Raw genomic sequence first — 113,556 nt, forward strand, 5'->3', positions numbered from 1 at the left:
GTCGTTGTCCAGCACGTAGTCGCCGCCGACGCGGTACACCAGCACATGATGGGCGTCGGCCTGCAGCAGATCGGCGTCGCTCCGCTCGGCGCGCCGGTACCACTTGCTCTTCTCGGCCTTCGCGAGGTGCCGCCGGGCGGTGATGGGGTACGTGATGCTCATGCGGCTCCTCCGGAGAAGCTCAGGGCGATGGCGTCGAGGCAGGCCAGCAGGACGTCGGCGGAAAGATCCTTCTGCCCTCGGTTCATCTGGTCGTTGACGATGTTGAAGTCGCGGCGGAAGGGTCCGTGCGCGTGCGGTGGAAGGGCTCGGGCCAGGGCGGCCCCGATCAACCGGGCGTCCTCGTGCGGCTGGTCGCTGACGTCGCGCAAGGCCCGCAAGCTCCGGCGCAGTGCCTGGATGGCTCGCCGGCGGTGCGGCTGATGCCGCAGAACACCCGCCCACAACCGGGCGATGACGTCGACCATCTCCGAGTCCGCCGGTAGGTCGCGGAAGTACTCGATGATCGCCGGCCGGCCCGTTTCCAGACTGGAGGCCTCCAGGACAGCAAGCGTGGCCGCCACGGTCAGCGTGCGCATGCGGACGAAATCGGCCGCGCGCATGCGTTCGACGTTCCCGCCCGGCCCGTACTTGATCATTTTTGGTTCGAGCAGGGCCAGCACCGCCCGGGCATCCGTGCCGGCGTCGTCGCTGAGGTGGGCGAAAAGCTGTGCGAGGGCCCGGCACGCGGACGCCTGCAGATCGTCGGTGCCCGCCGTGAGCTGGCGCCAAAGTTGATTGGCCGACTCGACCGGCGAGGTGAGGCCCAGGTCGCCGCTGAACGCGACAACAGCGCACCAGCGTTGATCGAGATCCTTGCCGGCCGCCCACGACGCCGCCGTCTGGATCGCGACCGGGGCCATCGCGTCACGCAGGCACATGAACCAGAGGATGTAGATCGCCGTCATCTGCCCGTACAGGCCGACCCGGCCCCAGGACCACGGGCCGAGATAGATGTGGTTGACCTCGCCGAAGGCACAGCAAGCGAGCCAGGCGAGTCCGCTGGCGACCGGAACGCTGTCGCCTCGGCTGACGATGTCGTCGAGCCATTCGGCGATCGCGTCCCAGAAGGAGTTGTCGCGCCGCCGCCACAACTCCTCCAGCACACAGCGGCGATAAGCCTTGTCCTTGAAGACGACCACGCTCGTGGTGCCGATCTGAGCCGGCATCTGTTTGACGTCCATCAGGCCGACGCGGTCACCGCGATGGGTCAGCATGGCCTTGGCCAAGGCTTTGCCCTGCTTGGGGGGCAGTCGTTTGACGAGCGCGTCGCGCAGACCCTCCACGGCGTACTCGAAGGTGCGGACGTCGACGTTCTCCAGGAAGCAGAGCGCAGCCACCCGCAGGACGAGCCGGTCGTCCGGATCCTCGGCGAACCACTCGCTGACCTCCTCGGCCGCGTTGTCACGCAACGACCGCAACGCCTCACGCGGGCTCTTGTCGCGTGCGACTTCCTCGGCCACCCCGGCCAGTCCGGCCAGGCTCACTTCCTGGGGCAGGTCCGCGCCGATCTCGTCGACCACCGCGGCGGCCTTTTCTTCATCCAGGCCCTGCCCGCGCAACTGAGCGGTGAGCACGTCGGCCGCGGGCGGGCGCTCCCAGCGGAAGTGCGCCACGCCGCGCACCCCGGTCGTGGTGGTCACGATGAGGTAGGCGCCCGCCTCGGACACCTGATCGCGCACGCTGCTCCACGTGAAGGCCGAGTCGTTGGTGTTCCGCTCGCTCATCCGGTCGACGACCAGGTAGCCGCAGCCCTTGTTGTAGACGCGCTCCGCGAGCTCACGCAGTGTCAGGGACGGAGCCAGCACCACGAGCGGCTTTGCCTTCATCTCGTGCAGCAGAGCAATGGCCCCGGCTCGCCGGCCGTTGCCCGGCGTGCCTTCCAGGACGACCAGCCGCTCCGAGTCCAGCCGGGCAGCGGCTTGATCGAAACAGTCGGGCCGCGCATAGCCCGCGACGACCGCCGCCACATGGTCGGGCGGCAGCTTGCCGGTCACCTTTCCGGCGGTGGCGGAACGCCGCCCGGCATTGGCGAGACCCAGGACGGCGTTGCTGGCGTCCACGGCGGCGTTGAAGTTCATGATGACGCTCTGGGCGCCCGGTCCGCTCTTGCTCTCGGACTCGTCCTGAGGGCGTCGTCGGGTCCATTGCTCGCCGGACTTCTTGTCTTCGCCGGAGCGCCGCGACCCGACTTTGTCGGCGTCATCCAAGAGGTTCTGCTCCGTGCCCGCGGGCTTTTCGTTCGTGTCGTGGTCGACCCGTTCCTCCTGCGGATCAGCGCTCGGTGACGGATCCGAGTCGCCCGGCGGTTCCGGGCTGATGTCGGGTTCGGGCATCGTTCTCGCCTCTGCGTAGTTCGTCAGTTGTTGGAGATGCCGAAGACGCCGTTCGGGGCGTAAACCGTGTCGTTGAAGACGTTGCTGACGGTGGCCGAGGTGGTCGCGCCATCCGCGCCGGGCGGATCGACAAGGTCGCTCAGCCGGTCCATCAAGGGGCGAAGATCGTGCTCGACGGACCGCACCCGAACGGGCAGGAATTGCCGGCTCGACAGTGCCGCCAATTCGGTCGGCAAGGCAACCTGGTCCAGGTGCACGTCGCCGATCAGCACAGGAATGACCGGGATGCCTCGGCCGAGCACGTGGATGATCTCGCGGCGCACCCAGTCGGACGGATCGTCAACGCGGCGCCGGCCGTTCTGGTCCGCCTCGAGCCAACGCACCCCAATTACGGCGACCAGGGCCTGGCAATCGTCCAGTGCCTTCTCGATAGTGGGCGGGAAGTGCGTTCCCAGCGGTATCGAGGTATTGTCCAGGAATACTCGTTGGTCCCCGATCCGGTTGCCGAGAACGTGTTTGATGAATACCGCCGTCATCGGCTCGTCCGAGGTGCGGTAGCTGATAAATACGTCTGTCACGCGACTCTCCCAGGCACTCTGCTGCTCATAAAGAAACGGAAAGTGCGGCGGATTCAGAGTTCCATGATGGATTGCGCAACGGCAAGACGTTTCCCGTCCCCCGTTCGGGCTGCGGCGCGGAGCCCTCAATCTGACCTGCGCGTTTGTACGAACAGCTGATCCGAGTTATAGCGGAGAGTGCTGGGAGGGTAGCCAACAGCAGTCGAGCGCCGGTCCCTTCCGTCAGCGCGTACCACTCGAAGGGCGATGGGCGAGGTGCGTCCATCATGGTCCGATTCCAGATCCAAGTCCTGGTTGCCGGCTACGAGTAATCTGGGCTGCTCGGGCCGGATGAGTCGCTTTCAAGATCGGTTATTGCGAGGCGTGGTCATGGCACTGTCGTTCGGTGCGGAATTGCGGGCGCGCAGGCTGGCTGCGGGCATGTCTTTGAGTGAGCTGGCCAAGTTGGTCAACTACAGTAAGAGTCATCTCAGCAAGATCGAGAATGGAACTAAGGTGCCGGGGGTCATGCTGGCCCGGCTGTGCGATGCAGCGCTGGACGCCGACGGCGTCCTAGCCGCACTGGCGCCGGATCAGCTGAGTTTTTCGCCGGTGCCGGCTGCGCGGCGAGCAACTGCGGCCGGTCGCTGGACGATCCGCCTCGAGCCGGACGGCCGAGGAGCCCTCAGCGACACGCTTGGCGGACACGCAGGCTGGGAATTCCGCGAACTGATGTCCTGGCCTGCCACCGCCGACCGGAGCAACAGCCGGATCTCGGAAATTGTCGAGCTGAGTCGTCAGCAGTTCGATCAGCTTCGCCGGATGTCGCAATCACTGTCCTCGGCCACGATGATCCCGCTCCTGGTCGCTCAGACTCACGCGATGCGCGTATCCGCCGGGTCGACGGACTATCCGAACCCGGCTTTGCTGGTGATGGCGAGTCGTTTCGCCGAGTTGACCGGATGGATGTGCCAGGAGGCGGGCGATGACGGTGGAGCGACGTGGTGGACCGATCTGGCGGTGACGTTCGCCGAGGCCGGCGGCGACACTCGGCTCTCGGCCTACGCGCTTGTCCGGCGGGCCGACATGGCCATGTACCGGCGTAGCGGTATGACGACGGTCGAGCTGGCCCGCCGTGTACAGCGAATCGATTGCGGTGCCCGTATCCGGGCCTTGGCCGCCCAGCGTGAGGCGCAGGGGCAGGCGATCGTCGGCGACGAGAGTTCCTGCTTCGAGGCACTGGATCGTGCTTCCCGATGGTTCGGGCAGGCGGACGACCGGGTCGCTGAGCCCGTTCTCGGCAGTTCCACAGTTTCCGATCCCGTTCGGATGGCCGCGGGGTGGTGCTTCTATGACCTCGGCCGGCCGGAGCGTGCAGTTGAGAGTCTGACTCGCCAGTTCGGCGACCTGCCACCCTGGGCGGCCAGAACGCGTGCGCGGCTTGGCGGTCGTCTTGCCCTGGCGCTTCTGGCGACGGGTGACGTCACGCACGGCTGCACGGTCCTCGCCCAGGCGATCGACGATTGCAGCGGCCTGGGTTCGGCCACCGTCAGAGCTGACTTCCGCACAGCAGTGCCGTATCTCAATCGCTACGCGGGGAACTCGGCCGCTCGGCGGGTCATGCCGCACCTGATCGATGCTTTGGTCTGATGCAATCGCAACGCGAGGCACGATCACGGCGCGACCGGCACATCGTGCGGTAAAAATCGTCGATGTGTTGCGGGACGGGCCGCCTCGCCGGCGGCCCGTCCCTGAGGGTCAGCGCAGGCCGTTGCGGACGGCGACCTTGATCAGCAGTTCGGGGTCGTCGCTGATGAGGCCGTCGACGCCCAGGTCGATCACGCGCTGCATGGTCGCGGCGTCGTTGACGGTGTAGGGCACCACCTTCAGGTCGTATCGGTCCTGCAGCTTGGCTACGACCGGGCCGTGGAAGTAGGCCGGGTTCTGCCTCAGGTACCAGTCGTCGTTGGCCACCGTGCCCTGGGCCGGGTCGTGCACCTGCCAGTTGGCCGAGACGGTGGACGCGCCCGCGGCCCGCACGAGGGCGCCGAGGTCGCGGAAGCGCCACCAGTCCAGGCCGCCCGTCCACGGGCTCTTGACCTTCGGGTCGTTGTAGACAGCACGCAGCGAGCACTCGTCGGCCAGGGTGGCGCACTCGGCCGGGCCGTACTGCCAGACCAGCGCGACCGTCTCGATCCGGTGGTCGAGCGTGCTTGCCAGGCGGATCGTGCGCCAGTCGAACGACTGGATCGTCACGCGGCGCTGGAGGCCGGCCTTCTGGATCGCCCGCACGAGTTTGGTGGTGAAGATCGCGTACGGCTCGGTGTCGTCGACCAGCGGGCTGATCTTCGTCTCGATGTTCATCCGGATGTCGTCGCGGCCGCTGCCTTTGACCAGCGCGAAGAACTCGGCCAGGGTCGGGATGCGGGCCCCCGGCACGGCGACCTGACCCGGCACGACCTTCGATCCGCAGTCCAGCGTCTTGATCTGCGCCAGCGTGAGGTCGTGGACGAGCTTCCCGACGTACGGGTATTCGGGGTCACCGGGCTGGGCCGGCGCCGTGTCGACGCAGTGCGAGCCGTTGATCGTACGGTCGTGCAGCACCACCAGCCGGCCGTCCTCGGTCACGCCGGTGTCCAGCTCGAGCGTCGAGATGGCCGGGTTGGCCAGCGAGTGCTCGAAGGCGGGCAGCGTGTTCTCGGGTCGCGTGGCCCGGCCGCCCCGGTGCGCCTGGATGTCGAACGGCGACGCGTACTTCTTGGGCAGCTTGTAGCCGCGCGCGGCGAGCAGCGTCCGCAGCCGGTCCGGGTAGTCGGTGATCAGGCCGTCCACGCCGTCGTCGAGCAGCTTGGCCATGGTCGGCACGTCGTCCACCGTCCACGGGACGACCTTGATGCCGTACGCGTGGGCGTGCACGACCATCGACCGGGTGACGTACGGCCGGTAGCCCGGGTCGGTGATCGTGCCGTTCTGCGGGAAGCCGTGCACCGGCGAGAATGCGTACGCGCCGAACGTACGGATGGCCCGGATCGGGTCGCCGCCGAAGTCGTCGATGTCGAGGCCGCCCAGCCACGGCGAGGCGCCCGGCTGCCCGGTCTGCAGGAAGTCGTAGTTGGTCAGGGCGACCAGCGGCAGCCGCGGCTCGACCTGGCGCATCCGCTTGAGCGCACCCCAGTCGAAGCTCTGGATGGTGACCTGGCGCAGCATCCCGGCCTTGCGGATCTCGGCTGCGGTGACTTGCACGAACTGCTCGCGCGGGGCGGTCTCGGTGGGCGCGCCCGCCTCGACCTTGGTCTCGACGTTGAGCTTGACGCCGTCCGCGTGGTAGCGCTTGACCAGGGCGAAGACCTCGCGCAGGAGCGGCATGCGGGCACCCGGCACGGCCAGCTGACCGGGCTTGTCGGCCAGCGTCTTGGAGCCGCAGTCCATCGTGCGCACCTGGGCCAGGGTCAGCGTGTTGATGTACTTGCCGACGTACGGGAATTCCGGGTCGCCCGCGGTGACCGGCGCGGTGTCGGTGCACTTGTTGCCCGAGACCTGCCGGTCGTGCGTGACCACCGCTTGGCCGTCCTCGGTGATCTGTACGTCGAGCTCGAGCGTGCTGACGCCGAGCTGCAGCGCGTTGCCGAACGACGCGAGCGTGTTCTCCACGCGCAGGCCGAGTCCGCCCCGATGTGCCTGCAGGTCGAAGGACTTGCCGCCGGCGACGGCCACGCCCGGGGTGATGAGCGGGCCGGCGAGCGCGCCCGCCGCGAGCAGGGCGATGGCTCTTCTATTGATCCACACTGTTGTCTCCTTTCCTCTCCGGCAGCCTCAGCGGGACGCGCGACGACCAGGCGACATCCACGTGAACCGATGCCTACGAGTCGGGTGCGCCCGGGGGTGCGGTCCCCGGGCGGGCGCATGAATGAATGCAGACATGCTCAATTGACAGCGGTTCGCCGAATCAATCGCAAACGCATTGACATATGTCGGAGCGACGACACATACCGTTGAATGAATTTATTCCCTCTGGCGAGCCGCCCGGCCATCGGATACGTTGATGAAACGCATCTCCGAAATGTCGACGCTGACGCACTGACCTGCTCCAACGGCCATCCGGGGAGTCGTACTGTGCCTGATTCCAGCCCCCTTCAGCTGACCCCGAAAATGGAATCGATCACCCAATCGGTTCTCGCCCAGGCCCCCCTGCTACGACAGCTGACCGACGGCCTCGGCTCTCCGCTCAACATCGTTCTGCCGGACGCGCTGGACGCCAATGTGGAGGCTTTCCGGGCGGTCTATCGGCAGCACCGGCTGCGCGGGAACATCTATTTCGCGCACAAGGCCAACCGGTCCTCGGCCCTGCTGCGCCACCTGGCCGGCGCCGACGCCGGTGTCGACGTGGCCTCGCTGGCCGAGTTGCAGCACGCGCTCGGCGCCGGGTTCGGCCCGGGCCGGATCATGGCCACCGGCCCCAAGAACCGTGAGTTTCTCCTGCTGGCCGCGCGCACCGGCAGCACCGTGAACGCCGACTCCCTCGACGAGCTGAGTGAATTGGCCGCCCTGGTCGCGGCGGGCCGGCTTCCCCGCGTACGAGTAATGGTGCGACTGGCCGAATTCGCCTCCCGCGGCGTGCGCCTGGTCAGCCGTCGCAGCCGCTTCGGTGTGCCCGCGGCCCGGCTGCACGAGGCACTGGACCGGATCGAGAAGCACGCCGACCAGCTCGAACTGACCGGGGTGGCCTACCACCTCGACACCATCGGCCTGCCCGAGAAGGCGCTCGCGCTGGAGGGCTGTGTGGCCGCGCTCGACGAGTGCCGCCGCCGCGACGTGCCGGCCTGGTCGATCGACATCGGCGGCGGGTTCGGCGTCAACTACCTGGCCGACGGCGAACAGTGGGAGCGCTGGACGTCCGAACTGGCCCAGGCCGTGCTCGGGCGACGGCCGCCGCTCACCTGGAACGGGCACGGGTACGGGCTGCGCAACGAGGCGGGGACGCTGCGCGGGGCGCTCGGCCTGTATCCGGCGTACCGGCCGGTCTCGGGACCCGGCTACCTCGACCAGCTGCTGACCACCACCGCGCCCGAACTGCGCCGGCCGCTCGGGTCGCTGCTGCTGGACAGCATGATCGACCTCGACGTCGAACCCGGCCGGGCGCTGCTCGATCAATGCGGGATCGTGCTGGCCCGGGTGCTCGAGGTGCGCGAGGGGCCGGACACCCTCGTACGGCTGGAACTGAACTCGCGGGATGTGAGCCTCGAGGAACACGGGGTTCAGATGGATCCGGTTGTCATCCCGCAGAACTCCGCCGGCTTTGCCGGGCCGGCGGAGGTCTATCTGTTGGGCAATCTGTGCCTGGAGTCCGACCTGATCACGCGGCGCAAGGTGGTGCTGCCGGTGCGGCCCCGGCCCGGCGACCTGCTCGCCTTCGTCAACACGGCCGGCTACTTCATGGACTTCAGCGCCACCGGGGCCCTGCGCCAGCCGGTCGGCCGCAAGGTCGCGCTGTTCCGCGCGGGCGACCGATGGAGCTGGTGCCTCGACGAGCAGTACTGGCCCGTCCCCGAACGCGCGGAGGCAGCATGAGATTCGACGACATGACCGAGGCGATCGGCAACACCCCGCTGGTCCGCATCGATCCGGCCGTCCACGGTCTGCGCAACATCGACCTGTACGCCAAGATGGAGCTGCTCAATCCGTTCGGCTCGCTCAAAGACCGGGCGGCCTGGCAGATGGCCCGCCCGCTGCTGGCCGGCGCGGCCGAGCGCGGCGACACGGTGGTCGAGCTCTCGAGCGGCAACACGGCCAAGGCGCTCGCCATGATCGCGGGACTGCACGGGCTGCGCTTCAAGAGCGTCACCAACCGCATGAAGGTGCCCGAGATCAAAGACCTCCTGCTGCTGCTCGGGGCCGAGATCGAAGAGCTGCCGGGCCAGGCCGAATGCCTCGACCCGAGCGACACCGAGGACCCGCTCGCGCGCATGCACCGCACGCTGACCAGCAACGGCAGCGGCTACGTGCACACCGACCAGTACTTCAACGAGCGCAACGTCGAGGCTCATCTGCACGGCACCGGGCCCGAGATCATCAAGGACCTCGACGGGCGGGCGCCGGACTACTTCATCGCCTGCGTGGGCACCGCCGGGTCGTCGACCGGGGTGGCCCGGGCGTTGCGGCAACACGCTCCCGACGTACGGGTCATCGGCCTGGTCGCCGCGAAGAGCGACTTCATCCCCGGCATCCGGACGATCGACGAGGTGCACGAGGTCGGGCTGTTCGAGCCGGGCGTCTACGACACGGTCGAGACGATCACCGCCGACGACGCCATCGACGGGCTGCTGACGCTGGTCCGCCGGTGCGGCACGCCGGCCGGGCCGACCGGCGGGGGCGCCTTCCACGGCGCCGTCCGTCACCTGCGGGCGATCGACGGCGGCCTGACCGAACGCCGTACGGCCGTCTTCATCGTCTGCGACCGGGTCGAGAGCTATTTGTCGTACGTACGAGAGAGGCGTCCCGGGTTGTTCGGGCGCCCGGCCAAGCGGCACGACGTCCGCACGCTGACGGAAGCCGAGGTGGCCGACGCACCCACGGTGGAGATCGACGAGGCCCTGCGGTGGCCCGGCCTGGTGGTCGACCTGCGCAGTCCGTACGCGTTCCAGGCCCTGCACATCGACGGCTCGATCAACATCGTCGACGAGTTGTTCGCCGAACTGCTCCACGGTGGACTGCCGTTCAGCCGCCGGCAGCCGGTGCTGCTGGTGTGCCCGGTCGGCGAGAAGTCGGCCCGCTACGCCGCGCTGCTGACCCGGATGGGACACCCCTCGGTGCGCTCGCTGGCCGGCGGCATCATCGCCTGGCGCGACGCCGGCGCGCGGCTGGTGCGTGACTGATGACGCTCGCCCTCGACCTCGACGTCCGCTCCCAGTTCCCCCAGCTGGTCGCCCACCCCGACGTCGCCTACCTCGACAGCGCGGCCACCGCCCAGAAGCCGCAGGCCGTCCTGGACGCGGTGGTGGCCTATCTGAGCAGTGAGAACGCCAATGCCGCGCGAGGCACCTATCCGTGGGCCAACCGCACCACGGCCCGCATCGCGCAGACCCGCGACCAGGTGCGCCGGTTCCTCGACGACGCGTCACCGGCCACGTCCGGCGTGCACTTCGTCAGCGGCACCACCGAGGGGCTGCGGTCGGTCGCGCTCGACTGGCTGCCCACGGTGCTGAGCGACGGCGACGAGATCATCGTGCCCTTCGCCGACCACAGCGCGAACCTGGTGCCCTGGCTGGACGCGGCCGAAATGCTGCGGCGGCAGGGTACGCGAGTGGTGGTACGGCCGACGCCGTACGACGAGGCGCACGACTACGACGTGGGCCGGCTGCCCGTCGGCCCGCGTACCCGGCTGATCGCGGCCACCCACGTGCATCACGTCTACGGCAACGACATGAATGTGCACCGCCTGCGCGCGGCGGCCGGCCCCGAGGTCGCCATCTGCCTGGATGCGGCCCAGAGCTTCGGTCACCTTCCCCTTTCGGTACGGGAGTTGGATGTGGACTTCGTCGTCTTCTCGGGCCACAAGGCCATGGCGTTGCCGGGCGTCGGGGCGGTGTGGGCGCGCAACCGGCGGGGCCCCGCCTTCACCCCGGGCGGCTGGAACGGCACGCCCAACACCGCCGGAATCGTGAGCCTCGCCGCCGCCATGGACTGGCTCTCGTCCGTGGGCCTGTCGCGCATCTCGTCGTCGATCGTCGCGCTGGGCGCCCGGCTGACGGCGGGGCTCGCCACCATGCCCAGCTACGAGGTGCTGGGCTGCCAGGACAGCCTGGCCGCGGGATCGCCGGTGCAGCGCCGGCACGGCATCGTGACCTTCCGGCATCGCGAGATCGACTCCAACGACCTCGGCTTCATCCTGGCCGCGGACGGTCTGCTGGTCCGCGCCGACGGCCACTGCCAGGGCACGCAGGGCGAGAAGACCTCTTCCGTACGCGTGAGCTTTCAGGTCTATAACACGGCCGAGGAGGTCGACCGCTTGCTCGCCACGCTGTCCGCCCTCGAGTCCTAGCGAAAGCTCACCCATCCTGTTAGAAATGGTTGTCGTTTTCGATCACACCGAGGATGGGTTCATGCTCGCGCTCGACTCCGCCCGCCGGCGCACGGCCTGGGACGAGGTGATGACCGGCTTCGTGCCTGGCCTGGCCACGCTGGAGGCCGCCATCGGCACCGCGACCGAGTCGGTGCTGGGCCGGCCGCCCCGCCGCGTCCTCGACCTGGGCGGCGGCCCCGGAGTGGTGGCCTCGCGGATGGCCGACCGGTGGCCCGGCGCCCGGGTGACGCTGATCGACATCGACCCGGTGCTGCTGGCCCTGGCTCGCGACGGGGCGAGCCCGGCCGTCACCGTCCTCGACGCCGATCTGGGCGAGCCCGAATGGGCCGACCCGGCCGGCACCGGCTATGACCTGGCCACCGCGTTGATGACCGTCCACTATCTACGCCCCGAGCGGATCCGGGCCCTCTACCGCCGCTGCCGCCAGGCCCTCGATCCGGGCGGCCTGCTGGTGGTGGCCGACCTGATGCCCGACGACGGCCTGCCCACGGTTTCGGCCGCCCTCAACCCGGCCCCGGGCGAGGCCGCGGCCGAACTGGCCTGGGCCCAGTGGTGGGGCGAGGCCACCGCCGCCTTCGGCGACCTCATGGCCACGCGGGCCGCGGTCTTCCGCGACCGCCCCGCCGCCAACTTCGCCGGCTCGGTCGGCTGGCACATCGCCGCCGCCCGCGCCGCCGGTTTCCGTGAGGCCGGCATTCTCTGGCGCGACGGCCGCCACGCCGCCCTGGCCGCCCTGGCCTGACCTAACGCATGCCGAGCCACTGGTCGGCGTCCCACGCGCGGAAACGCTCGACCTCGGTGAACCCCAGCTTCTCGGCGAGGCGCATCGAGGCCACGTTCGCGGTCTGGGTGGCCAGCACCACCGGCTCGCCGGGCAGGACACTGTCGAACCAGTCGAGCGCCGCCGCGCACGCCTCGGCGGCGTACCCGAAACCCCACGCGCGCGGCAGGAACAGGTAGCCGAGGTCGACCTTGCCGACGGCAGCCGGGCGGTGCCGGGAGGCCCGCCGGAGCAGGACCTGGCCGATCATTGCCCCGCCGAGCTCGACGACGAAGCTCCCGGGCCACTGCTCGGGCACCTCGGGCAGTTCCCGCTCGAGCACATCGTGAGGGCGAGGGCCGCCCAGGTAAGTGTGGACCTCGGGCGACGCCAGCAGCTCGATGAACTGTGGACGGTCCCGCGCCTCGGACCCGCGAAGCACAAGCCTCTCGGTCCGGATCGGGGTCGGCGGCCAGGCGACGGGTCCAAGTTCAGTCATGGCGACAGCTAACCAACCGCGATCCACAAAAGTTGATCTTTTCCCGTACGATGTCGCTCCGCGTCCCGGGTCGCCGGGCGCGCGATATCGGGGAGCACCATCAGCATGCACAAATTTCGCCATGCCCTCACGGCTGTGATCGTGACGGGTTCGGCCGCGGTCGTCGTGGCCGCCGGCCCCGCTTCTTCTGCTGCCGCCGCCACCGTGGCCACCAACTCCAAGTTCGTGCCCATCGCATCGGTCAGCGACATGCTGGTCAACCCGGCCCGCAAGCGGGTGCTGATCGCCGACGGCCAGAACGGTCGCCTGATCGCCGCCGACTACAACGGCTCGTTGTACAACCTCGTGACCGGCCTGCCCGGCATCGGCGGCCTGGCCCTGTCGGCCGACTCGGCGACGCTGTACGCCGCGGTGGCCAAGCGGAACGCCATCGTCGCCTTCGACACCGCGACCATGGCCGAGACGAAGCAGTACCCCCTGCCCAGCATCGCCCAGCCGAAGACGCTGGCCCGAGTCGGCGGAACGCTCTACTTCGGCTACTCCGGTGACCCCGAGGTGACCTCCGGCGGCAATTTCGGATCGCTGAACCTGACCACGGGCGCGGTCACGGGCGGGCTGCACAAGGGCAGCATCCACGACGCGCCGCAGCTGCTGACCGCGCCCGGGACATCGGGCCGGCTGGTCCTGGTCGACCGGTCGAGCAACGCCACGACCGGCGGCAACATGTTCGTCTACGACGTCTCGGGCAGCACCCCGGCGCTGACGGCGAGCGAAACCACCGGCGCCGGCTTCGTCCGCGACGCCGCGCTCAGCACCGACGGTTCGACGATCACGGCCGTCGGTTCGCCCTGCCGGACCTTCGTCGCCCCCGTCGCGAACCCGCATCAGCGGACCGACGCGTACGAGCAGCTCTGCGACGGGACGACTGTCGACATCGACCAGGACGACGACCGGGTCGCGCTCGGCTACGGCAGCACCCTGTCGGTCTATCCGGCCGGCTCGTCGACGGCGGAGCAGAGTTACACCTTGCCGGCCGTCCGCACCGGTGACGCGCCGGACTTGCTCGACGCGGTCGTCTCCGAGCCGGGTGGGCCGCGGCTCTTCGCGGTCAGCCACAACGCGCGCAGCGAGTTCCACCTGTGGGCGCTCAACCAGCCACCGAAGATCGTTCCGGTGATCACGCTGACCGCGCCGGCAACCTCCCCGTACGGCAGTCCCGTGACGATCACCGGCACGATCACCGGCGTGCCGGCCGGAACGACTCTCTTCGTCCACCGCGACGGCCCGACGTCGTCGCAGGGGCTGCCGCAGGCCGTTGTCGACGCCGAGGGCCGGTTCACCGTCACCGACACGGTCAAGTCCGGCGGCGACACGATCTACTCGTTCTCGTACATGGAAACCAACACGATCGCCTCCGCCCAGGCCAAGGTCACGGTCGCGATCGGCAAGGCGCCGGTGACGCTGTCGGTGTACCCGGCCAGCGCGACCGTCGCCTACGCCAAGCACACCATCGTCAACGTCAAGGTCAGTGGAGGTCTGGTGCCGGGCGAGGTGGTCGAGATCTGGTCCGACCCGTACGGCGCCGACCTGCCACCCAAGCTGGTCCACCGCGAGTCGGTGAGCGCCAGCCGCGGCGTCGGCACGGTGATCGTCCCGACGCGCAACCTCGGCCTGACGGTCAAATACCTCGGCACGGCCGCGACCGCCCCGGCCTCGGCCCGGGCGTTCATCTACTCCAAGGTCGCGGCCTCGACGACTACCTCGCGGCAGTACAAGACGGCGAACATCGGCTCGGTCTCGTACATCCACTTCCGCAACACGGTGAACCCCTACTTCACCACCACGATGACCGCGAATCCCGGCCGCAAGGCCCGCCTGCTGTTCGAGGTGCACTCGGGCGGCACGTGGAAGCCTTGGAAGACCGTCGACACGTCGCTCAACGCGTCGGGCAAGTCGTACTACACGCTGACCGGGACGCACTCGACCGGCGTCTTCTACCGCGTGCGGCCGGCCTACCTGACCGGCACCTCGGGCGACAGCCTCAACTACACGACGTACGGCGCGTACCGGTACTTCACCTTCACAAAGTGACTCGGGGACTTTTCATGCACAAACTTCGGGTTGTTCTAGCAGGTGTCATCGCCACCGTCGTGGCAGTGACCGGTGGTGTCGGCCCGGCTGGCGCCGCCGAGTCCGATCCGGTGGTGCCGACCATCTCGCTGGTCTCGAACTCGCAGTACTCGTGGTCGAGCCCGATCGGTATACGAGGCAACGCGACACCGGCGTTGCCGGCCGGGGCCGAGATCAGCGTGCGCCGCACCGGCCCGCAGCCGGGTTCCGAGGTGACACTGCCGACGGTCCGGGCCGGCGCCAACGGGACGTTCGTCGTCAGCGAGCCCGGTCTGCAGGCCGCCGGTGAAGTGACCTACACGGTGTCGTACGCCGGGAACGACGTCCTGGGCGCGGCCACCGCGAGCAGGACGATCCGGATCACCAAGACCGACCTGAGCATGAACGTCGACCCCTACATCGCGTACGGCTCGTACAACGCGACCTCGCGGTTCAGCATCCAGCTGGGCGGCCCGCACAAGCCCGGGCAGGTGGTCGAGGTCTACGCCGACCCGTTCGGCAACGATTTGCCGCCGAAGCTGATCAAGCGAGTCGAGATGCCGGCCAACGGCCAGACCTTCGTGTCGGTCACCGCGACCCGCAGCGTCGGCCTGACCGTGAACTTCCTCGGCACCGAGCAGTTCAACGCGAAGTCGCGCCGGGCGTGGATCTACACCACGATCCCGGCCTCGCTGGCCGTCACGCGGCAGTACAAGACGGCCAACCTCGGCACGGTGTCGTACGCCCACTTCCGTAAGACGGTGAACCCGTACTTCACGACCACGATGAGCACCAAGCCCAACTGCCGTCAGCAGCTGCAGTTCGAGGTGCACTCGGGCGGTCAGTGGAAGAAGTGGAAGAACGTCGACGCGTCGCTCAACTCGGCCGGCAAGTCGTACTACACGCTCACCGGCACGCATTCGACGGGCGTCTTCTACCGGGTGCGCGCCGCCTACATCCCGGGCATCTCGCTCGACAACGTCAACTACACGACCTACACCCCGTACCGCTACTTCACCTTCACGAAGTAGCGGTACGGGGCACCGGTCAGCTGCCGATCGGGCCGCCGTCGAGGCGCCACGAGACCACCACTGACGGCTTCGCGTAGTCGCCGTCGGGCCAGGTGGAGACGGGCTTGTCGACGGTGGCGCCGCTGATCTCGCCCGGGTGCTGCACCGCCACGAAGACCGAGCGGTCGTCGCCGGTGATGAACGGGCCGCAGGTCTCGGCGCCGCGCGGCACGGTGAGGAACTGGCGCAGGTGGCCGCGCTCGGAGCCCTCGATCGGCGTCGCGAAGAGGCCGTCGTTGGTGCCCAGGGCGTTGCCGTCGGTCGAGATCCACAGGTTGCCGGCGCTGTCGAACGCGACGTTGTCGGGGCACGAGATCGGCGAGACGGCCGTCTTGTCGTACCCGCCGAAGTAGGTGTCGGCGGCGGCCGGGTCACCGCACACGATCGGCAGGGTCCAGGTGAAGGACTCGCCGGTGTGGTCGCCCTTGTCCTCGGTGATCTCGAAGATGTGGCCGTGCTTGTTGGCGCTGCGCGGGTTGGCCTCGTCCACGCCCGGGTTGGTGCCGACGGCCCGGTTCGTGTTGTTGGTCATGGCCGCGTAGATCTTGCCGGTGCGCAGGCTGGGCTGCACGTCCTCGGGACGGTCCATCTTGGTCGCCTTGACCGCGTCGCCGGCCAGGCGGGTGTACGTGAGGATGTCGGCCACGGTCATGCCGGGGACGAACGACTTGTTGCCCGACACGAGCTTGGTCCACTTACCCGTACCGTCGAAGGCGCCGTCCGACGGCAGCTTGCCGGTGCCGTCGATCTCGGCCGCCGCGCTGTCCCCGGTCACCTGGGCGACGTAGAGCGTGCCCGACTCGAGCAGGGTCAGGTTGTGCCGGCGGTCGCCGGGGCGGTACTTCTTCTCCGACACGAACTTGTAGAGGTAGTCGAAGCGCTCGTCGTCGCCCATGTACGCCACGACGTGCCCGCTCTTGGCCACGATGACGTTGGCGCCCTCGTGCTTGAAGCGGCCCATCGCGGTGTGCTTGCGCGGCGGGGCGTCCGGGTCGAACGGGTCGACCTCGACGATCCAGCCGAAGCGGTTGGCCTCGTTAGGGTGCTTGGCCAGGTCGAAGCGCTCCTGAGCCCGCTCCCACTTGCGCGAGCCGCTCGGGTAGCGGGCCGTGGTGGTGATGCCGTAGCGGTTGAGCTTCGGCTTGTCGGCCTCGGCCACGGCGTCGCCACCGACGAAGTACTGGTTGAAGTTCTCTTCGCCGGAAAGAACGGTGCCCCACGGGGTGACGCCGCCGGCGCAGTTGTTGAGCGTGCCGATGACCCACTGACCCTTGGGGTCGGCCGCGGTCTTCACCGCCGCCGTGCCGGCCACCGGGCCGGTCAGCTTGAACTTCGTCTCGAGGGCGGTGATCCGCTTGTTGTAAGGCAGCCGGTTCTTGCGTACGGGCTTCCACTGCCCGCTGCGGCCGACGCGCTCGATCTCGACCACCGACAGGCCGTGGGCCGCGATCGCCACCTTGATCTGTTCCACGGTGAGCGCGTCCAGGCTGGTGAAGCCCGGGAACATCAGCTCCTCGTTGGTGTACTCGTGGTTGACCACGAGCAGCGCGCGCTCGTCCGAGTTGCCGAACGGCAGCACGCCGACGAAGTCGTTGTTGTAGCCGAACTGCAGCGACTGCCGCTTGGCGGTCTGCTTGTCCAGCTCGAACTCGGGCGCGCCGGCCACGACCGGGTCGCCCCAGCGGATCACGACGGCCGAGTCGTAGCCGTTGGGCACGATCAGGTTGTCCAGCGTGTTGGGCGGGATCGCCTTGAAGCTGATCTTCCCGGCCTTGCCGGTGACCTTGGGAGCGGTGGCGACCGGGGCCGGCGCGGCGCTTGCCGGGACCGCCGCGGCAGCCGAGGCGCCACTCACTCCGAGGACCAGGGCACCGGCGGCGCCGGCCCGCATCACACCGCGCCGGCTCATCGACGCGTTGACGACATCACCGAGGTACGGGTTGTCCGACGTGTTGGGCGCCGGGTGGTCGCAAGCGTTGCCGCAGCGGTAAAGACAGGTCATGGCGTCCCGCGAGCCACCACTGTGGCCCAGCAGGGGTAAAAGTCGACGCATCGGCTCTCCTTGATCGTCCTGGCCGCACCCATGGTGGGCTGCCCGAACGTTAGGAGAGCCGATGCGGAAGGAACCACCGGCTGCCGGTGAACGGAGAGTAAACGCTCTAACTACCGATGCGTCCTCCGTCGAGCCGCCACGTGACCACGACGGCCGGTTTGGCGTAGCTGCCGTCCGGCCACGTCGACGCCGGGTTGTCCACGGTGGCGCCGGTGATCTCGCCCGGGTGCTGCACGGCGACCAGAACCGAGCGGTCGTCGGCGGTGATGAAAGGGCCGCAGGTCTCCGCGCCCGGCGGAACCGTCAGGAACTGCTTGAGGTGACCGCGTTCGGGACCCTCGATCGCGGTCGCGAAGAGTCCGTCGTTGCTGCCCAGGGCGTTGCCGTCGGTCGCGATCCACAGGTTGCCCGAGCTGTCGAAGGCGACGTTGTCGGGGCACGAGATCGGCGACACCTTGGTCTTGTCGTAGCCTCCGAAGTAGGTGCCCGGATCGTCGGGATCGCCGCAGACGATCGGCAGCGACCAGGTGAAGGACTCGCCGGTGTGGTCCCCGCCGTCCTCGGTGATCTCAAGAACCTGGCCGTGCTTGTTGGCCACGCGCGGGTTCGCCTCGTCGACGCCGGCGTAGGTGCCGACGCCGCGGTTCGTGTTGTTGGTCAGCGCGGCATAGATCTTGCCGCTGCGCAGGCTGGGCTGGACGTCCTCCGGGCGGTCCATCTTGGTCGCGCCCACCTTGTCGCCGGCGAACCGGGTGAAGGTGAGGACCTCGACGGCGGTCATACCGGGCACGAACGACGTGGTGCCCGAGACCAGCTTGATCCACTTGCCCGTACCGTCGAAGGCGCCGTCGGACGGCAGCTTGCCGGTGCCGTCGATCTCGGCCGCGGGGCTGTCGCCGGTGAGCTGGGCGACGTAGAGCGTGCCCGACTCGAGCAGGGTCAGATTGTGCTTGCGGTCGCCAGGGCGGTAGCGCTTGTCGGAGACGAACTTGTACAGATACTCGAACCGCTCGTCGTCGCCCATGTACGCGGCGACGTGCCCGCTCTTGGCCACGATGACGTTGGCGCCCTCGTGCTTGAAGCGGCCCATCGCGGTGTGTTTGCGCGGCAGCGCGCCGGGATCGAGCGGGTCGACCTCGACGATCCAGCCGAAGCGGTTGGCCTCGTTGGGGTGCTTGGCCAGGTCGAAGCGTTCCTGCGCCCGTTCCCAGCGCCGTGAGCCGCTCGGATAGCGGGCGGTGGTGAGGATCCCGTAGCGGTTGAGGCGGGCCTTGTCGGCCTCGGGCACCGCGTCGCCACCGACGAAGTACTGATTGAAGTTCTCTTCGCCGGACAGCGCCGTGCCCCACGGCGTGAGGCCGCCGGCGCAGTTGTTCAGCGTTCCGATGATCGTGGTGCCGCGCGGGTCGGCCACCGTACGCAGGAACGGCGAACCAGCCGCCGGGCCGTCCGCACGGAAGGGCGTGGCCAGCATGGTCAGGCGCTTGTTGTACGGAAGTCGCTTTCCCCGTACGGGCTGCCACTGCCCGGTGCGGCCGACGCGCTCGATCTCGACCACCGACATGCCGTGTGCGGCCATGGCGGCCCGCACCTGATCCACGGTCAGCGCTTCCTGGGTGGTGAAGCCGGGGAACATCAGTTCTTCATTGGTGTACTCGTGATTGGACACGAGCAGCGCGCGGCGGTCGCTGCCCGGAATCGGCACGACGCAGAGGAAGTCGTTGTTGTAGCCGAACTGCCTCGACTGGCTCTCGCCGGTCTGGTGCTCGAGGTCGAAGGCGGGCGCGCCGGGCAGCACCGGGTCACCCCAGCGGATGACCACGGCGTGGTCGTAGCCGTTGGGGACGATCACCGTGTCGATCTCGTTGGGCGGGATCGGCTTGAACGTCAGGGCCGCGCCGCTCGGGGCCGGCGCGGCAGCTGCCGGGACCGCCGCGGCGGCCGGACCGCCCATTCCGAGGACGAGGGCGCTGGTGCCGCCCGCGGCCAGCAGGCCCCGGCGGGTCAGGGCGGCTGCGGCAATCTCGCCGAAGTACGGATTCTCCGAGCCGTTGGGCACAGGGTGATCGCACGCGTTTCCGCAGCGGTACTGGCAGGTCATGGCATCGCGGCCACCGCCGTGACGGCCCAGCAGGGGTAACAAACGGCGCGGTTCGGGCATCGCTGACCTCCATCGACGTTGATGAACATCAGGTAAACACGAATCGGTGATCCACTGCTCCGTTTCGCCCGATGAAAGTCATGGACAGGCCATCTGCGCCGGATACAGAGGGATCATGAGCTTCTCCATCGAGAGGGACACCGACCGCACCGGCAAGACGACCTACCTCTTGCTGGGCGGCACCTTCGACCGGGCCGCGCACCGCGATCTGAAGCGGGCCCTGCGGGACGCCTTCGCCCGGACGCGCCAAGGCCGGGTCGTGCTCGACGTGGCCGGGGTCGGCGAGATCAGCAGTGAGTGCGTCGAGGTGCTGCTGACCGGGTACACCACCGCGCTGCGGGGCGGCTACGGCTTCGAGGTGACCAACGCGCGCGGCTCGGTGCAGCTGCTGCTGGAGGCGACGCGGCTGTGCCCCCGTCGCGAGGACGACACGCTGTATGCCCCCGCTTGGCTCTCAGGCAGCCCGGCCGACGTTTCGTAGCCGGTGAGTGGCCACGCCGGCGGCGCTCAGGCGGTCGGCGATCGACTCGGACGTGCTGTCGAGGAACACTGCGACCTGGTGGTCGTCGCCGAGGTGGCAAGCGGCGGCCAGGGTGCCCAGGTTGATCGGGTCGACCTCGTGCACGTCGTGCAGGTCGAGTACGAGGCGCAGCGGCCGCAGGTGACGAAGGGCGTACACCAGCGTACGGCGTAATTCGACCGCGTCGTCGGCGCTGAGCGCGCCGTGGGGCTGGATGACGAGCGTGCCGTCAGGGGTGGTTTCGACGTCGACCGTTGATGCGGTCATCGCGCATACCTTTCGTTACCCGCTGTTCTCCGAGGTGTCAGATTAGGGCCTCGACCCGAGGTCGTCGACTGCGCCGGGGAAGAATTCACCAGGTCACGACAAGGTCACATCGACCCCGTCCGTTCACTTCCTACGTTATGACCCGACGAGCACCGCTTGACCCGGTAACCCGCCTGAACTTTGCGTGAACTTGGATTCCAGCTGGTCAGCGGGCTGCGGCCGGTTCAGGTGGTACCCCTGAAGGAGGTCCACCCCGGCCTCGGCGAGCGCGGTGGCGGTCGGCTCGTCCTCGACGCCCTCGGCCACTACGGTCAGGTTGAGGGATCGAGCGATGGCGATCACCGAGTGGATGATCGTCGCCCGGGCGGGTGAGTCGTTCATCCGCATCACGAACGAGCGGTCGATCTTCAGCTCGTCGATCGGCAGTTCCGGCAGCAGCCCCAGCGAGGTGTAGCCGGTGCCGAAGTCGTCGATCGCGACCCGGATGCCGGCCTCGCGGATGGCCGCGAGCCGGGCCGCGGCCTGGTCGGGCCGGGTCAGCACGGCCGTCTCGGTGATCTCGACGGTGAGCAGCCGGGCCGGCAGCCGCTCCAGCTCGAGCAGGGCCAGAATCGTCGGCACGGCTCGATCCTGGGCCAGGTAGGCCGCCGACAGGTTCACCGAGACCGGCACGTCGTGGCCAGCCTCGTGCCACTGCGCCGCCTGGTGCAGGGCCTCGGCCAGCACCCAGTCGGTCAGCTCCAGAATGACGTCGGAGCGCTCGGCGTCGGGCAGGAAGACGCCCGGCGGAAGCGTGCCGCGCTGCGGGTGCTGCCAGCGCACCAGCGCCTCGACGCCGTGGATCTCGCGGTCGCCGCTCGCCCGGTGCAGCGGTTGGTAGTGCAGGCGCAGGTGGCCGGCGCCGATCCCGGTCCGCAGTTCGGTCAGCTGCCGCAGGTCGGCGCGCTGCCCGGTGCCGATCTCGGGGGTCCACACGACCACGCCGGTGCGGTCCTTCTTGGCCGTACGCAGGGCGGCGGCCGTGCGGCGCAGCACCTCGGACAGGTCCCGGTGGTCGGCCGCGCAGACGCCGGTGCTGCTCTCGACGCTGACCGGGACGCCGTCGACCAGGTGCGGGCCGCGGATGACGTCGGCCAGCCGCCGAGCCAGACCGGCCGGTCCGGGCACCGGCGAAGTGTCAGCCACGAGCACCAGGAACTGGTCGCCCTCGAGACGGGCGATCAGGTCCCCGGCCCGGCAGGCCGCCCGCAATCGGGCCGCGACCCGCTGCAGCAGCGTGTCGGCGCCGTGCCGGCCGAGCACGTCGTTGATGTCCTGGAAGCGGTCCAGGCCCAGGTGGATCACGGCGGCCAGGGTGCCGGCCTCCAGACGCTGGTGGGCCTCGGAGAGCGCGGCCGAGCGGTTGGGCAGGCCGGTGAGCCGGTCGGTGCGGGCCAGCCGGGCGTAGCGGCCGGCCATGGCGATGAGCAGGCCGTCCACCGGGGCGATGCCGTACCGCCCGTCCGGCCACCGCACCAGCAGCGGCTCGTCGTGCAGGCCGGGCGGGCGTTCGAGGGCGGCCTCGGCGGCCAGCTCGATGTCGGTGTCGGCCGCCAGCACCCGGGTCTCGCCGCTCTCGGCCAGACCGGCCAGCGGGCCCAGGTCGCCGGCCCGGCGCTCGATCACGCCCCGGGCCACCAGGGACGGGCCGGCCGCGGGGGTCGCGACGAGGACGCCGGGCAGCAGCGGCTCGGCTTGCAGCCGGGCCGCCACCTCGGCCACCGGGGTGGTCGCGGGCAGGATCTCGACGGGCAGGGCGATCTCGCCCAGCTTGCGGGGCAGGCGGGCGGTCACGGCGCCGCCACGTCGAAGCAGGCGCCCTCGATCACCTGCCGCCCGTCCACAGTGGCCGGGCGCAGGCGCAGCCACAGGCGGCCCGCCTCGAAGTCGGCCGGCTCGCCGTGAGACGCGGCCGCGAAGGCCTCCCGCAGCCGGTCGTGATCATCGGCGGCGAGCACCGACCGGAACGCCGCCAGCAGACCGTCGGCCGGATCGGCCTCGCCCAGAACCGCCGCGGCGTCCCCGGCCGAGCTGGTCAGCCGCGGGTCGCCGAGCGGACCGGCGACCGCGGTGAAACGGAAGACGGCCAGGCGGTGGGTCAGCTCGTCCAGGTCGCGGCGGCCAGTCTCGAGCGCTATTTCGGTCGTCCGTTCCTGGGTGCGGTCGAGGATGACCCCGTCGCACAGCGTCGTGCCGTCGGTGAGCCGGTAGAGCCGCCCGACGCCCTGCAGCCACCGCTGCCGGCCGTCCTGGCGGACCACCGCGCCCTGCCACCGCCACGGCTCGAGCGTGATCAGCGAGACGTGCACGCTCTCGGCGAACGAGCTCATGCTCTCGTCGGCGATGATGTCCATGATCAGCCGGGGGTCGGCGATGATCTGCTGCGGTTCGAGGCCGTAGATCTCGCGGCAGCCGTCCGAGATGAACGTGAAGGCCTGAGTGCCGTCGGGGGCGAAGCGCAGCTGGAAGAGCATGCCCGGCGCGTTGTTGACGGTCGACCGGAACAGCCGTTCGCTCTCGCCGAGCAGATCCTCGCTGCGGCGGCGGGCGGTGTCGTCGATCGCGATCGAGCACACGCCGTAGACCGAGCCGTCGGGGTCGGTGAGCGGGAACCGGGTCACCACGTACTGGCGGATCTGGTCGCCGAACGGCAGCTCCTCGAGCGCCGTCAGCGCCTCGCCGGTGCTGATCACGTGCCGGTCGTGGGCCCGGCCGGAGGCGGCCACGACTTCGGGCAGCACCTCGGTGTCGCGGTGGCCGACCAGCTCGTCCGCGTCGACCTGGAAGACCCGCTCGTACTCGGCGTTGACGAACAGGTAGCACCCGTCGAGGTCCTTGGCCGAGATCATGGCCGAGGTGTGCTCGAGGATCGCGTTGACCAGCGTGGTGCTGCGCTGCAGGTCCTGTTGGGCCCGATGCCAGGCTGTCTCGTCGGACAGGAAGGCGCAGAACCCGTCCGGCAACGGGTCGAGGATCATCGTGACGCGCAGCTCGGCGCCGTCGCGGTGACGGGCCGGCACCTCGGCCCGCATGCCTTGCCACGGCTCGTCCGAGGCCAGCCGGCGGGCGAACGCGGCCGAGTGCGTCGAGCGCAAGTGACCCGGCACCAGGGTGTCGGCGAGGGGACGGCCCACCATCTCGTCCCGGCTCCAGCCGAACAGGCGTTGCGCCGCGGGGTTCCACTCCCGGATCAGGCCCCGGCGGTCGACCTCGACGTAGGCCAGAGAAGTGACCCGCAGCGTGTCACCGGGCGAGGCGACCAGGGAATTGTCTGCGGTTAACACGCCCGCTTCATCGGCTGCCGGTCGGCGGGCATGAGCGTTTGACTTCGCAACGTGAACCCCACCTCTCCTTTTCGCCCTTCATCGCCGATTGTTGCTGCTCGCCCCGGGGGACGGGGGTGAAACGGGCGATTGGCCGGCGCGGACGAGGCCCGACTCGTAGGCGAATACCACGGCCTGGACGCGGTCCCGCAGCCCCAGCTTCATCAGCACCCGCGCCACATGCGTCTTCACGGTGGCCTCGCCCACGGCGAGCGCGGCCGCGACCTCGGCGTTCGACTGGCCGCGGGCGACCAGGCGCAGCACCTCGGCTTCGCGCGGGGTGAGCCCGGCCAGTTCGGCCGGCGGCTGCGGGCCGGGCTGACCGGCGAAGGCGGAGATCACCCGCGTGGTGACGGCCGGGTCGAGCAGCGCGTCCCCGGCCGCGACGACCCGGATCGCGGTAATCAGGTGCTCGGGCGAGGACGCCTTCAGCAGGAAGCCGCTGGCGCCCGCGCGCAGGGCCCGGTGCAGGTTCTCGTCGGTGTCGAAGGTCGTCAGCATGATCACCCGAGGCGGGTGCGGGGTGGCCAGCAGGGTGCTCGTCGCGGCCAGGCCGTCCTGACGGGGCATGGCGATGTCCATCAGCACGACGTCGGGCCGCAGCCGCCGGGCCACCGCCACCGCCTCGGCGCCGTCGCCGGCCTCGCCCACCACGGCCATGTCGGGCTCGGTCTCGATCACCATGCGCAGCCCGGCCCGGATCATCTGCTGGTCGTCGGCGATCACCACCGAGATCGTCATCGGAGCACCGCCACCGGCAGCGGAATCCGTGCCCGTACGGCGAAACCGCCCTCCGCCCTCGGCTCGGCGATCAGTTCGCCGCCGAACAGGGTGGCCCTTTCCCGCATCCCGATCAGGCCGTGACCGCCGCCACCCACGACCACCGGCCGGCCGTCGTTGACCACCGCCAGGTGCAGGCCGTCATCCTCGAAGCCGACCGTCACGTCGACCCGGGTCGGGCCGGCGTGCCGCAGCACGTTGGTGAGGGCTTCCTGCACGATCCGGTACGCGGAGAGGTCGATGGCGGGCGGCGCCGGCTGCTTCTGCTGACGCAAAGTCACGGTCAGGCCGGCCTCCCGCACCTGCGTGATCAGTTCGTCGAGGCGGTCGAGTCCGACCGGGGATTGCGCGGTGTCACCGCCTTCGCCGCGTAGCAATCCCAGCGTACGGCGTAATTCGCCCACCGCGTCGCGGCCCGACGACTCGATGCCCCGCAACACCTCGCTGTCGACCGGCAGCCCCGCGTCGAGCCGCCGGCGGACGGCCCCGGCCTGGATCACCATCACCGTCACGCTGTGGGCGACCATGTCGTGCAGTTCGCGCGCGATCCGGACGCGCTCCTCCATCAGCGCCTCACGGGCCTGCTGCTCCCGGACGGTCGCGCCGCGCCGGGCCTGCACGGAGAGCGCCACGCCCAACACGTACGGGGCAATGGGAAAGAACAACGCGGCCATCGGATCGCCGGGGTCATTGGCCAGATAGACGACGAAGGTCGCCATCACCAGGCCGGCCCCGATCAGGCCGCGCCGCTCGACGCCGCGCGGGGGCACCTGGCGGCCCACGGTGTAGATCACGATCATCGTGCCGACCAGCTGCCACAGCCGGAAGTTGACGGTCGCCTCGCCCGCGATGACGGCCGGGCGGTAGAAGGCGGACATCGGCTCGATCACGTGCGGAGCCATGGCCAGCAACGGGACGAACCGGCGGAACAGCACGGTCGCCGCGGACAGGGCCAGCACCAGCGGCCACCAGTGGCCCGGCATGGCGATCAGGTACTCCTCGGTCAGCGCGAAGAGCACGAAGCCGCCGGTCAGCGCCAGGTCGGTGGGTCGCAGCCGCATGCGCCCGACGCTACGGTCCGCGGGCCCGGCGCCGAACCCGTCGCGAGGATGACAGGCCCTCCGCCGCGCGGTGGACCTGCGATCACTCCGCGTGCGGGTTACCGCGGCGGTTCTTCTCCCTACCTTCTGGCGGCACGACAGTTCGACGGTTGGGGGAAAGATGCGCAAGATCGCTGCGGCCAGTCTGGTGCTGGCTCCGCTGGCGCTGGCGGTGTCGACCGGAATCGACCCGGCGCTGGGCGAGGAACAGGGTTACGGGATCTATCGGCAATTCCCGGGGGCGACGCAGTGGCATTCGCTGTTGCTGCACTGGGCGTGGGTGCTGTGTGTGCCGGGCTTCCTCGGATTGCTCACCCTGGTGCGCCGGCGTGGGGCGGTGCTCGCCGGGATCGCCTGGGTGGCGACGATGTACGGGCTGGTCACGTTCTCGGCCCTGATGTCGGCCGACTTCGGGCTGCTCAGCCTCGAACAGCAGGCCGGGCTCACCGACGCGCAACTGGCGGCGTACGACGACCGGATCGGCGCGATGACCTGGGCGGTGTGGGGATGGCAGATCCCGGGGATCGCCGGCTGGGCCATCGCGCTGCTGGTGACGCCGCTGGCCGCGGCCCGGGCCCGGATCATCAACTGGTGGACGGCCGGGCTGGCCGTGGCGGGAACGGTTCTCTATCTGCTGTTCGCGATCTCGCCGGTGCCGCTCTGTCTGGCCGGGCCGGTGGTGCTTCTTGCGGCGTACGCGATGACAGCCCGCCAGATGCTGCGGTTCTCACCCTCCCCGGACGCGCCGGACGTCTTCGGTGCGTTCCGCCGTCAGGCCGGGCGCATCTGCCTGGTCGCGGCGCCGCTGTCGTTCGCCGTGGGCATGGCGACCGTCCCGCTGGCCCAGGCGAGCGCGTTCTTCCTGCACCTGGCGTGGGTTCTGTTCATCCCGGCCGTGCTCACGGTGGCCTCGAGCGGCGGCCGGTTCACCCGGGTGGCCGCCGTGCTCGCGGTGTTCGGCCTGATCAACTTCAGCGCGCTGATGTTCGGCGACTACCTCGACCTGGCGGCCCGGCAGGCCCTGGGCGACACGGTGGCCGACCGGGCGGCCGAGCTGACCGGCGGGTACGCGACGTTCTCGCTGGGCTGGGTGCTGCCCGGCATGATCCTCACGTTCCTCGGGCTGATTCTGGTCGCGGTCGGGGCGGCGGTCGACGGGCTGGTCCGCTGGTGGGCGCCGGTCATCGTGGTGGCCGGGTTCGCCGGGTTCTTCCTGCTCGGCCTCGGCCCGATCGGGGTGGTCGGACCCCTCGTGCTGGTGGTCGGTTTCGGCCTGATGGCGCTCGCCACGTCCGTGGAGAAGGCCGAGCCAGTGTCGGTTTAGTACCTTCAGGGGAACACCACCACGGCCCCCGGAGTCCCCCGCGATGACGAGCCCCGTACCCGCACCGAGACCGCTCGAGCAACTGGCCACCGAGGGCGAGCGGCTGGGGTGGATCTTCAACGACCGCAACCTGTACCGGCGCAAGTTCATGGAGCCGCCACCGCAGCCCGCGCCCGTGCCGCCCGAGCTGCAGGAAAGGCTCGAGCGGGCCCAGCGCGGCACGGTCAAGCGGGTGCTGATCTCGCTCGGGGCCGGGCTGGGGCTGGCCGTCCTGATCGGGTGCTGCGGCGGCGTGCTGACCCGGGACTCGGACGGCGGCCGGACGCTGGTGCTGTTCCTCTCCGGACTGTTCGCCATCGGCGGCGTCGCGGGGGCGATCCTGGCCGGCCTCATGCCGTCGCTCGCGCGCAAGTCGGTGAACGAGGCCAAGGAGCGGGCCCAGGCCGAGTACGCGACGGCGTACGCGTCCTGGGACAGCCGCCGCCAGTGGCACGACCAGCAGCAACAGCACACCGTGGACGCTTTGCCGGAGTGGTCGGCGGCCAGCCCGTCGCCGGGCACGCGACGGGTCGACATCGTGGGCGGCACGTCGTACGGGTGGGAGGCGGTGCTGACCGTCTTCGGGGGTTCGCTGCTGGCGACGCGGGGCCGGATGGTGCTGGCCGACTTCACCGGCGAGGCCCTGCCCGGCGAGCTGATGCAGCTGGCCCTGGGCACGGGCCGATCCGTACGCGAGGTTGTGCTGCCCGACGACCTGGCCTCGTTCGACCTGGTGGCCGGTCTGGAGCCGGGCGAGCTGGTCGACGGGCTGGTCGAGGCGATGTACGGGGACGTGCCCGGCGGGGGGAACCGGGCCGAGCGGTCGCAGGACGCGCTGCTGCTCAACCAGATCGGCGAGGTTCTGGCGCCGTCGCTGACCACGGCTCGGCTGCTGGCCGGCTTGCGTGTGCTGGCCGGACAAAATGGACTGTTGCCGCCGGATCTGGAGGCCAGGATCCGCTTGATCCGGTCGGACGAGCCGCGCGTACGCCGTATCGAAGCATTTCTCCACCCGCTGGAGTCCATGGGCAGCGCCCCCGCGACCACCCCGCCGGCCGACCTGACCTGCCTGGTCACCGAGGGCGGGGGCGGCCGGGCCCAGCACGAACTGCTCAAAGACCTGCTGGTGCAGTGGCTCGGTCATCAGGTCCGCCACGGCGACGCGCCCATCGGCTCGCTGGTGCTGCTGGGCGCCGACGAGATCGACCACCGCGCCATCGAACGCCTCAGCACCCTGTGCGAGCGCCGCGGCATCCGCCTGGTGCTGTTCTTCTCGCACCTGCGGGCCGAGTCCCTGCAGACCATCGGCGGCGGCGAGGTGGCCCTGATGCGCCTGGGCAACCACCAGGAGGCGGCGCAGGCGGCCGAGTTCGTCGGCCGCGGCCACAAGTTCGTGCTCAGCCAGCTGACCCGCAGCCTGGGCGGCGAGGAAACCCACACCGTGGCCGACACGGTCGGCGAGTCCGAGACGAAGGGCGGCACCAAGGGCGAGCGCGCTTCCCGCCACGGCCTGCGCCGCTACACCAGCACGAACTGGAGCAAGACCCGCAACTGGAGCCAGACCGAGTCCACGGCCGAGGGCACCAACTGGAGCGAGGCCGCGTCGACCCAGCGCGTCTACGAATACGTCCTCGAGCCGCGCGTCCTGCAAGACCTTCCCGAGTACGCGATGATCCTGGTCAAGAGCGAAGGCCGGGGATCGGTGATCCAGGCCGTCGAGGTCGACCCGGCCATCGTCACCCTCCCGCGCGTCTCGATGGCGCCGGTCGCCCAGCAGCCCCTCCCCGACCCCTCCGAGGCAGCCATCCCGGCCACCCGCCATCCCGGCCAGGTCACCGTCTCTCAGCCGCAGCCTTTGGCCGCCCCCGACCAGACCCCGTCGTGGGGCTCCATCACCGACCCACCCCGCCAGCAGCAACGCCCCTAGCGGGGTGCCGGGCCGGTCGAGTCGCGGATTATCAGGTCGGTGGCCAGTTCGACGTGCAGGGCTTCCAGGCGGTGCCGGTCGAGGATGCGTACCAGCAGGCCAACCGCTATGCGGCCCATCTCGGCCAGGGGCTGCCGCACCGTGGTCAGTGCCGGCCGCGTCGCCTGGGCGAGGTCTATGTCGTCGAAGCCGCCGATCGACACGTCCTCGGGCACCCGCAGACCCAACTGCACGGCGGCGGCCAGCGCGCCCGAGGCCACCTTGTCGTTGAAGCAGACCAGCGCGGTCGGGCGGTCTCCCACGCTCAGTAAGCGTTGCGCGGCTTGAAATCCGAAGCGGACGGTCGGCTCGCCGGGTATCGCCAGGCGGGACTCGAGCAGCACGCCGGCGTCGGCCAGCGCGGACACGTGGCCGGCGCGGCGGGCGCTGCTGGCCAGCCAGTTGTCGGGGCCGGCGAGCAGGCCGATGCGGCGGTGGCCGAGCGCCGTCAGGTGGGCGGTGAGGCTGCGCGCGCCGGCGAAGTGGGCGGCCGAGACGGCTGCGATGTCGCGTGGGACCTCTTCGCGGGGGTCGACCACCACCAGCGGGAAGCCGGTTTCCTGCAGTGCCACCAGATCGGCGCCGGGTTCGGGGGGCAGCACGACGATCGCGCCTGCTATCCCGGGGCGGGCCGGGAGCGTTCCCAGTACGGGAGTCTCCTGGGCGGCTTCGCCGGCGTTCAGCACGAGTTGGAGTCCGTGCAGGTCGAGCGTCTCCGCGATCGACGACACGATCAGTCCGAAGTAGTCGGTCAGCAGGTACGGGCAACGCACGAAGACGGCGCCGGCTCGGCTGGGGCGGCGGCGGGGCGCGCGGCCGCCGAGTTCGTCGATGGCCTGCTGGACCAGCTCACGGGTGCCGGGGGCGACGTGTTCCTGGTCGTTGAGCACCCGCGACACGGTGGCGATGGAGACTCCGGCCTGGGCCGCGATGTCCCGGACGGTTGGCCCTTGTCTCATATCCGCAGCATAGACATTGACATGCATCGACCGGCGCGATTACCTACCTGTATCAGAAACGTTTCCGTCTGTTACATGGGAGAGACCCGTGGCCCGCTTCGGAACCGTCCTGGTGGCGATCACCGCCACCGTCCTTGCCGCGCCGCTGCCCGCGGCCGCGCACGAAAGCACAGCCCACGTCTGGATCACCACCCCGGACGGCACTCAGCGCCTGGCCGACGGCGGTCCGGTCGCCTTCAGGAAGACCGGCTCGAGCGCCCCGACGGTGGTCGTCGACCCGAACCGCCGCTTCCAGACCATGGCCGGCTTCGGCGCCTCGATCACCGACTCGTCCGCGTCGGTGCTCTATCGGCTGACCCCGGCCGCGCGCGACGACGTGATGGCGCCGCTGTTCCGGAACGGCTTGAGCTACCTGCGCCAGCCCATCGGCGCCTCCGACTTCACCGACGGACCGGCCTACACGTACGACGATGTCCCGGCCGGCCAGACCGACTTCGCCCTGCGCCGGTTCAGCATCGGGCACGACCGCGCCCAGATTCTGCCGCTGCTGCGCCAGGCCCGCCGGCTCAATCCCGAATTGCGCGTCATGGCCACCCCGTGGAGCCCGCCGGCCTGGATGAAGACCAACGGCTCCCTGGTCGGCGGACGGCTGATCGATTCCCCGGCCGTCTATCGCGCGTACGCCGCCTATCTCGTCAAGTTCGTGCAGGCGTACCGGAAAGAGGGTGTTCCGATCGACACCGTCACCATTCAGAACGAGCCGCAGAACCGGGCCCCCGCCGGCTATCCCGGCATGGATCTGCCGTCGTGGCAGGCGGCCGAGGTGATCGAGCGGCTCGGCCCGATGCTGCGGGCGGCCGGCGAGCGAACCAAGATCCTCGGGTACGACCACAACTGGTCCGAGCATCCGAACGACGCCGCCAACACGCCGCCCGACTCGGTGGCCGACATCGACCACTACCCGCAGGAATTGCTGCAGACGAAGGCGGCTCGTTGGATCAGCGGCACCGCCTACCACTGCTATTACGGTGACCCGAGCGCCATGACCCGGCTGCACAGCGAGTTCCCGTCGAAGGACATCTACTTCACCGAATGCTCGGGCAGCCAGTCGAGCGACCCGGCCAACACGTTCAGCGACACCCTCAAATGGCACGCCCGCAACCTGATCATCGGCAACACCCGGAACTGGGCCAAGACCGTCATCAACTGGAATCTCGCGCTGGACGAGGCCAATGGCCCGCACAACGGCGGCTGCGGCACCTGCACCGGCGTCGTGACAGTCAATAACGACGGCTCGGTGACGCGTAACGCCGAGTTCTACACGCTCGGTCATCTGGCCACATTCGTGAAGCCGGGCGCCGTACGCGTCGCCAGCACCTCATTCGGCACGACCGGCTGGAACGGCCGCGTCATGGACGTCGCATTCGTCAATCCGGACGGCAGCACCGTGCTGGTCGCGCACAACGAGAACGACAATCCGCAGGCCTTTGCCGTGCGCTACGGCGGCCGGACGTTCGAATACACGCTGCCCGGCGGCGCCCTGGCCACCTTTGTCTGGCGTGGACACTCGAACGACCGCCCGATCGCGCCGACCGGCTGGACGGCCACCGCGAGCCCCGAAGCCGACGCCGCCCTGGCCGTCGACGACGATGCGAGCACCCGCTGGACGACGAACGCCGCTCAGCAACCGGGCCAGTTCCTGCAGGCCGACCTGGGCCGCGTTCAAGGCGTCAGGCGAGTCGTCTTCGACACCGGCGCCGACGTCGGTGACTTCCCGCGCGGCTACACGATCACCGCGTCGGCCGACGGCAAGCGCTGGTGGACCGCCAAAGGCTCGTCCACCGACCAGTTCACCGAGGCCGACCTGCGGGGCCGGCCGGTCCGGTACGTCCGGATCACGCTGACCGCTGCGGCCGGGAGCTGGTGGTCCGTGGCCGACGTACGGGCGTACCGCTAGACAGCCGCTAAGCTTGCCCCTGACGTTGACGTTAGGGGCAAGTCATGCGGATCGGCGAGCTGTCGGACAAGGCCGGCGTGAGCGTGCGCGCGCTGCGCTACTACGAGGAGCAGGGCCTGCTGACCGCCGACCGCAGCGCCAGCGGCCAGCGCCATTACGGCGAGCAGGCCGCCGACCGGGTGCAGCTGATCCAGAATCTCTATGCGGCCGGGCTCAGCAGCCGGACGATCGCCGAGGTGCTGCCCTGTGTCGACGCCAAGGTCAACACGCCGGAATCCCGGGCGCTGCTGTCGGCCGAGCGCGACCGCATCGACGCCCAGATCACTCAGCTGACGGCCGCGCGCGACCGGCTCGACGCCGTCATCGCGTTCGCCGCCACCCCGGCCAGCGGCTGCGCGTACCAGACGGCGTAACCGCGCGGGGCCGAACCGCCGAAGCTTTGCCGCAACGTGCTGTTTCACCGGTAAAACCACGTTCGCGGCTTTTCGACCGCTTTAGCGTGTGCGCGATGACTGAGACGACAATCGGCGTACGCCACCCGGCGGCCCCCGCGGCTGCCGGTCCGCCGATCCGCTTCCGGCCGGACATCGAGGGGCTGCGCGCCGTCGCGGTCGTGCTCGTCGTCCTGTTCCACGCGGGCGTGCCCGGCCTGGCCGGCGGCTACATCGGCGTCGACGTCTTCTTCGTCATCTCCGGCTTCCTCATCACCTCGCTGATGCTGCGCGAGATCCGCCGGACCGGCCGCCTGTCGCTGATCGGGTTCTATGCCCGGCGGGCCCGGCGCATCCTTCCGGCGGCCGCGTTGGTGCTGGTGGCAACGCTGCTGGCCAGCTACCAATGGCTCGGCTTCCTGCGCGGCGACGAGATCGCCAGGGACGTCGTCTGGTCGGCCCTGTTCGCCGGGAACTTCCGCTTCGCGGCCGAGGGCGTCGACTACCTGGCTTCGCAGGGTGCGCCCTCGCCGGTGCAGCACTTCTGGTCGCTCGCGGTCGAGGAGCAGTTCTACTTCGTCTGGCCGGCCGCCGTCGTGCTGCTGCTGTGGCTGGGCTTCCGGTGGGCCATCGGCTGGTGGCTGGCCGCCGCGGTGGCCGGGTCGCTCGCGTACTCGATCTGGCAGACCGGCACCTGGGCCTACTTCTCGCCGGCCACCCGCGGGTGGGAGCTCGGCGCCGGATGCCTGCTCGCCCTGGTCGCCACGCGGCTCGACCGGATCCCGTACCGGGTCGCCACGGCGCTGGCCGGCACCGGACTGGCCCTGATCGTGGTGGCCGCCTTCACGTTCGACGCCGCCACGCCGTTCCCGGGGTACGCCGCCGTGCTGCCGGTTCTCGGCGCCACGCTCGTGCTGGCCGGGCGGGGTGATTCGGTGCTCGGCCGGTGGCCGCTGGTGTGGCTGGGCCGGTTGTCGTACTCGTTCTATCTGTGGCACTGGCCGGTGCTGGTCATCGCGGAGCAGGCGTACGGCGGTCCGCTGCCCGCCACGACCCGGGCGCTGCTGGTCGCGGCCTCCCTGGGGCTCGCCGTGATCACGTACGCGTGCCTCGAGAACCCGATCCGGCGCAGCGGGCACCTGCGCCGCTCCCACGTGCTCACCCTGTCCCTGGCCGCCTGGCTCATCGTCGCGCCGCTCGCCGTCGCCCGCTGGCAGACGTCCAGCTCGCCCGGCGCGGGCACCGGAGCCGGCGCCGAGTACCGACCGCGCCTAGGAGAGCCGCATGGCCGGCCTTGACCTTTCCCGTACGTTCCGACTGGCGTCAGTGGCTGTGCTGCTGACCGTGGTCGCCGGCTGCACGGCCGCCGTCCCGCCTGCACCGCGCGTTGTCGCTCCGCCGGCCCCCAAGATCAGCCTGGATGCGGTGCTCGACGCCGTCAGCAAGGCCCCGGCCCGGCGCGTGCTGCCCGCCGACCTCACGCCGTCGCTGGCCACCAGCGCCGAGGACGTCGGCTTCGACAACGAGAAGTGCGAGGCGGCACCGAGGGCGGGCCGGATCGAGCCGTGCGTCTTCGGCGACCGGGCCAGCGCGACCGACGTGGTGCTCTACGGCGACTCGCACGCCGGGATGTGGCTGCCCGCGCTGAGCGAGATCGCCGAGCGGCGCGACTGGCGGGTGCAGTTCTTCGGCAAGCCGGCCTGCCCCACGCTGGCCGTCACCGTGTGGAACCAGCAGGAGCAGCGCCCGTTCGTCGAATGCGACCGGTTCCGCGCGTTCGTGACCGGCCGGATAGCGTCGGTCAAGCCGGAACTACTGATCATCACGAACGAAAGCTTCTCGCAGAAGCGCGGGCCGGGCCGTCTGATCACGCCCGGCGAGTGGCAGGCCGGGCTGGCCGGCACCCTTCGTACGCTGCGGAAGTTCGCCAAGAACGTCGTGGTGCTGGGCGACACCCCGGTGCTCGATCAGAGCGCTCCTGAGTGCCTGGCCGCCCACCGCGACGACATCGCGGCGTGCTCCACCACGCGTACGGCAGCAACCGCACGGACGTGGAACGCGGCCGACGCCGGAGCCGCCGAATCGGCCGGCGCGGGTTACATCCCGGTGCTGCCCTGGCTGTGCACGGCGGTGTGCATGCCGGTCATCGGCAACGTCACCGTCTATCGCAACCGGTTCCACCTGTCGGCCACCTATGCCCGGATGCTGAACGGCGTCCTGGAGGAAGCGCTGGTCAAGCACTTCCCGCAGGACGCCGTTCCCTGATCCTTCGGCCGGTCAGCGCCGACGCCGGCGCACCAGCGCCGTCACCACCGCGGCGCCGGCCACGGCGATCGCCCCGGCCACGGCCAGCGGCATCGGGCGGCGCTCCCGCACCACCCCGTCGGCGTCGGTGCGGCCGACGAACTGGTCCGTCGTGCCGGCCGCGGTCTCGGCCAGGCGGGCCGTGTGCTGCGCGGTCGCCTGCTTGACGTGCGCCAGCCCGTCGGTCGTCGCGTGCTTGACCTGCTCGGTCTTCTCGGCGGCGACCTCTTTCAGCTGCGACGTCTTCTCGGCCGCGGCCTGCTTGACCTGCCCGGTCTTCTCCGCCGCGGCCTGCTTCATCTGCTCGGTCTTCTCGGCCGCGGTTTGTTTCACCTGCTCGGTCTTGGCCGCGGCGGCCGCCTTCTTCTCGGCCACCGCGTTCTTGACCTGCTTCTTCACATCCGCCTTGGCGGCCAGGGCCGACGCCGTGTCGGCGAGCTCGGCCCGGGTCTCGGCGATGTCGGCCTGCACCTCTTCGCGCGACCTCGTGTCACTCATGCTTGCCGTCCCTCCCGGATCGCGGCCTTCACGGTCTCGACGTCGCGCTTGCCGCTGGCCATCGCCTGCTCCGGCTCCGGCGGCACGGCCTGCTTGACCTGGTTCTTGCCGATCAGCGCGGCCACCCCGGCCACGGCGAACAGCAGAACCGTCACGATGAGCGCGGCTGCCCAGACCGGCAGGACCAGCGCCAGCAGCGCTCCGATCGTCACGAACAGGGCGCCCAACCCGTACAGGGCAATGACTCCCGCCCCGCCGAGCAACCCGGCGCCGGCACCGGCGCGCTTGCCCTTTTCGACCATCTCCAGCTTGGCGAGCGTCAGCTCGTCCCGCACCAGCGTCGACACCTGTTCGCTCAGCTGGCTGACCAGCTGGCCAACCGGCTGCTGCTGCTCGGTGTGCGTCGTCATCAGTGAGCTCCCTTCCTCGGGGAGCTCTTTACCCGCCGATTTGTCGGGTAATCAGGATCCGACCTCGCTCACCTGGACGAACGGCCGATCGTTGAACCAGGTGGCGTGGATGATGAAGCTGTGCTGCGGCTCGTTGAAGTAGACCGCCATGTTGTCCGGCGAGTCCTGCACCTTCTGCACCGCCCAGCCGTCGGCCGGGGTCGCGGTCACCAGTGAGACCACCCCGTCCGAGGTCATCTTGATCACCGCCTGACCGCCTTCGACCCGAAATGACCGTACGTATGTCCGGGTGCCGTCGGCGGCGGTGGTCACCGTCCACCCGTCCTCGGTGGTGGTCTTCGGCGGCGTCGTGGCCGTCTCCGCCTTTGTCGGCGCCGGCGGGGTCGGCGTGGTGGCAGCCGGTTCCGAGGACCGCGGCGGCGTGGTGGTCTTCGTGGCTTTTGTCGGCGTCGGCGTCGGCTTCTTCGTCACCGGTGGCTGCGTGGCGGTCGCACTGGGCAACGGCGCGGGAAAGCTCGTCGAATCGGCCGCGGGCAGCTGCGCCAGCGCGGCGTCCTCAGGCGAGGACGTACGCAGCACGGGCAGCAACGCCACCGAGGCCAGCACAATGCTCGTCGCGGTGGCGGCACACCACCCCGCGACCGGCGCCCACCGGGAAGATCGCACGAGGACATCGTCTCATCTGCCCCTATGGTGTACGCCATGGCGATGATCCTGCTGGTCGAGGACGACCGCATCATCACGGCGGCGTTGTCGCGCGCGCTGACCGATGCGGGGCACGTCGTGCGTCCGGTCGGGCGGGCCGCCGAGGCGCTGAAGATCGTCACGGACGAGCGGCCCGACCTGGTCATTCTCGATCTCGGGCTGCCCGACATCGACGGTACGGATGCCCTGCGCATGATGCGGTCGGTGTCCGACGTGCCGGTCATCGTGGCCACCGCGCGGCGCTCCGAGGCCGACATCATCGCCCTGCTCAGCGCGGGCGCCGACGACTACGTGACCAAGCCGTTCTCGGGCGGGCACATCCTGGCTCGCATCTCGGCCGTGCTTCGCCGCTCCCGTGCCACGACCAACGAGGCGCCGAGCGCGATCACCGTGGGTGAACTGGTGATCAGTCCGCGTCAGCGGCGGGCCGAGCTGCGCGGGGAGCCGTTGCAGCTGACCCGGCGCGAGTTCGACGTGCTGGCCTACCTGGCCGAGCGGGTGGGTCAGGTGATCAGCCGGCGCGAGCTGATGAACGAGGTGTGGAACCAGGCCCGCATCGGCGAGGAGCAGACCATCGACGTGCACATCTCGTGGCTGCGGCGCAAGCTCGGCGAGACCGCCGCCCAGCCGCGGTTCCTGCACACCGTACGCGGGGTCGGGGTCATGATGGTCGATCCCCGATGAGATGGACTCTGAACCGGCTGGCGCTCGCCATCACGTCGATGGTCGCGCTCGCCTTTCTGGTGCCCCTGGCCGTGGCAACGCGCCAGATCGCGTACGACCGGGCCGTGAGCGACGCCCGTCAGCAGGCCACCTCGCTGGTCACCGTGCTCGGGGTCGACGCCGATCCGACGCTGCTCACCAATGCGGTAGCCAGCACGACCGCCGGTAGCGAAAGCCGGCTGGCCGTCCACCTGCCGGAGATGGCGGCGATCGGCGTCTCGCACACCTCGGACGCGCAGATCGCGGTGGCGGCCGAGGCCCGCCGGTCGGCCCTGGCTGCGGTCGGCGGCGGAATGGTGTATCTGCAGCCCACGGTGCTCACCGACGGTCGTACGGTGGTGGTTGAGGTCTTTGTGCCCGACGCCGAACTGACCCGTGGTGTGTGGGCGGCCTGGTTCGTGCTCGGCGGCCTGGCCATCGTGCTGGTCGCGGGCTCGACGTTGCTGGCCGACCGGCTCGGCAGCCGCCTGGTGCGAGCCACCCGCGAGCTCTCCGGCTCGGCCCGGCGGCTGGGCAGCGGCGAACTGGACACGCGCGTCACCCCGGACGGGCCCCGCGAGCTGCGCGACGCGGCGAACGCCTTCAACACCATGGCCGACGACCTGAAGAGCCTGCTCGACCGCGAACGGGAACTCGCCGCCGACCTGTCCCACCGATTGCGTACGCCGCTGACCGCGCTCCGGCTGGACGCCGAGGCGATGCCGCCGGGGCCGATCGGCGAACGCATGCGCCAGGCCTGTGACCTGCTCGACGAGGAACTCGAGGCGATCATCAAGGGCGCGCGGCTCGGCGTCCAGGCCCGCGGGCAGGAGACGACCGACCTGGTCGAGGTGCTGGCCGACCGGCTCGCGTTCTGGTCGGTGCTGGCCGAGGACCAGGAAAGGCCGTGGGAGGTCGTCGGCGGCGACGAGCCGGTGCTGGTGGCGGTGCCGCGCAGCGAGCTGATCGGCGTGGTCGACGCGATGCTGGGCAACGTCTTCTCGCACACCCCGGAACGGGTCGCCTTCCGGGTCACCGTGTCGCCGGCCGGGCTGCTGGTCGACGACGCCGGCCCGGGCATCGCCAACCCGTCGCTGTCCGTCCAGCGTGGAGTGAGCGGGGCTGGATCGACCGGGCTGGGACTGGACATCGTGCGTCGCGCGGCCGAGATGGTCGGCGGTCAAATGGTGATCGACCGCAGCCCGCTCGGCGGCGCCCGGGTCGGCATCTATCTGCAGGCCCCGGCTCGTCCGCGGAAGGTCCGCCGTACGGTTTCATGATTGTTTTCGGGCCCTTTAAGGCTCCGTTATGGAAACTCTCCGTAGCTTCTGCGCCGTAACTGCCGCGACGAGACAGTACGGAGAACCACATGCGCAGGAAGATCGCCTACCCCCTGATGGCCCTCGGCATGACAGTGGGCACAACACTGGCGGTCGCCTCACCGGCCCTGGCCCACGGCTACGTGTCGTCGCCGCCGAGCCGTCAGGCGCTGTGCGCGTCGGGTGCCGTCGCCAACTGCGGCCAGATCCAGTTCGAGCCGCAGAGCGTCGAAGGTCCCAAGGGCCTCAAGTCGTGCGACGGCGGCCTGGCCGGCTTCTCGGTGCTGGCCGACGAGTCGCGCAACTGGCCGGCCAAGTCGGTGGGCTCGACGGTCGACTTCAGCTGGGTGCTGACCGCCCGCCACAAGACCTCGACCTGGGAGTACTTCATCGGCGGGACGAAGGTCGCCTCGATCGACGACGGCGGCGCCCAGCCGGCCGCGGTGGTCAACCACAAGATCGACCTGAGCAAGTTCCCGGGGCGGCAGAAGGTGCTGGCCGTCTGGAACATCGCGGACACCGGGAACGCCTTCTACAACTGTGTCGACCTGAACGTCGGCTCCTCGGGCGGCGGTGCCGTGCCGCCTCCGGCCGCTACGACGCCGCCCGCTGTTAGTACGCCGCCCGCTGTCAGTACGCCGCCCACCAAGGCCCCCACCACCACTCCTCCTCCCGCTGCTACGAAGCCGCCGGCGGCCGTCGGTGGTTCCTGGGCCGCGGGTACGACCTACAAGACCGGTGATGTGGTGACCTTCAACGGCAAGAAGTTCCAGTGCCGGCAGGGCCACACGGCGATCAACAGCTGGGAGCCGTCGGTCTACACCCTCGCGCTGTGGCTGCCGCTGTGAAGCGCACCCTGATCGCCGCCGCCCTGGTCGCGCCGTTCCTGCTGGGCGCCTGCGGCACAGCGAAGGAGCCCGCCACCAAGTCGACGATCGCTGCCGAAGCCGTGGCCGAGATCAAGGCGGGCGACGAGCACAACGACACCGACGTGATGTTCCTGCAGATGCTGGCCTACCACCAGAACCAGGGCCTGCAGATGACGTCGACGGCGGTGAAGCGCGCCAAGAGCCCCGAACTGAAGCAGCTCGCCCAGGCCATCCAGGCCACCGAAAAGGACGAGCTGGCCATGATCGAGTCTTGGCTGACCGGCTGGGGCGCCGACACCAAGGTCGACCAGGCCCCCAGCCTCCACGCCGACCACGGCGGCCTCCCCGGCACCGGCGAGGCCGAGATCAAGGCCCTGACCACGGTGAAGGCGGCCGGCTTCGACACCGCGTTCCTCAACCTCTTCCTGGCCCACCAGCACCAGGCCATGGAAATGTCGAAGATCGCCCTGACCGGCGGCAAGAACGAAGAGACCAAAAAGTTCGCCGAGCGCGTGCAGCAGTCCCGCCAGGGCGAGATCCAACAAATGCTGAAGTTGATGAACGGGTAAGTTCGTAGCCCGGAAGGGCGGCCTGGCGGGGCCGCCCTCCGCCGCTACGGCGCTGCAGCGGGCGCGCAGCCGGGGCGGGCACCCCGGCGTTCATACGCCCCGCCCAGCGAAGGTTGGCCCGGTCACCACCCACTCCGCAGGGGCGGTGACCGGGCACCTCTCTTCCCCGGCCCGGATGGGACAGGAACGCCGCAAACCGGTGTTCGCCTGTCGCTCTGGAAGCTGAATCACGTAAGACGGCGCGTGTCGGCTGGTACCGCAGCAGGCTGATGCATGTAGGGTCGTACACATGTTCGGTCAGTCGAGGGCAGCCCGCACTGACGCTATTGCGTCGTTCAGCGCCTCGTGCTCCCAGATTCTGACCACCGACCAGCCCGCGTCCCGCAGCGTGTCATTGACCCGCGCGTCGCGCTCCATGTTGCGCCGCAGCTTCGGAGTCCAGTACCACTCGTTCGTGGTTGGCTGGCGACCATGCTGAGGGCACACGTGCCAGAAACATCCATCGACGAAAACCGCGACCCGGCGTTTCGTGAAGACGATGTCCGGCCGTACCTTGACGTCCTCGAGCCGCAGCAAGAGGTCTTTGCGGTAGCGGTAGCCCAGCGCATGCAAAGCATTACGCAGAACCACTTCAGGTTTAGTGTCCCGGCGCCGGTTCGCCTGCATGTTGCGCGACCGGCCGGCGTTCAACGGCGCCGGATACAAACCTTTCGCGTGCGCGCGTTTGCGCGCCTCTGCAGCGTCATCTTCTGGCACGAGCATCCCACCATCACGCGGCGGCGGCTCCCGGGGCGCCGCACATCAAGTGCAAGTAGTGCAAGATACTCGGCAGCAATCGGCGCTCGCGCCTAGTCCGGTAAGGAGGCCCCGTGGGCAATCTCGAGGTAGTGGAGATCTGTGCAGGTGCCGGCGGGCAGGCGCTGGGCTTGGAGAAGGCGGGGTTCGAACACGCCCTTGCCGTCGAGCTCGACACCAACGCCTGCAACACCCTGCGTGAGAACCGCCCATCCTGGAAGGTGGTTCAGGGCGACGTAGCTAACACCGAGACCTGGGATCCCGCTGCTTATGAGGGTGTAGCCCTGCTCGCTGGCGGCGTACCCTGCCCGCCTTTCACCATCGCGGGGAAGCAATTGGGCGCCACTGACGAGCGAGACCTGTTCGCGTGGGCCGTCGAGCTCGTTCAGGTCGTCAAGCCGAGGGCACTGCTCCTCGAGAACGTCCGTGGTCTAAGTCTTCCCCGCTTCGCTGGCTACCGTCAGCACGTCCTGGACAGGCTCGCAGCATTCGGTTATCAGGCTTCCTGGCAGCTGCTTCAGGCATCCGACTTCGGAGTTCCCCAACTCCGGCCTCGTTTCGTCCTTGTAGCGATGCGAGAGGCGGACGAGGCCGCTCACTTTCACTGGCCGACTCCGGTCGAACGGGTCACCACCGTCGGTGAAGCATTAGGCGAGCTGATGGCATCCGGTGGCTGGGAAGGTGCAGAGGCTTGGGCAGCCGGGGCCGACCGTATCGCCCCCACAATCGTCGGCGGCTCCAAGAAGCATGGTGGCGCCGACCTAGGTCCCACCCGTGCGAAGAGGGCGTGGGCCGAACTCGGAGTCGACGCGCTAGGCGTCGCGGATGCCCCCCCGAGCGCGGGTGACAAGCCCGACCTCCGTCCGAAGCTCACCACAGAGATGGTGGCGCGCATTCAGGGCTGGTCGGACGAGTTCCCTTGGACGTTTACCGGCCGCAAGACGACCCGGTACCGTCAGATCGGCAACGCCTTCCCTCCTCCAGTCGCTGCCGCCGTCGGCGATGCAATCATGGGGGCGTTCAATCTTGAAGGACCACGTGCCGATCAGCGTGACGTCGAGTACGACCCCATCTACAAAGCTCTGCGGGAATCCGGCGAATTCATCCCGGCCGAACGGCTCGGAAAGCTTGCGGGCGTGACAGACGCACCCGAACTGGAGCGCAGAATCAGCCTGCTCAGCCGGGACTTCGACATTGACATCGAGGAAAGCGGTCGCGGCGTCGCTTACCGACTCGGGACCTTCAAGGCTTTTACTGGACAGGCCGAGCACGCCCGGCACGCGCAATTTGAGAAACTTCGTTCTCGGATCAGCTAGTGATCCGGATCATTTAGGAGCTGGCAAGCTTAGGTATGCCAGAGCCGGGTTCGCTCGGCCTGGCACGCCGCCACTCCGTTCCGTCCGAATCGAGGAAGAACGGCTCAGCGTCCTCTGGGTGGGCTCGAACGACTTTTAGGGGAATGAATTCACCCTTCGCCGGTTGCTGAAGCTTCAAAGCCCTGATTACGCGGTCGTAGCGGGCTTCGTTGCCGATGATGATGTAGCCGTCGTTCGCCAGACGCGTCCGTGCGCCGCCGTTCTCCCGCATTCTCTTCGGCCCATCGAGCTGTTTCGCGACTGTGACTACAGTTGTTCTCGACAAAAGAATTCCTTCGAATCGCCGACACAGCTCCAGAATTCTTTTTTGGCCGTCCATCGGACCTTGAAACTTCATGACCTCGTAGGCGTCGCCTGGGCGTTGAAGGAGGGTGTTGGCGGGCAAGGGTGCGTCAACAGCGATGGAGACGCGCGCCTCCTTCCCGGCGTCGTTCAAACTAGCCTTGGAATCGCGGTTCGCTCCTGCGTTCCGTCGCCCAGGCGTGATCCAAACAAGCCAGGCTGACCATACAGATTGGTAGTCATCGGCCGTCGCGATCAGGGCGATGCTTCCTTCGATTTCCGGTCCGATCATCCAGCTGGGTGATGACCCCTTGCGCGAATGAGTGTATTTGGCGTCGACATCCATACCTAGAATTTGATAGTCAGTCTGGTGCCCATCTGCAAGATCGAATTCTTTCTGCAATTCAACCTCGAACAATGATCCAGTGTGTGCCTTCTCAGTCTTACTGAGCTGCGCTAAATGAAAGCGCCCTGTAGTTAGGCCTTCATATGATCGATCGAGCGATCGACGTAGTACATTGCCGATCCGCTCGGTAAGTGCATTGGCACCGCCAGCCCTGCGCTCTAGCTCTTCTTTGACGACCTGCACATCATCGTCGGAGCTAATCTCCATTTTCGGTGAAGTAGTCGGCTTGAGAGGTTGCAACGCTTGGAGGACTTCGAAGCCCTTGGGGACGGGATTTCTCCGGCGTGAGGTGGCCATACGGTATTGAAACATGCGCCGTGCCGGGTACCGCCGCCGTGCTGGCCGGCGGCTCACGTTCGGAGGTCCGGCTCGCCCAGTACTAAGTCGTGCATGCCTTGAATCCCAAGCGCGCTGCTTAGGTGCTCCCGCAACCTAATGTGAATGTGGCGGGTTCAAATTGCCTGAGAGCTGCGGGGCCAGCGCTCAGAAGCTTCATCGACGTCTGGCTAACAGGGCCTGAACTGGGACGCTCTCGCCATCGCCTGCCAACGGAGACCTCCTGTCTGGTGAGTTGTCGCAGTCCACACCCTGAGGCGGTGTCGCGCCTCTTCCTTCGACTTCCGATAGCGTTACCTGGCCAGACCGCTAGCTAAGGGGAGCACGTGGAGCTGTTGCACTCGGGGAAGGTTCGGGAGGTCTACGCGGACGGGCGGGACATCCTGCTTGTGGCGTCCGACCGGATCTCGATCTATGACGTCGTGCTGCCTACGGCTATCCCGGACAAGGGGAAGATCCTCACTCAGCTGTCGCTCTGGTGGTTCGAGCAGCTGGCCGACGTCGTGCCCAACCACGTGATCTCCAGCACCGACGTGCCGGGTGAGTGGGCTGGGCGGGCCGTTCGGTGTGAGCGGCTTGAGATGGTCATGGTGGAGTGCATCGCCCGGGGGTATTTGGCTGGGTCTGGGCTCAAAGAATATGAGCGGGACGGGGCTGTCTCCGGTGTTTCGCTGCCGGGTGGGTTGATCGAAGGGTCGCAGCTGCCGGAGCCGATTTTTACTCCTACCACCAAGGTTCCGCCGGGGGAGGGGCATGACGAGTTCATGACCTACGCCGATGTGGAAGACAAGGTCGGTAAGGATGTGGCCGCGGAACTCCGGCGGATCACGCTCGAGGTTTACAAGCGTGGGCAGCAGGTTGCGGCCAAGAACGGCATCATCATCGCGGACACGAAGATTGAGCTGGGGTTCGCGGCGGACGGGACGCTCACGCTGGGGGACGAGCTGCTCACGCCGGACTCGTCGCGCTTCTGGGCCGCGGACGAGTGGAAGCCGGGTGGGACGCAGCGCTACCTCGACAAGCAGTTCCTGCGGGACTGGTCGTCGTCGCTCACCGACTGGGATCGGACGGCGCCGGGGCCCGAGATTCCGGACGAGGTCGTCGAGGCTACGCGGAACCGGTACGTCGAGGTCTACGAGCGGCTGACCGGCGACACCTGGCGGTAGCGCGCCGGAAAAACTAAGCGGGGTCGGGGTGGGCCGGCTTGCCTCGCGTCGCTACCCACCACGTCGGCTGGGGCTTGGGGCCGTTGCGCTTCTTGTAGAGGCGGATGCCGTAGCCGGTGGCGAACACCGCGAACAAGGCGCCGGTCCAGCCGCCGAAGATGATGCAGACGGGGCCAGGATCCAGAGCGCCACGGCGGCCGTCGTGTAGAGCAGCGGTCGTGGGCGGCCCATGCGATCCATGCGGCGGCAGAACTTCGGGTCGGCTACGCGTAAGTACGTCACCAAGCCGTCGAACTCGGCCTTTTCCTGCGGATCGAGCATGGTGACCACCTCCGTCTGCCGGCCCGCTCGACGGCGGATTGATACCCGGCGTTGCGGACTGATAACCCGACGACAGTGCCACGTCACGCAGCTCACACCCTCGGACAAGACGTCCGACCCGTACGGAGTCCACTCGATCGGTCACGTCGACTGTCCGAACCGGACATTGCGCTTGTGTAGCCCCGCCTCGTATTCGCGCGAGCCGAGGAACTTCCCAGTTGCGCCTTGTCCCTTTAAAGCCCAACAAAACGGACACCGACAAAACCGAAAGGATTAATTCGCGTACGTTGTGTGTCTCATTCGGGAAGGCCGGAGCGCCTTTACGAAGCGTGGTCGGAAGGCGCCGGCCCGAGCAGCTTTAAAACTGCAGTCTCAGTAACAAAAGAAGCTCATGAATAAGTAAAGAGCTTAATCATCGCCCACTCGGGTGAACCCGGAAGAAAGCGTCAGGCCGCAGTGTGCCGCACGGGCAGGCCGGTGGGCGTGTAGACGCCGCGGCCGACGTGACGCCGGTCGACAGCCGGGTCTTCACTGGAGCGGGCGGTCACGTAGGGGGCCGTGAACGTGTCGACCCCGGTGCCGAGGTGGGCGCCGGGGCGGTAGGTGACGGTGACAGCGCGAGGGGAGGCTGCTTCGATGACACCGGCCCGCCAGCCGTCCCGGTAGACCCACACGCGGTCGGAGGGGTGGTAACTGTCGGCGGGGGCCACGTCGGCCGGGTCTCGCTGGGGCGGGGCGATGGTCGGGGTGGACGTCGGTGCCGTGGACATCGAGATGACCCTCCATGATCTCGGGACTCGGTCGTCCGGGTGGCGGGGGAAGCCAAGGTGCCGAACTTTCAGCACGCTGTGTATGCGGACGGTGCGTGTCTGTCAGCTATCATGCTCGCGTACTGAGGCGTTCGCAAGGCCGGATGCACGTGCATCCGCATTGGGCGAACGCCCGGGCGAGTGCTCGGGCTGTTTCGTTGTGGACGATCTCCCCTTTAGGATGCTCTGGGACTGCGGCCGGCAGCCCCCACTGCGATGACGAGGAGCCAGGTGAGCGCGGGTACGCAGCAGGAGGAGGCGCCGACCGGCGGCCCCACCGTCCTGCGCATCCTGCTCGGGGCCCAACTCCGTCGCTTGCGCGAGGCCAAAGCCATCACGCGCGAGGACGCCGGTTGGGAAATCCGAGCCTCCGGATCCAAGATCAGCCGGATGGAGCTCGGCCGGGTCAGCTTCAAGGAGCGCGATGTCAGCGACCTGCTGACCCTCTACGGGGTGAACGACCCCAACGAGCGTGAGGCGCTGCTCGTACTGGCACGCCAGGCCAACAACCCGGGCTGGTGGCAGCAGTTCAGCGACGTGATGCCGGGCTGGTTCCAGTCGTATCTGGGCCTCGAGGCGGCCGCGACGCTTATCCGTACGTACGAAATTCAGTTCGTTCCCGGTCTTCTGCAGACGCCCGACTACGCCCGTGCGGTCATCATGCTCGGCCACGCCGGTGTCACGCCGGAAGAGATGAACAAGCGGGTCGAGCTTCGCCGCCAGCGCCAGGCGATCCTGGACCGTCCTGAGGGCCCGCAGCTCTGGGCCGTCATTGACGAGGCCGTGCTGCGCCGGCCCATCGGCGGCGTCGACGTCATGAAGGCTCAGATCGAATACCTCATCGAGATCTCCAAGAAGCCCAACGTACGGCTGCAGATCATCCCGTTCCATGCCGGTGGTCACGCCGCGGCGGGCGGCCCGTTCGCGATCCTGCGCTTCCCCGAGCCCGAGCTTCCCGACGTCGTGTACGTCGAGCAGCTGACGAGCGCGATCTACCTGGACAAGCGCGAGGACGTCGACCAGTACGCGATGGCCATGGAGCGGGTCTGCATCGACGCCGAGCCGCCCAGCCACACGCCCGAGATCCTCGGCAAGCTGCTGCACGAAGTCGGACGTCCGGCGTAAATCCGCCACTGTCTGGAGCCGCACGCGAACGCGGGGTAGGCTCTGCAAATTCGCCTCGAGCGTTTGCAGTCGCGAGGGGTGATCGGTGGGGTTCGTCCACGCCCGCTGCCGACGACCGTGGACGAAACCGTTCTACCGTCTCGGGTCCTGCCTGGCTTGAACGGCTAGGCAGGCCCATCTCTTTTCCGGGTGCGCTCTCATAGTCGCATTGCCCGGCCACTTCATTTTTTCGCCGATCGAGCGGGACGTGGAGATGGGCACGTCGCATTCGCGGCGGCCGGCCGTCAGCGGCCAGCGCTTTTCCGGTTGACCCGGCTCATCCCACGTCGGGCCGGGGCCTCTTCTGGTCATCCGAGGAGAACTCTCGCCGGAAGAGATTTCAGGCTTTCGGGTACGCCGGCTCAGGCGAGCAGGTTGTCGAAGTCGCCGTCGTTGACGCCACCGAGGAAAGCCTCGATCTCGGCCCGGGTGTAGATGAGTGCCGGACCCTCGGGGTCACGGGAGTTGCGCATCGCCACCTCGCCGGTGGGCAGGACGGCGCACTCGACGCAGTTGCCGCTGGGGTTGCTGCGCCGGCTCTTCTGCCAGGTGACACCTTCCAACTGGCCGGCGGGGATGCCGTTGACCGCGTACGTCATGTTGAAGCTCCCTTGATTTTCCTCCGGGCGAGGATCGTCCGGAGTCAGATGCTCTCCTGTGAGCAATCATTGCCTCACACCTTGTGCAAATGCACGTGCATTTGGCCTTGCGTACTCACGGGATTGTGAGCATGATAACGCACGGGCGCATCTTGCGGGTGTCACTTAGGGTGACATCTTTGAGTGACCGACCGGTCGCGGAAATGGCGTCCCGGTCTCAGCGCGAGGCTCCTTGGCGGGGGCGTCCTTAGCGGGAGGTAACGAGATGGCAGTTCCGAACATCGGCCCCGAGCACTTCGATCAGGGCGATGCCGGTTCCGCCGAGCCGCGCCGGGGCAACCCGGCGCCGCTCTATCGGGACGAGTCCGTGACCGATGACGTCAGTGCCGCCACGGCGCGCGCGACGGTGGTGTCGCACCGCTTCGGCGGTGTGCGGTATGCGTTGTCCCGGCCGGCCAACCGGCGGCCGTCGAGCAAAGAGGGAGGCTCCGGTGTCCGCGACTGATCACGGTCCCGGGGGTTCGGCGCTCGGCCCGGTCGTTGACGGGGCGTCAGCAGTGATCACTTTGCGTAAGGGGCGGGCACGCTGTCACGGACTGCCCATGTCCGCCGGTCCTGAACAGGCAGCAATTACGCACCGTCGCCCTCAGCTTGCGACGGGCCATCGATCTACGCGATTTAGTTGCTGGGAAGCAAATACCCGACACCGAGGCGGCCTAAACCTCAGTTGATGAAACTTTCCTCCGGCTCCGGCCGGGTCGTCCGGTTCCCCCGTGCCGGGCGGCCCGGCCGGTTCTCATAGAGGCCCGGCCCTGAGCGGCGCGGTCGACGGGGCGGGCCTGGGCGGCGCGGCCGACGGAGCGGGCCTGGGCGGCGCGGCATAGCAGCGGCTGGCGCTAACGGAGCGGCGTAGGAGCGGCTGGCGCTAACGGAGCGGCGGACGAGCGGCCGGCGCTAACGGAGCGGCGGACGAGCGGCCGGCCGGAGCGGCGCGGCCGACGGGGCGCCCGTGAGCGGCGCGCGGCTGACGGTGCGGCTGGCCCGAGCGGCGCGGCCGATTGGAGCGGCTCGGCCGAGAAATGGCCGGTTCGGGCTTGCGGGCGACGCCGGCTGAGGGGTCAGGGCTTGCGGGCGACGCCGGCTGAGGGATCAGGGCTTGCGGGCGACGCCGGCTGAGGGACCAGGGCTTGCGGGCGACGCCGGCTGAGGGATCAGGGCTTGCGGGCGACGCCGGCCCAGTAGTAGGCGGCGTGCGGGTTGTCGACCGGCTCGTCGGGGCGCCAGCTCGACACCGGCACCAGGCCCGGCTCGAGCAGCGGCCAATCGCCGAAGAAGCGGCGGACGTCGGCCTCGGGACGGGCCACCAGGGTCATACCGGCGCCAGTGGCCGCGGCCACTGCCTCGTTGACCTCGTCGGGCGCGAAATCGGCCGTGGGGTGGGTTATGGCCAGCAGGCTGCCCGACGGCATCGCGTCGCGCAGGGCGGCGACCTTGGACCACGGGTCGTCCTCGTCGGCGATCAGCATCAGGATCGCGATCAGCGTGAGACCCACCGGCGCGTCGAGGTCGAGCGTGTCGCGCAGGGTCTTGTCGTTGAGGATCGACTCGGGCGCGCGCAGGTCGGCCGAGATGTACTCGCTGCGCCCCTGCTCGGTGCTGATCATGAGGGCCCGGGCGTGGACGAGCACGATCGGGTCGTTGTCCACATAGACCACGCGGGACCCGGGCTCGATGCTCTGGGCGATCTCGTGCAGGTTGGGCCGGGTGGGGATGCCCGTGCCGACGTCGAGGAACTGGCGGATGCCCTCTTTCTCGACCAGGTCGCGGGCGACGCGGTGGACGAACTTGCGGTTCTCGGCGGCCATGTAACGCATGCCGGGAATCGCCTTGATCATGGCGTCGCCCACCGCGCGGTCGACGGCGAAGTTGTCCTTGCCGCCGAGCCAGTAGTCGTAGATGCGGGCCGAGTGCGGCACGTTGATGTTCACGCCGGGGGGCGCGACCTCGGGCACCGGGGAATCCTGAGCCACCTACGCCTCCTCGCCGACTGTCGTCAGTGCGGTAAAGAGTAGCGGTCGAAGTCGATCAAAATCACTCCTGATCTTGATCGCGGAAAGGCGCTGCTCAGGCGGCTGACGCCCGATCGCGGTACGACCGAGTCCGATCCGGACCGGGCACTCCGCACACCACGCGGTCGCGGCCACCGTGCTTGGCGGCGTACAGGTTGCGGTCGGCTGTGGACAGCAGGCTGGGCTGGGTCAGCTTCTCGGCCTCGCGAGCGCCGGCCACACCGATGCTGATCGTGACCGGCAGACCGCGGGTGATGCCACCCCAGTCGTACGCGCCCACGGCCCGCCGGATGCTGTCGACCTCACGGCCGGCCCGCGACGACGGACACCCGGGCAGCACCATCAGGAACTCTTCGCCGCCCATGCGGGCGACGAAGCCGTCGGGGGCCACGGCCGCCAGCTCGGTCTCGAGGATCTTGGCCACCTGCACCAGCACCTGGTCGCCCACGTCGTGCGAGAGCTGGTCGTTGATCCGCTTGAAGTGGTCGAGGTCGACCAGGGCGACGGTCAGGTCGGGATCGGTGCTGATCAGGCGGGACAGCTGCTCGTCGATGTAGCGGCGGTTGCGCAGGCCGGTCAGCGGGTCGCGCCGGGCCTGCTCGCGGAACGTCTCCGCCTCCTGCCGGGCTTCCGCTGTCTCGAACAACGCTTGCCGCGTACGGGCCTGGGCCTCACGCTGGCGCGACCGCAGCCCGATGTACGACGCGAAGAACGACTTGTGTGCCTCGTACGCCTCAGCGAACTCGCCCCGGGCGGCGTGCAGCTCGGCCTGCTCCTGGAACGTCTGCACGAGGAAGTGGCCCAGCTCGCGGTCGGCGCAGAGCCGGCGCGACTCGTCGAGGCTGTGCTGGGCACGCTCGAACGCCCCGAGACCGCGCTGGGCCCGGGCCAGGTTGAGCAGGTATTCCGGCATGGCGTCGGCGTCGTCGCGGCGGATCAGGCTGTACTTCTCGATGCACTGCAGCATGGTCTGCTCGGCCGCGGCGTACTGGCCGTTGCTCATCTCGATGGCGCCGATCGTGTCGAGCACGGTGGCGTCGAGTTCGAATTCGTGCGTGTCGGCCAGGGCACGCAGCCGCTGCGCGACCTGCTGAGCGTGCTCGTAGTTGCCGACGGCGTGCTCGGAGTAGGCGTAGTTGTTGAGCACGTACAGCTTCAGGAAGGGCCGGTCGAGCTCGGTGGTCAGCCGCTCGGCCTGGTCGAACCGCTCGCGGGCGGCGTCCATGGAACCGGCGAAGGCCAGCGCGTCGGCCAGCTTGGCCCGGTGCCAGATCTGCATGTGAGCGGTGGCTGTCTCGTCGAGCAGCTCGACGCTGAGCACCGCGTGCTCGAGGCTCTGGGCGGCGTCGCCGAGGTGGCGGTGGATGGCCGACCAGATCAGGTGTGTGCGCGCCGTCAGCTTGCGGGCGTCGTGGTCGACCGCCCACTGGTGGATGTGCCAGATGCGCTGCGCCGCCTCGGCGACGTCACCGGAGCGCATGCGCATGTTGGCCTGGCTGAGCCGGGCCCGGGCGACGAGCATGTCGTCGCCCAGCAGGCGGGCCTGGCGCTCGTAGCGCTCGGCTCGCTCCAGCATGGGGACGGCATCCCAGTGGATGTCGTCCTCCAGCTCGAGGAGAGCCGCGTCCAGCCGCTCGGCGTCGAGCACTTCCCGGTCCGGATCCACGTGGCCAGCCCCCTCTCTCGCTTCTGGGCCACTGATCGTCAGCGCCGGGCCGGTGTTGAGGAAAACACGGTGATCAGCGCTCCGCTTTCGAAGGTTAGCTCTGCGTGAGACCACCGTTCCATGATTGCCCGCGTGAGCAATCTCGCCCCACCAGCAACAAACGCGGCGCCCGCCGAAGGCGGACGCCGCGTTGGCCGTACGTGTTGATCACTTGCTCAGAGCGGGAACCTTCTCCTCCGCGGCGACCTGGGCCGCCGGGGTGGCGTCGACCGTCGAGCGCAGCGCGGCCGGGCGCATCAGGGCCGCGGCGATCACACCGACCACCGCGATGGCCGCGCTGATCAGGAAGATGTGACCGGTGGCGTCGCCGTAGGCGGCCCGCACGATGTGCTGGATCGACTCGGGCAGCGCACCCAGGTTGAGCGTGCTGCTGCCGCCGGTGCTGCCGGCCGGGACGCCCGCGGCGGCCAGGCCGCTGGTGACCTGCTCGCTGACCCGGCGGGCGAGCACCGCGCCGAGCACCGAGACGCCGATCGTGCCGCCCAGCGAGCGGAAGAACGCGATGGTCGAGCTGGCCGCGCCGATGTCCTTGAGCGAGACGGTGTTCTGCACCGACAGAACCAGGTTCTGCATCGACATGCCGACGCCCACACCGACGAGGCCCATTGCGATACCGACGTACCAGAGCGGGGTTTCGTGGTCGAGCATCGAGAGCCCGGCGAACCCGGCGACCAGGATGATCGTGCCGGCCAGGATGTACGGCTTGAGGCGGCCGCTCTTGGTGATCATGCGACCGGTGATGGTCGACGAAACCAGGATGCCGGCCATCATCGGGATGGTGAGCAGGCCGGCCTCGGTCGGGCTGTAGCCGCGGCCGATCTGGAAGTACTGGCCGAGGAAGACGGCGCCGCCGAACATGGCCATGCCGACTGCGAGGCTCGCCACGATGGCCAGGGCGGTGTTGCGCTGCTTGACGATGTCGAGCGGGACGACCGGCTCGGCGACCCGGGTCTCGACCCAGACGGCCAGGGCCAGTAGCACCAGGCCGGCGCCGACCATCGCGGCGCTCTGCCACGAGACCCAGCCGAACGAGCTGTCGACGAACGAGACCCAGACGAGCAGCGTGCTCACGCCGGCCGCGATCAGCCCGGCGCCCAGGTAGTCGATCTTCACGTCGGCCCGGCGGACGACCTCGAGGTTGAGCGTCTTCTGCAGCACGACCAGGGCGATCACGGCGATCGGGGCGCCGATGAAGAAGCACCAGCGCCAGCCCAGCGTCGAGTCGACGATCAGGCCGCCCAGCAGCGGGCCGCCGACCGTGGCCAGCGCCATGACGCCGCCGAGGTAGCCGTTGTAGCGGCCGCGCTCACGGGGCGGGATCATCGCGGCGATCGCGACCTGGACCAGCGCCTGCACGCCGCCCATGCCGAGCCCCTGGAAGGCGCGGGCGGCGATCAGCTGCCCGGCCGTCTGCGAGAAGCCGGCCACGATCGAGCCGAGCACGAACACCACGATCGAGATCTGGACCAGCAGCTTCTTGCTGTAGAGGTCGGCCAGCTTGCCCCAGATGGGGGTGGAGGCGGTCGCGGTGAGCAGGGTCGCGGTGACGACCCAGGTGTATTGCGTCTGGCTGCCGTCGAGAGCGCCAATGATCTTGGGCAGTGCCGTGGACACGATGGTCGAGCTGGCCATCGCGACGAAGAGCACCAGCAGGAGGCCGGAGAGGGCTTCCATGATCTGGCGGTGGGACATGGCGCCCGGCCGGACGCTCGTAGTGCTCGAGGCGCTCATCGCGCAGCCTCCATCAGGGTGAAACAGAAGTAGTTGCCAGATACAACTATCGGCCGAGCTTTCCCATTGCGCAAGTTTGCACATTGAGAAGGGAATCACACGCCGGTACCCTCAAGTCATGACCACCGCGGCCGAACCCGGCCTCCGCGAGCGCAAGAAGGCAGCGACCCGGCAGTCCCTGCACGCGGCCGCGATGCGGCTGGCCATCGAGCACGGGCCCGACCGCGTCACGGTCGAGGCCATCGCCGACGAGGCCGGCGTTTCCCGGCGTACGTTCTCGAACTACTTCAGCAGCAAGGAAGAAGCCCTGCTGTACGGGGACTACCAGCGCATCCACCTGCTGATCGAGCAGGTGCGGGCGCGTCCCGCGGGCGAGCCGACCTGGGCTGCGCTCACCGCGGCGGCCGAGCAGTTCTACTTGAAGCTGGGCGAGCTCGACCCGCAGTGGGTGGCCCAGAGCCGTCTCGTCCGCGCCCAACCCAGCCTGGTCGGGGCCCAGGTGCAGACGTTCGCCGCCCTCGAGCGTGAGCTCTCGGCCGAGATCGCGGCCCGCACCGGCGCCGACGCGTCCGGCGTCCGGGTCAAGATGACCTCCGCCGCCTTCCTGGCCTCGCTGCGGGTGGCGCTGCACATCTGGCTCGACAAGCCGCCCGGCACCAACCTGTGGGACCTGGTGTCCGAGGCGTTGGCCGAGGCGGGCCAGGGCTTCGCGTAAAAAGCGCGACCCCGGGTGGGGGCCCAGGGTCGCGCCTGTTTGGGGATGAGAGCCGAGTGTCGGCCGCCGTCCGTTAAACGGTCCTTAAAGAGTTCTGAAAAGTGGATCTCAGCGTGCGCCCAGGCCGTCCAGCACCAGGGCCAGCTGGCGGCGCCACGCGCCGGGGTCGGGCGAGCTGCGCAGCACCCCGGCGTTGGCCCGCATGAGCAGGCTGATGTCGCGCCTGGTGAAGTCGGCCCGCAGCCGGCCCGCGGCCTGCGCCCGGCGGATCACCTCGGTGGCGCCGCGCTGGGCGGTCGCCAGCAGCCCGGCCAGCCGCTCGTCCTCGTCGAACCCGGTGGTCACCAGCAGCTCGGAGAGGCCACGGTCGGTCGCCTGGATCTCGAACAGCCGGGTCAGGTAGGTCACGAAGGCGGCCCACGGGTCCGGTTCGGCCAGGGCGTTCTCGGCCAGTTCGACGTACCCGGTCATCTGCCCGGCGAAGACCTCGGCGATCAGGTCGCGGCGGGTCGGGAAGCGCCGGTACAGCGTGGCGTTGCCGACCCCGGCCCGGCGGGCGATCTCGTCGAGCGAGGCGTCCAGCCCGTGCTCACCGAAGACCTGACGCGCCGCGGCCAGCAGCGCGGCCCGGTTACGCTGCGCGTCGGCGCGCAGTCGATCTGCCATGGGTGACAGGGTACGACGGGACCGGGGATGCATCCCCGGTTGGTGCTACGGTCGCTGCCGGAGGTGCGCCATGCAGACGCAGACAGTGCAGATTTCCACCGGCGACGGGGCCGCTGACGCCTATTTCGTGCGGCCCGACGGTGACGGCCCGTTCCCGGGCGTACTGCTGTTCATGGACGCTTTCGGGCTGCGGCCGCGCATCGCCGAGATGGCTCAGCGGATCGCCGAGCGCGGGTACGCCGTACTCGCGCCCAACATTCTCTATCGCGGCGGCCCGTCGCCTCTGGTCACGCCCGAAGAGCTGCAGGACGAGGAGAAGCGCGGCGCTGCCTTCGGCCGACTGCTGCCGCTGATCCAGGGCCTGACCGCCGACCGGGTCGCCGCCGACTCGGGCCACTACCTCGACTTCTTCTTCGCCCAGGACGGTGTCGCCGACCGGCCGGTGCTGGTCGTCGGCTACTGCATGGGCGGCACCAACGCGCTGCGGGCGATCGAGGCCCACCCCGACCGGATCACCGCGGTCGCCGCCTTCCACGCCGGCCGGCTCGTCACCGACCAGCCGGACAGCCCGCACCTGGCGGTCGGCCGGATCCCCGGCGAGGCCTACTTCGGTCACGCCGACAACGACCCCTCGGCCACCGCCGACCAGATCCGGACGCTCGAGGCGGCGCTCGACGACGCCGGCGTGAAGTACACGTCCGAGGTGTACGCCGGGGCGCCGCACGGCTTCACGATGTCGGACACGGCTATGTACAACCGTGAGGCCGAGCAGCGGCACTGGACCAACCTGTTCGCGCTGCTCGAACGCACCTTCGGCTAGTTCGCGTACAGCCCCGGGAAGAACCGGTCGGTGGCGGTGACGTCGTAGACCTGGCGCACCTCGGTGATCCGGCCGTCGGCGACGGTCAGGAACTCCACCATGCGGACCGTGCCGAACGGCGCCTCGAGGTCGTACACCAGCGCGGCGCCGTCGTCGGCCCGGCTCTGCCCGACGACGGTGACCGTGTCGGCGAAGACGGCGATCCGGTGCAGCACCTGCACCAGTTCCTCGTCGTCGACCGGCGCGTCCAGGTTCCACTCGATCTCGGCGTCCGGCGCCAGCATCTGCCGCACCGCGACCCGGTCGTCGCTGGTCCACGACTTCGTCCAGAAATCGGCGACGTCCATCGTGCTCTCCTTCATCGGGCCACCCCGGCGGTCGGCTTGGCCGGCATCGGGTCGGGGAACTGCCCGTGGCCGAGCAGCGCCGCCGTGGCCTGGGCGACGCGGTAGGCGGCGAGGCCGTCGCCGTACGGGTTGCCGCCGAGTGCCATGGCGTCCCGGCGCACCCGGTGCTCCAGCAGGTCGGCGACCTCACTGGTGATCGCGGCCGGGTCGGGCTCGACCAGCTTGGCGCTGCCCGCGAGCAGGGCCTCGGCGTGCCGGGCCTCGAAGCCGATCATCAGCACCGGGCAGTAGGCGGCCAGCGACTGCTCGACCATGTCCTCGTCGTCGGTGACCACGAGGTAGGCCTGGGAAAGCAGAGTGGCGAACTCGAGGCCGGGCGCGAAGTCGGCCGCCGGGACGACCTCGAGGTCGGGGTAGCGGCCGGCCAGGTAACGCAGCGCCGGGCCGATCGCGGCCGCGCGCTCGGGCGGCACGGCCAGCACGATCGTGCGGTGGCCGCGCGGCGGCGCGGCGAGGGTCCGGGCCGCGAGCAGTTGGGCGGCGTCCTGCGCGGTGCCGCCGGTCAGCAGCGTGTCGCCGGGGATCACCCGCTCGTCCAGCAGGTTCATCGCGGCCAGCGGGGTGGCGGCCAGGTGCACGGTGGTGACCTGGGCCAGCAGGCGCCGCTGCGATTCGAGGGCGGAGGCCGAGCCGAGTTCGCCCGAGCGCCGACCGGCGTCGATGGTCATGACCGGTACGCGCCGCCAGAACGCCGCCAGCGCCGGGGCCAGCCCATCGCGTACGACCACGGCGGCCGGTGTGTGCACGGCCCACAGCTCGTCGAAGCGGCGCATCGTCTCGGCGTGGCCGTCACCCGAGGGCAGCGTGATCCGCGGGGTGATGCCGAAGGCGGACAGGGCCTGGCCGACCGCGTCGGGGTCGTCGCCGGTGGCCACCGGGACAGCGGCGAGGCGGCCCTGCTCCCGCATGGCGAGCGCGACCGGGGCGAGCCGCAGGGCCTCGGCCACGGAGCCGGCGACCAGGTGGACTTCGGGCAGCGACATCAACATCTCCGAGGCGTACGCAGGTGGGCGGCGCAACCGGTCATGGTTACGCGCCGTAGCGGGAACGCCTTGGACGCTATTTCAGTTACAGAGCGTGATTCAAGAGCCAGCGCTGTGATCTGGCTGAAAGGCCCAACCCAGACGGCTCAAGCGGGCTTTTCGGGCGCAAACCGACCGCCGTCGACCCGACGGTCGACATTACGCTGAGTTCAGCCGCGGGGTTGACCGTCGAGCAGTGACGGATCGTCGCGCAGCAGCGCGGCCAGGCGCCGGGCCGCCATCTCGGTCTCTTCCGGGCGCTCGACCTGCAGCGGGATCGGCTGCGGGAGCGGCTGCGGCATGCCGCGCTGCTCGGGCACCGGGGCGCGGGGCGGCGCACCCCGCTCGGCGGCGGACGGCTCAGCCGGCGGGCGGTGCTGCTCGGGGTGGATACGGCGGGTCGCGCCGGCCGAATCCTCCGGGGTCGGCACCGGAGGCGGCGGCGTGGCGGCGAACGGATGCGGCGGATAGGCCGTCGGCTGGCCGCTGGAGGCCATGCCCAGGTCGCGCAGGCGGGCGCCCAGGTCGCGGGACGTCTCGCCGGGGTCGCGGTCGGGATAGCGGGCATCGGTCGCCGACGGCGCGTCGAACGACCCGTAACGGCGCTCGGCCGTGTCGGAGTCGGCGTAGTAACCGGCGTCGGGCGGGCCGAACCGATCCTGGTCGTCCTGGCTCATCCGGCGGGTGTCGCCGCCCACCGGCTCGGCCGGCGCGGCCGAATAGGGCGCTGCCGAGTAGGGCCGATCGTCGGCCTCGTACTCGACATCGGCGTGCCGCGGACCGGCCGGCTCGGGCGCCAGGGCGGCCGCGTTCTCGGCGTTGACCTGCACCTGGCCCTCGGCCAGATAGAAGTGCAGCAGGAGCGGATCGCCGGCGCCCTCGACGCCCACGCTCACGCCCAGCTCGGGATGACGGGCGACCACGGCCGCCACCGCCTCGACCAGCTCGGTCACGGCCGCCGGCGTGCCGGGGGCCTCACCCGTGGCTCGCCGGCGCAGCTCGTCACGACGCGCGAGCTTGTCGAGAGCGTCATCCAATCCGCCGCGCACGTTGTTCGTCCTTCCGTAGCGGGTCTCGCCGATACCACTCTGCCCGCTCGGAGGGCGATTTGGGAACCTCGATCTCAGCGACCCGCCACACACCCGCCGTCAGGAGTACGACGACTTCTGCCGGATCGCCTTGTCCAGGGCTTGATCCAGGACGACGAGCAGCGCGTCACGCACCGAACCGCGGAACCGGGCGTCGAACGAGAGCACCGGCACGTCCTCACGGATGGCCAGCGCCCAGCGCACCTCGTCCAGGCTGTAGCTCATCTGCCCGTTGAACGTGTTGACGCCGACCACGAACGGCAGCCCGGCCCGCTCGAAGTAGTCGACGGCGGGATAGCAGTCGTCGATCCGGTTGGTGTCGACCACGACCAGCGCGCCCAGGGCGCCCTTGATCAGGTCGTCCCACATGAAGGCGAAGCGCGACTGGCCGGGCGTGCCGAAGATGTAGAGCTTCAGCGTCTGGTCGATCGTGAGCACGCCGAAGTCCATCGCGATGGTCGTCGTCGTCTTCATCGTGGCCTGGCCGGGATCGTCGATGCCGACGGAGGCCGAGGTCATCTCGGCCTCGGTGGTCAGCGGGCTGATCTCCGAGATGGCGCCCACGGTGGTGGTCTTGCCGACGCCGAAGCCGCCGGCCACGATGATCTTGACGGGGACCGGGGCCTTCTTCGGCCGGCCACCGCTGCCCACGGCGGCGGTGCCGACCACGCGGTCAGGTGATTGCTCGTAGTCCACGGATCACTCGCATGATGGTTTCGGGGTCGGGGGTCTCGTTGTCCAGCACGTGGACGTCCAGTTGGCCGGCGGCGCGCAGGTCGCCGACGAGGATGCGCGTGACGCCGAGATGCAGGCGCAGCCGGGCGGAGATCTCCGCCACGGAGACGGGCTCGAAGCAGAGGCCGACGATGGCCCGCATCTCGGGTGAGAGACGTACGGGGCCGGCGCCGGGGGCAACGGTCACCTGCGTTTCCATCCCGATGTCGGGATCGGCGCCGTTGGTGCGGCCGGACGTGATGACGAACGGGCGCAGGGCAGCGGACTGCTCGGGGGCCGGCGGTTGCTCGTCCTGAGGGGCGGGACGGTAGCCGCCGGCCGAGAGCGGGCCGGACTGCAGGAAGGGTCGGACACTCGGCCGAGCCGGGTGTGCCGGGTCGTCGGGGTCCGGGTAGGTCATTGCTGAACGGCGTTCTTCAACTCGGCGATGAGACGCGGGCTGAGGGCGCCACCGGCGCGGGTGGCGAACAGCGTCATCTCGTACGCCAAGGTGCCCAGGTTGGCCGACCGGTCGGCGATCACACCGAGCACCGACCCGGCGCTGATCGCGGTGACCAGCAGATAGCCGTCGGCCATGTCGATGATGACCCGGTTCAGCGAGCCCAGCCGGTACCAGCTCGCGGCGCCGCCGGCCAGGCTCGTCAGACCCGAGACGACGGCGGCCAGGCGCTCCGCGTTGGGCCGGTCCTTGATCGCCGACATCGCCATGAGCAGGCCGTCGGACGACACCGCGATGGCCTCGATCACGCCGGCCGTGCCGGAGGTGAAGGAGTCCAGCAGCCAGTTGAAGGTCTTGGCCTCGGCGCTCAGTTGGGACTGGGCGTAGTCGCGGCCGTTGCCGGTGTCGGTGCTGTAGGGGGAAGTCATCGCGGTTGTCCCTCGGGTTGTGGCTTCGTTTCGTTCAGCGCGAGTGCGACTCCGTACTCGAACTGTTCCATCAGGGCACGGGCTTCGTCCGGGTCCAGGGGAAGACTCGGTGACGCCGGAGGCGGATAGTTCGGCTCGTCACGCGGCAGGGTGGCCCCCGGCACCCGCCGAGCCAGCGGAGCATGTCCGGCCGACGGCGGCGAGGACATCTGCGTCTCCGCCACGTCCCACTGGGCCCGGCTGACCCCGGCCTCGAAGTCGTCGAACGCGGCCCTCGCGGCGACCGCGTCGTCCTGGGACGGCAGGCTGGCGGGCAGCGCGCGGCCACCCTCTTCGGGAAGCTGGCTGCCGGGCACCCGGCGGCGCAGCGGTCCGGTGTTCCCCAGGCTGGGCGACGAGGGCGCGGACGGCGGCGGCGGTTCGGGCATCGAGGGCGGCTGGTACGCCTGAGGCGCGTACCGGTAGTCCTCTTCGCTCGTCCGCTGCTGCGGGATCGCGGGCATGGCCGGCGGGGGCTCGACCGCCGGCTGCGACCACCCGGTCGGCGCCGGGGCGGGCGTTTCCACGGCCGGCTGCGACCAGGTCGTCTGGGGCGGGGTCGCCGGCTGCTGGTGCCAGGCGCTCGGACCGGCCGCCGGCAGCTCCGGCATCGCGGCCGGCACCCGGCCCGCGACCGGCGCGTTGAGGTCGTACTCGGGCGTGACGACCGGCTGCTGGAAGGCAACCGGCTGACCCGGCGTGTAGACCGGCTCGGCGTCGTAGATCGGCTGCCCGGCGTACGCGTCGGTGTGCGGGTCGGCGACCTGCGCAGTCGCCCGGACCGGAGCGAACGCGTTCCACGACTGTCCGGTCTCGAGCGTCTGGGTCGCCCGGTGCAGCGCGTTGGCGTCGAACGGCTGCTGGCTGCCGGGCACCGAGGCGCGGGCGGCCGAACCGGCGATGACCTGCGCGAACTCTGAGGTGTGGTAGGCGCCCTGACCCGGGCCGGCCACCGACGGGAACGGCGGCACGTCCGGCGCGATAGTGGTGATCACCCGGGCGATCAGGTGCGACGGGTTCAGGTCGACCCACGCCGTGATGCCGCCACCCGGCGTCTCGGTCAGCGTGACCTCGATGCCGTGCCGGCGGGCGAGCCGGCCGACCACGAACAGGCCGAGCACCTCACTGGGAGCCAGGTCCAGGCGCTCGCGACGGGTGAGCCGGGCATTCTCCTCGGCCAGGCGCTCGGGCGGCATGCCCAGGCCCTGGTCGACGATGGCCAGGCGGGCGCCGCCGCGCAGCTCGTTGGCCGTGATCACCACGCGGGTGTGCGGCGGGGAGAACGCGGTGGCGTTCTCCATCAGCTCGGCCAGCAGCAGCGTCAGGTCGGCCAGGACGGCCGGCACGACCACGATCTCTTCCGGGACGTCGACGTCGACGCGGGTGTAGTCCTCGATCTCACCCAGGGCGAGACGGACGACGTCCTGCAGCGGCAGCGGGGCCATGTGCTCGTTGGCGCCGGTGGCGCCGGAGAGCACGACGAGGCTGGACGCGTTCCGGCGCAGACGGCTGGACATGTGGTCGAGGCGGTAGAGCTCGGCCAGGCGGTCGCTGTCGGTCTCGCGTCGCTCCAGGTTGTCGATCAGCGCCAGCTGGCGGCCGACCAGGTTCTGGGTACGGCGTCCGACGTGCGCGAACATCTGGGCGGTGTTACGCCGGCCGAGCACCTGACGTTCCACCAGCCGCACGGCGGTGGTCTGCACCCGGTCGAACGCGCGGGCCAGGTCGCCGATCTCGTCCTGGGCCTCGACGTCGACCGGGTCGAGGCGGATCGGTCGTACGGACTCGGCGTCGTCGTCCGCCACGCGTTCGAGCTCGGCCTCGGCGGCGCGGGCGATCCGGTCGGCCGAGACGGTGAGGCGGCGCAGCGGCCGGGCCACCGCGCGGGCCATGAACAGGCTCAGGCCGACCACGATCAGCAGCAGCAGGAACGAGCCGCCACCGATGAGGAAGGCGTCGCGGATGGCCGTGTCGCGGTTGTTGGTCACGATGGCGTTCACGTCGGCCGCCACGCGTTTCTCGACGAAGCCGCCGAGGACGAGCACGGACTGCAGCGACGGGAAAAGCGTCTGGATCTGCAGCGACGCGATGGCGGTGGCCGGGTCGGTCGCGGCCAGCGCGAGGAACTGCGGCCCCACGCGGGCCTGGAACGCGTCCTGGGCGCCGAGGTAGAGCTTGTACTGGCTGTCGGTGAAGAACGACTCGGCGTTCAGGATGATCTGCTGCAGCTGGATCAGCGACTGCGAGAACAGGCCGATGAAGCCGGGTTGCTTGCTCACCACCGCGGCGGTCAGGTAGCCCGAGGCCTGGCTGATCAGCTCGTCACTGCGCAGCGCCTGCTCGAGGGCGAACAGCTGCCGGCCGACACCGGTCTTGAGGTCCGCGTTGGACGAGAGCGCGAGCCCGTTGATGATCGGCGTGATCCGGTTGGTGAACTCGAGCACCAGGTCGTTGGGCAGGATGGCCTGGTTGAGCACGTTCTGCCGGGCGTTGTCGAGCCGGGCGGCGTTGCGGACCGCGCGGGAAAGTTCCCGGGTCACGGCGTCACTGCCGTCGTCCACGCGGGCCACGGCCTCGCGCGCGGTGGCGCTCTGCACGACCAGCTCTGACTTGCTGACCAGCCTGAACAGGTAGCCGACCGAGAGCAGTCGCTCCTCCTGGAGTTCCTGCACGGCCGTGCCGACGCGGGTGGCCAGGGCCACGGTGTCCGACGTGTTCTGGGCGTCGGTGGCGGCCTGGATGCGGTTGACGATGATCGGCACGCTCAGCGCCACGACGCCGAGCAGCGGCACGAGCACCAGCAGGGCGAGCTTGCCCAGGATGCGGAACTTACCGAACAGCACCGGAGCGCTCCCGCCGTGTCGGGTCGAGTTCACCGTAGGCCGGTTGTTCGTACGGACCTCCGTACGGTCCGGGCCGGTTCTGGGCGACGTCGCGGGTGGACTCGCCGATGGTGTGGGCCGGGCGCTCGGGGGCGGCGTCGGCCTCGCGGCGCCGGGTGAACGCGGGCCAGATGAGCGCGCCCAGCACCAGCAGCAGGGCCAGCCCGCCCATGACGATGGCCTCGGTGCGCCGGTAGTTCAGCGTGTCGAGCCGGTCGTCGAGCAGGCGGTCCATCTCTTTGAGGGTGATGCCGGCCAGGTTGCTGAGCGCCGTCTGCAGGGTGGTCTGCGCGGTCGACATGGTGGCCGCGTTGGGGGTGCCGGCCGGGTTGGCGCCGCGGTTCATGGCCTCGACGCCGCGGCGGAACGAGTCGAGCGCGCTGACCAGGCTGCCGCTGAGCGTGTCGCTCTCGGTGTTGTCCACCGCGGCCTGCAGGTTCTCGGTGAGCTGCTTGACCGTGTCCTGCACGGTGAGCACCTCGTGCGCGAACTGGGCCTGCACCTGGGGCCGGTTGGCGGCGGGCAGCCCCTGCAGCAGGTTCGCGTAGTCGCCCATCCGGTTCACCCGGGTCACGGCCGTCGGCATGTCGATCGCCACGGCCTGCTGCAGGTTCGAGATGTCACCGTCGGGGTCGCGGTTGAGCTCGGCATTGCGCCGGACGGCGGCGTAGAGCGCCAGCGTCAGGTCGCTCGCCTCGACGTGGGCGTTGAGGATGTTGACGGCGCCGGTGACCTTGGGCAGCTTGCTGATCTTGTCTTTCAGGTCGGCCCAGCGCGGCTTGGTGCGCAGGTCGTCGCCGAGCTTGTCGTCGGCCGCGGACACCCGGGTCACGGCCGCGGCCAGCGACTCCGGCGGCTCACTGACGCCCTGGATGCCCGTCGACTGCGATTCGGCGAGGGCGCTGACGAGCGGGGTCAGGGCGGTCAGGTACTCGACGCCCTTCTTCTCCAGCTCGGAGCTCGACCGCTTGTCGGAATTGTCGGTCCAGACGCGACCGAACAGCACCGCTGTCGGCACCAGGACCAGGACCGTCAAAATCACCGCGAGCGCGGAGCCTAAACGGGTTCGCCGGCTGTTCATTGCTTTCGTCCTCCGCCATGCACACGCGATGAGCCGTATTTTTAGCTACTTTCCGTAGCCGTCAGACCCACGGATCCGGGCCAATCTATCCGAGAAAGCCTCAAGAAAACCCTTATCAAGGGCCAGATCTCTCTCGGCTGATCGGGGGATACAAGGTGCCGTTGTCGTCGTTGTAACGAGCGTTCAGTTCCGTTGCCCGAGTCGGAAGCCCAGCCCAGGCCGGTTACGGAAGACGGGAAAGTTAACGCGGCGATGGTAACGGCAGACCGGCCGGACGAAAAGCCACAAGATCCGCAAGCATTGACCGATAAGACCAGTATCGATCAAGCAATACGTAGTCGCGTGATAACGCTCAGCAATGAGATGGCTGAAAGTGCTGGACTGATCACTGCTCAAAGGAGACACTTCAAGCCCGATGAAGCCCCGATGAGGCTTTCCCGGGGCTTTTCCCCGGCACGAACCGGGGAAAAGCCCGAAACGGGTCAGATGCGGGCGAGTGCTTTGCGAAGGGGATCGAGACCGAGCGAGCCGAGGTTCAGCGCGTCCCGGTGGAACGTTTTCAAATCGAAATCCGAGCCCTTGCGCCGACGCGTCTCGTCCCGGGCCTGCAGCCAGATCCGCTCGCCGACCTTGTACGACGGCGCCTGGCCCGGCCACCCAAGGTAACGCTTCCACTCGAAGCGCAGCGTCTTCTCCTCCATGCGGGTGTGCGCCCGCAGGAACTCCCAGCCCAGCTCGGGCGTCCAGCGCTCGCCCGGGTGGAAGCCGAACGGGTTGTCGCGCGGGATCTCGAGCTCGAGGTGCATGCCGATGTCGACGATGACCCGGGTTGCCCGCAGCGCCTGGCCGTCGAACATGCCCAGCCGGTCGCCGGGGTCGGCGAGATAGCCGAGCTCGTCCATGAGGCGTTCGGCGTACAGGGCCCAGCCCTCGCCATGCCCGGAGCACCAGCACAGCAGGCGCTGCCAGCGGTTGAGCACGTCGGCCCGCAGCAGCGTCTGGCTGATCTGCAGGTGATGGCCGGGCACGCCCTCGTGATAGACGGTGGTGACCTCGCGCCAGGTGGAGAACTCGGTGACGCCCTCGGGCACGGCCCACCACATGCGGCCGGGCCGGCTGAAGTCCTCGCTCGGGCCGGTGTAGTAGATGCTGCCGTCGCTGGTCGGCGTCAGCATGCACTCGATCTTGCGAGCGGGCGGCTCGATGTCGAAGTGCGTGCCGTTCAGCTCCGAGATCGCCTTGTCGGCCAGGGCCTGCATCCAGTCGCGGAACGCTTCTTTGCCCGGGATGTTGCGGGCCGGGTCGGCGTCGAGCGCGGCCACCGCCTCGTCGATCGAGGCGCCCTTGCCGGCGATGGCGGCCGACGTCGCCCGCATCTCTTCCTCGATGCGGAACAGCTCGGCGAAGCCCCACTCGTACGTCTCTTGCAGGTCGACCTTCGCCCCCAGGAAGTACTGCGAGGCCAGTTCGTAGCGTTCGAGCCCGGCCGCCTCTTTGTCGCGGCCGCGCGGCGCCAGCTCGCGTCGCAGGAACTCGGCGAAGTCGGCCGTGGCCGCGGTGGCCGCGTCGGCGCCGCGGGTCAGCTCGGCGGCCAGCGCTCCGTCCGCCTCGAGCCGGCCCGCCAGCCCGCGATAGAAGTCGTCGCGGTCGGGGTCGGTCCAGGCGTCGCACTGCTCGGCCACGGCCAGCAGCTGCGCGCGGGCGCTGATCCGGCCGGCCTCGGCCTCCACCAGCAGGGTGCGCTTGTACTGCTCGAGGGCGCGCGGCAGGTCGTTGAGCCGGGCCGAGATGTTGGCCAGCGCCTCCTCGCCCTCGGTCGGCATCACGTCGAAGACGCCCCGCAGCACGTGCAGGCCGCTGCTGATCACGCTCACCGTGCTGCGCGAGAAGCCCGCCTCGTCGGTGGCCAGCTCGAGCCCCAGGCGCTCCATCATCGCGTCCTTGGCGACCGCCTCGGACTCGTGTTCCGGGTCGATCGCGTCCAGTTCGTTGAGAGTGCGCCGGGTCAGTTCGGTCTGGGCGTCGAAGCCGTCGGGCGAGAAGTCGTCGGTCTTGGCGTCGTGCCCGGCGATGCCCGTGTAGGTGGCGCCGATCGGGCTCAGCTCCGCCCAGTCGGTGACATAGCGGTCGGCGAGGTCATCAATTCGTCCCACGAACCGACCCTACGGCCTTTCACTTGTGTCCGGCGGCCCACTCCAGCAAGCGCTCCATCGACCAGGTGTTGACCACTCGTTCCGGCGGCACACCGCAGAGGGCGGCCCGCTCACAGCCGTACCGGAGCCAATCGAGCTGACCGGGGGCGTGGGCGTCGGTGTCGATGCTGAACAGGCAGCCCGCCTCGACCGCGACCGTCAGCATGCGCTTCGGCGGGTCGAGCCGGTCAGGCCGGGAGTTGATCTCGATGGCCTTGCCGTGCTCGACACAGGCCGCGATCACCTTGTCCAGGTCGAACGAGCTGGGCGGGCGGGTGTGGCCCTTGCGGTGGCCGCGGTCGCCCTCGCCCGAGGCCGACACCTTGCGGCCGGTCATGTGACCCAGGATGTCCAGGTGCGGGTTGGCCAGCGCGTTGACCATGCGCTTGGTCATCCGCGGCGACTCGTCGCGCAGCTTGCTGTGCACCGAGCCGACCACCACGTCGAGCCGGACCAGCAGCTCGTCCTCCTGGTCGAGCGAGCCGTCGTCGAGGATGTCGACCTCGATGCCGGTGAGGATGCGGAAGCCCTCGGGCAGCGCGTCGTTGACCTTGGCCACATAGTCGAGCTGGCGGCGCAGCCGGGCCGGGGGCAGCCCGCGGGCCACGGTGAGCCGGGGCGAGTGGTCGGTGAGCACCAGATACTCGTGGCCCAGCTCGACCGCGGCCAGCGCCATCTCTTCGATCGGGGAGCCGCCGTCCGACCAGTCCGAATGCGAGTGGCAGTCGCCGCGCAGCGCCTCGCGCAGCCGGGCGGCCGCACCCTGCAGGTCGGTGCCCTCGGTGCTCTCGAGCCGGCGCAGATAGACCGGCTCCTCACCGGCCAGCGACTCGGCGATGCACCGGGCGGTGACGTCGCCCACCCCGGACAGCTCGCCCAGCGTGCCGGCCGCGGCCCGCTCGGCCAGCTCGGTCACGGGCAGCGGGCCGATCGTCTTGGCGGCCGCGCGGAACGAGCGCACCCGGTACGTCGACTCGTTCGCCCGCTCCAGCAGAAAGGCGATGCGCCGCAGGTCGGCCACCGGATCACGAGACGCCATGCGGACCAGCTTAGAGACCTGCCGCGGATACGATCGCCCGCATGCGGACGATCGACTGGGTGGACGGCGCGATCGAGATCATCGATCAGACGGTGCTGCCGGCGGAGCTCAAGATCCAGCGGCTGCACACGGTGGGTGAGCTGGTGGCGGCCATTCAGTCCCTGGCCGTACGGGGTGCCCCGGCGCTCGGCGTGGCCGGCGCCTTCGGGGTGGCGCTGGCCGCCCGCGTGCACGCCGACGATCCGCAGGCGCTCGCTCTGGCCGTACGCAAGATCGAAACCGCCCGGCCGACGGCGGTCAACCTGGCCCGGGGCGCCCAGCGAGCCGCCTCTTTCCTCAAGCACGGCCCGCAAGCCGTGCTCGAAGAGGCGTGCCGGGTGCGCGACGAAGAGATCGCCGCCTCGGACGCCATGGCAGCGCGGGGAGCCGACCTGCTAGTCGAGCTGTGCGGCGCCCGGCCGCGACTGCTCACCCACTGCAACACCGGCGGGCTGGCCGCGGTCACCGTGGGCACGGCGCTCGGCGTGGTGCACGAACTGCACCGGCGGGGCCGGCTGGCCGGGGTGGTGGCCAGCGAGACCCGGCCGCTGCTGCAGGGCGCGCGGCTGACCTCGTGGGAGCTGAGCCGGTGGGGGATCGAGCACCGGGTCGCGGTCGACTCGGCCGGGCCCTTCCTGATGGCGCGGGGTGAGGTCGACGCGGTGATCCTGGGCGCCGACCGGATCTGCGCCAACGGCGACGTGATCAACAAGATCGGGACGTACGCGCACGCCCTGGGCGCCCGGGCCGCCGGGATCCCGTTCGTGGTGGTCGCGCCGGAATCGACGATCGACCTGGACACCCCGTACGGCGCCGCCGTGCCCATCGAGGACCGGGGCGCGAGCGAGATCACGCCCTGGGCCGACGCGGCCAATCCGGCCTTCGACGTGACCCCGCACGAGCTGGTGACCGCGATCGTGACGGACCGGCGCGTTATTACCGGGGCGCCGGCTTCCACGGCTTGAGCCAGTCGGTCTCGGGCCAGCCCTCGGCCGCGGCCATCAGCGGGTACGCCGTGGCGCCGTCGACCGACTCGCGGATGATGTCGGCGTGCCCGGTGTGCCGGGCCGTCTCCTGGATCAGGTGCAGCAGGACCCAGCGCAGCGTCCAGTGCGTCATGTCCTTGCTGTTCCAGGGCACCGAATGGTCGATCTCGACGCGGTGCTCGAGGTCGTTCAGCTCGGTGACCGTCTTCTCGGTCTGCTCGGCCACGCGGTCGTAGCGGGCGAACACGTCGTCGATGGTCTCGCCCTCGGCCAGGCGGAAGTTCTCGGCGTACGCGTGATAGTCGAGCTCCTGCGGCTCGCCGCGCACCTGGCCCATCCACCCGGCCTCGGTCGAGGCGCAGTGCTTGATCAGGCCGCCGACGCTGAGCTGGCTGGCCGACGGAGTGGCGCGCAGTTGCTCGTCGGTAAGGCCGTACGCGGTGAGCCTCAGCACGTAACGCATCTGGGCGAGGTAGGCGAGAAGGCCCTGCTGTTCGTTCTCGATGGCGCCGACCTGACCGGGCATTTCAACTCCTTGGTTTGTCGTTGCCCTTCACGCTAGGAGCTATTGCGGCCAGTTTCCGGCCGCATCGCTGTCACCTTCGTACGATCCTCGGCCACCGCCGTGATCCAGCCACCGGACCGTCCCAGATCGAGCAGTACGCCGGGGTCGGCGGGCAGTTCGGTCGGGGCGCCGGGCGCGGGCGGCCAGGCCCGGCGAAGCGCCACGGCCGGGCGCAGAGCCGGGATCAGAGCTTGTGCCGGATCGGGCTCGTCCAGCAAGGCCCGCATCCGGTGCAGATCCGACAACACCTGGTCGAGCTCGGCCCGGACGGCGGTCGCGTTGCCGCCGCACATGGCGGCGATGAGTTCGGCGCGGGTGGCGGCGACCCGGGTGCCGTCCCGGAACGAGCCGGCGGCCAGCGTGGCGGCCGCCGGGTTGTCGTGCAGTTGGTCGGCCAGAGCGGCCGCGAGCAGGTGCGGGACGTGGCTGACCTGGGCCACCACGCGGTCGTGCTCGGCCGCGGTCAACGGGACGACCCGTGCGCCCAGACCGGTGATCTCGGCGGCCACGGTCAGCCAGTCGGGCAACGAGGTCTCGCCCGGCTCCAGGCACAGAACCCAGACGCAGCCGGTGAACAGATCCGGATCAGTGGCGGCGAAGCCGGACGTCTCTTTGCCGGCCATGGGGTGACCACCGACGAAGCGGGGCAGGGCGAGATCGCGTACGGGCCCCTTGACCGAAGTCACGTCGGTGATGAGGCCGGGGTAGCCGGTGAGCTCGCTCGCGACAGTGGTCAGCGCGGGCAGGGGCACGGCGAGGACCGCCAAGCTCGTGCCGGCGAGGGCGGCCGCCGCCGTCGCGGCCACGGCAAAGCCGGCGGCGGTGGCCTCGGCGCGGGTCGCGGGGTCGGCGTCGTAGCCGGTCACCCGATGACCTTGAGCGGCCAGGGCGCGCAGCATCGAGCCGCCGATCAGTCCTAACCCGATGACCGCGATGTCCACAGCGGGAACTTTCTCACAGCCCCGCCGTCAGGCCTTGCAGTTGTGCGACCTCTTCCACGCCGCGACCTCGGCCACCGGGCTCTTGGCGCCGCCCTTACGCCACGAGGCCAGGTATGAATACGGCCACACCACGCCCCGCCGGACCTTCCAGTCGCCGACCTTGGCGCACGGCGGCGAGATGCCGTAGTGCAGATGGCACACGTTGTTGGCGTTGCCCGTCCGGCCGACCTTGCCGATCTGCTGGCCCGCCGTGACCCGGACGCCCTTCTTGATGCCGGTCTGCACCTTGCTCAGGTGCGAGCCGTAGTAGCGCACGCCGTCGTCGCCGAGCAGGGACACCGACAGGCCGCCGTTGTTCGGGCCGTCGGGCGAACCCTTCACGTACTTGTCGGTGAGGCTGATCTCGAGCACGACGCCGCTGGTCGCGGCCACCACCGGCTTCCCGCAGTCGGCGAAGATGTCGGTCGCCTTGTACTTCGAGTGCGTGGTGTGCCAGTCGACGTTCGACGCCTTGACCGGGAAGACGTACTTCACGACCTTTTTGGGGGCGCGCGACACGGTCGGCCGCGGCGACGGCGGTCGGGTGCGCGCCACGCCGTTCGCCGCCGAGGCCGAGGGCGACGTGGGCACGACGGAAGCCTGCGCGGCCGCCGGCGTCGTCGCGGCCGTGGTGGCTGCGGGGTCGACGAACTGCGGCGTCGGGGCGGCGGAGTCGCCCCCGGCCGTGCCGCCGCAACCGGCCAGGCAGACGGCCAGAACGGTCAAACCGGAGAGGGTACGGAGCAAAGGCACCGAGCCATCGTGGCAGAAGTCGGCCGCTCCCGCCGACCCGCGCTGGCTAGGCTGGCACGGACGGGCACCGCTCGGGCGAGGTGGAGGTGGGTCGCGATGGACCGGCAGGACGTGTGGCAGACGAGCCCGCCACCGCCGCCCATGCGCGCGCCCTCGGGGCTGTTCCCCGGGCCGTCCCGCCCGACCTATCGCGAGCCGCACCCGATCAGTGCCGCTCCGCTGCTGGCCGGCCTCGGCTCCGGTGCGGTCTGGCTCACGCTGTTCGGCCTGCTCGGTCGCGACCTGGCCGGTTACGCCTGGTGGACGGTGCTGGCCGCGGTCATCGCCTGGGCCGTCGCGCTGGTGCTGACCGCGATCGGCGACCGCGCGGTGGCCGTCGGCGTGGCGCTGGCCGCCGGGTTCGGGCTGTCGATCGCGATGGCCTTCGTGGCCGCGCAGTGGATCACCAGTTACGACTGGCCGTTGTGGTGATTGTCCGGTCTTGCCGGTCTTGTCGGCGACCCGATGTGGCGTACCCGTCGCCGTGCGCACAGGCCCCTGATTTAAAGAACACTGGGCCTTGACTTAAAGACTTGAAAAGGTTCAACCTCGGCTTCATGCCCCCCACATCCCCCCGGCTCGACCCCGATCGCCGCCGGCGCCGGCTCGAGCTGCTGGCCGCGCTGGCCAGCGCCAAAACAGCGCGGGAGACCACCCAACCGCAACGGCTGCGCCGGGCCCGGCTGCGCGAGCTCATCGCGATGCGTCGTCGCCTGGTCAACTGACTTCGTCCGCTCACCAGGCGTGGCGCGCCGCGCCCGCCGTACTTCCCGCTACCGTCACTCGCGAGCACATACGTCGTGGGGGGAAAGTTGTCGACATTCGCTGCCGCCGTGGGCCGGGGCAAGAACGGGTGGACGGCGTCCGAGCTGGACATGAGCGGTCTGGCCGACATCGACGAGGTCGTCGACGCGATGCGGGACGTCGAGCCGGACGCCGACGTCACCCTGCTGTTCGTCGAGAGCGACGACCAATATCTGGCCATCCTGCGCCTGGACGAGGGCGAGGACCTGCGCGTCTTCGGATCGGACTCGGCGTTCGCCGACGAGTCGCGGATCGGCGCGATGCTGCTGGGCGAGATCGAGGCGCCGGCGCTCGAGATCGACGACCTGACCGCGGCCGACGACGATGACGAGGCCGACCAGCCCGCGACCGACCCTGACGCCGATCCGGTGGGCGACGCCGAGCTGCTCAACGACCTCGGCATCAACGCCAATCGGCTGCTCGCGTTGTGCGGGCAGGAGGGCATGCTGCCGGCCGACGTGACCGCCGAGCTCTGCGGGCGGATCGGCTGCGGCGACGAGATGGAAGAGCTGCGCGAGGCGTGAGCCTGGCCGCCACGCCGCGCCACGAGGCCTGGATGCGGCGGGCTCTCGAAGTCGCCGCCGCGGCCGGTGAGGACGTGCCGGTGGGCGCGGTGCTGCTCGACGCCGAGGGCCGGGAAATGGCCGCGGCGGGCAATCAGCGCGAGGCCACCGGCGATCCCACCGCGCACGCCGAGATCCTGGTGCTGCGGCGGGCGGCCGAGCGGGCCGGCGCCTGGCGGCTGGACGGCAGCACGCTGGTGGTGACGCTCGAGCCGTGCACGATGTGCGCGGGCGCGCTGGTGCTGGCCCGGGTGTCGACGCTGGTGTTCGGGGCCTGGGAGCCCAAGACCGGCGCCGTCGGGTCGCTCTGGGACGTCGTCCGCGACCGCCGGCTCAACCATCGGCCGGAGGTCTATTCCGGTGTGCTGGCCGACGAGTGTGCGGCGTTGCTGCGCGATTTCTTCCGCTGACCGCGGCGTCACGCTTGTTTCCCCGTACGCCGGGGTTTGCGTGACGCCGCGTTCGGTGCTCAGGCGATCGCCGTCTCCAGGCCGATTTTGACCATGTCGCCGAAGCCCTGCTCGCGCTGCGCCGAGTCCATCTTGGCGCCCGTCTTGATGTGGTCGCTGACCGTCAGGATGGTCAGCGCCTTGGCTCCGTAGCGGGCGGCGATCGTGTAGATCGCGGCCGACTCCATCTCGACCGCCAGCACGCCGTAGTCGGCCAGGGCGTCGTACAGGTCGGGCCGGTCGGTGTAGAAGGCGTCGGCGGCCAGGATCGGACCCACCCGCAGCGCCGTGCCCTGCCGCTCGGCCACCTCGGCCGCGGTGCGCAGCAGGCTGAAGTCGGCCACCGGCGCATAGTCGATCAGGCCGTCGAAGCGGGACCGGTTCATGTTGGAGTCGGTCGCCGAGCCGATCGCCGCGATCACGTCGCCCAGCTGCAGATCGGGCGCCAGCGCGCCGCACGAGCCGATCCGGATGACCGACTTCACGCCGTACTCGTTGATCAACTCGTGGGTGTAGATCGAGGCCGACGGCATGCCCATGCCGGAGCCCTGCACCGACACCGGGACGCCCTGATAGGTGCCGGTGAAGCCGAGCATGCCCCGGACCTGGGTGTAGCACTTGGCGTCCTGCAGGAACGTTTCGGCGATCCACTTCGCCCGCATCGGGTCGCCCGGGAGCAGGACCCGCTCGGCGATGTCGCCCGGCTGCCCGCCGATGTGCACGCTCATCGTCCTGTGTCTCCTCGCTGATTCGTACCGGTCATGCTCCCGATCCTGCCAGGTCGGCCCAGGTCGGCCGGGCCGAGCGGGGCAATGGGGAACCCGGCGGCGAGCGCTGATCGGCATCCGGTAACGTACTTCCCGGTGGTGTGTCCGAGCGGCCTAAGGAGCACGCCTCGAAAGCGTGTGAGGGTGCAAGCCCTCCAAGGGTTCAAATCCCTTCACCACCGCCACCCGCCCGGCGGCTCCGCGATCACGGAGCCGCCGGGTTTTTTCGTGGCTCCCCGTAACCGTCGGCTGCGCGCGCCGGCCCGTCCCTCCGGGCTCCTCTTCGGCGTCCAGATATCGGGAACGTAACGCCGCCGTTTCGGCCTCTGATGATCACGATCACTACCTGGTTCGATGACGGACGGTAGCGATAAGGGGACGGCCCAAAGACCCTCGCTGTAGCGCAAGTCACGCAGCCGAAAACCACCGGATCAGACAATGCGCTTTTAACCACCTGGTGAGAAACTTTCACAAGATAGCCCTGCGCCGATGGCTGTTAACTGTCCTAGATTTGACTCGTGAGAGTTGACAGTCACTGGTGGAATGGTGACGTCCGGCTTGCGCGCCGTGACGTCTACGTCCGCACCGACGGTGAGGCCTGGGAAGTCGAAGCTCAGATGGGCGGACCCGAGGGCAAGTCGAAGGTGCAGCAGTGTCCAGGGCGGGCCTCGGCCATGATCCTGGCGGACGCGTGGCGTGGACCACGCTGGCAGTGGCGCAAGCTTTAATCCGCGCCAGGAGCCCAGGCTGCGCCGCCAGCTCGACCTCATCGGCCAGCCGACTTTTCGATGGGGGTCAGATCCTTAAGTGGATCTGACCCCCATTGCGTTCCCCTTCCGGCGGACCGTTTGTCCGGTGACAATTGTTGACCGGGATCTAGCCTGAGCTGCCATCAACAGCGCCAGGAAGCGATTCCCATGCAGGCTTCAGTCACCGATCACCGAAGCGACATCGCCGTTCTCCATCTGCGGGGCGAACTCGACGCGGATACCGCCGCACAGCTCCATAGGACCCTGGCCGATCTGCTGGACCGCCCGGTTCCGCGCATCGTCGTCGACCTGTCCGACCTCAAGTTCTGCGACTCGGTCGGGCTGAGCGCCTTCATCACTTGCAAGCAGGTCATCACTGCGCGTGGTGGCTGGCTCAGCTTCGCCGGCGCCAACCCTTTTCTCAGCCAGCTGATGGAGACCGTCGGCCTGAGTCGCTACTTCGCCATCTTCCCCGAGGTCGACGACGCCATCGCGGCCGCTCAACTCTGACCCTGAGTAACAAGAAAGCCGGGCCCGTCGGGCCCGGCTTTTCGTGGTTCTGGTGCTTGCTTTTCATCGCTTCGCTGTGGCGGAGGATACGAGATTCGAACTCGTGAGGGTGTGAACCCAACACGCTTTCCAAGCGTGCGCCCTAGGCCTCTAGGCGAATCCTCCGTCAGCCAGGATACAGACGCACGCGTGCCGGTAGACGCAGGGTCCCCGCCCGCGTCGCCGGAGGGCCGGGTAGGCTTGGGGTCAGCCTCTCGTGCGGCGTGCATCTCGTGAACCTCCCCAGGGCCGGAAGGCAGCAAGGATAAGCGGGCTCTGACGGGTGCACGGGAGGCCCTTTTTATGCCACGACCACCCCAGCGGTACCGGGGTTGGTTCTTGTCGTACCCCCGACGGACAATGGCGCGGTCGTCGAGGAGGGGCACCAGTGGCACTCGCGCTATACCGCAAGTACCGTCCGCGCACGTTCGCAGAGGTCATCGGCCAGGAGCACGTCACCGAGCCGTTGTCGCAGGCGCTGCGCAGCGGGCGGCTGCACCACGCCTATCTCTTCTCGGGCCCGCGCGGCTGCGGCAAGACGTCCAGCGCCCGCATCCTGGCCCGCTCGCTCAACTGTGAGCAGGGGCCGACGCCCGAGCCGTGCGGGGTCTGCGCCTCATGCCGCTCGCTGGCCAACGACGGCGCCGGCTCGATCGACGTCATCGAGATCGACGCGGCCAGCCACGGTGGTGTCGACGACGCGCGCGAGCTGCGGGAAAAAGCGTTCTTCGCCCCCGCCAGCAGCCGCTACAAGATCTACGTGATCGACGAGGCCCACATGGTCTCGTCGGCCGGCTTCAATGCGCTGCTCAAGCTGGTCGAAGAGCCGCCCGAGTACGTGAAGTTCATCTTCGCCACCACCGAACCGGAAAAGGTGCTCGGCACGATCCGGTCGCGCACCCACCACTACCCGTTCCGGCTGATCCCGCCCGCGGTGCTGCGCCCCTATCTGCAGCAGCTCACCGAGGCCGAGGGCGTCCAGGTCGAGCCCTCGGTGTTCCCGCTCGTGGTGCGGGCCGGCGGGGGCAGCGCGCGTGACACGCTGTCCGTTCTCGACCAGCTGATCGCCGGCGCCGGGCCCGAGGGGGTCAGCTACAACCGGGCGATCGCGCTGCTCGGTGTCACCGACGTCACCCTGCTCGACGAGATGTGCGACGCGATCGCGGCCGGCGACGGCGCGGCCGCCTATTCGACGATCGACCGGGTGGCCGAGGCCGGCCACGACCCCCGCCGGTTCGCGTCCGACCTGCTCGAGCGCTTCCGCGACCTGATCGTGCTGCAGCAGGTGCCCGACGCGGTGTCCAAGGGCCTGATCGACGGCCCGGCCGACCAGCTCGAGGCGATGGGCGCCCAGGCCGCGCGGCTCGGCCCGGCGACGCTCTCCCGCTGCGCCGACATCGTGCACAACGGCCTGGTCGACATGCGCGGCACGACGGCCCCGCGCCTGCTGCTTGAGCTGATTACCGCGCGCATGCTGCTGCCCGGCGCCGAGGATTCAACCGGCGCCCTGCTCCAACGTCTCGAACGCATGGAACGCCGCCTCACCCTGGGCGGCGGCGAGCTCCCCCCGCTGCCAGCCGGCGAGGCGCCCGCCGCCGCACCTGCCGCACCGGCACGGCCGGACATCGCCGCGCTCGTGCGGCCGGATGTTCCTGCGCCCGCTTCCGGTTCCGCTTCCGGCGGGGGTTCCGGGTTGTCCGCGGCTCGGGCGGCGGCTGCCGCTGCCGCCCGCCGGGCCGGAAGCGGGGGTGGTCGCCCGTCCGGCGGGCAGTCGAACACTCCGCCCGCCGCTGCCTCGGCTGCTCCCGTCTCGGCCGCGCCTGCCTCGACGGCTCCTGGCTCGAGCGCTTCAGTTTCAGCTGAACCCTTGTCGGCCTCTCCTGTGCCGGCGGCGCCGGTTTCAGCCGCGCCCGTTTCGGCTGCGCCCGTTTCGGCTGCGCCCGTTTCGGCTGCGCCCGTTTCGGCCGCTCCTGCTTCGATGGCCCCCGGCTCGGGCGCTCCTGTTTCAGCTGTGCCCGTTTCGGCTGTGCCGGCTCCAGCCGCTCCTGTTTCGGCGGCGCCAGCCTCTGCTGCGCCCGTTTCGGCGGCGCCTGCGGGTGCTGGCTCGGTGTCGGCACCGCCAGCGGCTGGCTCTGCTCAAGCTAGTGCCGGCCCGTCCAGCGCCGCTCATGCTGCAGCCGGCTCGGCTGGCGGCGTTCCGTCCGCTTCTGCCTCGGCGGGCACGAGCCCGGAGCCGGACTGGAACGACGTCGCTGCAGGGTCCGCCGGTGGTGCGGCGGTCGACGGTCGTGGTGTGGGCGCCCCCGAGCCCGACTACGACGAGCCGCCGTGGGACGACGAGCCCGACGATGCTTACTCCGAGGGCGTCCAGCCCTCCTCGGCGACGGCGCTCGCTCCACAATCAGAGCCGGACCATGGCGCCTCGAACGGCGAGCGCATGCCCGCAAACCCGGTCTCGCTGTCCGGCACGCCCGCGCGAGGCGTCGAAACTTCGAGCACTTCGCCTACGACTCAGGATTCGGCCGGGCTGCCTGAGCCGGACGCTCCTGTTCGGCAGCAAGAGCCGTCGGCGCGGCGGTCCGAGCCGGTGGGGGTGTTGCCGGATGCGCCGGAGGAGCCGGGGGCTGCGGCGGTCGAGGCGGCTGCGGCCGGGCCGGGGCAGTTGACGGCGCACGCTGTTCGGCAGGTTTGGCCTGAGGTGCTGGCCGAAGTCAGGAAGCAGCCGCGCGGTGTGGTGCTGCGGGCCATGGCGGCCGACGCGACCGTGCGTGAGCTGGAAGGCGAGACCCTCATCCTGACCGTGCCGTCTCCGCGGCATGCGCAGGGGATCACGCAGGGTGCGGCGCTGATCGTCAACGCGCTCTACGAGGTGCTTGGCGGGCAGTGGGAGATTCGCTGCGAGGTCGCGGGGGCCGCGGGTGGTTCGGGGCCGGGTCGCGGCGGGCCGGCGAACGGGGGGCGTGGGCAGGGGCGCAACCAACCTGCGCCGAGTCAGCGGCCGGATGCGGCTGCCCAGCGTCCGGCGGCGGCCCGTGCGGCTGCCCCTTCGAACGTGGCCCCGGCCGGTGCTGCTCCCTCCGGGGCAGCGCAGCCGGCGGTCCAGCCTGCCGCGGCCGGTCGCGCCCCGCACACTCAGCGACGGCAGCCGGAGGCCCCCGCCTCCGGCGGAGACGACGACTGGCCGGCGCCGGCCCAGCCCGGCAGTCTCGCCACCGCCCCGGCCACCCCGGTCGAGGACGACGACGAGGACTGGCCCGAAGTCCGCGCGATCCCCGTCAGCGCTCCGGCGCGCTCGGAAGACCCGGAGGCCGCGGCCGCCGGTGATGATGCCCGCTCGGTTTCGTTGGGCGCTCCTGCGCACGCCGGCTCCGAAGCCGCCCGCCCGGTTGCGTCGGGCGCTCCTTCGCATGCCGGCTCCGAAGACGCCGTGGTATCCGGTGCTGTTCCTGATATCTCAGGTGCTGTCGACAGTTCGGGCATCGGCACACGCCCGGAAATGATCGGCTCCGAGAGCCACGACTCTGACAGTGATGGGGCCGGCGGAAACGTCGCCAGTGGTGAGACGGCGCGTGCCGGCGGCCCGGGTGCTTTCGCTGGTGACTCGGCGGGAAACAGGGACGTCGGCGGCAACCGAACCGGTGGGGTCGCCGAGCCCGGTAGTGACGGACCCGGACAGAGCGACCGGTTCGGCGGTGGCTCAGCAGGCGGGGTCGCGGCCGGTGGTGCGGAAAGCCCTAGTTCGGCCGGCAGCGCGGCTGTCGCTGCGGCCAGGGCCGCAGCGGCTCGGGCGGGAGCCAGGGCGGCCGGTGCTGCACCGGCCTCGAGCCCGCCGGCGAGCGCGGGCGGTTCCGCCGGCGCCGGACCGGCCAGTGCGGGCGGTGGGCAGGCCGGTGCCGGGCGTGCCGCCGCGGCTGGGGGTGGTCTCGCCGCTGCTCGGGCTGCCGCGGCTGGAGCGCGTGGCCCCGCGGGTCCCCGACCAGCGGCGAAGCCGGCCAACGACGCCTGGTCCGACGGGTCGCCGACCGAGGAAGCGCCCTATGACCCCGAGTTCGACGGGCCTCCGTCGGGCGGGGCGAAGTTTGAGGGCTTCGACCCCGGTGACGAACCGCTCGACGAAGTGATCGACGAGAAGACCGCACGCGAGAGCGGCGAGCAGATGGCCATGCGTCTGCTGCAAGAGGCCTTCGGCGCCGAGAAGATCGGCGAGAGCTGAGAGGCGGCGCGGGGAGCGGCGATGGGTCGGCCGGACTGGCTGCGGCCCGGCGGGTTGGGCGCCTCTGGCCGCGTACGGCGGGAAGGGTTTGACCCTGGCGCAGCACTGGCGCGGGCGTTGGCCGCCTCGCTCTACCCGCGCCTGGCCGGCCTAGGGGCTGGAGGGCGGGTGTGTCGGGAGTGGCGCTTGGTGTCGTGCGGGCCAGGGGCGGCTACGCTGGGCGGCGATTACGTGCGGGACGTTGTGGGGATTGACGGGCTTGCACGTTTGCGGACTTTGAGCGGAACTTGAGGAGCGGTGCCATGCGCCCGGGCGGACAGCCGAACATGCAGCAGATCATGAAGCAGGCGCAGAAGATGCAGCAGCAGGTCGCGCAGGCGCAGGCTGAGCTGGCGGCGGCCGAGCTGACCGGCACCGCGGGCGGCGGGCTGGTCACCGTCACGGTGACGGGGCTCGGGGAGTACAAGTCGGTGAAGATCGACCCCAAGGCGGTCGACCCCGACGACGTCGAGACGCTGGAAGACCTCGTTCTCGCCGCCATCCACAACGCCGCCGAGGCGCAGCGTGAGCTCACCGAGGAAAAGATGGGGCCGGCCACCGGTGGCCTGAGCCTGCCGGGGTTCTGATCGCGTGTACGAAGGCGCCATCCAGGACCTGATCGACGAGCTGGGGCGGCTGCCGGGCGTCGGCCCGAAAAGCGCCCAGCGGATCGCCTTCCACGTCCTGTCCGCGGACCCGGCCGACGTCAACCGGCTGTCCACCGCCCTGCGCAAGGTCAAAGAGCTGGTGCGCTTCTGCACCACCTGCTTCAACGTGGCCGAGTCGGAGCAGTGCCGGGTCTGCCGCGACACCCGCCGCACCAACGAGGTGCTCTGCGTCGTCGAGGAACCCAAGGACGTCGTGGCGATCGAGCGGACCGGCGAGTTCCGGGGCCGCTACCACGTGCTGGGCGGGGCCATCAATCCGCTCGAGGGCATCGGGCCGGACAACTTGAAGATCCGTGAGCTGCTGATGCGGCTCGGCACCGGCGAGGTCAAGGAGTTGATCCTCGCCACAGACCCCAATACCGAGGGTGAGGCCACCGCCACCTACCTGGCGTTGATGGTCAAGCCGATGGGGATCGCCGTCACACGTCTGGCAAGTGGTTTGCCGGTTGGTGGTGACTTGGAGTATGCGGACGAGATTACGCTCGGTCGCGCTTTCGAGGGTCGGCGCGCGGTCTAGCGGTACATAACGTGATCGTATGATCACAATGAGATAGCGTTTTGGTCCGGAATCGCTGCTCGCAGACCTTCTACCCGGTAGTTTCCGATTGGTCGGCAGCTCAGGTCACGGTCACATCACGGCGGGGACACGGAACTGGTCGTGTGCGCTCGGTGAACTTGACCTGAAGCACCGCAGTAGGTGAGTGTTCCTCCGATGGCGGCACACCCGCCGTCGAGTGCCTTCGTGGCGTGGGTCTGATCTGACCGTCGCGTTACGAGGGTCGGCACTCGAGGCATGCGATAACCGATCGGTTGCCGTTCGCTGCGTGGGCCATCGCCCTCCGGTCTCGCGGGTTCTTCGCCGAACTCTGCGCCGGTGGCCGTGGACTCATGCACGTCCGGCCGCCGGGAGAGGACCGGCGCTTAGATGTCGCTAGGCCCAGAGGCGTCGATCACGGATGAGACGACGGCGCCTGCTGCCGACGCGGCCGGCGATCGTGATGGCGAGCAGGCGATCGCGGGTCGATCTCTCAAGCAGATCGCCTGGCGCCGGCTCAAGAAGGACAGAGTCGCGATGGCTGGTGCCATCGTTGTCATCTTCCTGATCATCGTCGCCGTCCTGGCTCCCGTGCTCACGAAGTGGTTCGGGCACCCGATCGACGAGTACCACATCGATCAGATCGACCCGACCTTCAGCACGCCGATCGGCAAGTTCGGCGGCATCAGCCGGGAGTTCCTGTTCGGCGTCGAGCCCACGTCGGGCCGGGACGTCTTCAGCCGCATCCTCTACGGCGCGCAGACCTCGCTCTCCGTCGCGTTCCTGTCGGCCCTGCTGTCGACGTTCCTCGGCACCATCTTCGGCCTGGCCGCCGGCTTCCTCGGTGGCTGGGTCGACGCGGTGATCAGCCGGGTCATGGACTTCCTGCTGGCCTTCCCGCAGCTGCTGTTCGCGATCGCGCTGGTCTCGGTGCTGCCGGACTCGTTCCTGTTCTTCGGCGACCGCTGGTCCCGGGTGTTCGTGCTGGTCGGCGTCATCGGCTTCTTCGGCTGGCCCTACATCGGCCGCATCGTCCGCGGCCAGACGCTGTCGCTGCGGGAACGCGAATTCGTCGAGGCCTCGCGCAGCATGGGCGCCCGCTCCGGTCGCATCCTGTTCAAGGAACTGCTGCCCAACCTGGCCGCCCCGATCCTCGTCTACGCGACGCTGATCATCCCGACCAACATCCTGACCGAGGCCGCGCTGAGCTTCCTCGGCGTCGGTATCCCGCCGCCGAACCCGTCCTGGGGCGGCATGTTGTCGGACGCGGTGACCTTCTACTCGATCGACCCCATGTACATGATCATTCCGGGCGGAATGATCTTCATTACCGTGCTTGCCTTCAACCTCTTCGGTGACGGCCTGCGCGACGCGCTCGACCCGAAGGCTCGCTGAGCCGGACGGCCGATCAACACCGCACTATTACGCGGACCGGCCGGGTTCGCTGTTCGAGGAGGTAGGAGAACAGGTGGCAAGCAAGAAAAGGGTGATGGCCGCCGCTGGCGTCGCCATCACGCTCGGGCTGACCACCGCCGCGTGCGGTGGTGGCTCGGACAGCGATGACAAGGGCGGCAACTCGGGCGGCGCGGCCGGCTACAACGCCGCGATCACCGGCGTCGTCAACCCCAGCACCACCAAGGGCGGCACGCTCAACCTGTGGTCGTCGCAGGACGCCGACTCGTGGGACCCGGTCCGCGGTTACTACGCGTTCGTCTGGAACCTGAACCGTCTCTACACCCGCAAGCTGGTCGACTACTCGGCCGCCCCGGGCAAGGACGGCCTCAAGCTCACTCCCGACCTGGCCGCCGCCGAGCCTGAGGTCAGCGCGGACAAGCTGACCTACACGTTCAAGCTGCGGGACGGCATCAAGTTCGACGACGGCAGCCCCATCACGTCGAAGGACATCAAGTACGGCATCGAGCGGGTCTGGGCCAGCGACGTCCTCTCGGGCGGCCCGGTCTACCTGCCCGGCATCCTCGACCCGGACAAGACCTACAAGGGTCCGTACAAGGACACCGATCCCAACAAGCTGGGTCTGAAGTCGGTCACCACGCCGGACGACAAGACGATCAGCTTCAAGCTGACCAAGCCCAGCGGTGACTTCCTCTACCTGCTCGCCATGCCCGGCTCGGGCCCGGTGCCGCAGAAGCGGGACACCGGCGCGCAGTACGGCAAGAAGCCGGCCTCCTCGGGCCCGTACATGTTCAAGGACATCCAGCCCGGCAAGAGCGCCTCGTGGGTGCGCAACCCGAACTGGGACCCGGCGACCGACCCGATCCGTAAGGCGCTGCCGGACGCGATCAACCTGACGATCACCACCAACGCCGACGACCTCGACAGCCGTCTGCTGGCCGGCACCGCCGACCTCGACGTCGGCCAGGTCGGCGTGCAGGCCGCGGCCCGCACCAAGCTGCTCAGCGACCCGAACCTGAAGAAGAACGCCGACAACCCGGTGTCCGGCTTCCTGCGGTACGCGGGCATCACCCCGGTCGCGCCGCTCGACAACATCGAGTGCCGCAAGGCCGTGATCTACGCCGCCGACCCGACCGCCCTGCAGGCGGCCTTCGGTGGCCCGCTGGCCGCCGGCGACATCGGCACCAGCATGCTGCCCGAGAACATCGCGGGCTCGGACGCGAACTACGACCCGTTCAACCGCAAGCAGGGCAAGCCGCAGGTCGACAAGGCCAAGGAAGCCCTGACCGCGTGTGGCAAGCCGAACGGCTTCGACCTGACCATCACCGCTCGCAACAACCGCGCGCAGGAGGTCAAGGCGGCCGAGGCTCTGCAGGCTTCGCTGAAGGCCGTGGGCATCAACGCCAAGATCGACCAGTACGACGGCGCGCAGCAGGCCTCGATCACCGGTTCGCCCGACAACGTGAAGAAGAAGGGCTACGGGATCATCATGGCCGCCTGGGCGGCCGACTACCCGACCGGCTCCGGCTACATGCAGCCGCTGTCGGACAGCCGCTTCATCCCGGCCAACGGTAACTACAACCTGCCGGAGATCAAGGACCCCGCGATCGACGAGCTGTTCGACAAGGCCAACGTCGAGCCCGACCCGACCAAGGCCGCGGAGTACTACAAGCAGATCAACACCAAGATCATGGAGGGTGCTTACTACCTTCCCGTGGTCTCCGCCAAGGCGCTCAACTACCGCAACCCGCGGCTGACGAACGTCTACATCCACGACACCTTCGGCCAGGTGGACTTCCAGGCCCTCGGCGTCAACGACGGCAAGTAATACGGCTCGGCCGAACCGTCCACAGGGTTATTCGAAGGGTTGGTGAAGGCCGCCCGTGACGGCGGGCACCGGAGTGATCCGGTGCCCGCCCGTCCAACAGGCCGCTCGTCGTGCTGGCATACCTGATTCGGCGTCTGTTCAACGCGGTCATCACGCTGCTCGTGGTCACCGCGGTGACCTTCGGCATCTTCTTCCTGGTCCCGAAGGCCACCGGCAGCGACCCCGCGCTGCTTTACATCGGCAAGACCTCCGACGCGGCCTCGGTCGAGGGCATCCGCATCAAGATGGGGCTGAACGACCCGATCGTCGTGCAGTACGGCAAGTTCCTGAAGGGTCTGGTGGCCGGCCGGGACTACGCCAACGGCCCGGACGTGCAGCACTGCCCGGCCCCGTGCCTGGGCTACTCCTTCAAGACCGACCAGGAAGTGACGCCGCTGCTGATGGGCGATCTTCCGGTCACCCTGTCGCTGGCCCTGGGCGCGGCGGTTCTCTGGTTGATCATCGGCATCTCCACGGGCGTGATCTCCGCCTTGCGAAGAGGCACGATCCTCGACCGGTCGGTGATGGGCGCGGCGCTGGCCGGCGTGTCCCTGCCGATCTACTTCACCGGCCTGCTGACCTCGGCGATCTTCGTCTATTGGCTCGGCTGGCTGCCACAGGGCAACTACGTGCCGTTCACCGAGAACCCCGGCGAATGGTTCGTCCAACTGCTGCTGCCGTGGATCACGCTGGCGTTCCTGTTCGCCGCGACCTACGCGCGGCTCACCCGGGCCAACATGCTCGAGACGCTGGGCGAGGATTACGTGCGCACCGCCCGGGCCAAGGGCCTGCGCGAACGTACGGTCATCGGCAAGCACGCCCTGCGTTCGGGCCTCACCCCGATCGTCACCATCTTCGGTCTCGACCTCGGCGCCCTGCTCGGCGGCGCCGTCCTGACCGAGACGGTCTTCAACCTGCGCGGCCTCGGCTATCAGGCGCTCACCGCGATCCGCGGCAACGACCTGCCGATCATCCTGGGCGTCACGCTGATCGCCGCGACCTTCATCGTCCTCGCCAACCTGGTCGTCGACCTGGTGTACGGCTTCATCGACCCGCGCGTCCGGCTGGCCTGAGGGAGAATCACGTGTCCATCGGCGCCACCAACGCCCGCCCCTTCCTCGAGGTCAAGGACCTCAACGTCCGGTTCGAGACCGACGACGGCATCGTGCAGGCGGTCACCGACTCGGCGTTCAGCGTCGAGGCCGGCAAGACCCTCGGCATCGTCGGCGAGTCCGGCTCGGGCAAGAGCGTCACCTCGCTGGCCGTCCTCGGCCTGCACCGCACCCGCAGCAACGCCAAGGTCTCGGGCGAGATCTGGCTCGACGACCAGGAACTGGTCGGCGCCTCCGACGAGCAGGTGCGCCTGCTCCGCGGGGGCAAGATGGCCATGATCTTCCAGGACCCGCTGAGCGCCATGCACCCGTACTTCACGGTCGGGTCGCAGATCGTCGAGGCCTACCGGGTGCACCACCCCGGTGTGAACAAGAAGGTCGCCCGGGAGAGGGCGATCGACATGCTCGCCCGCGTCGGCATCCCGCAGCCCGAGCGGCGCTTCAACGACTACGCCCACCAGTTCTCGGGCGGCATGCGGCAGCGCGCGATGATCGCGATGGCGCTGGTCAACGACCCCAAGCTGCTGATCGCCGACGAGCCCACCACGGCTCTCGACGTGACCGTGCAGGCCCAGATCCTCGACCTGATCCGCGACCTGCAGGAAGAGTTCGGCTCCGCGGTCATCATGATCACCCACGACCTCGGCGTGGTGGCCGAGCTGGCCGACGACGTCCTGGTGATGTACGGCGGAAAGGTGATCGAGAAGGGGCCGGCGCTCGAGGTCTTCCGGAACCCGCAGCACCCGTACACCTGGGGTCTGCTCGGCTCGATGCCGCGCCTCGACCGCGACGTGCGCGACCGCCTCAACCCGGTCAAGGGCTCGCCGCCCAGCCTGATCAACCTGCCGAGCGGGTGCGCGTTCCACCCCCGCTGCCCGTACGCCGGGCGTAACGGCAACCGTTCCTTCACCGACGTGCCTGTGCTGCACGGCGACGTGCACAAGGTCGCCTGTCACCTTCCTCAGGAAGCTCGCACCGAGATCTTCCAGCAGGAAGTGCTACCGAACCTCTGAGCGGAGTTAATGAAGATGAGCGAGAACCTGCTCGAGGTGTCGGGGCTGCAGAAGCACTTCCCGATCACCAAGGGCCTGCTCAAGCGGCAGGTCGGCGCCGTGCGCGCGGTCGACGGCATCGACCTCGAGGTGCGCGCGGGCGAGACGCTGGGCCTGGTCGGCGAGTCCGGCTGCGGCAAGTCGACCACCGGGCGGCTGTTCACCCGCATCCTCGAGCCGACCGCCGGCAAGATCGTCTTCGAGGGTGACGACATCTCCCACAAGTCGGTCTCGCAGCTGCGCCCGCTGCGCCGCGACGTACAGATGATCTTCCAGGACCCGTACTCGTCGCTGAACCCGCGGCACACGGTCGGCTCGATCATCGCGGCGCCGCTGCAGATCCAGGAGATCCCGACCCCGCAGGGCACCAAGAAGGCCGTGCAGGAGCTGCTCGAGCTGGTCGGCCTGAACCCGGAGCACTACAACCGCTACCCGCACGAGTTCTCGGGTGGTCAGCGGCAGCGCATCGGCATCGCGCGGGCGCTCGCCCTGCGGCCCAAGCTGATCGTGGCCGACGAGCCGGTGTCCGCGCTGGACGTGTCGATCCAGGCCCAGGTGGTCAATCTGCTCGACGACCTGCAGCGTGAGTTCGATCTGACGTACGTGTTCATCGCGCACGACTTGTCGGTGGTCCGCCACATCTCCGACCGGGTAGCCGTGATGTACCTCGGCAAGGTCGTCGAGATCGCCGAGCGGGACGAGCTCTATCGGAACCCGCGCCACCCGTACACGGTCGCCCTCATGTCGGCCGTGCCGGTGCCCGACCCGGCCCGGCGCGACCGCGCGCAGCGTGACCGGGTGCTGCTGACCGGCGACGTGCCGAGCCCGATCAACCCGCCGTCGGGCTGCCGGTTCCGCACCCGCTGCTGGAAGGCGCAGGACATCTGCGCCACGGAGGAGCCACCGCTGATCACCCGGCTCGACGACCCGCAGTCGCACCTCACCGCCTGCCACTTCCCGGTGGTCGAGGACGAGGTGGTCGAGGGCCGCCGGCCCGCGGCGACTCCCGCCTGACCCCGTACGCGAAACGGCCGTTCCTCCCCGCGGAGGAACGGCCGTTTTCTGGTGGAGCTCAGCTCCACAACCGTTCGCAGTTGATGACGGTCGTACCCGGTCCGCTGTAGCACCGATCGCCGTCGGACGTCCGGTTGGCGCCGCCGTCCAGGCGGCCGACGCCCCTGAGGTCGTCATTGCCGCCGCCACCGGCGATGGTGTCGGAGCCCGGACCGCCGTTGCCGTCGAGGATGTTGTCGGCCGCGTTGCCGGTGAGCCGGTCGCTGCCCTCGCCGCCGGTGATCCGCTCGACGTCGGCGCCCACGGTGTCGCCCTCGCCGGGCTTGCCGTCGTCACCCTTCGCGCCGTCGAGGTCGACCACGACCCCGGCCTGGTACCAGGTGTAGTCGACCGTGTCCTGACCGGTGCCGCCCAGCATGGTGTCGGCCGCGATTCCGCCGTACGCCGGGTGGTCGCCCACGAGAATGTCGTTCCCGGTCGAGCCGCTCAGGTAGTCCTTGCCGGCCTCGCCCTCGAGCGTGTCGTTCCCGCCGAGCCCGCCGATCGTGTCGTTGCCGGGCCCGCCGTACAGGAAGTCGGCGCGGGCGGTGCCCATCAGCCGGTCCGGACCGCTGCCACCCTGGATGACTTCGATCGACGTGCCGATGCTGTCCTTCTCGCCGGGCCGGCCGTCGTCGCCCTTGACGCCGTCCGCGTCCGCGACCACGCCCTTGCTCCGATGGCCGTACCAGACAGTGTCCTGGCCCGGGCCGCCGTAGAGCGCGTCGGCGTCGGAGCCGGTCGGGTCGGTGTCCTGCCCGAGGTAGTCGATGCCGGCGCCGCCGTCCTCGATGTCGTTGCCTTCGAAGCCGTACAGCTGGTCGTTGCCGTTGCCACCGGACAGCCGGTCGTTGCCGAACCATCCCATGAGCACGTCGTCCCCGTCGCCGCCGGACAACGTGTCGTTGCCGTTGGAGCCGTCGATCTCGTCGTTGCCGCCGAGGCCGGACACGGTGTCGTTGCCTTCCTCGGGCTTGAGGACGTCGCGCTTGGATCCGCCGGTGATCCGGTCGTTGCCGAGGTCGCCGTAGGCGGTCATCGAGATGTCGGCCTTGTTGACCAGCACGTCGTTGTACTCGCCGAGGTTGACCAGCAGCCAGGTGGGGTTCTTGCCGGGCGTACAGCGGACCTTCGTCTTGTCGCCGCTGACCGCCGCGCAGCCGGAGCCGGGCGTGATCGCGACGACGTCGTCGATCGTGACCGTGCGGCCGGACCGGGTGATGACGACGTTGTGGGTCTGCTTCAGCGCCGACCGGTAGCGGACGATCGTCGACTGTGTCACGTCGGCCGTGCCGGCGGTCGCGGCCTCGGCGGGCAGGGCCACCCAGGCCACCGCCGCGACACCTACGCCGAGCGTGGCCGCGGTGATCCGCCGCGTCTTTCTGGTGAGTTTCACGGGCGCTCGCAGGCAGTAACGCGGTCGGTGGCGTCGCGGTAGCAGGTGTCGCCGGTGGCGGTGGCGTTGGAGCCGCCGTTGATCCGGTCGCCGGCGGTGCCGTCGGTGCCGTACAAGCGGTCGTTGCCGGCCTCGCCGTTGATCGTGTCGACGCCGCTCAGGCCGTAGAGGGTGTCGTTGCCCAGGCCACCGAGGAGGGTGTCGTTGCCGGCGGCCCCGCTCAGGTAGTCGTTGCCGGGCCCGCCCTCGAGGTAGTCGTTGCCGCCGTTGCCGGCCAGCACGTCGTTGCCGTTGCCGCCGTAGAGCATCTCGCTGTGGCCGTTGCCGGTCAGGCGGTCGTTGCCGTTGCCGCCGTAGATGCTCTCGATGTCGGAGCCGATGCTGTCGTGCTCCCCGGCGTAGCCGTCGTCGCGGCTGGCCCCGTCGAGGTCCGCGATGACCGGCTTCTCGCGCAGGGCATAGAACATGACGTCCAGGCCCGCGCCACCGATGAACCGGTCGGCGTCGGTCAGCACCGGGCTCTCCTCGACGACCTGCTCGAAGAAGTCGTCGCCGTTGCCGCCGTCCTCGATGTCGTCGCCGGCGTCGCCCGACAGGTGGTCGTTGCCGTCGCTGCCGAAGAGCCGGTCGTTGCCTTCGCCGCCGTTGACCTGGTCGTCACCGGTGCTCGCGGAGAGATAGTCGTTGCCGGACTCGCCGTTGATCCGGTCGCTGCCGGCCAGGCCGCCGATGGTGTCCGCGCCGGCGCCGCCGTTGAGGATGTCGGCCCGCGGACCGCCGAGGATCTTGTCGTTGCCGGTGCCGCCGCTCGCGGCCAGAACGATGTCGGCCTTGTTGGTCACCGAGTCGTTGCCGTCGCCCAGAATCACCCGCACCATCGTCGGCGCGCTCCGGGTCGTGCAGCGCACCTTGGTGCTGTCGATCCGTGCGCAGCCCGAACCGGGCCGGATGGCGGTCGTGTCGTCGACGGTGATGGTGTTGCCCGATCGGGTCAGCACCACGTTGTTGGTGCGGCCGGACACGGCCGGGTATTCGATCACGGTCGACGACACCACGGCGACGACGCCGTTCGTAGCGGCGTGAGCGGGGGTGGCGACAGCGGCCACGGCACCGAAGGTGAGCAGGGCCAGGCCGGCCCGGGAAAGGCGCATCGGGGATTCCTCGCGAGTCTGTTGTGGAGACCGACGAAGCATAGGACGGTACGGGACCGTCCCGCTGTCCCGAACGATCATCCTTTCGGACAGGAAACGGCCGCCCCGAGCGGAGCGGCCGTTCCTCGTCTCGCCGAACTCGACTAGCGACGCGCTGCCTTCACCTCACGCTCGAGGCGTTCCATCTCTTTGAGCTGGTCGGCCCGGACGCTGGTCGCCTTGCTCGATCGCAGGGCCGGGGCGCCGCTGCCGTACTCGCAGTTGACGACGGTCTCGCCCGCCGCGATCGGGTCGGCGCAGAAGTCGTCCCCGGCGCCGCCGTCGAGGTTGTCGGTGCCGGCCTCGCCCCACAGGGCGTCGTCGCCGGCGCCGGCCGCGATGGTGTCGTCGCCCGGGCCGCCCTTCAGGGTGTCGGCGCCCGCCGTGCCGGTCAGGCGGTCGTTGCCGGAGCCGGCCCAGATGTGTGAGATCGACGGGTCGATGGTGTCGCCCTCGCCGGGCGCGCCGTCGTCGCCCTGGACACCGTCGGCGTCGGCGGTGATGTTCGTGGTGCGGAGGTCGTAGATCAGCACATCGATGTTGGGACCGCCGATGAACGTGTCGGCGTCGGCCGTGCCGGCCGGCACGTCGGTGCCCTCGTCGAAGTAGTTCTCGCCGGACCCGCCGTTCATGACGTCGTTGCCGTACCCGCCGGCGAAGTGGTCGACGCCGGTGCCGCCGGTGAGCGTGTCGTTGCCGGGGCCGCCGTGCATGATGTTGCGGCCGTTGCCCCCGGCGACCCGGTCGTTGCCCTGATCACCGAGGATGTAGTCGTCCGCGCTGCCCCCGGTGAGCTGGTCGTCGCCCTCGCCGCCCCAGAGCCAGCCCTCGCCGTTGCCGCCGTCGACGATGTCGTTGTCCTCGTCGCCGTACAGGGTGTCGTTGCCCTCGCCGCCGTAGATCTTGTCGTTGCCGGGGCCGCCGTTGAAGTTCTTGTCATTGCCGTCGCCGCCGTAGATGACGTCGTCGCCCGGGCCGCCGTAGGACGTGCCGTCGTTGCCGGCGCCACCGTTCAGTGTGTCGTTGCCGGTGCTGCCGGAGAGGGTGTCGTCGCCGTCGCCCCCGATCACCAGGTCGTTGCCGGCGTCGCCGCGCAGCACGTCGTTGCCGCCGTTGCTCTGGATGACGTCGTCACCGTCGCCGGCGTAGACGTCGTCGCGCTTGGGGCCGCCGGTGATCCGGTCGTTGCCGGACCCGGTGCGGGCGGTCATGCCGAGGTCGGTCCGGTTGACCACGATGTCGTTGCGGTCGCCCAGGTCGACGCGGATCCAGTTGACCGGGACCTTCGGGGTGCAGCTGACCTGGGTCTTGTCGCCGTAGACCCAGACGCAGCCCGCGCCGGGATCGATGCCGGGGCCGTCGTCGACGATGACCGTGTTGCCGGTGCGGGTGATCGTGACGACGCTGGACGTGCCCGGAGCCGCCTTGTAGTTGACGACGTTGGAGTCGACGATCGAGACGATCCCGTTGGCCGCCGCGTTGGCCGGCAGGGCGATCCAGGCGACGCCGGCCACGGCGGCACCGCCGACCACGACCGTGGCGACCCGGAGCGAGCGCTTGCGGAAATTCAAGGTCGTTCCTCTCCTGAGGGACATCGATCCTCAGGAGTGTAGGACGATACGGGGCCGTTCCGCTGTCCCGCTCAGCCCTCGTCCGGCCGGTTGAGGATGCCCACCGCCACCGCGTGGATCGCGTCCGCGTCCTTGGGGTCGTGCAGCGGGGCCTTGGCGCCGGTCACCGTGTACCACTCATCGGCGTCCTTGTATTGCACCCGGACCGTGGCGTCGAAGCCGTCGAGCTCTGTCCGCAGGGTCAGCTCGCCCGTCACCACGCCGACCTCGTCGGTCATGACGCCACCCTGACCGGCCACGATGTCAGTGGTCGGCGGAGCGGTGGCTGTTGCTTCCGCCGGCGCGGCTTCCTCGGCAGGCGGGGCTTCGTCGGCCGGCGCGGCCGGCTCCTCGGTGACCTCGGTGGCGGCAGCCGGCACCGGCTCCGCGGGGGAGGTGGTCATCAGCACTTCTCCAACATGTCGGCGAGCGCGGTCTTCTCTTTGGTGGTGACCGTCAGCTTCCACTTGGCCTTCACCGCGATCCAGTCTTGCGCATATTCGCACCAGCTGCTGGTCTCGGTGGGTTTCCAGGTGGACGGGTCCTGGTCGCCCTTCGACCGGTTGGAGGCGGCCGACACCGCGATCAGCTGCGGGTCGTCGAGGTCGTTGGCGAAGTCCCCGCGCTTGACGTCGGTCCACTTCGCGGCGCCCGAGCGCCACGCGTTGGCCAGCGGCACCATGTGATCGATGTCGACCTTGGTCGGCGAGTTGAGCACCTGGCCGTCGTAGAAGCTGGTCCACGTGCCGGCGACGACGTTGCAGCCCGAGTACTTGACCTTCTTGCCGTCCCGCTTGAGCACCGAGTCGCGGACGTCGCAGTTGTCGCCCGTCTTGCGCCAGTGCGGGAACCGGTCGCGGCTGTACTTCGCCATGCTCCCGGACTTGGCGACCGTCAGCGCGTCGAGCTTCTTCTGAGCGCTGACCGCGTCTTTTGTGGATCGCGTAGTGGGCTGTTCGGCGGGCGGTTCGAGGGAGACGCCCTTACACCCGGCGAGGGCGAGCAGGGCAGCGGCGGCGGCGAGGATCAGTGGAGTACGAGGGGGCACATGCCCCAGAGTAGGAGGGCTGCGCCCGTTGTGTCCGAGTCGGTCGCCCGTGAGTGGATCATCCCGCGCGCCGTGGGCGCGCGGGACGATCACCCGATTCAGCGAGCGCGGTTGACCGCGCTGGCGACCGCCTTGATCGAGGCGCTCACGATGTTCTCGTCGATGCCGACGCCCCACACCGCCTGGTCGCCCACCTCGACCTCGACGTACGCCGCCGCCTGGGCGTTCTCGCCCGAGGTCAGCGCGTGCTCGTTGTAGTCGAGGACCCGCGCGGTGATGCCCAGCGGCGCGATGGCCTGCACGAAGGCGTCGATCGGGCCGTTGCCCACGCCGACCAGGGGCCGGCGCTGTCCACGGTGGAAGATCTCGACGTCGATCTCGACCTTGCCGTCGCGGGTCGAGGTCGAGTAGTTCTCGACGGTGAACGCCTTGGTCGTCTGGTGCTCGACCAGGTACTCGCCGGCGAAGATGTCCCACATCTCCTGCGGGCTGACCTCGCCGCCCTCGACGTCGGTGTGGTGCTGCACGACGCCGGAGAACTCGATCTGCATGCGGCGCGGCAGGTCGAGCTTGTGCTCTTCCTTCATGATGTACGCCACGCCGCCCTTGCCGGACTGCGAGTTGACCCGGATGACGGCCTCGTAGTTGCGGCCCACGTCCTTGGGGTCGATCGGCAGGTAGGGCACGCCCCAGGTGAACTTGTCGATCTCGACCCCGGCCTCGTCGGCGTCGGCCTGCAGGGCGTTGAAGCCCTTCTTGATCGCGTCCTGGTGGGAGCCCGAGAAGGCCGTGTAGACCAGGTCGCCGACGTACGGGTGACGCTCGTGCACGGGCAGCTGGTTGCAGTACTCGACGGCCCGCTTGACCTCGTCGATGTCGGAGAAGTCGATCATCGGGTCGATGCCCTGCGAGAACAGGTTGAGGCCCAGGGTGACCAGGTCGACGTTGCCCGTGCGCTCGCCGTTGCCGAACAGGCAGCCCTCGATGCGGTCGGCCCCGGCCAACAGGCCCAGCTCGGCCGCGGCCACCGCGGTGCCGCGGTCGTTGTGCGGGTGCAGCGACAGGACGACCGATTCGCGCCGGGGCAGGTTGCGGTGCATCCACTCGATGGAGTCGGCGTACACGTTGGGGGTGGCCATCTCGACCGTGGCCGGCAGGTTGATGATCAGCGGCCGGTCCGGCGTCGGGTCGATGACGTCGATCACGGCCGAGCAGATCTCCAGCGCGTAGTCGAGTTCGGTTCCCGTGTACGACTCGGGCGAGTACTCGTAGAAGATCTCGGTGTCCGGGGTGTGGATCTCGGCGTACTTCTGGCAGAGCCGCGCCCCGGTGGTGGCGATGTCGGTGATGCCGTCCCGGTCCAGGCCGAAGACCACCCGGCGCTGCAGGGTCGACGTCGAGTTGTAGAAGTGGACGATCGCGCGCTTGGCCCCGCGGATCGACTCGAAGGTGCGGTCGATCAGGTGCTCACGGCACTGCACCAGCACCTGGATGGTGACGTCGTCGGGGATCAGGTCCTGCTCGATCAGCTGGCGGACGAAGTCGTAGTCGGTCTGGCTGGCGGCCGGGAAGCCGACCTCGATCTCTTTGTAGCCCATCTGCACGAGCAGCATGAACATGCGCCGCTTGCGCTCGGGCGACATCGGGTCGATCAGGGCCTGATTGCCGTCGCGCAGGTCGACCGCGCACCAGCGGGGGGCGGCCTCGACGTGCCGGGCCGGCCATTGCCGGTCGGGCAGATCGATCGCGAACTGCTTCTGGTACGGGATGTAGCGCTCGAACGGCATCTTGCTGGAGCGCTGGGTCTGGAAAGCCGAAGAGGACATGTGGAACTGCTCCAAAGGGAGAGGAAAGACGAGAGAAGGCGGCGCGCGTCAGCCCCGCGACGAGGTGCCGGCCTCGAATGGGGCCTCGTCGCGGCAGCGAAGAAGGAGGAACGCCTGCCACATGTCGAAAATGACCCTACGTGATCATCTGGGCCGTTGCCAGCCGGTCGCCCGGATGGTGAGAACGCTCAAGCCGACGGGACGATCCCGGACGGCTGAACCGGAACCGGGTCGGGAAGCGCGGGCGGCGCGTCCATGCCCATCGGCGGCCCGGCCACCTCGGCCCCGGGCAGCGGCACCGTGGCCGGCCCCTCGACCTGGCTCACCATCTTGAGCACGCCGAAGCCGACCCGGGCCGCGGTCAGCATCCCGTCGTCGGCGTAGCAGTAGACGCCGATGTCGACCGGCGCCGCCAGCGAGGCCGAGATCGAGTCGATCGAGTAGCAGCTGCCCTTGGCGCCGGCCAGCGGCTGCACCTGGGTCACGGCGAGCGCGGCCTGCCGGTCGGTGAAGACCGGCAGCCATTGCCGGAACAGGCGCGGGACCTTGGGGTCGTACTCGTCGGGCACCGGCTTGCCCGGCTTGGCGACCTTCACGCAGGTCGAGGTGATCGGGTTGGACTGCGACCCGAGCGTGCACTGGAAGACGCCGGCCGGGGTCGAGACGATCGTCACGTCAGCCGTGCCGCCGAGCGCGCCGCCGCTGACATCGACCCGCCACGTGCCGTCCCGGCCGACGGTGGCCACCACGTTGCGCGGCTGGCCGCGGCCGTCGTCGAAGGAGTAGAGAGCCGCGTACGCCTTGTCCATCGCCAGCGCGGCCTTGGCCGCCAGGCTGTCGTGGGCGTCGGCCGCCGCCTGATCGACCGGGGCGCTCGACGCGGGCGGGGCCGCTTCCGGCGCGCCACCGCAGGCCGCCACGCCCGTCAGAAGCAGGGCGGCGGTGGACAGAAGCATCGAGCGTGGGCGCACCGAGACATTCTCGCCTCCACGGGCCGTATCGCCCCGGCGCTGAGCCTTCTCGGGCTTCGGCGTGTCGCGCGTGTCCGCTCGCTTGTGCGCCGGATTCTGGGATCGCCTGTCGGAGCCGGGCCCGGGCGCGGCTAGTGTGGTGGCGATTGTCCGCATCCGGCGTCGCCGGTTCGTTCAGCCGAGGGATTGGTTTCGCCGTGGCACTGGTGGTGCAGAAGTACGGTGGCTCGTCGGTCGCCACCGCCGAGCGCATCAAGCGCGTCGCCGAGCGCATCGTGGCCGCCCGCAAGGCCGGTGACGACGTGGTGGTCGTGGTCTCCGCCATGGGCGACACCACCGACGAGCTGATGGACCTGGCCAACCAGGTCAGCCCGCTGCCGCCCGGCCGTGAGCTCGACATGCTGCTCACCTCGGGCGAGCGCATCTCGATGGCGCTGCTGGCGATGGCCATCCACAACCTCGGGTACGAGGCCCGGTCGTACACGGGTTCGCAGGCCGGCGTGCTCACCACGTCGACGCACGGCAAGGCCCGGATCATCGACGTCACCCCCGGCCGTCTGCGCAGCGCGCTCGACGAGGGCGCGATCGCCATCGTCGCCGGCTTCCAGGGCGTCTCGCAGGACACGAAAGACATCACCACCCTCGGCCGCGGCGGCTCCGACACCACGGCGGTGGCCCTGGCCGCGGCCCTGCACGCCGACGTGTGTGAGATCTACACGGATGTCGACGGCGTCTTCACCGCCGACCCGCGGATCGTGCCGGACGCCAAACACATCAAGCAGATCACGTACGAGGAAATGCTCGAACTCGCCGCGGGCGGGGCGAAGGTGCTGATGTTGCGATGCGTGGAGTACGCGCGCCGCTTCAAGGTGCCCATCCACGTACGCTCTTCGTATTCTCACAAGCCCGGCACCCTGGTCACCGGATCGATGGAGGACCCTGACGTGGAACAAGCGCTGATCACCGGGGTCGCCCACGACCGCAGCGAAGCCAAGATCACGATTGTCGGCGTGCCCGACGAGCCCGGCGCGGCCGGCCGCATCTTCGACACCGTGGCCCAGGCCGAGATCAACATCGACATGATCGTGCAGAACGTGTCGACCGAGGGCACCGGGCGCACCGACATCTCGTTCACGCTGCCCAAGGCCGACGGCCCGACCGCGATGACCGCGCTCGACAAGATCAAAGACCAGATCAAGTTCAAGAGCCTGCTCTTCGACGACCACGTCGGCAAGGTGTCGCTGATCGGCGCGGGCATGCGCTCGCACCCGGGCGTGGCCGCCTCGTTCTTCGCCTGCATCGGCGAGGCCGGCGTCAACATCGAGATGATCTCCACGTCCGAGATCCGGGTCTCGGTCGTCTGCCGCGACAGCGACCTCGACACCGCGGTCCGCGCCGTGCACGACCAGTTCGAGCTGGGCGGCGGCGAGACGGCAGTGGTTTACGCGGGCACCGGCCGGTAAGCCGGGCCATGGCGCAGCCCACGCTCGCCGTCGTCGGGGCCACCGGCTCCGTCGGGACGGTCATGCTCGAGCTGCTGACCTCGCGCCGCAACGTCTGGGGCGAGATCCGGCTGATCGCGTCGTCGCGGTCGGCCGGCAAGCAGCTCAGCTGCCGCGGCGAGCAGCTGACGGTGGCCGAGCTGACCCCCGAGGCGTTCGACGGCGTCGACGTCGCGATGTTCGACGTACCGGACGAGGTCTCGCTGCAGTGGGCGCCGATCATCGCGGCCCGCGGCGTCACTGTGGTCGACAACTCGGCCGCGTTCCGCATGGATCCCGACGTGCCACTCGTGGTGCCCGAGGTCAACCCCGCGGCGCTCGCTTATCGCCCGCGCAACATCGTCTCCAACGCCAACTGCACGGTGATGGCCATGATCATGGCGATCGCGCCTCTGCACCACGAGTACGGCCTGCGTGAGCTGGTGCTGGCGTCCTATCAGGCCGCTTCGGGGGCCGGTCAGATCGGCGTCGACACCCTGCACGACCAGCTCAGCAAGGTGGCCGGCGACCGCCTGCTGGGCTCTCGCCCCGGCAACGTGCGCCAGGCCGTGGGCGACGAGCTGGGCCCATTCTCGGCCCCGCTGGCGCTCAACGTGGTGCCGTGGTCGGGCGCGCTCGAGCCGCTGGGCTGGTCGTCGGAAGAGTTGAAGCTGCGCAACGAGTCCCGCAAGATCCTGGCCATTCCCGCCCTGAAGGTCTCGGCCACCTGCGTCCGAGTGCCGGTCGTGACCGGCCACTCGATCGCCGTCCACGCCGTCTTCGGCTCCGAGGTCGACGCCGAGGGCGCCCGCCAGGCCCTGCGCAACGCCCCCGGCGTCATCCTGGTCGACGACCCCGAGGCCGGCGAGTTCCCGATGCCGATCGACGCCGTCGGCACCGACCCGTCGTGGGTGGGCCGCATCCGCCGTGCGATGGACGACCCGCGAGCGCTCGACCTGTTCGTGACGGGCGACAACATGCGCAAGGGGGCGGCGCTGAACACGGTGCAGATCGCCGAACTGATCGCGGCCGAGCTGTCCAAGTGACCGGTGTCGTCGAGGTGGTGATCACCGCCGCCGACCCGGCCTGGCTGGCCGCGTTCACCCGCCGCCTGGTCGACGACCGTCTGGCCGCCTGCGGCCACCAGATCGAGGCGATCCGCTCGATCTACCGCTGGCAGGGCGAGGTGCATGACGAGCCCGAGGCGCGGGTCGCCCTGCACACGCGGGCCGCCCTGGTCGACCGCATCGTCGAGCGGGCCAACGCCGAGCACCCGTACGACGTCCCGTGCGTCCTGGCCCTGCCGGTGGCGGCCGGAAATCCCGCCTACCTCGACTGGGTCCTCACCGAGACGAGCGAGGCCTGAGCCGCGGCAAAGGTGCTGGGGATGATGGACCGCGTGAATGAGAAACCCACACTGTTCTTGATGGTGGGCCTGCCCGCGTCCGGGAAGACCGTGCGTGCGCGCGAGCTGGCGGCGGAGCACGGAGCCCTGCGGCTCACCGCCGACGAGTGGGCGCTTTCGATCCTCGGCCAGGACGACCGTCATCAGGAGCCCGGCGGCAAGCGGTGGCTGCTGGAGGGCCGGCTCGTCGGCTTGGCCATGGACAGCCTGCGCCTGGGGCTCAGCGTCGTCCTCGACTTCGGATTCTGGTCGCGTGACGAGCGTTCCGCCCTGCGGTGGATGGCCGCTTCGGTCGGGGCGTCCTGCGAGGTCGTGTACCTGCCAGTGGACCGGGATGTGCAGTGGCGCCGGATCCAGGACCGCTGGCGGCGCACGCCGGAGCTGACGTTCCCCATGGCCGAATCCGAGCTCGACCCGTGGCGGGAGCACTTCCAGGTGCCCGACGCCGACGAGCTTTCCGGCTCGTTCCGGCCTGACCCGCCACCCGGGAACGAGAGCTGGCTCGACTGGGCTCAGCGGTTCTGGCCGTCCCTGGCTCAAAGTTGATGCGGGCGGGCCGCCCGGAGAGACGTCCCGCCCTGCGCCCCGACTACTACTTCAGCGGGATCTTCACGCCGCCCGAGAACAGGGAATCGTGCAGCTCGATCGTGGTGAGCTTGGTTCCCTTGGGTACGTCGTAGACGAGCTTGCCGGTCACCTGGTTGCCCGGGTTGATCTGCTGCAGGAACGTCGACGAGTCACCGTTGACGGCCAGTTCGGCCTCGAGGTCGTCGGAGTACTGGGTGCCCTTGGCGTCGTACGCCTTCTGGCTGGTGCCGTCGAACGTCTGGGCCTCGTCGCCGATGTTCTTGATCGTCATGGAGACGATGCAGTAGGTGCCCTGCGCCTTGACGGCCAGCGGAGACTTCCCGACCGAGGTCTTCGTGCAGTCCATCGACTTGACGGTGAACTCGAACTTGCCGTCGCGGGCGGGCTTGTTCATCGCGCCGGCCACCGCGTTCTTGCCGGAGACGTTGTCGTCCAGCGTCTCGACGGCGTTCTTCGTCCCGCCGATGACCAGGGTGAAGAGGCCGACGCAGCCGAGGATCAGGACGACGACCACGGCCAGCAGGATCCAGGGCCACTTCTTACGCTTCTTCGGCGCCTGCGGGGCGAGCGCGCCGTAAGCCGGCGGCGGTTGGGTGGGCGCGCCATAAGCCGGCTGCGGGGTGGGCGCGCCATAAGCCGGCGGCGGCCCGCCGAACCCGGGCTGATTCGCATAGCCAGGCTGGGCCGGCTGGCCGTAGACACCGGGCTGGGGCGCGTTGTTGGGCGGGTAAGGCTGTTCAGCGTGGGGCTGATAGGTCACAGGTTCGTGCTCCACGGACTGGTGGCCAGGGACTGGTTCGCGGCCGGGCACCAGTCCAGAAGCCCGGCCGCACGTCCCATGCAACAGCCCTGCCCTCGCCAAGATCATCGGCTGTCAGGCGCAATAGTCTGACCTTTTGAGGATGAAGCTTCAACCTAAACGTTCGAATTCCAAGGACCTATTCGGCGAACTCCGCCAGCACGTCCCGGGCGTCGCGGCTGCCCGCCTCGGCCAGCCGGCGCAGCTCGTTCAGGTCTTCGCGCTCGGTCGCCAGCTCGACCAGCACGGCCACCGCGTCGCTGCTGCCGACGTCGGCCAGCTCACGCAGCTCGGCCAGATCACCCCGCTCGCCGGCCAGCTCCACCAGCTGACCGACCGCGTCGCGATCGCCGTCCGCGGCCAGCCGCCGCAACTCGGCCAGGTCGCCGCGTTCCCCGGCCAGCTCGACCAGTTCGTCTTTCGCGTCCGGGTCGCCCGCGGCGATCCTCTCTTGTAGTGCTCCAAGCTCGTCGTCGCTCACGGCAGCCATCCTTCCGCAGTCGTCGCGATTTCTCGCCCACTGTCCGCCGCCTCTTCGACGGCGAGGGCGAGCAATTGGTCCTGACACCCTTCAACGAGCGGATACGGCGGCGGACCTTCTTCGCGCACCCAGGCCGCCATCGCGTCGAGCAAGGTGGCGGTCGCGATCTCGTCGTCGTTGAGGCGGTGGCCGATGTACGGGTTGCGGTGCACGACCTGCCCGTCGAGGGTGATCGTCTCGGTGTCGAAGCCGTTGAGGTCCAGGTCGTGGCCGCTCTGCCGGCGGATCAGGGCGGTCCGCGCGATCGTCCGCGAGGCCGGCATGTGCACGATCTCGTCGTTGCTCAGCTCGCCGTGCGTGCCCCGGACCAGCAGCCGGCGGGTGCGCAGCAGATTGCGGGTCTGGTTGGTGGTGAAGTCGTAGACGGCAGACCGCCCGTCGCCGAAGTCCAGCGTGGCCAGCGTCGTGGTCGCGGTTTTCGGCCGTACGTCGTCCGTCCACCCACCCCGGTCGAGCGGATCGAGCAGCGGCGCCACCGTCCGGGTCGCGCGCACCGCCGCCGGGTCATGACCGACGCCGAGCAGCCCCCGGATCAGCGACATCGCGTGATACTGCTGCGTCGACGACACCTGCACCTGCGTCGGCGTACCGATAATTCCCGACCGTACGGCGGCCAGCCGCGCGGCGTGCGAAGGCATCAGCAGATACTGCTCCGCCACCTGCACCAGCCCGGACGCTCCGACCTCGGCCCACAGCGCTTGCAGCCCCGCCCGGTCGGGCGCCGGCGGAGTCTCGGCCAGCACGGGCAGCCCGAGCGCCACCGCCTCGGCGATGACACCCGGACCGGCCGCGCGCGGCACGGCGGTCACGACGAAGTCGGGCTGAGCCCCGCGCACACATGCGGCCAGATCGCCGTACGCGGGCAACGGCAACGTTCGTCGCTGAGGCTCACGCACCACGGCGCCGACGCACTCGACCGAGGGCAAGGCCCGGGCGACCCGGTGGAACGCCGCGGCGCGGAAGCCGAACCCCACGAGAGCGAACCGAGTCATCGGTCCACCGTAGAGGGTCGGTCAGGCCGCCGCCTCCAGGTCGGCCCGGGTCAGCAGCGCCCGCAGCGTGATGCCCTCGGCCGACAGCGCCTGCGCGCCGCCCTCCTGACGGTCGATCACGCACAGCGCGTGGTCGACGTGCGCGCCCAGTTTGCGCAGGTCGCCGGTCGAGATGACGACCTGGCCGCCGGAGGTCACCACGTCCTCGACGACGAGCACGCGACGACCGGCCACCTCGGCCCCTTCGGCCAGCCGCGCGGTGCCGTACTTCTTGGCCTCCTTGCGGACGAAGGCGGTGGGCAGACCGGCGTGCCGGGCGACGGCGGTGACGACGGCGATGCCACCCATCTCGAGGCCGGCCAGCACCTCGGTGCCCTCGGGAATCAGCACGGCCATCTCTTCGGCCAGCTTGTCCAGCAGCACCGGGTCGGCCTCGAACTGGTACTTGTCGAAGTACTCGTTGGCGATGCGGCCGGAACGCAGGGTGAACTCGCCGGTCAGCCGGCTCACGGCGCGGACCTGCCGCGCAAGGTCAGAGTCAGTCACAAGGATTAAGCCTCGCAGGCCGCCCGCGGACACCCGACGGCACCCCACACGCAACCTCTCAGCAACCGACAAACCGTGCCGATCAGAGGATCATGCAGAGCACCCTGCACCGCTGGTTCGGCGTGGGCCAGAGCAGCGCGCCCGACTCCCGCAAGGCGGGGGCCGAGGCCGCGTCGGAGGCGATCGGCGGGCGCGAGACCAAGGCCGTCTTCGTCTTCGCGTCGGTCGCCCATGACCTTCCGCAGCTGCTCCGGGGCGTCCGGATGGAAGCCGGACCGGACGCGGAGATCGTCGGCGCCACCACGATGGGCGAGCTGGGCAGCGCGGGCACCACCGACGGCGGTGTCGCGGTCGCGGCCCTCGGCGGTGACGGCTTCACCGTGCAGGCCCGGGCGGCCCGGATCCACAAGTCCGACCCGCGGGCCGCGGGCGCCGCGGCGGCCGAGGCCCTGCACGGGCTGGACGACGAGAACCAGGTGCTGGTGCTGCTGGCCGACGGGCTGGCCGGGCAGCAGCACGAGATCGTCCGCGGCGCGTACTCCTCGATCGGCGCGAGTGTTCCGCTGGTCGGCGGGTTCGCGGCCGACGACCGCCGGTTCCGGCAGACGTACCAGTTCATCGGCGACGAGGTGCTGACCGGCTCGGTCGTCGGGCTCGCGCTCGGCTCGGACGGGCCCATCGGCATCGGGGTCGCGCACGGCTGGCGCCGCAAGGATCCGCCGATGGTGGTCACCAAGGCCAGCGGCCCGCACATCTATCAGCTCGACGGCGAGCCGGCGCTGGACGTGCTGCTGCGCCGCAACGAGATCGAAGGCACAGCCGAAGACCTGTTCGACAAGGGCCGGGCGCTGCAGCCGCTCGGCTTGTCGCGCCGCAGTGGCGAGGACATCCGCGTCATCCACGCCGGGGACGACGCGGAACGCTCGGTCTGGGGTTCCAACGACGTTCCGCAGGGCGCGCTGGTCTGGCTCATGGAGGGCGACCGGCAGTCGATGTTGGACGGTGCGGCCTGGTCGTGCACCGAGGCGATCGCCCGGCTCGAGGGCCTGCCGCCACTCGGGGTGATCGCCTTCGACTGTGGCGGCCGGTGGGCAGGCCTGGTTGAGGGCGGCCTCGACCAGGAGATCCAGGCCATGCGTACGGCGTTGAGCGACGCTCCCTTCGCCGGCTTCTACACGCTGGGTGAGATCGCCCGGGTACGCGGCGCACTCGGCACGCACGCCCTCACCCTCGTCACGCTGGCCCTGGCCTGACCGATGGAATCCTGGTCGACGCACCAGCTCACCGAGTACTTCACGGCGGTCAACGCGGCCGCCGACGAGGAGTTGGCGATCGCGGGCGCGGTCGAGCGGGCCACCGAGATGGTCGAGGCCGAGGTGGGCGCGGTGGTGCGTGACGGCAAGGTTTCCGGCGCGTACGGGTTCGGCCCGGTCGTGCCGGAGGCGGCGTTGCACGAGGTGGCGGCGGGCCAGCCGGTTCTCGTCGTGCCGTATGTCGGGGAACTGCACGCCGTCAGCAACCCGCTCGGCACCGAGTCCGGCGACGCGCTGATCGTGGCCCGGCTGTCCGAACCCTTCGACCCGGCCGAACGGCAGATGCTGCAGGGCATGGGCCAAGTGCTCGGTCTCGCCCTGCGCAGCATCCGGGTGCTCGCGGCGGAACGTCACCTGCGGGCCGAGAAGGAACGCCAGGCGACCAGCGCGCAGACCCGGCAACGGCTGGTCGAGTCGCTGCTCACGATCCAGCGGGCGATCTCGGGCCGGCGCCCGCTGCCCGAAATCCTCGACGCGGTGACCGCCGGTGCGGCTGAGATGCTGGGCGGGGCCACGGTGACGCTGATGCTGGCCGAAGGCGGACCGGACCGGCGGTTGAGCGTCGCCTCCACCTGTGGAGACGCCGCCGTGCCGCCGGACAGCCTGGCCCGGGCGGCGATGGCCGGCGGGACGGTGCTCGTCCGGCCGGGGGCCGAGGGCGTCCTGATCGCGGCGCCCGTCCGGGTCACCGGCGAGATGGCCGGCAGCCTGGTCGCGTGCCTGCCCGGAACGGCCGGCCCGGGCACCGAGCAGCGTGATCAGCTCGACGCGTTCGCCCAGCAGGTGAGCCTGGCGCTGACCGACGCGCGCACGGTCGAGGCGGTCCGCGAGGCCCACCACGACCTGATCACCGGGCTGCCCAACCGCGCGCTGTTCCTCAAGATCCTCAAGCGGGTGCTCGCCTCGCGGAACACCCTGGCCGACCCGACCAGCGTGCTGTTCATCGACCTGGACCGGTTCAAGGCGGTCAACGACAGCCTCGGGCACGACGCCGGCGATCAGCTGCTGGCGCTGGTCGCACGGCGGCTGCGGGGGTGTGTACGGGCCAGTGACACCACCGCCCGGCTCGGCGGCGACGAGTTCGCGGCGCTGCTGCACGACTCCCCGGTCGAGTCGGCCCAGATCGTCGGCGAGCGCATCGTGGCCACCCTCAAGGAACCGTTCCGGATCGCCGGCCGTGAGGTGTTCATCGGCGCCAGCGTGGGCATCGCGATCTCACGGGAGGCCGACGAGAAGTCCGAGGAGCTGCTGCACAACGCCGACGTGGCGATGTACCGGGCCAAGCGGGAGGGGCCGGGCCGGGTGCTGGTCTACGAGCCGTACATGCACGCCGAGGCGCTCGATCACCTGAGCCTGCGCGGCGACCTGCAGCGGGCTCTGCGCGACGGCGAGTTCCGGTTGCAGTACCAGCCCCTGATCCGGTTGGCCGACGGCAAGCCGGCCGGGGTCGAGGCGCTGATCCGCTGGCACAGCCCGACCCGCGGGTTCGTCTCGCCGGTCGACTTCATCCCGGTCGCCGAGGAGTTCGGGCTGATCGTCGAGATCGGTCAGTGGGTGCTCGAGAAGAGCGCGAAGCAGGTGGCGAAGTGGCGGCGCGACTTTCCCGAGCTCGGCCTCAACGTCAACGTGTCGGGTCACCAGCTCGTCCACCCGCGCTTCGCCGACAACGTGATGCGGGCGCTGGCCATGGCCGGTCTGCCGTCGAGCGCGGTCACCCTCGAGCTAACCGAATCGGTGCTGGTCAGCGAGCCTGATCTGGGCAAGTCGGCGCTGGGCGTGTTGCGCGAGCTGGGCGTGCAGCTGTCGATCGACGATTTCGGTACGGGGTACTCCTCGCTGGCCTACCTGCGGGAGTTGCCGGTCGACGAGCTCAAGATCGACCGCGCCTTCATCGCCCGGGCCGAGCTCACCGCGGAAGACCTCGCGCTCGTTCGCACTATCGTCGAGCTGGCGCAGATTCTCGGATTACGAGTGGTGGCCGAGGGGATCGAGAACGCGGCCCAGCTGGCCGCCCTGCGTGGCCTGGGATGCGGCTATGGCCAGGGCTTTCATCTGTGCCGGCCGGCCGATCCGGCGGACATTCCCGCGCGACTCGCCGGGACGCAAGGGGAGTCACCCGTTGGCGTACTTGATCACCGCTCTACCGCATGAGCCATGCTCTAGGGGTACTTTTCGGCTAAATAAGACATTTACCCCGGAAGGAAAATAACGGTGACACCCTTCGCGTTGCTCTTCCTCCTCGCCCTCGCCGGCTCCTCCTGCTTCGCCCTCGGCCGGGCCCTCGGCCGCGGGGAGCGGTACGAGAAGGGCTACCGCGAGGGCTTCCGCGACGGGGAGACCGGCTCGCTGGCCCGCGCCGCGCGCCTCATCCAACTCAACGACCGCCCGGCCATCGCGCCGGCCATTGAAAGCATGCTCGGGCCGTACGCGGTGCCGCAGCAGCAGCTGCCGGGGCGCAGCGCATCGCCCGCGGTTACGGCGGTGCCGGTCCGGCCGCAGCTCGCGATCTGAAAGAACCTAATTGCGGGGTACGGCCGAGGGCCGTACCCCTTTTCGTCGGTGCTTACAGGAAGCTGTTGACAAGCATGCTGAGGCCGACGCCGGCGATCAGGCCCACCAGGGCGAGGGTGAGGGCCAGGCGGCCGAGGCGCTCACGGCGGTACAGCGCGACCGCGCCGAACACGATGGCGAGCGGCCCGGCGAAGATCGGGAACAGCAGCAGCGACACGCCGGCCAGCACGAACGCCACGATGCTGAACGGGTTGCCGGCCTTCGGGGCGGCCGCCGGCTGGTTGCTCACCATGTACGGCGGCGGGCCGGAAGCGTACGGCTGAGCGGCCGGTTGTGGCTGTGGGTAGGCCGGGAAGCCGCCGACGACCGTGGCGTCCATGACCGGCGGCGCGGTCTGGCCACTCGGCGGCGGCTGGTAGGCGGGCGGCGCTTGATAGGCGGGTGCGGGCGGAGCCGACGTCTGCTGATACGCGTCCACGACCGCTTGCGGCTGGTAGACGGGCGGCGTTTGATAGGCGCCCGCCGACGTGCCTGGGGCCTGATAGGCGCCCGCGGGTGCCTCATACGTGGGCTGGGCGGGGACGCCGAACGTGGAGGTCGCGTCGGTGGCCCATGCGGGCTGTCCCAGCGCGTCCCCCTGGTTCTGCGACGGCGCGGCCCACCCACCCTGCTGGGAAGCCGACCACTCGTTCTGCTGCGGTGCGGCCTGCGACCACTCGTTCTGGTGCGTTGCCGGCTGCGCCCACGTGTTCTGCTGTGGTTGCGGCCATTCGCCTTGCTGGGCGGTTGACCAGTTCTGCTGCGGGGTGGCCCATGACGGCTGCTGCGGCGGCGCCGCTTGTGCCGGAGGCCACGCCGACTCGGGCGCCGCGGCAACCGGTGGGGTGGCCGGTTGGCCGCAGGCGCCGCACCAGCCGTTCGGCTGTATGGCGGTCGAGCCGCAGTTCACGCAGGTCATGGGCACTCTTCTTCCGGGGATGTCGGGGGTCGATCCAGCAATCGACTTGCAACCCACGGACTTGAGCAAAACGCTCAGGCGGCTCGGCCCGACGTTCTCAGCCCAGTTGCTTGCGGACTTCGGCCGCTACCCGCCCGCCTTCGGCGCGACCCACCACCGCCGCCTGGGCCGCCTTCATCGCCGGGCCCATCTGCGCCTTGCCGGTGAAGCCGCCGGCCGCGAGCGCCCCCGACACGATCTCGGCGATCTCGTCGTCGGTCAGCTGCTTGGGCAGGTAGCGCTCGAGCACTTCGCCCTCGGAGCGCTCCTTGGCCGCCTGCTCGGCCCGGCCCGCGTCGCCGAACGCCGTGGCCGCCTCGCGACGCTTCTTCGACTCTTTGTTCAGCACGGCGAGCACTTCGTCGTCCGACAGGTCGCGAGCCTCGGTGCCGGCGACCTCGGCGTTGCGCACGGCGGCCAGCGCCATCCGCAGCGTGGCCGTGGTCAGCTCGTCGCGGCTCTTCATCGCCGAGTGCAGGTCATCGTTCAGGCGGTCTTTCAGCGTTCCCATGGACGGAGAAACTACCCTTGTCACCCATGCGCAAGCGCTCTCTTTTCGCCCTCGGTTCCGCGGTGCTCGCCACCGGGGCCGCCACGTTCGCCTACGCCTCGCTGATCGAACGCAACCTTTTCACGCTCCGGCGCTTCGACGTGCCGGTCCTGGAGCCCGACGCCGAGCCGCTGCGCATCCTGCACATCTCGGACCTGCACATGATGCCCGACCAGCGCCGCAAGCAGGCCTGGGTCGCCGCGCTGGCCGGCCTCGACCCCGACCTGGTCGTGGTCACCGGCGACAACATGGCCGACGCCGAGTCCCTGCCCGGCGTGCTGCGCGCTCTCGACCCGCTGCTCGAGATCCCGGGCGCCTTCGTCTTCGGCTCGAACGACTACCGGGGCCCCCGCTGGAAGAACCCGATCCTCTACCTATTGCCCGAGCGCGAGTACGTGCAGGGCGACGCCAACCTCCCCGCCGAAGACCTGCGGGCCGCCCTGACCGACGCCGGCTGGGCCGACCTGAACAACGCCCGCACCACGATCAAGGCCGGCGGCCGCTCGGTCGAGCTGGCCGGCGTCGACGATCCCCACATCAACCGCGATGAGTACGACACCGTCGCCGGCCCCATCTCTCCCGACGCCGACCTGCACCTGGGCGTGACCCACACCCCCGCCTCGAGGGTCCTGAACGCGATGGCCGCCGACGGCTTCGACCTCTTGCTGGCCGGCCACACCCACGGCGGCCAGGTCTGCGTCCCCTTCTACGGCGCCCTGACCACCAACTGCGACCTGCCCCACCGCATGGCCAAGGGCCTGCACCGCTGGCCCGGCTCGGACGCCTGGCTGCACGTCTCGGCCGGCTTGGGCACCCACCCCACCGCCCCCATCCGCTTCGCCTGCCGCCCCGAGGCCTCGGTGCTGACTCTCATACCGCGCTGACCTGCGGTTATGCTGCTGGGGGGATACCGATTTCGCGCTGGCCGAAGCGTCGGATAGTATTTCCAGGCAGCTCGGGGTGTGGCGCAGCTTGGTAGCGCGCTTCGTTCGGGACGAAGAGGCCGTCGGTTCAAATCCGGCCACCCCGACCAAGAGCAGTGCAGGTCAGGCCCGGTCGCCGGAAACGGTAACCGGGCCTGATTTGTTTCTGCGCGGCCTCATGCTGTCGGTGGTTGGCCGCCCAGCACACGGCGCCGCCGAAGCTCGTACTCCGCGGCGGAGATGACGCCCAGCCCGGCGTACCGCCCTTCGTCGTCGCAGCTGTAGCCGACGGCGAAGCTGGCCACCGTGTCCTCCAGCCCCACCCAGGCGACCTGCACGTGCTGCGGGGCGGGTTCGTGAATCGTTCCGGGATGGCCGTGCCACAGCCGATCGCACAGCGGCGCGGGGTACCCGAGTCCCACCATCAGGTCGTCGGGGTCAGCGGTCGTCTCGCCGAGGTACTCGACGAACAGCCCGGTGGCCAGTCTCTGCAGGGTCAGGACGTCCGGCTCAGCCATCACTCGAGGCTAGATGATCTTCGTAGGGACCGGCTCCGGCCACGGCGTGGACTCGCCCGGGAAAACGAAAGGGCGGGACGTCCGTCAAGACGTCCCGCCCTATTCGCTATTGCTCTATCGCCGTGGCCGGCCCGAGGGTGGGCCACCCGGGGTGGCCGGGCTGCCGGGCGGCGGGGTGGCTGCCTTGGCCTTGGCCGGGTGGATGATCACGAAACCGCCCTTGATGGTGCGGCCGTCGGGGCTGGTGCCGGCGGCGGTGCCGGCCGGGCAGTCGGAGTCGATCTCGCTGCCGATGGAGACGTCGAAGCCGGCGTCTTCCAGGCGGTCGCGGGCGCCGTCGATCGAGTCGCATTCGACGTTCGGGATGGAGCGCTGGTCGCCGAAGGCGATCTTCCGGTTCTCCGGCTCCTTGAACTGCTCCTTGGGCTTGCCGTCCATGAAGTCGCCCAAGGTCTGGTAGACCGCCGGGTTGACGATGTCGTGCGACATGCGGTCGCGGTGGTCGGGCCAGTCGGGGTTGACCAGGTAGCCCGCCACCACCAGGGACGTGGTGCCGGCGATCAGGGCAGCCGTCTTGTCGGCGTCAGTCGTGCCGGTCTTGCCGAAGACGGGGTGCCTGACCGTGGACTTGGTCTGGCGGGCCGTGGCGCCGTTGCAGCGGCCCATCTGGGCCGAGTCGCCGACCGGGCAGCGAGCCGCGTCCAGGGCCGCACGGGCCACGTCTTTGCTGGTGGCACGGATACAGCGGGGCTTGCCGATGTCGAGCTTGTTGCCGTCCTGGGTGCTGATCTGCTCGATCGGGGTGGGCTCGCAGTACATGCCGTCACCGGCCAGTGTCGCGTACGCGTTGGCCATGTCGAGTGGCGTCGAGGCGCTCACACCGAGGGTGAACGCGCCCCACTGGTTGGCCGCCACCGGGTTGTTGGCGAAGTCCGCGTCCTGCTTGACCCGGAACTGCACGCCGAACCGCTTGGCCACGGCCACCACGTTCTCGGCGCCGACCTGTTCCTCCAGCGGCACGAAGTACGTGTTGATGGACTTCGCGAAGGCGGAGTGCATGTTGTAGACGCCCTCACCGCCGCCGCCCGAGTTGCTGGGGCACCAGAAGTGCGTGCCGGGGCAGGCCGAGTCGTTGCTGCGGCTGATGATGTAGCCCGACTTGTAGCGCTTCTCCGCCTTGATCGGGTAGGCCAGCGGGTAGCCCTTCTCGAGCGCGGCGATGATCGTGAAGATCTTGAACACCGAGCCGGCCTGGTAGCCGTTGATGTCACCGCCGCCGCTGAGCAGCGGGTTGGTCGTGTTGGGGTACGTCGCGCGTACGCCCGCCTTGGCCTTCTTCTTGTCCGACGACAGCGGGTTGGGGTGCGCCGGGTCGGGCAGCTTGTACTTGCGGTTGGCCGCCAGCAGGCGCACCTTGCCGGTGCCGGGCTCGGTCGCGGCCAGCAGCAGGGCGTTCTTGTCGTTGTCCTCGATGCGCTTGTTGATCCGCTTGCGGGCGTCGGCCTGGGCCTTCAGGTCGAGCGTGGTGATGATGCGGTAGCCGCCGCTCTTGAGCCGCCGCTCACGGTCGTACGGGGTGGCGCCGAACGCCTCCTGGCTCATCCACCAGCGGTAGAAGTAGTCGCAGAAGAAGCCCCAGTTGTTGTTGGCCACCGACACGCAGCCGTTGCCGACCGGCTTGACCTGGCGCGGAATCGCCTCTTTCTTGGCCTTGTCGGCCTCGGCCTGGGTCAGCTTCCCCATCTCGACCATGGCCGGGAGGATGTAGTTGTCGCGGCGCTGCTTGATCTGGTCGTAGCCCGCCTTGACGGTCGGGTTGAAGCTGGAGGGCGCCTTGACCAGCCCGGCGAGCATCGCAGCCTGGCCGGCCGTCAGGTCCTTGGGCTTCTTGTTGAAGTAGACCTGGCTGGCCGCGTAGACGCCGTAGGCCTGGTTGCCGAACGGCGCGACGTTGAGGTAGCGCTCGATGATCTGCTCTTTGGTGAGCTCTTTCTCGACCTGGAGCGCGTACTTCATCTCGGTGATCTTGCGCTTCGGCGTGTCCTTGGTGGCGTCGACGACCTCTTGCGGGTTGGTCGCCGAGTAGGCCAGCGACATCCGCACGTACTGCATGGTGATCGTCGAGGCGCCCTGCTTGGACTCGCTCTTGCCGCTGTTGTTCACGAACGCGCGCGCGACGCCCTTGAGGTCGACGCCGTTGTGGTTGTAGAACTCCCTGTCCTCGGCGGCGATCATCGCGTCGGGCATGAACTTCGACATGTCCTTGAGCCGGACGTCGCTGCGGAACTCGTCGTAGAACTGCGAGATCTGCGTCTTCTTGTCAGCGGCGTAGATGCGGGTGATCTGCGGGGAGCTGAAGTCCTTGAGCTCGCTGGGCAGCTGCGCGAACGTCTCGCCACCGGCCTTGGCGGCCAGACCGGACATGGCGGCGGCGGGGAAAGCGGCGGCCGCGACGACGACGCCGGCCAGTAAACCGCAGATCATCAACGAGGTCGCGTTGGCGAAAATGTTGTGATCGCGTCTGCGCATCCAGGAGGTCACCCGAGCAGGGTACGCGAAAGAAGCACGTGACGACCCCTCGGAAAGGTCACGCTTCGCCCCGATTAGTCTGCCCCGCCACTCGAGATCTTGGGCGGATATCCGGGAAGCGCACCGGGATGGCACCACAGCTGGTGCCATGGCGTTCGTGGCGTTTGCCCGGAACCACCGAGCTGTACGTATTTCAGGTACAACGTTGCGTAATCACCCGACTACAGAGCATGATGGTCCGGCGAGCTTGTCGCACGACGTTCGTACGGCCCGGGGGACAAGGGGTGGCGGACGTCAGGGGGTAACGCAAGGGGGGACGTTTACACATGGGGATGATCAGCGACTGGCCCAGCATGGCGGCGTGTCAGAGTGGCGACCCTGACGCGCTGTTCGTGCAGGGCGCCGAGCAGAACGTGGCGAAGAGGATCTGCCGCAGCTGCCCGGTCCGCTACGAGTGCCTCGCCGATGCCCTGGACAACCGGATCGAGTTCGGCGTCTGGGGAGGCATGACCGAGCGGGAGCGGAGGGCGCTGCTGCGCCGGCACCCGCACGTAGCCAGCTGGCGCAAGATGTTCGAAGCCGCGATGAAGGAAAAGGGCGCCGACAAGGTGCTCGTCCCCACCCGCTGAACGGCGGCGGTCACGCCAGGAGCGAACCGATCGTCCGCAGCCCGTCGACGTCGTGAACGTCGGCGGGCTGTGCCGTGACCGACACCGACGGCACGGCCGGGAAGGCGTCGGTGAAGGTGGCGGCGACCCGCTGCTCACGCTCGTTCTGGCGGGCCAGGTGGGCGTGGATGCGCAGCGCGTCGGCGGTCAGCGGCTGGTCGCCGGCGGCGTCGAGGGTTTCGGCGGCGGCCAGCGAGGCCTCGGCCGACAGGCCGGGCACCTCGGAGCGGTGCATGCGGTTGAGCACCAGGCCGGCCAGCGGCATCCGGTCGGCCACCAGGCGCTCGGCGAAATAGGCGGCTTCCCGTACGGCGTCCCGCTCGGGCGCCGCGACCAGCAGGAACGCCGTCTGAGGATCCTGCAGGACCCGGTACGTCTGATCGGCGCGCTGCCGGAAGCCGCCGAACATGGAATCGAGCGCGGCCACGAAACCGGACAGATCAGTGAGTAACTGCGCACCCAAGACCTTTTGCACCGTACGGGAAAAAAGCCCGAAGGAAGCGGTGACCAGGCTGAACATGCTGCGACCGCCGGACCGGGCCGGAGCCAGGAGCATGCGCAGCATCCGCCCGTCGAGGAACCGGGACAGGCGGGCCGGAGCGTCCAGGAAGTCGAGCGCGGACCGCGACGGCGGGGTGTCGACCACGATCAGGTCCCACTCGTCGGTGGCCCGCAGCTGGCCCAGCTTCTCCATCGCCATGTACTCCTGCGTGCCGGCGAAGGTCGAGCTCATGGCCTGATAGAACGGGTTGGCGAAGATCTCTGAGGCGCGCTGCGGCGTGGTGTGCTGCTGCACCACCTCGTCGAAGGTGCGCTTCATGTCGAGCATCATGGCGTGCAGCTCGCCGCCGTTGTCGCCGTCGATGCCCTTGACCTGGCGCGGGGTGTTGTCGAGCTCGCTGAGGCCCATCGACTGGGCCAGCCGGCGAGCCGGGTCGATCGTGAGCACCACCGTGCGCCGCCCGTGCACCTCGGCCGCCCGCAGGCCGAGCGCGGCCGCGGTGGTGGTCTTGCCCACCCCGCCGGCGCCGCAGCACACGACGATGCGGGTGGACGGGTCGGCGAGCAGACCGTCGACATCGAGTCGTTGAGTGCTCACTTCAGCCACTACTCAAGGGTAGTCCGTAGTTGATCCGGCGCACGGTGACTGTGGCCGGTCACGCACGCATGAGGGCGGCCGCCAGCTCGTCCAGCCCGGCCTGGTCGACGCCGCCGGAGAGCAGGGGCAGCTCGACCAGCGGGCGGCCCGTCTCGGCCAGCTCGGTGCGCAGTGACTCTTCCAGCTCTTGCCGGGTGAGATGGGCTTTCACCTCGGTAGCCAGCCCGTTCACGGTGGCCGCGTCGGTCGGCAGGCCCGCCTCGGCCAGGCCCCGCTTGAGCTCGGCCTTGGTCACCTTGCCCCCGGTCACCAGGGCGGGCCGGGTGGCGTTGAGCACGATCCGGCCGACCGGGATGTGCAGGGCGCTGAGCTCGGCGATCGCGTCCAGCGTCTCTTGCACCGGCATCTCTTCGAGCAGGGTGACCACGTGTACCGAGGTGATCGGCGAGCGCAGCAGCGAGGCCACGCCCTCGCTCTGGGTCTTGATCGGGCCGACCTTGGCCAGCTTGGCCGTCTCGGCCGTCACGTTGAGGAAGCGGCCGATGCGGCCGGTCGGCGGGGCGTCGAGCACCACCGCGTCGTACGCCCGCTTGCCGTCCTGCGACCGGGTGGTGGCCTCTTTGACCTTGCCGGTGAGAAGCACGTCACGCAGGCCCGGGGCAATGGTGGTGGCGAAGTCGATCGCGCCCACCTTGCGCAGGGCCCGGCCGGCCGCGCCCAGGTGATAGAACATGTCGAGGTACTCGAGCAGGGCCTCTTCCGGGTCGACGGCCAGCGCCCGCACCTCACCCCCGCCGGCCACCTTGGCGATCCGCAGCTCTTTGTACGGCAGCGGCTCGGTCTCGAAGAGCTGGGCGATGCCCTGCCGGCCCTCCACCTCGACCAGCAGCGTGCGCCGGCCGTCCGCGGCCAGGCCCAGGGCCAGGGCCGCGGCGACGCTGGTCTTGCCGGTGCCGCCCTTGCCGGTCACCACATGCAGTCGTGCCGGCCATCTGCTGACGTGCTCACCCATGGCTCCAACGGTACGGCGACCGGTCAGCCGGCCACCTCGCAGACCAGCCAGCCGGTCTTGCGGATCACCGTGAACTCCAGCGCCTGGGTCGAGGTCTTCTCGTCCGCGGTCGACATGGACAGCTCGACCGAGACCACCGCACGGTCGTCCGTGTTGTCGGAGACCTTCGGATCGGCCCAGCGGAAGACCGGATCGGTGTAGCCGTCGGCGTACGCCTTGATGTCCGAGACCCGGTCGGCGATCTTCGACTCGTCCCGGGCCTCGCGGCAGACCAGGTCGTCGGCCGCGGCGGCGTTCTGCTCGGTGTAGACCGCGGTGAGGAAGCGGTCGACCGCCGTGGCCGGGTCGGGCGAGCCGGGGTTGTCGGCGTCACGCAGCAGGAAGTAGGCCGAGACGGCGCCGCCACCGCAGAGGAAAAGGGTGCCGACGAGCGCCAGCGAGATCCAGAGCGCGCTCTTGCGGCGGCGCGGGCCGCCCGGCTCGAGGGGCACCTGGTAGGGCTGCGGGGCGCCGGCCCAGATCGGCTCGGGCTGCTGCGGGCCCTCGGCCGGGATCGAGTGGTGGTAGGCCAGGTGCTCGGGCGGCGTGGTCTGCCACTCGCCGGGCGCCTCGTGCTGGGCGTGCCAGGGCTCGGTGGCCGGGGCCGGCTGCCAGCCGCCGGGTTCGGGCGGGATGACCTGGGTGCTCTCGTGGTGCCCGTCGGTCTCGTCGGCGTACGCGCCGGACGGGGGATAAGAGGTGTCGACCGGCTCGGGAGCGGCGTCGATGAAGTCGATCACAGGCGCCGGCTCGGGGGGAGCAGGCCACGGCTCGGCGGGAGGAGCCGCTGGAGAATCGGGTGAAGAAGGCGGCGGCCACTCGCTTGGTGGCTGCGTCATGTCGCCCTCCGTGATCTTCCGGTCTCGGTCCGCTCCGAGGCTCGATCAGCCTAGCCAAACCGGCCCGCTCCCGGGCCCTAAGCTGGCCGAGGTACCGACGATTAGGGAGTAGGCGAGCATGCAGAAGTGGGAGTACGTGACCGTGCCCCTGCTGGTCCACGCGACCAAGCAGATCCTCGACAACTGGGGCGAGGACGGCTGGGAACTCGTACAGGTGGTGCCCGGCCCCAATGCCGAGCAGCTGGTCGCGTACATGAAGCGGCCGAAGTCGTGATCGACTGCACCGAAGCGCAGGTTACGAACGTAGGGCCAGGAGAGCACGACAACGGAGGTGCAGCGTGACGACGCCGATCAGTGGCGAGGGTGGCGTCGACGCCTACGCGAGGCTGGCCGAGCTGGGTCTGACCCTGCCCAAGGTGGTGCCGCCGCTGGCGTCCTACGTCCCCGCCGTGCAGACCGGGAATTATGTGTACGTGTCGGGTCAGCTGCCTCTGGTCGAGGGCAAGCTGCCGCTGACCGGCAAGGTCGGCGCCGAGGTGACCGCCGAGCAGGGCACCGAACTAGCCCGCCTGTGCGCGCTGAACGGCCTGGCCGCGATCGAGTCGCTGGTCGGCCTGGGCCGGGTCGTGAAGATCGTCAAGCTGACCGGCTTCGTCGCGTCGGCGCCGGGCTTCACCGGTCAGCCCGCCGTCATCAACGGAGCGTCGAACCTCTTCGGTGACGTCTTCGGCGAGCAGGGCCGGCATGCCCGCAGCGCGGTCGGCGTGGCTGAGCTGCCGCTGGACTCGCCGGTCGAGGTCGAGATCATCGCCGAGGTGGCGTGAACCCCCAGGCTGATCGGCCGTTCCGGTTGCATTCCGTAACCTGAGCGGACACTGAGATCGCACATCCG

Annotated in this window: 106 protein-coding genes, 3 tRNA genes and 1 other RNA gene; 53 read left to right on the forward strand and 57 right to left on the reverse strand. The window is 69.5% G+C overall.

The genetic code is table 11. The features are described 5' to 3' along the window. Positions 1-158: 158 nt before the first annotated feature. Both OWR29_RS30940 and OWR29_RS30945 read right to left on the reverse strand, forming a co-directional pair. Positions 159-2,375: a hypothetical protein gene (locus tag OWR29_RS30940; protein WP_267566911.1), complete on the reverse strand. Its 2,217-nt coding sequence runs from the start codon at positions 2,373-2,375 to the stop codon at positions 159-161. Positions 2,376-2,398: 23 nt separating this feature from the next. Further along, the gene (locus OWR29_RS30945) at positions 2,399-2,953 is read right to left on the reverse strand and encodes a toll/interleukin-1 receptor domain-containing protein (protein WP_267566912.1); all 555 of its coding nucleotides are present in this window, start codon (positions 2,951-2,953) and stop codon (positions 2,399-2,401) included. A 369-nt stretch (positions 2,954-3,322) separates the two neighbouring features. On the opposite strand from OWR29_RS30945, the gene OWR29_RS30950 reads away from it, so the two are divergent. Further along, a complete protein-coding gene (locus OWR29_RS30950) occupies positions 3,323-4,582 on the forward strand; it encodes a helix-turn-helix domain-containing protein (protein ID WP_267566913.1) in 1,260 nt (419 codons plus the stop codon). Between the two features lie 108 nt (positions 4,583-4,690). Here OWR29_RS30950 and OWR29_RS30955 read toward each other — a convergent pair whose 3' ends face one another. Then, entirely contained in the window at positions 4,691-6,718 is a 2,028-nt protein-coding gene (locus OWR29_RS30955) for a glycerophosphodiester phosphodiesterase family protein (RefSeq protein ID WP_267566914.1), read from the reverse strand. A gap of 363 nt (positions 6,719-7,081) precedes the next feature. Here OWR29_RS30955 and OWR29_RS30960 point away from each other — a divergent pair, with 363 nt between their 5' ends. The 4 genes from OWR29_RS30960 to OWR29_RS30975 all read left to right on the forward strand — a co-directional run bounded on the left by OWR29_RS30960 (position 7,082) and on the right by OWR29_RS30975 (position 11,754). Beyond that, a complete protein-coding gene (locus OWR29_RS30960) occupies positions 7,082-8,500 on the forward strand; it encodes a type III PLP-dependent enzyme domain-containing protein (RefSeq protein ID WP_267566915.1) in 1,419 nt (472 codons plus the stop codon). After that, entirely contained in the window at positions 8,497-9,804 is a 1,308-nt protein-coding gene (locus OWR29_RS30965; RefSeq protein WP_267566916.1) for a pyridoxal-phosphate dependent enzyme, read from the forward strand. The genes OWR29_RS30960 and OWR29_RS30965 overlap by 4 nt, the downstream gene beginning before the upstream one ends. After that, a complete protein-coding gene (locus OWR29_RS30970) occupies positions 9,804-10,970 on the forward strand; it encodes an aminotransferase class V-fold PLP-dependent enzyme (RefSeq protein WP_267566917.1) in 1,167 nt (388 codons plus the stop codon). Before OWR29_RS30965 ends, OWR29_RS30970 begins: the two co-directional genes overlap by 1 nt. Positions 10,971-11,031: 61 nt before the next feature. Further along, a complete protein-coding gene (locus OWR29_RS30975; RefSeq protein WP_267566918.1) occupies positions 11,032-11,754 on the forward strand; it encodes a class I SAM-dependent methyltransferase in 723 nt (240 codons plus the stop codon). Position 11,755: 1 nt separating this feature from the next. Here OWR29_RS30975 and OWR29_RS30980 read toward each other — a convergent pair whose 3' ends face one another. Next, the gene (locus OWR29_RS30980; RefSeq protein ID WP_267566919.1) at positions 11,756-12,271 is read right to left on the reverse strand and encodes a GNAT family N-acetyltransferase; all 516 of its coding nucleotides are present in this window, start codon (positions 12,269-12,271) and stop codon (positions 11,756-11,758) included. A gap of 135 nt (positions 12,272-12,406) precedes the next feature. On the opposite strand from OWR29_RS30980, the gene OWR29_RS30985 reads away from it, so the two are divergent. Both OWR29_RS30985 and OWR29_RS30990 read left to right on the forward strand, forming a co-directional pair. After that, positions 12,407-14,362, forward strand: coding sequence for a YncE family protein (locus OWR29_RS30985; protein WP_267566920.1), 1,956 nt, complete (start codon positions 12,407-12,409; stop codon positions 14,360-14,362). Positions 14,363-14,376: 14 nt separating this feature from the next. Then, on the forward strand, positions 14,377-15,411 hold the full coding sequence (locus tag OWR29_RS30990; RefSeq protein WP_267566921.1) for a hypothetical protein: 1,035 nt from the start codon (positions 14,377-14,379) through the stop codon (positions 15,409-15,411). A 16-nt stretch (positions 15,412-15,427) separates the two neighbouring features. Here the strand turns inward: OWR29_RS30990 and OWR29_RS30995 are convergent, their stop codons facing one another. Both OWR29_RS30995 and OWR29_RS31000 read right to left on the reverse strand, forming a co-directional pair. Continuing rightward, entirely contained in the window at positions 15,428-17,503 is a 2,076-nt protein-coding gene (locus OWR29_RS30995; protein ID WP_267566922.1) for a PhoX family protein, read from the reverse strand. A 106-nt stretch (positions 17,504-17,609) separates the two neighbouring features. Next, positions 17,610-19,664, reverse strand: a complete 2,055-nt coding sequence (locus OWR29_RS31000; protein ID WP_267566923.1) for a PhoX family protein — start codon at positions 19,662-19,664, stop codon at positions 17,610-17,612. 115 nt (positions 19,665-19,779) lie between these two features. Here OWR29_RS31000 and OWR29_RS31005 point away from each other — a divergent pair, with 115 nt between their 5' ends. After that, on the forward strand, positions 19,780-20,145 hold the full coding sequence (locus tag OWR29_RS31005; RefSeq protein ID WP_267566924.1) for an STAS domain-containing protein: 366 nt from the start codon (positions 19,780-19,782) through the stop codon (positions 20,143-20,145). Here the strand turns inward: OWR29_RS31005 and OWR29_RS31010 are convergent. The 5 genes from OWR29_RS31010 to OWR29_RS31030 form a co-directional block, all read right to left on the reverse strand. After that, positions 20,119-20,451, reverse strand: coding sequence for an STAS domain-containing protein (locus tag OWR29_RS31010; RefSeq protein ID WP_267566925.1), 333 nt, complete (start codon positions 20,449-20,451; stop codon positions 20,119-20,121). The two genes, OWR29_RS31005 and OWR29_RS31010, sit on opposite strands and share 27 nt — an antisense overlap. A 135-nt stretch (positions 20,452-20,586) precedes the next feature. After that, positions 20,587-22,284: a putative bifunctional diguanylate cyclase/phosphodiesterase gene (locus tag OWR29_RS31015; RefSeq protein ID WP_267566926.1), complete on the reverse strand. Its 1,698-nt coding sequence runs from the start codon at positions 22,282-22,284 to the stop codon at positions 20,587-20,589. Beyond that, positions 22,281-23,774: a PAS domain-containing protein gene (locus OWR29_RS31020; protein WP_267566927.1), complete on the reverse strand. Its 1,494-nt coding sequence runs from the start codon at positions 23,772-23,774 to the stop codon at positions 22,281-22,283. Before OWR29_RS31020 ends, OWR29_RS31015 begins: the two co-directional genes overlap by 4 nt. Positions 23,775-23,852: 78 nt before the next feature. Continuing rightward, entirely contained in the window at positions 23,853-24,554 is a 702-nt protein-coding gene (locus OWR29_RS31025) for a response regulator (protein ID WP_267566928.1), read from the reverse strand. Next, positions 24,551-25,654, reverse strand: coding sequence for a sensor histidine kinase (locus tag OWR29_RS31030; protein ID WP_267566929.1), 1,104 nt, complete (start codon positions 25,652-25,654; stop codon positions 24,551-24,553). Before OWR29_RS31030 ends, OWR29_RS31025 begins: the two co-directional genes overlap by 4 nt. Positions 25,655-25,814: 160 nt before the next feature. On the opposite strand from OWR29_RS31030, the gene OWR29_RS31035 reads away from it, so the two are divergent. Both OWR29_RS31035 and OWR29_RS31040 read left to right on the forward strand, forming a co-directional pair. After that, positions 25,815-27,017: a hypothetical protein gene (locus OWR29_RS31035; protein ID WP_267566930.1), complete on the forward strand. Its 1,203-nt coding sequence runs from the start codon at positions 25,815-25,817 to the stop codon at positions 27,015-27,017. Between the two features lie 43 nt (positions 27,018-27,060). Next, positions 27,061-28,983, forward strand: coding sequence for a hypothetical protein (locus OWR29_RS31040; RefSeq protein WP_267566931.1), 1,923 nt, complete (start codon positions 27,061-27,063; stop codon positions 28,981-28,983). Here OWR29_RS31040 and OWR29_RS31045 read toward each other — a convergent pair. Next, a complete protein-coding gene (locus OWR29_RS31045) occupies positions 28,980-29,981 on the reverse strand; it encodes a LacI family DNA-binding transcriptional regulator (RefSeq protein WP_324291284.1) in 1,002 nt (333 codons plus the stop codon). The genes OWR29_RS31040 and OWR29_RS31045 overlap by 4 nt on opposite strands. 88 nt (positions 29,982-30,069) lie before the next feature. On the opposite strand from OWR29_RS31045, the gene OWR29_RS31050 reads away from it, so the two are divergent. The 4 genes from OWR29_RS31050 (at position 30,070) to OWR29_RS31065 (ending at position 34,634) form a co-directional block, all read left to right on the forward strand. After that, positions 30,070-31,938, forward strand: a complete 1,869-nt coding sequence (locus OWR29_RS31050; RefSeq protein ID WP_267566933.1) for a glycoside hydrolase family 30 beta sandwich domain-containing protein — start codon at positions 30,070-30,072, stop codon at positions 31,936-31,938. Positions 31,939-31,982: 44 nt separating this feature from the next. Then, entirely contained in the window at positions 31,983-32,351 is a 369-nt protein-coding gene (locus tag OWR29_RS31055) for a MerR family transcriptional regulator (RefSeq protein WP_267566934.1), read from the forward strand. 95 nt (positions 32,352-32,446) lie between these two features. Beyond that, positions 32,447-33,667 (forward strand): acyltransferase family protein, encoded by a 1,221-nt coding sequence (locus OWR29_RS31060; protein WP_267566935.1) that lies wholly within the window; start codon positions 32,447-32,449, stop codon positions 33,665-33,667. After that, positions 33,654-34,634, forward strand: a complete 981-nt coding sequence (locus OWR29_RS31065) for an SGNH hydrolase domain-containing protein (RefSeq protein WP_267566936.1) — start codon at positions 33,654-33,656, stop codon at positions 34,632-34,634. The genes OWR29_RS31060 and OWR29_RS31065 overlap by 14 nt, the downstream gene beginning before the upstream one ends. 12 nt (positions 34,635-34,646) lie before the next feature. Here the strand turns inward: OWR29_RS31065 and OWR29_RS31070 are convergent, their stop codons facing one another. From OWR29_RS31070 to OWR29_RS31080, 3 genes are read right to left on the reverse strand one after another with little or no spacing between them, the layout of a single operon-like run. Beyond that, positions 34,647-35,171: a DUF3618 domain-containing protein gene (locus tag OWR29_RS31070; RefSeq protein WP_267566937.1), complete on the reverse strand. Its 525-nt coding sequence runs from the start codon at positions 35,169-35,171 to the stop codon at positions 34,647-34,649. Further along, entirely contained in the window at positions 35,168-35,581 is a 414-nt protein-coding gene (locus OWR29_RS31075; RefSeq protein ID WP_267566938.1) for a phage holin family protein, read from the reverse strand. Before OWR29_RS31075 ends, OWR29_RS31070 begins: the two co-directional genes overlap by 4 nt. 51 nt (positions 35,582-35,632) lie before the next feature. Continuing rightward, complete coding sequence (locus tag OWR29_RS31080; RefSeq protein WP_267566939.1) at positions 35,633-36,247, reverse strand: DNA mismatch repair protein MutL; 615 nt, start codon at positions 36,245-36,247, stop codon at positions 35,633-35,635. A 36-nt stretch (positions 36,248-36,283) separates the two neighbouring features. On the opposite strand from OWR29_RS31080, the gene OWR29_RS31085 reads away from it, so the two are divergent. The 4 genes from OWR29_RS31085 (at position 36,284) to OWR29_RS31100 (ending at position 39,745) form a co-directional block, all read left to right on the forward strand. Beyond that, positions 36,284-36,970, forward strand: coding sequence for a response regulator transcription factor (locus OWR29_RS31085; protein WP_267566940.1), 687 nt, complete (start codon positions 36,284-36,286; stop codon positions 36,968-36,970). Beyond that, entirely contained in the window at positions 36,967-38,268 is a 1,302-nt protein-coding gene (locus tag OWR29_RS31090) for a HAMP domain-containing protein (protein WP_267566941.1), read from the forward strand. Before OWR29_RS31085 ends, OWR29_RS31090 begins: the two co-directional genes overlap by 4 nt. A gap of 89 nt (positions 38,269-38,357) precedes the next feature. Beyond that, positions 38,358-39,155: a lytic polysaccharide monooxygenase gene (locus tag OWR29_RS31095; protein ID WP_267566942.1), complete on the forward strand. Its 798-nt coding sequence runs from the start codon at positions 38,358-38,360 to the stop codon at positions 39,153-39,155. Then, entirely contained in the window at positions 39,140-39,745 is a 606-nt protein-coding gene (locus OWR29_RS31100; RefSeq protein WP_267566943.1) for a DUF305 domain-containing protein, read from the forward strand. The genes OWR29_RS31095 and OWR29_RS31100 overlap by 16 nt, the downstream gene beginning before the upstream one ends. Positions 39,746-40,042: 297 nt before the next feature. On the opposite strand, the gene OWR29_RS31105 is transcribed toward OWR29_RS31100, so the two are convergent. Beyond that, on the reverse strand, positions 40,043-40,507 hold the full coding sequence (locus OWR29_RS31105; RefSeq protein ID WP_267566944.1) for a very short patch repair endonuclease: 465 nt from the start codon (positions 40,505-40,507) through the stop codon (positions 40,043-40,045). Between the two features lie 107 nt (positions 40,508-40,614). Between OWR29_RS31105 and OWR29_RS31110 the strand changes: the two genes are divergently transcribed. Continuing rightward, positions 40,615-41,856: a DNA cytosine methyltransferase gene (locus OWR29_RS31110; RefSeq protein ID WP_267566945.1), complete on the forward strand. Its 1,242-nt coding sequence runs from the start codon at positions 40,615-40,617 to the stop codon at positions 41,854-41,856. A gap of 13 nt (positions 41,857-41,869) precedes the next feature. Here OWR29_RS31110 and OWR29_RS31115 read toward each other — a convergent pair whose 3' ends face one another. Then, positions 41,870-42,811 carry a NaeI family type II restriction endonuclease gene (locus OWR29_RS31115; protein ID WP_267566946.1) on the reverse strand — a complete coding sequence of 314 codons (942 nt, stop codon included), beginning with the start codon at positions 42,809-42,811 and terminating at the stop codon, positions 41,870-41,872. A 455-nt stretch (positions 42,812-43,266) separates the two neighbouring features. On the opposite strand from OWR29_RS31115, the gene OWR29_RS31120 reads away from it, so the two are divergent. After that, positions 43,267-44,106: a phosphoribosylaminoimidazolesuccinocarboxamide synthase gene (locus OWR29_RS31120; RefSeq protein ID WP_267566947.1), complete on the forward strand. Its 840-nt coding sequence runs from the start codon at positions 43,267-43,269 to the stop codon at positions 44,104-44,106. A 13-nt stretch (positions 44,107-44,119) separates the two neighbouring features. Here the strand turns inward: OWR29_RS31120 and OWR29_RS31125 are convergent, their stop codons facing one another. Both OWR29_RS31125 and OWR29_RS31130 read right to left on the reverse strand, forming a co-directional pair. Beyond that, positions 44,120-44,242 carry a hypothetical protein gene (locus tag OWR29_RS31125; RefSeq protein WP_267566948.1) on the reverse strand — a complete coding sequence of 41 codons (123 nt, stop codon included), beginning with the start codon at positions 44,240-44,242 and terminating at the stop codon, positions 44,120-44,122. Between the two features lie 631 nt (positions 44,243-44,873). Continuing rightward, a complete protein-coding gene (locus OWR29_RS31130; RefSeq protein WP_267566949.1) occupies positions 44,874-45,197 on the reverse strand; it encodes a hypothetical protein in 324 nt (107 codons plus the stop codon). 255 nt (positions 45,198-45,452) lie between these two features. Between OWR29_RS31130 and OWR29_RS31135 the strand changes: the two genes are divergently transcribed. Beyond that, positions 45,453-46,361: a Sco1979 family transcriptional regulator gene (locus OWR29_RS31135; RefSeq protein ID WP_267566950.1), complete on the forward strand. Its 909-nt coding sequence runs from the start codon at positions 45,453-45,455 to the stop codon at positions 46,359-46,361. A 401-nt stretch (positions 46,362-46,762) separates the two neighbouring features. On the opposite strand, the gene OWR29_RS31140 is transcribed toward OWR29_RS31135, so the two are convergent. Further along, a complete protein-coding gene (locus tag OWR29_RS31140; protein WP_267566951.1) occupies positions 46,763-46,999 on the reverse strand; it encodes a DUF397 domain-containing protein in 237 nt (78 codons plus the stop codon). Between the two features lie 265 nt (positions 47,000-47,264). On the opposite strand from OWR29_RS31140, the gene OWR29_RS31145 reads away from it, so the two are divergent. Next, a complete protein-coding gene (locus OWR29_RS31145; RefSeq protein WP_267566952.1) occupies positions 47,265-47,504 on the forward strand; it encodes a hypothetical protein in 240 nt (79 codons plus the stop codon). Positions 47,505-48,210: 706 nt separating this feature from the next. Here OWR29_RS31145 and OWR29_RS31150 read toward each other — a convergent pair. From OWR29_RS31150 to OWR29_RS31160, 3 genes are all read right to left on the reverse strand, one after another. Further along, entirely contained in the window at positions 48,211-49,029 is an 819-nt protein-coding gene (locus tag OWR29_RS31150; RefSeq protein ID WP_267566953.1) for an SAM-dependent methyltransferase, read from the reverse strand. A 94-nt stretch (positions 49,030-49,123) separates the two neighbouring features. Continuing rightward, entirely contained in the window at positions 49,124-50,734 is a 1,611-nt protein-coding gene (locus OWR29_RS31155; protein WP_267566954.1) for a tetratricopeptide repeat-containing diguanylate cyclase, read from the reverse strand. A 207-nt stretch (positions 50,735-50,941) separates the two neighbouring features. After that, the gene (locus tag OWR29_RS31160; RefSeq protein WP_267566955.1) at positions 50,942-52,525 is read right to left on the reverse strand and encodes an MDR family MFS transporter; all 1,584 of its coding nucleotides are present in this window, start codon (positions 52,523-52,525) and stop codon (positions 50,942-50,944) included. A 118-nt stretch (positions 52,526-52,643) separates the two neighbouring features. On the opposite strand from OWR29_RS31160, the gene OWR29_RS31165 reads away from it, so the two are divergent. Next, positions 52,644-53,240 carry a TetR/AcrR family transcriptional regulator gene (locus OWR29_RS31165; RefSeq protein ID WP_267566956.1) on the forward strand — a complete coding sequence of 199 codons (597 nt, stop codon included), beginning with the start codon at positions 52,644-52,646 and terminating at the stop codon, positions 53,238-53,240. A 108-nt stretch (positions 53,241-53,348) separates the two neighbouring features. Here the strand turns inward: OWR29_RS31165 and OWR29_RS31170 are convergent, their stop codons facing one another. After that, a complete protein-coding gene (locus tag OWR29_RS31170) occupies positions 53,349-53,906 on the reverse strand; it encodes a TetR/AcrR family transcriptional regulator (protein WP_267566957.1) in 558 nt (185 codons plus the stop codon). Positions 53,907-53,976: 70 nt separating this feature from the next. Here OWR29_RS31170 and OWR29_RS31175 point away from each other — a divergent pair, with 70 nt between their 5' ends. Then, positions 53,977-54,726, forward strand: coding sequence for a dienelactone hydrolase family protein (locus OWR29_RS31175; RefSeq protein ID WP_267566958.1), 750 nt, complete (start codon positions 53,977-53,979; stop codon positions 54,724-54,726). Here OWR29_RS31175 and OWR29_RS31180 read toward each other — a convergent pair. From OWR29_RS31180 to OWR29_RS31225, 10 genes are all read right to left on the reverse strand, one after another. Then, positions 54,723-55,088, reverse strand: coding sequence for a hypothetical protein (locus OWR29_RS31180; protein ID WP_267566959.1), 366 nt, complete (start codon positions 55,086-55,088; stop codon positions 54,723-54,725). The genes OWR29_RS31175 and OWR29_RS31180 overlap by 4 nt on opposite strands. After that, positions 55,085-56,116, reverse strand: a complete 1,032-nt coding sequence (locus tag OWR29_RS31185; protein ID WP_267566960.1) for a UDP-N-acetylglucosamine 2-epimerase — start codon at positions 56,114-56,116, stop codon at positions 55,085-55,087. Before OWR29_RS31185 ends, OWR29_RS31180 begins: the two co-directional genes overlap by 4 nt. Positions 56,117-56,325: 209 nt before the next feature. Continuing rightward, on the reverse strand, positions 56,326-57,204 hold the full coding sequence (locus OWR29_RS31190) for a hypothetical protein (RefSeq protein WP_267566961.1): 879 nt from the start codon (positions 57,202-57,204) through the stop codon (positions 56,326-56,328). 99 nt (positions 57,205-57,303) lie between these two features. After that, positions 57,304-57,939, reverse strand: a complete 636-nt coding sequence (locus OWR29_RS31195; RefSeq protein WP_267566962.1) for a GTP-binding protein — start codon at positions 57,937-57,939, stop codon at positions 57,304-57,306. Next, positions 57,917-58,378, reverse strand: a complete 462-nt coding sequence (locus tag OWR29_RS31200; RefSeq protein ID WP_267566963.1) for a DUF742 domain-containing protein — start codon at positions 58,376-58,378, stop codon at positions 57,917-57,919. The genes OWR29_RS31195 and OWR29_RS31200 overlap by 23 nt, the downstream gene beginning before the upstream one ends. Then, positions 58,375-58,845 carry a roadblock/LC7 domain-containing protein gene (locus tag OWR29_RS31205; protein WP_127498838.1) on the reverse strand — a complete coding sequence of 157 codons (471 nt, stop codon included), beginning with the start codon at positions 58,843-58,845 and terminating at the stop codon, positions 58,375-58,377. The genes OWR29_RS31200 and OWR29_RS31205 overlap by 4 nt, the downstream gene beginning before the upstream one ends. Further along, positions 58,842-61,727: an ATP-binding protein gene (locus tag OWR29_RS31210; RefSeq protein ID WP_267566964.1), complete on the reverse strand. Its 2,886-nt coding sequence runs from the start codon at positions 61,725-61,727 to the stop codon at positions 58,842-58,844. Before OWR29_RS31210 ends, OWR29_RS31205 begins: the two co-directional genes overlap by 4 nt. After that, a complete protein-coding gene (locus tag OWR29_RS31215; protein ID WP_267566965.1) occupies positions 61,714-62,808 on the reverse strand; it encodes a hypothetical protein in 1,095 nt (364 codons plus the stop codon). The genes OWR29_RS31210 and OWR29_RS31215 overlap by 14 nt, the downstream gene beginning before the upstream one ends. Before the next feature lie 521 nt (positions 62,809-63,329). Continuing rightward, positions 63,330-65,000: a DUF885 domain-containing protein gene (locus OWR29_RS31220; RefSeq protein ID WP_267566966.1), complete on the reverse strand. Its 1,671-nt coding sequence runs from the start codon at positions 64,998-65,000 to the stop codon at positions 63,330-63,332. A gap of 19 nt (positions 65,001-65,019) precedes the next feature. Continuing rightward, positions 65,020-66,078 (reverse strand): PHP domain-containing protein, encoded by a 1,059-nt coding sequence (locus OWR29_RS31225; protein ID WP_267566967.1) that lies wholly within the window; start codon positions 66,076-66,078, stop codon positions 65,020-65,022. Positions 66,079-66,119: 41 nt separating this feature from the next. Here OWR29_RS31225 and mtnA point away from each other — a divergent pair, with 41 nt between their 5' ends. Next, entirely contained in the window at positions 66,120-67,082 is a 963-nt protein-coding gene (gene mtnA, locus OWR29_RS31230; RefSeq protein WP_267566968.1) for an S-methyl-5-thioribose-1-phosphate isomerase, read from the forward strand. On the opposite strand, the gene OWR29_RS31235 is transcribed toward mtnA, so the two are convergent. The 3 genes from OWR29_RS31235 to OWR29_RS31245 are packed head-to-tail and all read right to left on the reverse strand — an operon-like array spanning position 67,054 to position 69,602. Continuing rightward, positions 67,054-67,629 (reverse strand): DinB family protein, encoded by a 576-nt coding sequence (locus OWR29_RS31235; RefSeq protein ID WP_267566969.1) that lies wholly within the window; start codon positions 67,627-67,629, stop codon positions 67,054-67,056. The genes mtnA and OWR29_RS31235 overlap by 29 nt on opposite strands. Positions 67,630-67,661: 32 nt before the next feature. Further along, the gene (locus OWR29_RS31240; protein ID WP_267566970.1) at positions 67,662-68,609 is read right to left on the reverse strand and encodes a prephenate dehydrogenase; all 948 of its coding nucleotides are present in this window, start codon (positions 68,607-68,609) and stop codon (positions 67,662-67,664) included. 27 nt (positions 68,610-68,636) lie between these two features. Next, positions 68,637-69,602, reverse strand: a complete 966-nt coding sequence (locus OWR29_RS31245) for a M23 family metallopeptidase (protein WP_438872679.1) — start codon at positions 69,600-69,602, stop codon at positions 68,637-68,639. Here OWR29_RS31245 and OWR29_RS31250 point away from each other — a divergent pair. The 4 genes from OWR29_RS31250 (at position 69,498) to tadA (ending at position 71,217) form a co-directional block, all read left to right on the forward strand. After that, positions 69,498-69,872: a hypothetical protein gene (locus OWR29_RS31250; RefSeq protein WP_267566972.1), complete on the forward strand. Its 375-nt coding sequence runs from the start codon at positions 69,498-69,500 to the stop codon at positions 69,870-69,872. The genes OWR29_RS31245 and OWR29_RS31250 overlap by 105 nt on opposite strands. Positions 69,873-69,997: 125 nt before the next feature. Beyond that, entirely contained in the window at positions 69,998-70,165 is a 168-nt protein-coding gene (locus OWR29_RS31255) for a hypothetical protein (protein ID WP_267566973.1), read from the forward strand. 87 nt (positions 70,166-70,252) lie between these two features. Further along, positions 70,253-70,768 carry a tRNA adenosine deaminase-associated protein gene (locus tag OWR29_RS31260; protein ID WP_267566974.1) on the forward strand — a complete coding sequence of 172 codons (516 nt, stop codon included), beginning with the start codon at positions 70,253-70,255 and terminating at the stop codon, positions 70,766-70,768. Beyond that, on the forward strand, positions 70,765-71,217 hold the full coding sequence (gene tadA, locus OWR29_RS31265) for a tRNA adenosine(34) deaminase TadA (protein WP_438872680.1): 453 nt from the start codon (positions 70,765-70,767) through the stop codon (positions 71,215-71,217). The genes OWR29_RS31260 and tadA overlap by 4 nt, the downstream gene beginning before the upstream one ends. 59 nt (positions 71,218-71,276) lie before the next feature. Here the strand turns inward: tadA and deoD are convergent, their stop codons facing one another. Next, a complete protein-coding gene (gene deoD / locus OWR29_RS31270; RefSeq protein WP_253240624.1) occupies positions 71,277-71,984 on the reverse strand; it encodes a purine-nucleoside phosphorylase in 708 nt (235 codons plus the stop codon). Between the two features lie 134 nt (positions 71,985-72,118). Here deoD and OWR29_RS31275 point away from each other — a divergent pair. The 3 genes from OWR29_RS31275 to OWR29_RS31285 all read left to right on the forward strand — a co-directional run bounded on the left by OWR29_RS31275 (position 72,119) and on the right by OWR29_RS31285 (position 73,282). Then, positions 72,119-72,208 (forward strand) — tRNA-Ser (locus OWR29_RS31275). Between the two features lie 333 nt (positions 72,209-72,541). Further along, positions 72,542-72,751, forward strand: a complete 210-nt coding sequence (locus OWR29_RS31280) for a hypothetical protein (protein ID WP_267566975.1) — start codon at positions 72,542-72,544, stop codon at positions 72,749-72,751. Positions 72,752-72,940: 189 nt separating this feature from the next. Continuing rightward, positions 72,941-73,282 carry an STAS domain-containing protein gene (locus OWR29_RS31285; protein WP_267566976.1) on the forward strand — a complete coding sequence of 114 codons (342 nt, stop codon included), beginning with the start codon at positions 72,941-72,943 and terminating at the stop codon, positions 73,280-73,282. Positions 73,283-73,359: 77 nt separating this feature from the next. Here the strand turns inward: OWR29_RS31285 and OWR29_RS31290 are convergent. After that, a tRNA-Ser gene (locus OWR29_RS31290) sits at positions 73,360-73,447 on the reverse strand. 80 nt (positions 73,448-73,527) lie between these two features. Between OWR29_RS31290 and ffs the strand changes: the two genes are divergently transcribed. From ffs to OWR29_RS31335, 9 genes are all read left to right on the forward strand, one after another. Further along, positions 73,528-73,624, forward strand: an RNA gene (gene ffs / locus OWR29_RS31295) — signal recognition particle sRNA small type. 85 nt (positions 73,625-73,709) lie between these two features. Then, positions 73,710-77,534, forward strand: a complete 3,825-nt coding sequence (locus OWR29_RS31300) for a DNA polymerase III subunit gamma and tau (protein ID WP_267566977.1) — start codon at positions 73,710-73,712, stop codon at positions 77,532-77,534. Positions 77,535-77,836: 302 nt separating this feature from the next. Then, positions 77,837-78,160, forward strand: a complete 324-nt coding sequence (locus OWR29_RS31305) for a YbaB/EbfC family nucleoid-associated protein (protein WP_267566978.1) — start codon at positions 77,837-77,839, stop codon at positions 78,158-78,160. A 4-nt stretch (positions 78,161-78,164) separates the two neighbouring features. After that, a complete protein-coding gene (recR, locus tag OWR29_RS31310) occupies positions 78,165-78,758 on the forward strand; it encodes a recombination mediator RecR (RefSeq protein ID WP_267566979.1) in 594 nt (197 codons plus the stop codon). A gap of 408 nt (positions 78,759-79,166) precedes the next feature. Beyond that, complete coding sequence (locus tag OWR29_RS31315; protein WP_267566980.1) at positions 79,167-80,171, forward strand: ABC transporter permease; 1,005 nt, start codon at positions 79,167-79,169, stop codon at positions 80,169-80,171. 94 nt (positions 80,172-80,265) lie between these two features. Continuing rightward, complete coding sequence (locus OWR29_RS31320) at positions 80,266-82,017, forward strand: ABC transporter substrate-binding protein (RefSeq protein WP_267566981.1); 1,752 nt, start codon at positions 80,266-80,268, stop codon at positions 82,015-82,017. 110 nt (positions 82,018-82,127) lie between these two features. After that, positions 82,128-83,129 (forward strand): ABC transporter permease, encoded by a 1,002-nt coding sequence (locus OWR29_RS31325; protein WP_267566982.1) that lies wholly within the window; start codon positions 82,128-82,130, stop codon positions 83,127-83,129. A gap of 11 nt (positions 83,130-83,140) precedes the next feature. Continuing rightward, the gene (locus OWR29_RS31330) at positions 83,141-84,181 is read left to right on the forward strand and encodes an ABC transporter ATP-binding protein (RefSeq protein WP_267566983.1); all 1,041 of its coding nucleotides are present in this window, start codon (positions 83,141-83,143) and stop codon (positions 84,179-84,181) included. Between the two features lie 15 nt (positions 84,182-84,196). Continuing rightward, positions 84,197-85,234: an ABC transporter ATP-binding protein gene (locus tag OWR29_RS31335; protein WP_267566984.1), complete on the forward strand. Its 1,038-nt coding sequence runs from the start codon at positions 84,197-84,199 to the stop codon at positions 85,232-85,234. 58 nt (positions 85,235-85,292) lie between these two features. On the opposite strand, the gene OWR29_RS31340 is transcribed toward OWR29_RS31335, so the two are convergent. The 7 genes from OWR29_RS31340 to OWR29_RS31370 form a co-directional block, all read right to left on the reverse strand. After that, on the reverse strand, positions 85,293-86,669 hold the full coding sequence (locus OWR29_RS31340; protein ID WP_267566985.1) for a calcium-binding protein: 1,377 nt from the start codon (positions 86,667-86,669) through the stop codon (positions 85,293-85,295). Then, a complete protein-coding gene (locus OWR29_RS31345) occupies positions 86,666-87,820 on the reverse strand; it encodes a calcium-binding protein (RefSeq protein WP_267566986.1) in 1,155 nt (384 codons plus the stop codon). Before OWR29_RS31345 ends, OWR29_RS31340 begins: the two co-directional genes overlap by 4 nt. A 143-nt stretch (positions 87,821-87,963) precedes the next feature. Next, positions 87,964-89,430, reverse strand: a complete 1,467-nt coding sequence (locus OWR29_RS31350) for a calcium-binding protein (RefSeq protein ID WP_267566987.1) — start codon at positions 89,428-89,430, stop codon at positions 87,964-87,966. A gap of 71 nt (positions 89,431-89,501) precedes the next feature. Further along, positions 89,502-89,873: a hypothetical protein gene (locus OWR29_RS31355; protein ID WP_267566988.1), complete on the reverse strand. Its 372-nt coding sequence runs from the start codon at positions 89,871-89,873 to the stop codon at positions 89,502-89,504. Next, positions 89,873-90,517, reverse strand: a complete 645-nt coding sequence (locus OWR29_RS31360; protein WP_267566989.1) for an HNH endonuclease family protein — start codon at positions 90,515-90,517, stop codon at positions 89,873-89,875. Before OWR29_RS31360 ends, OWR29_RS31355 begins: the two co-directional genes overlap by 1 nt. A gap of 98 nt (positions 90,518-90,615) precedes the next feature. Next, on the reverse strand, positions 90,616-92,343 hold the full coding sequence (gene leuA, locus OWR29_RS31365; RefSeq protein WP_267566990.1) for a 2-isopropylmalate synthase: 1,728 nt from the start codon (positions 92,341-92,343) through the stop codon (positions 90,616-90,618). A 188-nt stretch (positions 92,344-92,531) separates the two neighbouring features. Next, positions 92,532-93,314, reverse strand: a complete 783-nt coding sequence (locus OWR29_RS31370) for a hypothetical protein (RefSeq protein ID WP_267566991.1) — start codon at positions 93,312-93,314, stop codon at positions 92,532-92,534. 197 nt (positions 93,315-93,511) lie between these two features. Here OWR29_RS31370 and OWR29_RS31375 point away from each other — a divergent pair, with 197 nt between their 5' ends. From OWR29_RS31375 to OWR29_RS31390, 4 genes are read left to right on the forward strand one after another with little or no spacing between them, the layout of a single operon-like run. Further along, on the forward strand, positions 93,512-94,777 hold the full coding sequence (locus OWR29_RS31375; RefSeq protein WP_267566992.1) for an aspartate kinase: 1,266 nt from the start codon (positions 93,512-93,514) through the stop codon (positions 94,775-94,777). A gap of 8 nt (positions 94,778-94,785) precedes the next feature. Next, a complete protein-coding gene (locus OWR29_RS31380) occupies positions 94,786-95,841 on the forward strand; it encodes an aspartate-semialdehyde dehydrogenase (protein WP_267566993.1) in 1,056 nt (351 codons plus the stop codon). Then, positions 95,838-96,161: a divalent-cation tolerance protein CutA gene (gene cutA / locus OWR29_RS31385; RefSeq protein WP_267566994.1), complete on the forward strand. Its 324-nt coding sequence runs from the start codon at positions 95,838-95,840 to the stop codon at positions 96,159-96,161. Before OWR29_RS31380 ends, cutA begins: the two co-directional genes overlap by 4 nt. 33 nt (positions 96,162-96,194) lie before the next feature. After that, a complete protein-coding gene (locus tag OWR29_RS31390; protein ID WP_267566995.1) occupies positions 96,195-96,746 on the forward strand; it encodes a P-loop nucleotide/nucleoside kinase family protein in 552 nt (183 codons plus the stop codon). Between the two features lie 46 nt (positions 96,747-96,792). Here OWR29_RS31390 and OWR29_RS31395 read toward each other — a convergent pair whose 3' ends face one another. The 4 genes from OWR29_RS31395 to pyrE all read right to left on the reverse strand — a co-directional run bounded on the left by OWR29_RS31395 (position 96,793) and on the right by pyrE (position 99,666). Further along, positions 96,793-97,548, reverse strand: a complete 756-nt coding sequence (locus OWR29_RS31395) for a DUF4352 domain-containing protein (protein ID WP_267566996.1) — start codon at positions 97,546-97,548, stop codon at positions 96,793-96,795. A 178-nt stretch (positions 97,549-97,726) separates the two neighbouring features. Next, positions 97,727-98,068, reverse strand: a complete 342-nt coding sequence (locus tag OWR29_RS31400; RefSeq protein WP_267566997.1) for a hypothetical protein — start codon at positions 98,066-98,068, stop codon at positions 97,727-97,729. Further along, a complete protein-coding gene (locus tag OWR29_RS31405; RefSeq protein WP_267566998.1) occupies positions 98,065-99,120 on the reverse strand; it encodes a Gfo/Idh/MocA family protein in 1,056 nt (351 codons plus the stop codon). Before OWR29_RS31405 ends, OWR29_RS31400 begins: the two co-directional genes overlap by 4 nt. Before the next feature lie 21 nt (positions 99,121-99,141). Continuing rightward, positions 99,142-99,666, reverse strand: a complete 525-nt coding sequence (gene pyrE / locus OWR29_RS31410) for an orotate phosphoribosyltransferase (protein ID WP_267566999.1) — start codon at positions 99,664-99,666, stop codon at positions 99,142-99,144. A gap of 92 nt (positions 99,667-99,758) precedes the next feature. On the opposite strand from pyrE, the gene OWR29_RS31415 reads away from it, so the two are divergent. The 3 genes from OWR29_RS31415 to OWR29_RS31425 are packed head-to-tail and all read left to right on the forward strand — an operon-like array spanning position 99,759 to position 103,490. Then, complete coding sequence (locus OWR29_RS31415; protein WP_267567000.1) at positions 99,759-100,919, forward strand: FIST signal transduction protein; 1,161 nt, start codon at positions 99,759-99,761, stop codon at positions 100,917-100,919. Between the two features lie 3 nt (positions 100,920-100,922). Further along, a complete protein-coding gene (locus OWR29_RS31420) occupies positions 100,923-103,130 on the forward strand; it encodes a putative bifunctional diguanylate cyclase/phosphodiesterase (RefSeq protein ID WP_267567001.1) in 2,208 nt (735 codons plus the stop codon). A gap of 60 nt (positions 103,131-103,190) precedes the next feature. After that, positions 103,191-103,490 (forward strand): hypothetical protein, encoded by a 300-nt coding sequence (locus tag OWR29_RS31425; RefSeq protein ID WP_203377141.1) that lies wholly within the window; start codon positions 103,191-103,193, stop codon positions 103,488-103,490. A gap of 52 nt (positions 103,491-103,542) precedes the next feature. Here the strand turns inward: OWR29_RS31425 and OWR29_RS31430 are convergent, their stop codons facing one another. Both OWR29_RS31430 and OWR29_RS31435 read right to left on the reverse strand, forming a co-directional pair. Next, the gene (locus OWR29_RS31430; RefSeq protein ID WP_267567002.1) at positions 103,543-104,448 is read right to left on the reverse strand and encodes a hypothetical protein; all 906 of its coding nucleotides are present in this window, start codon (positions 104,446-104,448) and stop codon (positions 103,543-103,545) included. Between the two features lie 97 nt (positions 104,449-104,545). Next, entirely contained in the window at positions 104,546-104,998 is a 453-nt protein-coding gene (locus tag OWR29_RS31435; protein WP_267567003.1) for a GatB/YqeY domain-containing protein, read from the reverse strand. A gap of 26 nt (positions 104,999-105,024) precedes the next feature. Between OWR29_RS31435 and OWR29_RS31440 the strand changes: the two genes are divergently transcribed. Next, entirely contained in the window at positions 105,025-105,921 is an 897-nt protein-coding gene (locus OWR29_RS31440; RefSeq protein WP_267567004.1) for a metallophosphoesterase, read from the forward strand. Between the two features lie 72 nt (positions 105,922-105,993). Further along, positions 105,994-106,070: transfer RNA gene (locus OWR29_RS31445), tRNA-Pro, on the forward strand. Positions 106,071-106,136: 66 nt separating this feature from the next. Here the strand turns inward: OWR29_RS31445 and OWR29_RS31450 are convergent. Both OWR29_RS31450 and OWR29_RS31455 read right to left on the reverse strand, forming a co-directional pair. After that, positions 106,137-106,478 (reverse strand): hypothetical protein, encoded by a 342-nt coding sequence (locus tag OWR29_RS31450; RefSeq protein ID WP_267567005.1) that lies wholly within the window; start codon positions 106,476-106,478, stop codon positions 106,137-106,139. Between the two features lie 114 nt (positions 106,479-106,592). Further along, positions 106,593-109,007, reverse strand: a complete 2,415-nt coding sequence (locus tag OWR29_RS31455; protein ID WP_267567195.1) for a transglycosylase domain-containing protein — start codon at positions 109,005-109,007, stop codon at positions 106,593-106,595. 326 nt (positions 109,008-109,333) lie between these two features. Here OWR29_RS31455 and OWR29_RS31460 point away from each other — a divergent pair, with 326 nt between their 5' ends. Next, positions 109,334-109,636: a WhiB family transcriptional regulator gene (locus tag OWR29_RS31460; protein ID WP_203377149.1), complete on the forward strand. Its 303-nt coding sequence runs from the start codon at positions 109,334-109,336 to the stop codon at positions 109,634-109,636. 10 nt (positions 109,637-109,646) lie between these two features. Here the strand turns inward: OWR29_RS31460 and bagB are convergent, their stop codons facing one another. Genes bagB through OWR29_RS31475 form a run of 3 tightly spaced genes read right to left on the reverse strand, consistent with a single transcriptional unit; the run spans position 109,647 to position 112,565 of the window. Further along, positions 109,647-110,774 (reverse strand): ArsA family ATPase, encoded by a 1,128-nt coding sequence (gene bagB / locus OWR29_RS31465; protein WP_267567196.1) that lies wholly within the window; start codon positions 110,772-110,774, stop codon positions 109,647-109,649. A 58-nt stretch (positions 110,775-110,832) separates the two neighbouring features. Further along, positions 110,833-111,786, reverse strand: a complete 954-nt coding sequence (gene bagA, locus OWR29_RS31470; protein WP_267567006.1) for an ATPase BagA — start codon at positions 111,784-111,786, stop codon at positions 110,833-110,835. Between the two features lie 23 nt (positions 111,787-111,809). Then, positions 111,810-112,565, reverse strand: a complete 756-nt coding sequence (locus OWR29_RS31475; RefSeq protein WP_267567007.1) for an Rv0361 family membrane protein — start codon at positions 112,563-112,565, stop codon at positions 111,810-111,812. A 217-nt stretch (positions 112,566-112,782) separates the two neighbouring features. Between OWR29_RS31475 and sp36 the strand changes: the two genes are divergently transcribed. Further along, entirely contained in the window at positions 112,783-112,938 is a 156-nt protein-coding gene (sp36, locus tag OWR29_RS31480) for a Sp36 family protein (protein WP_127498762.1), read from the forward strand. Positions 112,939-113,002: 64 nt separating this feature from the next. Continuing rightward, positions 113,003-113,488, forward strand: a complete 486-nt coding sequence (locus OWR29_RS31485) for a RidA family protein (protein WP_267567008.1) — start codon at positions 113,003-113,005, stop codon at positions 113,486-113,488. Positions 113,489-113,556: the final 68 nt, after the last annotated feature.

The sequence above is a fragment of the Paractinoplanes pyxinae genome, assembly GCF_026626335.1.
In the GTDB taxonomy this organism is placed as follows: domain Bacteria; phylum Actinomycetota; class Actinomycetes; order Mycobacteriales; family Micromonosporaceae; genus Actinoplanes; species Actinoplanes pyxinae.

Coding starts and splice junctions, on each gene's coding strand:
- OWR29_RS30940 (WP_267566911.1), bottom strand. CDS start 2,375: ATGCCCGAACCCGACATCAGCCCGGAACCGCCGGGCGACTCGGATCCG.
- OWR29_RS30950 (WP_267566913.1), top strand. CDS start 3,323: ATGGCACTGTCGTTCGGTGCGGAATTGCGGGCGCGCAGGCTGGCTGCG.
- OWR29_RS30960 (WP_267566915.1), top strand. CDS start 7,082: ATGGAATCGATCACCCAATCGGTTCTCGCCCAGGCCCCCCTGCTACGA.
- OWR29_RS30965 (WP_267566916.1), top strand. CDS start 8,497: ATGAGATTCGACGACATGACCGAGGCGATCGGCAACACCCCGCTGGTC.
- OWR29_RS30970 (WP_267566917.1), top strand. CDS start 9,804: ATGACGCTCGCCCTCGACCTCGACGTCCGCTCCCAGTTCCCCCAGCTG.
- OWR29_RS30975 (WP_267566918.1), top strand. CDS start 11,032: ATGCTCGCGCTCGACTCCGCCCGCCGGCGCACGGCCTGGGACGAGGTG.
- OWR29_RS30980 (WP_267566919.1), bottom strand. CDS start 12,271: ATGACTGAACTTGGACCCGTCGCCTGGCCGCCGACCCCGATCCGGACC.
- OWR29_RS30990 (WP_267566921.1), top strand. CDS start 14,377: ATGCACAAACTTCGGGTTGTTCTAGCAGGTGTCATCGCCACCGTCGTG.
- OWR29_RS30995 (WP_267566922.1), bottom strand. CDS start 17,503: ATGCGTCGACTTTTACCCCTGCTGGGCCACAGTGGTGGCTCGCGGGAC.
- OWR29_RS31000 (WP_267566923.1), bottom strand. CDS start 19,664: ATGCCCGAACCGCGCCGTTTGTTACCCCTGCTGGGCCGTCACGGCGGT.
- OWR29_RS31005 (WP_267566924.1), top strand. CDS start 19,780: ATGAGCTTCTCCATCGAGAGGGACACCGACCGCACCGGCAAGACGACC.
- OWR29_RS31010 (WP_267566925.1), bottom strand. CDS start 20,451: ATGACCGCATCAACGGTCGACGTCGAAACCACCCCTGACGGCACGCTC.
- OWR29_RS31025 (WP_267566928.1), bottom strand. CDS start 24,554: ATGACGATCTCGGTGGTGATCGCCGACGACCAGCAGATGATCCGGGCC.
- OWR29_RS31030 (WP_267566929.1), bottom strand. CDS start 25,654: ATGCGGCTGCGACCCACCGACCTGGCGCTGACCGGCGGCTTCGTGCTC.
- OWR29_RS31035 (WP_267566930.1), top strand. CDS start 25,815: ATGCGCAAGATCGCTGCGGCCAGTCTGGTGCTGGCTCCGCTGGCGCTG.
- OWR29_RS31040 (WP_267566931.1), top strand. CDS start 27,061: ATGACGAGCCCCGTACCCGCACCGAGACCGCTCGAGCAACTGGCCACC.
- OWR29_RS31045 (WP_324291284.1), bottom strand. CDS start 29,981: ATGAGACAAGGGCCAACCGTCCGGGACATCGCGGCCCAGGCCGGAGTC.
- OWR29_RS31055 (WP_267566934.1), top strand. CDS start 31,983: ATGCGGATCGGCGAGCTGTCGGACAAGGCCGGCGTGAGCGTGCGCGCG.
- OWR29_RS31060 (WP_267566935.1), top strand. CDS start 32,447: ATGACTGAGACGACAATCGGCGTACGCCACCCGGCGGCCCCCGCGGCT.
- OWR29_RS31065 (WP_267566936.1), top strand. CDS start 33,654: ATGGCCGGCCTTGACCTTTCCCGTACGTTCCGACTGGCGTCAGTGGCT.
- OWR29_RS31070 (WP_267566937.1), bottom strand. CDS start 35,171: ATGAGTGACACGAGGTCGCGCGAAGAGGTGCAGGCCGACATCGCCGAG.
- OWR29_RS31075 (WP_267566938.1), bottom strand. CDS start 35,581: ATGACGACGCACACCGAGCAGCAGCAGCCGGTTGGCCAGCTGGTCAGC.
- OWR29_RS31085 (WP_267566940.1), top strand. CDS start 36,284: ATGGCGATGATCCTGCTGGTCGAGGACGACCGCATCATCACGGCGGCG.
- OWR29_RS31090 (WP_267566941.1), top strand. CDS start 36,967: ATGAGATGGACTCTGAACCGGCTGGCGCTCGCCATCACGTCGATGGTC.
- OWR29_RS31095 (WP_267566942.1), top strand. CDS start 38,358: ATGCGCAGGAAGATCGCCTACCCCCTGATGGCCCTCGGCATGACAGTG.
- OWR29_RS31105 (WP_267566944.1), bottom strand. CDS start 40,507: ATGCTCGTGCCAGAAGATGACGCTGCAGAGGCGCGCAAACGCGCGCAC.
- OWR29_RS31115 (WP_267566946.1), bottom strand. CDS start 42,811: ATGGAGATTAGCTCCGACGATGATGTGCAGGTCGTCAAAGAAGAGCTA.
- OWR29_RS31130 (WP_267566949.1), bottom strand. CDS start 45,197: ATGTCCACGGCACCGACGTCCACCCCGACCATCGCCCCGCCCCAGCGA.
- OWR29_RS31135 (WP_267566950.1), top strand. CDS start 45,453: ATGACGAGGAGCCAGGTGAGCGCGGGTACGCAGCAGGAGGAGGCGCCG.
- OWR29_RS31140 (WP_267566951.1), bottom strand. CDS start 46,999: ATGACGTACGCGGTCAACGGCATCCCCGCCGGCCAGTTGGAAGGTGTC.
- OWR29_RS31145 (WP_267566952.1), top strand. CDS start 47,265: ATGGCAGTTCCGAACATCGGCCCCGAGCACTTCGATCAGGGCGATGCC.
- OWR29_RS31160 (WP_267566955.1), bottom strand. CDS start 52,525: ATGAGCGCCTCGAGCACTACGAGCGTCCGGCCGGGCGCCATGTCCCAC.
- OWR29_RS31165 (WP_267566956.1), top strand. CDS start 52,644: ATGACCACCGCGGCCGAACCCGGCCTCCGCGAGCGCAAGAAGGCAGCG.
- OWR29_RS31170 (WP_267566957.1), bottom strand. CDS start 53,906: ATGGCAGATCGACTGCGCGCCGACGCGCAGCGTAACCGGGCCGCGCTG.
- OWR29_RS31175 (WP_267566958.1), top strand. CDS start 53,977: ATGCAGACGCAGACAGTGCAGATTTCCACCGGCGACGGGGCCGCTGAC.
- OWR29_RS31180 (WP_267566959.1), bottom strand. CDS start 55,088: ATGAAGGAGAGCACGATGGACGTCGCCGATTTCTGGACGAAGTCGTGG.
- OWR29_RS31185 (WP_267566960.1), bottom strand. CDS start 56,116: ATGTCGCTGCCCGAAGTCCACCTGGTCGCCGGCTCCGTGGCCGAGGCC.
- OWR29_RS31200 (WP_267566963.1), bottom strand. CDS start 58,378: ATGACCTACCCGGACCCCGACGACCCGGCACACCCGGCTCGGCCGAGT.
- OWR29_RS31205 (WP_127498838.1), bottom strand. CDS start 58,845: ATGACTTCCCCCTACAGCACCGACACCGGCAACGGCCGCGACTACGCC.
- OWR29_RS31225 (WP_267566967.1), bottom strand. CDS start 66,078: ATGGCGTCTCGTGATCCGGTGGCCGACCTGCGGCGCATCGCCTTTCTG.
- mtnA (WP_267566968.1), top strand. CDS start 66,120: ATGCGGACGATCGACTGGGTGGACGGCGCGATCGAGATCATCGATCAG.
- OWR29_RS31235 (WP_267566969.1), bottom strand. CDS start 67,629: ATGCCCGGTCAGGTCGGCGCCATCGAGAACGAACAGCAGGGCCTTCTC.
- OWR29_RS31250 (WP_267566972.1), top strand. CDS start 69,498: ATGGACCGGCAGGACGTGTGGCAGACGAGCCCGCCACCGCCGCCCATG.
- OWR29_RS31255 (WP_267566973.1), top strand. CDS start 69,998: ATGCCCCCCACATCCCCCCGGCTCGACCCCGATCGCCGCCGGCGCCGG.
- deoD (WP_253240624.1), bottom strand. CDS start 71,984: ATGAGCGTGCACATCGGCGGGCAGCCGGGCGACATCGCCGAGCGGGTC.
- OWR29_RS31285 (WP_267566976.1), top strand. CDS start 72,941: ATGCAGGCTTCAGTCACCGATCACCGAAGCGACATCGCCGTTCTCCAT.
- OWR29_RS31305 (WP_267566978.1), top strand. CDS start 77,837: ATGCGCCCGGGCGGACAGCCGAACATGCAGCAGATCATGAAGCAGGCG.
- OWR29_RS31315 (WP_267566980.1), top strand. CDS start 79,167: ATGTCGCTAGGCCCAGAGGCGTCGATCACGGATGAGACGACGGCGCCT.
- OWR29_RS31320 (WP_267566981.1), top strand. CDS start 80,266: ATGGCCGCCGCTGGCGTCGCCATCACGCTCGGGCTGACCACCGCCGCG.
- OWR29_RS31335 (WP_267566984.1), top strand. CDS start 84,197: ATGAGCGAGAACCTGCTCGAGGTGTCGGGGCTGCAGAAGCACTTCCCG.
- OWR29_RS31345 (WP_267566986.1), bottom strand. CDS start 87,820: ATGCGCCTTTCCCGGGCCGGCCTGGCCCTGCTCACCTTCGGTGCCGTG.
- OWR29_RS31355 (WP_267566988.1), bottom strand. CDS start 89,873: ATGACCACCTCCCCCGCGGAGCCGGTGCCGGCTGCCGCCACCGAGGTC.
- leuA (WP_267566990.1), bottom strand. CDS start 92,343: ATGTCCTCTTCGGCTTTCCAGACCCAGCGCTCCAGCAAGATGCCGTTC.
- OWR29_RS31380 (WP_267566993.1), top strand. CDS start 94,786: ATGGCGCAGCCCACGCTCGCCGTCGTCGGGGCCACCGGCTCCGTCGGG.
- OWR29_RS31405 (WP_267566998.1), bottom strand. CDS start 99,120: ATGACTCGGTTCGCTCTCGTGGGGTTCGGCTTCCGCGCCGCGGCGTTC.
- OWR29_RS31415 (WP_267567000.1), top strand. CDS start 99,759: ATGCAGAGCACCCTGCACCGCTGGTTCGGCGTGGGCCAGAGCAGCGCG.
- OWR29_RS31420 (WP_267567001.1), top strand. CDS start 100,923: ATGGAATCCTGGTCGACGCACCAGCTCACCGAGTACTTCACGGCGGTC.
- OWR29_RS31430 (WP_267567002.1), bottom strand. CDS start 104,448: ATGACCTGCGTGAACTGCGGCTCGACCGCCATACAGCCGAACGGCTGG.
- OWR29_RS31435 (WP_267567003.1), bottom strand. CDS start 104,998: ATGGGAACGCTGAAAGACCGCCTGAACGATGACCTGCACTCGGCGATG.
- OWR29_RS31440 (WP_267567004.1), top strand. CDS start 105,025: ATGCGCAAGCGCTCTCTTTTCGCCCTCGGTTCCGCGGTGCTCGCCACC.
- OWR29_RS31450 (WP_267567005.1), bottom strand. CDS start 106,478: ATGGCTGAGCCGGACGTCCTGACCCTGCAGAGACTGGCCACCGGGCTG.
- OWR29_RS31455 (WP_267567195.1), bottom strand. CDS start 109,007: ATGCGCAGACGCGATCACAACATTTTCGCCAACGCGACCTCGTTGATG.
- OWR29_RS31460 (WP_203377149.1), top strand. CDS start 109,334: ATGGGGATGATCAGCGACTGGCCCAGCATGGCGGCGTGTCAGAGTGGC.
- bagA (WP_267567006.1), bottom strand. CDS start 111,786: ATGGGTGAGCACGTCAGCAGATGGCCGGCACGACTGCATGTGGTGACC.
- sp36 (WP_127498762.1), top strand. CDS start 112,783: ATGCAGAAGTGGGAGTACGTGACCGTGCCCCTGCTGGTCCACGCGACC.